Raw genomic sequence first — 112,012 nt, forward strand, 5'->3', positions numbered from 1 at the left:
CCGACCCGACCAGGGTGGTCTTGCCGACGCCGAAGCCGCCGGCGACGAGGATCTTCAGGGCGAGAGCGTCGGCACCGCCGTCCGCGCCGGTGCTGTCAGAGCGCTCGTAGGCCATCGATCACTTCTCTCAGGATGCGTTCGTCGGGGAGCTGCGCGGGCGGTACGGGTCGGCTGACGCGTACGAAGCCCGATTCGAGGAGGTCGCCGAGGAGGACCCGGACGACGCCCACGGGGAGGTCGGCGTCGGCGGCGAGTTCGGCCACCGACTGGGTCTCGGCCCGGCACAGGGAGAGCAGGGCGCGGTGTTCCGGGCCGAGCAGGTCCTCCTCGGCCCGGCCCGGTGGGTCGTCGTCGACGACGACCAGGGCGATGAGGTCGAACCGGACGTTGCTGGGGCCGGGTCTGGTGCGTCCGCCGGTCATCGCGTACGGCCGGACGAGCGGGCCGGCGTCGGCGTCGTACCACTGGCTGGTCATGGGGAGGGTCTCCGGTCAGCCGGCGGCCGGTGGGGTCGCGGCGAGCCGCGGCGGGGTGTGCAGGTGCTCGCCGACACGCTTGACGAGCCGGGCCATCTCGTAGGCGATGAGGCCGATGTCGGCGCTGACGGAGCTGAGGACGGCCAGGCACGAGCCGTCGCCGGCGGCGGCGACGAAGAGGAAGCCGTCGTCCATCTCGACCATGGTCTGGCGGACTCCGCCGGTGTGGAACTGGCGTCCGGCGCCCTTGGCGAGGCTGTGGAAGCCGGAGGCGATGGCGGCGAGGTGCTCCGCGTCCTCCCGGCTGAGTCCGCTGGAGGCCCCGACCGGGAGGCCGTCGCTGGAGAGCACCACGGTGTGCCGGACCTCGCGGACCCGGGCGACGAGATCGTCGAGGAGCCAGTCGAGTTCGCCGGAGCGGTGGGGGGAGATCCTCTCGTGGTCGATCATGCGTCGTCTCCTTCGGGTCGGGTGGCCTGGGGCGGGTTGGGGCGGGCGCCGAAGTACGGGCCGAGGTCGGTACGCGCGCGTGCGTCGCGGCGGGGGTCGCGCGGGTCGTCCGGGGCGGCCTGCGGGGCCGTGGGCGGTGCCGGAGAGTTCGGTCCGGTGTCGCCGTACGGGCGCGTGCCCGGGGGCGTACCGGTGTCCGCACGGCTGTCCGTACCGGGGTGCGCGGCGCCCTCGGTCCGCGCGATGCCCACCGGGGCGCCCGTCGAGGGGGCGCCGCCACCGAGCGGGCGCCGGGCGCCCGGGGCGGGGCCGCCACCGCGCTGCCAGCCGTCGCGGTAGGCGGCCATCCGGTCGCGCACCCGCTCGGGCGTCCGCTCCGGCGCACCGGCGACGGCGGGCGCGGGCAGCGGTTCGGACGCGGGCGCCGCGCGCAGCTGCGGGACGAGGCTCGCCTGACGGATCCGGCGGGGCAGTCCGGCGTCACCGTCCGTGTCGTCGGGGCCGGGAACCGGGTCCTTGCCCGTCGCCGCTCCGGCCGTCGGCGGCGGTACGGCGGCGTGGCCACGGGGGCGCAGGGCGGTGACACCGGCCGGTACGGAGGCGGGGGCGGCGGCCGGGACGGTCGTGGGGGTGGTCGCGGGGGCCGCGCCGAGCGCGGGGACGGCCGTGGGACGCGGCAGGGCGCTCGGCGTCGACCGGGGCCGGGCCGGGGCCCGTTCGGGACCCGGCGGCGGGGTGGCGGAGGTCCGCGGCGCCGTCCCGGCCGCGGCCGGGCCGTGCCCGGCACCCGCGCCGCCGTCCGCGACCGGGGCCTGGGCGCCGCCACCCGCTCCGACGGTACGGGGGTCGGCCGGGGGACGCGCGAAGCGGCGGGCCTCCGCACGGTGGGCCTCAGCGCGCTCACGGGCGGCGCGTTCGTCGACCCGGGCCGCGGGGTCCTGCGGCGAGCCGGCACCGGGTTCGGCGCCGTGATCCTCCTCCAGGGCACCCTGGAGGAGGTCGGTGGGCAGGAGGACGACGGCAGTGGTGCCGCCGTACGGGGACGGCCTCAGGTGCACCTTGATCGCGTGCCGGGCGGAGAGCCTGCTGACGACGAAGAGGCCGAGGCGGTCGCTGTCGAAGAGGTCGAGCGCCTCGGAGCGGTCGATGCGGGCGTTGGCCTCGGCGAGGCTCTCCTTGCCCATGCCGAGTCCACGGTCCTCGATCTCCAGGGCGTAGCCGTTCCCGACGGGCTCGCCGCTGACCCGGACCTTGGTGTGGGGTGGGGAGAACTGTGCCGCGTTCTCGATGAGTTCGGCGAGGAGGTGGGTGAGGTCGGCGACGGCGACGCCCGCGACGGCGGTCTCGGGGAGCCGGCGCACCTCCACGCGCGCGTAGTCCTCGATCTCGGAGACGGCGGCGCGGACGACGTTGGTCAGCGGGACCGGCATCCGCCAGGCGCGGCCGGGCGCGGCGCCGGAGAGGATGATCAGGCTCTCGGCGTGGCGCCGCATCCGGGTCGTGAGGTGGTCGAGCCGGAAGAGGTCGCCGAGCTCGCCGGGGTCGTCGGCGCGGCGCTCCATGCTGTCCAGGAGGTTGAGCTGGCGGTGGACGAGGACCTGGCTGCGGCGGGCGAGGTTGACGAAGACGCCGGAGATGCCGCTGGCCAGTTCGGCGCGCTCGACGGCGGCGGCGAGCGCGGCCCGGTGGACGGTGGTGAGTGCTTCGCCGACCTGGCCGATCTCGTCCTGGGGCGCGGGTCCCGACGGGGCCTCGGCCCGGACGTCGATCTCCTCTCCGGCGCGCAGCCGTCCCATGGCGGCGGGAAGTTTGCGGCGGGCGATGCCGAGGGCGGTGTTGCGGAGGCTGACGAGCTCGACGACGAGCCCTCGGCCGATGCGCACCGAGATGACGAGGGAGGCGGCGACGGCGACCAGCCCGAGGACGACGGCCGCGCCCGCAGGGCTCAGGATGCCTCCGGCGAAGGGATCGGTGGACTCGGCGGCGGCCGCCCGCGCGTCGTCCTCGACGGCGGTGAGCCCGGCGCGTACGGCGGCGAGGGCGGCGTCCCATTCGGCGGAGGGCACGGCCTGGGCGGCGGGCCGGCCGTCGGCGGCGCGGGCGACCCGTTCCTCGGCGCCGGTGAGCCGGGCGTGGTCGGGGCCGGCGGCCAGCCGGGACCAGGCGGTCCGGCCGGCCGGGGGCAGGTCGGCGGTGGCCGAGGCGAGGAGGGTCCGCCGGGTCTCGGCCGCGCCGGCGAAGGCGCGCTGGTGGTCGGCGGTCAGCCGGCCGGTGAGGTGGGCGGAGGCGAGGAGGGCGTCCTCGCGGGCGAGCATCTCGCCGGCGCGGGCCAGTTCGAGGAGCACGCGCGCGTGGGAGCCCTGTCCGGTGTCCTGGATGCCGGTGAGGGCGCCGCCGACGGCGAAGCCCGCCGAGACGGCGGCGGTGTACGCGTCGTACACCCGGTCCCGGTCGCCGCGGCCTTCGACGGCGCCGGCCCGGAGCCGGGCGAGGCCCTGCGCCTCGCCGACGAAGGCGCCGACGCGGTCGGCGACGTCGGCGGGCAGGTCTCCGGAGTCGCCGACGGTGTGACCGCCGCCGAGCCGCAGCCGGGCCACGGCCTCGTCGGTGCGGCGGATCCGGTCCTTGAGCTCGGCGGCCCGGCCCGCGCCGGGCGCGGCGAGCTGCCGTACGGCGGCCCGGCGTTCGTCCTGGAGCGCGGCGACGGCGGCGGTCACGGGCTGCCGGATGTCGGCGTCGACGCGCTGGAGCTGACGGAGCCGGGCCATGTCCTGCGCGGTCGTGACGGTGGCGAAGCCCCAGAGGGCGAGGAGCGAGACGACCGGGACCATGAGCAGCGAGACGATCTTCGCGCGCACGGTCCGGGGCCGCAGCCCCCGGCGGCGGGGCCCCGTGCCGGACGAGGCGGGCGCGGGCTCGGGAAGGGGCGCAGGACCGGGTGCGGCGCCGGCTCTGTCCTCCTCCCCGGCCGGAGCGGCGGAGTCCGACGGCTCCGTCCCGGCTCCCGCCGCGGCGGTCCGCGGTTCCGCTTCATCGGCGGGCGGCCCGGCGTGCGCGCGCCGCCCGCGTGCGGTCGCCGGCGGCGCGGGCGCCGCGGCGTCCTGGTTCTTGCGGGGAGTACGCATGGGCTCCTCGTTCCGGCAGTTCTACAGCTGGGGCGGTGGGGGGCGAGAAAGGCGGCGGGTGCACGCGCGCGTGCAGGGGTCCAGGGGGCTTTCGGGGGCGGGCTTGCGGGGGCCGGGCTTGCCGGGGGGCGGGCTTGCGAACAGGCGTCAGGGCGCGGGCGACCGCAGGGGGTCGCGCCCGGCGTGGAAGCCCGAGGGGGCCACGTCGACCGCTCGCTCGTCCGGCTCGGTGAGGCGTTCGGCGGATGCGTACGCGGCGCGTTCCCTGGCGGTCGGGGAGAGGGCGACGAACGCGGAGGTGATGAAGAGGTACGAGCCGAGGCCGACGGCGAGCGGGAAGATGAACTGCATGACGGTGGCACCGGGGAGGTCCGCGGAGGAGGGGGCGACCTCGACGCGCACCGCGAACATCCCCGTGTAGTGCATGCTGCTGACGGCCGCTCCCATGACGAGCGAGGCGAGCGCGACCGCGATCGGGGCGTGGATGTTGAGCGCCGCCCAGAGCGCCGCGGTGGCGGCGACGACCGCGATGACGACCGAGAGGGCGACGAGCACGGGGTCGTAGTGGACGGTGCCATGGAGACGGAGGGCGGCCATGCCCATGTAGTGCATGCTGGCCACGCCGATCCCGGTGGTCAGTCCGCCGATCAGAAGCGATCGGACCCGGTCGCGTCCATAGCCGACGGCGAACACGCCGACCCCCACCACGCCCATCGCGATGACGAGGCTGAGGATGGTGAGCGGCACGTCGTAGCGGATGTCGGTGCCGGTGACGCCGAAGCCGAGCATGGCCACGAAGTGCATGGTCCAGATTCCGGTGCCGATCGCGGAGGCGGCGGTGAGCAGCCAGTTCCGCCGCGAACGGCCGGTCGCGTCGAGCGCGCGTACGGTGCAGCGCAGCCCGAGGGCGGCGCCGATGCAGGCCATCGCGTACGACAGCACAGGTGTCAGCCAGCCGAAGGCGGCGTGGTCCAGGTGTCCCATGACTCGGGGACGCTAGTGCGCATCGAGGGGCGCATCGGGGGCGCATTTCGAAAGCTGTTGGAATATGACGGAGAGAACTTCCAGTTCGATCGGACATCGTTCGAACATTCACACAGAACGTTCACACTCACGGGTAGGCGATCATGAGTCCATGAGCGATGACCCCACAGATGTCCGAGCGTTTTTCGCCATCCGCGCCGCCGACTGGGACCGCCGCTTCCCCGACGACGGGCCCGCCTACGCCGCCGCCGTGGCGGACCTGCGACTGCGCCCCGGGGACGCCGTACTCGACGCGGGCTGCGGCACCGGCCGCGCGCTGCCCCCGCTGCGTGCCGCCGTCGGCCCGTCGGGCACCGTGCTCGGCGCCGACCTCACCCCGGAGATGCTCGCCGAGGCCGTACGGAGCGGGCGACGCGGCCCCGAGGGCGCCTCCGCCCTGCTCCTCGCCGACGTCGGCCGACTGCCCCTGCGGGACGGCGCGCTCGACGCGGTCTTCGGCGCGGGCCTCGTCTCCCACCTCGCCGATCCCGTCGCCGGCCTGCGTGAACTCGCCCGCGTGGTACGGCCCGGAGGGCGGCTCGCGCTCTTCCACCCCATCGGCCGCGCCGCCCTCGCCGCCCGCCACGGCCGTCGGATCACCCCGGACGACCTGCGCGCCGAACCCCGACTGCGCCCCGTCCTCGCGGAGGCCGGCTGGCGGCTCGACGCGTACGTGGACGAGGACGCCCGCTACCTCGCGTCGGCGGTACGGGAGGGGTGATGCCTGGCTCCGGGATCTCGGATCCGGACCTCTGGAGGTTGGATCCAAATCCCCGGATCATGGATCCAACCTCCAGGATCCTGGATCCAGACGCCTGATTTTGGATCTTGAATCTTGGATCCAGGCGACTGGATTTTGGATCCATATTCCCGGATCCAAGCGCCCGAATAGTGGATCAAGGACGAGACCTCCGTCCGCTTCGAAGAGGCCGGCCACACCCTGGCGGCGGTCTTCACCCGCGCCGCCGGCCGCCCCGACGCGGAAGCAGGGGCACGGCGCCGACTCCGGGTCCTCCGCGCGCGCCAGCCCGGACGAGATCCAGGCCCGGACAAGCCCTCAACGCCCCCTTCTGTCCCGGCACTTCACTGTCTACCGTGGAAGTGGCGGGCAGTCGTGCCCGGGGAAAGGCGGTCGGCCGTGGCACGGATAGCGGAACGCATGCGCAAGCTCCTCCCCTCCGCCCGACGCGCGGCCGGAAGCGGGGCCACCGCTCCCCCGGTCCGCTCCGGACGCCAGGGCCACAACCTCTTCGAGGCGGCGGCGGTGTACGTGGCCGCCTGCGCCGAGGACGACCAGGAGCGGATGGACGAGGCCGCGACCTGGGTCTCCCCGGGGCAGCTCAGCTTCGGCGTCAACGAGCTGGCCGGCCGCGCCCTGCTCACCCTCGCCCGGGAGCGCAACCAGACCCCTGAGACCGTGGCCCGCGCACTGCTCGGGATCAAGGGGCGCTGAGTCTCACACTCCGGAGGCCCTCGACGCACGGATTACTCGGTAGTAGGGTGCGCCGACGATCCGATGGCGAGCGAGCGAGGGAACCTGTGGTGGAGGCTACGGAACCGGCGGAGGGCGACGACGCGCTGTACGTGCTGACCGCGTGTCTGCTCACGCCCGCGCGCTTCCCCAGCGTGCTCGGCGACGACTATCCGGCGGCCTGCGCGGCCCTCGGGCTCGAACCGTACGAGCAGGGGTACGGGCTCGTCTTCGGCCAGGACGGGCTCGGCGCGCGCTGGACGGTCGTCATCGACGACGTCTCGCTGGTCGCCGTGGCCATCGCCTCCTGGGACTGCGGGATGGCGTACGACCTCTCCCCCGACGAGGAGTCGGTCGTCGCCGGGCTGCCCGGCTGGCCGCTGCCCGTCGCGACGCAGGCCCCCGGCATCCCGGACCCGCACGACCCCGAGCCGGAGGAGGGCGACCCCGCCCCGCTGGCGCCGCCCGCCGAGGACGCGTGGACCCCCGCCCACCGGCGGCTCGGCGCCGACGAGGTGGCGCTGCACTGGAACGCGTGGCGGGAGCAGATCGCCCCGCGGCCCGCCGCGGCACCGGCGGAAGAGCCGCCCGCCGCCGCGGCGGAGCCGACGGCCGCGTCCTCCGACAGCGCCGCGCCCGATCCGTACGCCGGTGTCCGCCGGGCCATGGACGAGCTGCACGGCTATCTGGAGGCGCCGCCGCCGGTGGGCCGGGTGCGGTCCGACGCGACCGGCGAGAGCGCGCGGACGCTCCGCGTCGACGGCCCCGGCTGGTCGCTGGTGGCCCGCACCGACGACATGGCCTTCTTCCTCCTCGACGAGCTTCCCCACGAGGTCCTCCCGGTGGCCCCGGGCCCCCGACTACCCGCGCTGCTCGAAGGGCTCGACGCCATCGCCGTACGCCCTTCCTAGGACCGGACGAGAACCGGACGAGGACCGGACGAGGACCGGACGAGGACCGGGCGAGGGGGCAGGGCGTCAGACGCGCTCCAGCGGACGGTGCGGCTCCGCCGGCAGTTCGACGCGGATCGGGTCGCCGGGGCGCACCTCGCCGCCGGTCAGGACGATGCCCATGATCCCGGCCTTGCGGACGAGCTCGCCGTCGGCGTCGCGGCCGACGACCTGCTTGAGCAGGCCGTGGCGGAAGCCGTCGATCTGGGCGCAGGGGTTGCGCAGGCCGGTGATCTCGACGACGGCCTCCGCGCCGAGGTGGAGGCGGGCGCCGGTGGGCAGGGCGAGGAGATCGAGGCCGCGGGTCGTGACGTTCTCGCCGAGGTCGCCGGGGGCCACCTCGAAGCCGGCCGCTGCGACCTCGTCGAAGAGTTCGGCGTGGATGAGGTGGACCTGGCGGAGGTTCGGCTGGGTCGGGTCCTGGGCGACGCGCGAGCGGTGCTTGACCGTGACGCCGGCGTGGACGTCGCCGTCGACGCCGAGCCCGGCGAGGAGCGTGATGCTCTCGCGGTTGGGCTTGGTGAAGGAGTAGGTGCCGTTGCTGCTGACCGTGGTGACGGTGCCTTCGTCCATGTGCGGACCCCCCTGGTGCGCGGTACTGGCCGGAATCGTGTTCGACCCTACTCCGGACGGTGCGCGTGCTCCTCGCGGAGGGTGGCACCGACGTCGTGGAGGTGGCCGAGGGCCTGCCGGTAGGAGTCGACGAAGCCGGTCTCGGTGTACGGGATGCCCAGGTCCCGGCAGTGGGCGCGGACGGCGGGCTGGGCGAGGCGCAGGTGGGGGCGGGGCATCGACGGGAAGAGGTGGTGCTCGACCTGGTAGTTGAGGCCGCCGAGGAACCAGTCGGTGAGGGCGCCGCCCCGGATGTTGCGGGAGGTGAGGACCTGGCGGCGCAGGTGGCCCCAGCTGTCGCCGTCCTCGTGCTCGTCGGGCCGCTCCATGCCCTTGTGGTTGGGGGCGAAGGCGAGGCCGAGGTGGACGCCGAAGAGCATCTGGTGGACGAGTGCGAAGACCAGGGCCTGGGCGGGCGTGAGGGCGGTGAGGAGCAGGGCCGCGAATCCGGTGAAGTGGAGGACGAGCAGGGCGGCTTCGGTGAGGCGCGCGCGGCGCGTGCGGTACGGGCCGTCCTTCGCGAGCAGGGCCTGGACGCCGTACAGCTTGAGGGCGAGGCCCTCCAGGGTGGTCAGCGGGAAGAAGAGCAGGGCCTGGTGGCGGGTGAGGAAGCCGCGCAGGCCGGTGCGGCCGGCGGTCTGGTGCTCGGCGAAGACGAGGACGTCGGCGGCGACGTCGGGGTCCTTGTCGAGGTGGTTGGGGTGGGCGTGGTGGCGGTTGTGCTTGTCGTTCCACCACTCGCGGCTCATGCCGAGGAGGAGGTTGGCGTGGACGAGCTGGATGACGCGGCCGGCCCGGCGGTCGGCGGTGATCTGGGCGTGGCCGGCGTCGTGGGCGAGGAAGGCGGCGCGGGCGGAGAGCAGCGCGAGGGGCACGGCGAGCAGGACGGACCACCAGGCGGGGCCGGTGAGGAGGAGGGTGACGGCGACGGCGACGAAGCCGAGGAGGGTGAGGGCGATGTCCCGGGCGTACCAGCCGGGCCGGTGTTCGAGCAGTCCCTGGCTCCGCACCAGGCGAAGGAGCGGAGAGAACTCGCTGCCGGCGGTCCGGTTCCGTGCGGCGGGCGGCGCCGGGGCGGGTGCGAGGGCGGTGGCCTGGGACATGGGAGGGCTCCGACTTCTGTGAGGTGGGCTGTCGCCGTCCGCGCCGGGGGCCGGTGACAGGTCTTCACCGTAGGAATCCGTGACGGGCCGGAGCCATGGCGTCACCACCCGTCCGCGGGCGGGGGCGGACCGGGGGCCGGGGGTGGGGTGTTCCCCACCCCCGGGCCGAGACACGGGCCCCGTCCCCGCCGAAGCTCGGGTTCCCGAGACGGCCGAGGCGCGGGTTCCCGCTGCCGCCGAGGCACGAGTTCCGGCTCCCGCCGAGGCACAGGCCCCACCCGGCCGAGGCACGGGCCCCTACCTCCCGAGGTGCGGGTTCCCGCTCCCGCCGAGGCACGGGATCCGACGCCGACCAAGGCGGTGCGCATGTGTCGGGTGTCACGCACGGATGTGCACGGTCGGGGGCTCGGGTGGGGTAGGGTCGGCCGCTCCGTCTCGCAGGTAGTCATATGTGGGGAATGTGTTGACGTCGTCGTTCCGCTCCTCCGGCCCCGGTTCCGAATCCTCCGTCCCGCCCGTCCCGCCCGTCCCGGCGCCCGATGCCACCGCTCCGGCCGCCGTCTTCCTCCCCGCCGACCCGCCCAGGGCCGGCCGGATCGCGCTCTGGTCGCCGGACGGAGAGCCGCTGTCCGCGCCGCCGGGGGCGGTCGAGGACGTACTCACGGTGGTGGACGGAGCGGACCTGCGGCCCGTGTCCGTCCCGGCGGCGCTGCTGCCGGTACGGGACGCGCTGCCGTTCCTCGCCGCCGCCCGGCTCGCGGGCGGGGCGGACCCGGCGGCCGCGTTCTGGGGCGGCGCGGCGCTCCTCGCCCTGGACCTCGTCGCGCGCGGCCTGCTGCTGCCCGGGGTGACGGCGGACGGTCACGACGCCTGGCGGGCCGGGCCGTTGGGGCCGGAGGAGCTGGACCGGCTGCGTACGCTCGCCGCGTCGATGCCGCCCACCGCGCACGCCGTCCCGCTGGCACCGGCGGAGGACACGGAGGAGGCGGAGGACTGGCTGCTGCCCGAGCCGGAGGAGCTGCTGCGGGCCTTCCTCGACGCGGTCGCCGACGCCCTCCCCCGTACCCCGGCCGCCGCGCTCGCCGCCGGCGGCCCCGCGTTCGCGGCCGAGGAGGCCCGGTCCGTGCCCGAACAGCGGGCGTGGGCCGCCGATCTGGCGGCCGGTCACGACGCGGGCGTACGGCTGTCGCTCCGCCTCGAACTGGTCGGCGGCGACGCGGCCGGGGCGGCGGCGCCGGGCTTCCGCGCGGTGCTCCAGCTGCACTCCGCCGCCGATCCCGCGGTGGTCGTGGACGCGGCCGACGCGTGGTCGGGCACCGGACCCGCGGCGGCGGCGCTGGGTCCGCGCGCCCGGATGGACGCGCTGCTCGCGCTGCGGCGGGCCGCACGCGCCTGGCCCGCGCTCACCCCGCTGCTGACGGCCGCCGTGCCCGACTCGATGGAACTGGCCGACGACGAGCTCGTGGAGCTGCTCGGCCCGGCGTCCCGGGCGCTGGCCGCGACCGGCCTGCGGGTGCACTGGCCACGGGATCTGACGGACCGGCTGACCGCGCGCGCGGAGATCGGGCCGGTGGACGCGGCGCCGGGAACCGGCGCCGCGCCCGGCCCCTTGACCGACCTCGCGACCGGTCCCGCGACCGGCCCCGCGACCGGTCCCGCGACCGGCGCCCCGTACGGCGAGGGAGACAGCGACAGCGACGGCGGAAGCGGTGGCGGGGGCGGGGGCGGCCTGCCGTCGTTCCTCTCCGCCGACGCGCTGCTCGCCTTCAACTGGCGCTTCTCCCTGGGCGACCGGGAGCTGACCCGTGCGGAGCTCGACCGGCTCGCCGAGGCCGGGCGGCCGCTGGTGCGGCTGCGTGACCGGTGGGTGCTGGTCGATCCGGCGGAGGTGCGCCGCGCCAGGGAGCGGCAGGACCGCAAGGTGACGCCGGTCGACGCGCTCGCCGCCGTGCTCACCGGCACGACCGAGGTCGACGGCCATCGGTTCGAGGTGGTCGCGAGCGAGGCCCTGGAACGGCTGCGCGAGCGGCTCGCCGACCCCGAGGGCGGGGCCCGCGAGGTGGCGCAGCCGGCCGCGCTCGCCGCCACCTTGCGCGACTACCAGCTGCGCGGCCTGAACTGGCTGCACCGGATGACCTCGCTCGGCCTCGGCGGCTGTCTCGCCGACGACATGGGGCTCGGCAAGACCATCACCGTCATCGCGCTCCATCTGCACCGGCAGGGCGAGCCCGCCACCGCGGGGCCCACGCTCGTCGTCTGCCCGACCTCGCTGATGGGCAACTGGCAGCGGGAGTACGAGCGGTTCGCCCCCGGCACGCGCGTGCGCCGCTTCCACGGCGCAGGCCGCGACCTGGACGGGCTCGGTGCCGGGGACGTCGTCCTCACCACGTACGGCACCATGCGGCTCGACGCCGAGCGGCTCGCCGCCCGGACGTGGGGGCTGCTGGTGGCGGACGAGGCCCAGCACGTGAAGAATCCTTACTCCGCCACCGCCCGCCGACTGCGCACGATCGGTGCACGCGCGCGTGTGGCGCTGTCGGGCACTCCGGTGGAGAACAACCTCTCCGAGCTGTGGGCGATCCTCGACTGGACGACGCCCGGGCTGCTCGGCGGGCTCGGTGCCTTCCGGCGCCGGTACGCGGCCGCCGTCGAGGGCGGCGGCGACCCGGCCGCCGCCGAGCGGCTCGGCGCGCTCGTCCGCCCGTTCCTGCTGCGCCGCCGCAAGTCCGACCCGGGCATCGCGCCGGAGCTGCCGCCGAAGACCGAGACCGACCGGGCCGTCTCCCTGACGCCGGAACAGGCCGGTCTGTACGAGGCGGTGGTGCGCGAGAACCTGCTGGCGATCTCGGCGGCCGACGGGATGGCCCGGCGCGGTCTCGTGGTGAAGCTGCTGACCTCGCTCAAGCAGATCTGCAACCACCCGGCCCAGTACCTGAAGGAGGAGCGGCCCCGGATCGCCGGCCGTTCGGGGAAGCTCGAACTGCTCGACGAGCTGCTCGACACGATCCTCTCCGAGGGGGCGAGCACCCTGGTCTTCACCCAGTACGTGGGGATGGCCAGGATCCTGGAGGCGCATCTGGCGGCGCGCGGGGTGCGGACGCAGTTCCTGCACGGCGGCACCCCGGTGGCGGAGCGGGAGGCGATGGTCGAGCGGTTCCAGGAGGGCGAGGTGCCGGTCTTCCTGCTGTCGCTGAAGGCGGCCGGGACGGGGCTCAACCTCACCCGGGCCGAGCACGTGGTGCACTACGACCGCTGGTGGAACCCGGCGGTGGAGGCGCAGGCCACCGACCGGGCGTACCGGATCGGGCAGACGCGTCCGGTGCAGGTGCACCGGCTCGTCGCGGAGGGGACGGTCGAGGACCGGATCGCGGCGCTGCTCGAACGCAAGCGCGCGCTGGCCGACGCGGTGCTCGGCGCGTCCGGGGACACGCCTGCGGAGCTGACCGAGCTGACCGACGCGGAACTGGCGGAACTGGTCTCCCTGCGCGGGGACGACGTCGCGAACGGGGACGGACGATGAGCGGATACGGGACGACGGACGGGTTCGGGCCGGCGGACGGCCACGGGTACGGGACGGCGGGCCGGGGGTCCGAGGAGCTCACCTTCGCGGCGGCGCCGCCGGTGCGCGGCGGGGCCTTCACCCGCACCTGGTGGGGCCGGGCGTGGCTCCAGGCACTGGAGGACACGGCGCTCGACGGCCGGCAGGTGAAGGAGGGCCGGAGGCACGCGCGGGCGGGGGCCGTCGGCGCCGTGTCGGTGCGGCCCGGGCGGATCACCGCCGTGGTGCAGGACCCCGACGGCACGGCGTACCGCAGCGACGTGCTGGTGCGCACCCTGACCGACGAGGAGTGGGACCGGCTGCTCGACCTCGCCGTCGACAGCGCCGGGCACATCGCCGCGCTCCTCGACCACGAGATGCCGCCGCACCTGGTGGAGGACGCGGCGGGGGTCGGCGTCGACCTGCTGCCGGGCATCGGGGACCTGGAGCCGGAGTGCGGCTGCGAGGCGTGGGACCACTGCCCGCACACCGCGGCGCTCTGCCATCAGGTGGCGCGGATCCTGGACGAGGACCCCTTCGCGCTGCTGCTCCTGCGGGGGCGGGGGCAGCAGGCGGTCGTGGACGCGCTCCAGGTCCGCAGCGCCGCCCGTGCGGGCGGCGGGACGTCGGCGGGCGCGCCGGAGGACGGGGAGAGCGCGGCCGGGGACGGCGGCGGGCCGCGGGGCGTGTCGGCGGCGGAGGCGTACGCGCTGCGGGACATCCTGCCGCCGCTGCCCGCGGTGCCGGTGCCGGACGCGGCGCCCGGGGAGCCGCCGGCCCTGGACACGGAGACGGACCCGGAGCCGGGGGTGGAGCCCGCCGCCCTGGAGTTCCTGGCCGCGGACACCGCGGCCCGCGCCCACCGGCTGCTGACCCAGCTGCTCGCGGGCCGGCCGGCCGTCCCGGCCGGTTCGGCGGGGGGCCTGTCGGTCGCCGAGGACGCGGTGCGGCTCGCGGCCGGCGGGCCGCCGGCGTGGGTCGCGGGGCGCCTCGCCTCGGGCACCGGGCGTTCCCGCGCGGAGCTCGACGTGGCCACGCGCGCGTGGCGGTGGGGCGGGGCCGCGGCCCTCGCCGTGCTGGAGGAGTCGTGGACGCCGGACGAGGAGGCCCTGGCCCTGGCGGAGGCCCGGCTGGCCGAGGCGTGGGAGGACGGCGACGCTCCCGAGCTGAGCCGGTCCGGGGCGCGGTGGACGGCGGCGGGCGCGGGGGCACAGCTGCGGCTCGGCGAGGACGGCCGCTGGTGGCCGTACCGCCGGGCGGGTGGCGCATGGGTTCCGGTGGGTCCGGCGGACCGGGATCCGGCGGCGGCGCTCACGGCGGCGACGGTCGAGGGCGAACGGGACGACGAGCCGGAGGGCGCGAACTCCGGCTCGCGCGGCCTTTCGGAATGACCGGTAAAACCCTCGCAGCCTGATCACTTGTTGTCATTTTCGATACGTATTCCTGCCCTCTTATAGGGCCAGTTTGATTGATAGAACCCTTCCTTCCATCGAGGTCACACGCCAATCGCGAACTGACTATGCTCCGCAGATGTGTTGCGCCGCGCTCACAGCGAGTCATGAACGCTGGGAGCGGGCGCCGACGGAGCACGGCCGCGAGGGGATGTTTCGAGCACCTGTGCGTGATCGATCGCATGTCCGCTCTTTTTCCTGACGGTACGTCGCCCCACTTCAGTCCTTTCCCATTTCCGGACGTCGAGGGAAACCGTTGATGGTACGCGCAGGTTCAACTTCCAGAGCCAGGCCGGGTGCGATGGCTCCGGTGTGGCTCGTCCCGCCGGGGGTGCTGGCCGCCCTCTTCGCCATAGGGCTGCTCTTCGCGCCTGCGCAGATACGGACACCGGTCGCCTGGTACGGCTTCGCCGCGGTCTCCCTCACGCTCGGCAGCACCGCCCTGACCGTGCGCCTGGCCCGGGCGGCCGAGGAGGCCCGGCACACCGGGGCGCTCCGGGCGGCCCGGCAGGCCCACGCCGAGAGCGAGGCCGCGCTGCTCGCGCGCCTCGCCGACCAGCGGACGGCCACGGTGTGGATGGCCGACGAGCTGCTCCCCGCGGCCGTCGCCCGGCTCCAGAAGGGCGACTCCACCTCGGAGATCGTGAACTCGGTGCGCCTCGGCGAGCACCTCGACGACGGTTTCACCCAGGCGCTCAAGGGCGCGCTGAGGACCCTGCTGCTCGCCGTCGAGGCCGAGGAGAACACCCGGGACTCCTCCCAGCGCGCCCTCGTGGCCGTGGCCCGCCGCGTCCAGGCGATCGTGCACCAGCTCGCCAAGGACCTCCGTGAGATGCAGATGGTCCACGGCACCGACCTCGTCCTCGCCCGCGGCCTGCAGGACGTCGACCACCGCAACGCCCTGATCGGCCGTCTCGCCGCCAGCATCGCCGTCCTCGGCGACGCCCGCCCGGGACGCCAGTGGTCGAAGCCCATCCCCCTCTACGACGTGCTGCGCGGCGCCATGTCACGCATCGTCGACTACCCCCGGGTCAAGCTCCAGTCGGTCACCGAGGCCGCGATCATCGGCCCCGGCGCCGAACCCCTGATCCACCTGCTCGCCGAACTCCTCGACAACGCGACGACGTTCTCGCCCCCGCACTCCCCCGTGGAGGTGAGCGCCGTCGAGGTGCCCTCGGGCATCGCGATCGAGATCGAGGACCGGGGCGTCGGCCTCACCGAGGAGGTCCGCCAGCGCATCAACCGTGTGATGACGGACTCGGCCTCGGGCCTCTTCCTCGCCGGTCTGGGCGAGGTGACCCAGCTCGGACTGCCGGTGGTGAGCCGACTGGCCCGCGAGTACGGCTGCGACGTCGACCTGCGCCCCTCCGCCTACGGAGGCGTACGGGCCGTGATCCTCGTACCCCGGCGCCTGATCACCACGGTGGAGAAGCCCGTCGTGAGAACCCCTGAGCCCGCACGGAAACGCGCGACCGGGCCCATCCGGCCCCTGCCGTCGCGCGGCGGCGCCGCGGTGCCGCCGCCGGCCGCCGAGCCGCTGCCCGTGCCGCCGCCCACCCCCATGCTCCCCACCTCCTTCGACGAGGGCGCGGCGCCCTACATCGACGGGACGACCCTCAACGGTCTGCCCCGCCGCCGCCGCGACTCCCCCGTCCCGACGCCGGTCCTCCGCACCGGCCCCGAGCCCGCCCCCGCCCCCACCTCCGCGCGCCAGCCGGGGCTGATGTGGGAGGCCTTCAACGGCACCAAGCGCTCGGACCCCGCATCCCCCACTCCGCACAGCCAGCCGTCTGATGAGGTCGAATAACATGCAGCCACTGCCCAACATCGACTGGATGCTCACCGAGCTCGTGGGCGGCGTTCCGCACGTGCGACACGTGGTCGTCCTCTCCGCGGACGGTCTCAGCATCGGCCAGGCCAACACCGCTCCCGACACCGCCGACGCGATCGCCGCCGCCTGCTCCGGCATCCAGAGCCTCGCCCGGGCGATCGCGAAGATGTTCCCGCACGGGAACGGCACCACCCACATGGTCGGGATCGAGGCCGACGGCGGCTACTTCTCCCTGATGGCGGCCGGCCCCGGCGCGTACCTCGCCGTCCTCGCCGACGCGGAGGTCGACGCGGGGCTCCTCGGCGACCGCATGCGGACGCTCGTCACCAGGATCGGCCGACACATGACCAGTCCGCCGCGTGAAGACGTCCGGCAGGCGATGTGACCTCGGACAATCCGAAGCCCTGGGAGGAGGGCACCCCCGTACCGCTGTACGTCATCACCGGCGGCGAGGGGTCCTCGGCCAAGACCTTCGACCTGGTCACGCTGATCGCGACGAGGTCCTCGCCGGACCCCTCGATGCAGCCCGAACAGGCATCCATCCTCACCATGTGCGAGTACCCGCTGTCGGTGGCCGAGGTGTCGGCCTACCTCAGCCTTCCGTTCAGCGTCGTCACCGTGCTGCTGTCCCAGCTCGTCGACGACCAGCGCGTCGAGGCGATTGCACCCGTCCCCGTCGCGGCCTTCCCCGACCGGGGTCTTCTGGAGGCGGTGATCCATGGACTACGCAGACTCTGACACGCTCAGGGCACCAGGGCGGCGCGAGACCGACCTGTTCCTTCCGCACGGCGCCCGGGGCGTCAAGGTCGTGGTCGTCGGCGGCTTCGGCGTCGGCAAGACCACGATGGTCGGAGCGGTGAGCGACATCCCGCCGCTCACCACCGAGGAACGCATGACGCAGGCCGGTGTCGGGATCGACCACAACCCCGGCGTCACCGGCAAGAACACCACGACGGTCGCGATGGACTTCGGCCGCATCAGCATCAACGAGGAACTGATCCTCTATCTGTTCGGCACCCCGGGGCAGGAGCGCTTCTGGTTCCTGTGGAACGGCATCTTCGAGGGCGCGCTCGGCGCCGTGGTCCTCGTCGACACCCGCAGGATCGAGGTCTGCTTCGAGATCATCACGCGTCTGGAGGACCGCCGCGTCCCCTTCGTGGTGGCCGTCAACACCTTCCCCGAGGCCCCCCAGTACCCGCTACCCGAACTGCGCACGGCGCTGGCCCTCAGCGACTCCGTCCCCCTGGTCACCTGTGACGCCCGCGACCGGGCGTCCTGCCGGGACGCCCTCCTCTCGCTGATGGTCTACCTGTGCACCCTCGCCGCCCAGGAGACCGCATGACCCTCCCCGCCCACGATCACACGACACCGGCCGCGGGGCTCGTCCCGCCGCCCGGCTGCCCGGCCCACGTGGCCACCGGACCCGGCGGAGCGACCCGGCTCTACGGCCCCGCCGCCGAGACCGACCCCATGGGCCTGTACGAGGAACTGCGCGCCGCCCACGGTCCGGTGGCGCCCGTCCTCCTCGACGGCGACGTCCGCGCCTGGCTCGTCCTCGGCTACAACGAGAACCGTGACGTGGCGACCCGCGCCACCCAGTACTCCCGCGACCCGAGGGTCTGGCACGGCTGGAGCACCGGGGAGATCGACCCCGCCACCTCCCCGCTGATGCCGATGATCGGCTGGCGCCCCGACTGCGTCTGCGCGGACGGCGAGGAGCACCAGCGGCTGCGCAGCGCGGTCACCGCCTCGCTCGACCAGTTCGACCACCGGGGCATCCGGCGCCGCATCAACCGCTTCGCCCACGAACTGATCGACACCTTCTGCGAGGACGGCGAGGCGGAGCTGGTCGACCGCTTCACCGAGCACCTGCCGATGCTCACCCTCATCCACCTGCTCGGCATGTCCGACGAGGCGGCGCCGAAGCTGGTGCAGGCCGCGCGCGACCTCTTCAAGGCGACCGAGACCTCGCTCGCGAGCAACGCCTTCGTGGTCGCGAGCCTGGAGGAGCTCGTCCGGGAGAAGCGCCGGAGCCCGGGGATGGACATCGCCTCCGCGCTGATGTCGCACCCGGCGGGGCTCACCGACGAGGAGGTCGTGCACCACCTGCGGCTGATCCTGCTGGCCGGCTACGAGACCACCGCCAACCTGATGTCGAACGTGCTGCGCATGGTGGTCACCGATCCGCGGTTCCGCGGCTCGCTGGCCGGCGGTCAGATGACACTGCCCGAGGCCGTCGAGCAGGTCCTGTGGGACGAACCGCCGCTGATGGTCTGCCCGTCCCGCTACGCCAACGGGGACACCACGCTCGGCGGGCAGCGGATCATGGCCGGCGACATGCTGCTGCTCGGCCTGGCCGCCGGGAACATGGACCAGGTGGTACGCCCCGATCCTGCGGCGCCCGTGCACCACAACCGCGCGCACCTCTCCTTCAGCGCGGGCAGCCACGAGTGCCCCGGGCAGGACGTCGGCCGCATCATCGCCGACACCGGCATCGACATCCTGCTCACCCGGCTGCCCGACATCGCCCTGTCGATCCCGGAGGAGGAGCTCGGCTGGCGCTCGTCCACCTGGGCGCGGCACCTGACGGCGCTTCCGGTCTCCTTCGCGCCGCGGGCGCCGCGGGGCATGCAGGACGAGGAGCCGCTGCCGGCGGCCCCGGCACCGCACACCGCCGAGGTCCCCGGTCCCACGACGGCACCGGAGGCGGCGACCGCCACCGCGGCCGCGACGGCGGCCGAGGCCGGGCCGTCCGGTCCCGAGCCGGCCGTGCGGCCCGGGGCTTCGTCGTCCTGGTGGGACAGGCTGCTGCGGCTGGTGCGACTGCGGTAGTTCCGTCATGGCTCGGCGTCGTGGCCGAGCCCGACGGTGGAGGGGGGTGTGGCCGCGTGCCGGCCGGACCCCCTTCCGCACCACTCGGCGGAGGAGGCGGCGGGCAGCCGCTGTTCCGGGACGGCCGGGTCGGTGGGGACGTACCGGGGGGCACCGGTGTACCAGGCGTGGAGGCCGGAGAGGAAGCTGCACGCCCCGCCGAGCCAGGTGTCGAGGGCGGCCTGTTCCTCGGGGGTCAGGCCGGCCCTGCGGGCGAGCAGCGGCACGTCCTCCTCGCGGAGCTGCTCGAAGTCGCGCATGCGGGAGTTGACGAGGTGGACGGAGGCCGGGACGGCCTCACGGAGGGGGATCCCCAGGGAGGTGCCGAGGACGACGACGAGGTTGTTCACGTCGTGTTCCTCGTGGACCTCCCGCTCATAGGAGGCGATGTCGTTCGCCAGGCCCATGACGTCCATGAACGCGGCGACGAGTCCGCGGACGGTCCGGTGGCGTCGGATCCGTTCCGGTATTCGGGCGCCCGTGGCGAGCTCGACCGAGTAGGGCGCGGTGTGGGCGGCGAAGCTCTCGCGGCGGAAGGGGGCGTAGTCGATGAGGTGGGGGACGCGCCCGGTGCGGCTGTTGGCGAGCTCCTCGACGCCCGCGTCGACGTAGCGGGCGAGGGCCCTGCTGAACTCCTGCCGCCAGTGCGCGAGTCGGGGCGGGAAGAGGTGCCGCTGGAGGTCGGCGATGCCGCGCTCGACGGCGTTGACGGGCTCGGGGAAGCGGGCGCCCTCCTCGGTGCGGAGGAAGGCGTGGAGCCGGACGGTGAAGTCGTGGGCGCCCTGCAGGTCGCTGGTCCGCTTGAAGGAGTGGGCGAAGTAGTCGTCCCAGGCGAGCGCCCAGATGTTGAAGCGGTGGTTGAGCCGGAGGGCGGCGGGCGAGGCGTCGGGCAGGGTCCAGGCGGTGAGCAGGTCCACCGTCATGGCGCGGAACTGGGCCGGGGTCCAGATCGGCCGGACGTCGGCGCGTCCTTCGCCGGTGTCCAGCATGCCCATCTCGCGGGCCCAGGTCTCGCTCTCGGCCCGCAGGCCCGGAAGGTGCGGATTGACTCTGAGCGGATGAGGCATCCACAACTCGGGGATCTCGACGGCATGCAGGGGCATGGTCGCTCCACCTCCTTCAGTCCTCGGAATCCGTCTGTATCTTGCCGCTGTCACTGACGCCCGACAATTCCCGCCACGCGACGCTGCAAACCTGCCCGCCCGAACCGGCCCACAACCCCCGGACCGGACGGGTCCGGATCACGGTAACCCTGGCGTCTTGCTGGGCAGTTGTGTTCTCCTGAAGTCTCGGGGCCCTGTACGGAACGCTGCCGCGCGGTCTTCGACGGCCCTGACGACCATGGCCAGTTCCGGCTTGCCAGGAGGCCCCGAAGCAAGGTCAGTTGACGCCGCGCGGGCGGAACTGGACGCTGATGCGGGGCCCTACGGCCCGGCCGGTCTTCGGCACCGCGTGATCCCAGGTGCGCTGACAGGAGCCGCCCATCACGACGAGGTCGCCGTGGCCGAGCGGGAGGCGGAGGGCGACGGGACCGCCGCCACGCGGGCGGAGCACGAGGTCGCGCGGATCGCCGAGCGAGAGGATCGCGACGATCGTGTCGTGGGCGGCGGAGCGGCCGGTCCGGTCGCCGTGCCAGGCGACGCTGTCCCGCCCGTCCCGGTAGAGGCAGAGCCCGGCGGTGGCGAACCCCTCGCCGAGCTCGGCGGCATAGTGCGCGCCGAGGGCGTCGCGGGCCTCGGTCAGCGCGGGGTGCGGAAGGGGCTCGCCCTCGCGGTAGTGCGCGAGGAGGCGCGGTACGGCGACGACGCCGTCGTACATCCTCCGGTGCTCGGCCCGCCAGGGCACCCGCCGCGCCAGCTCCTCGAACAGCGTGTCGGCCCCCTGGAACCATCCGGGCAGGTGGTCCACCCAGGCCCCGCCGGCCAGCGGCGTCCGCCGCAGCCCGTCCAGGGCCCCGGGTCCGGGCTCGTCCCCCTGGTCGAACAGGGAGCCCTGGAGGCCGGGGAGGTCCGGTGGCACGGTGGTCATGGATCCAGGATACCCCTACAGTCGAACATATGAGCGAGTACCTTCGCGGGGAGGACCGGGGATGGGCCGGGACGGGCCGGGGTGGTCCGGGGTGGTCCGGGGAAGACGAGGCGGGCCGGGAAGAGGAAAAAAGCCGGGGATGATGGGGGAATGATGACGCTCGCCGAGATGGACGCGCTGGCCGAACGCGCGCATGCCGGACAGGTCGACAAGATCGGCGTCCCTTACGTGGCACACGTACGGGCCGTCGCCGCCGGGCTCGCGCCGCTCGGGACCGAGCTGGCCATGGCGGGGCTGCTCCACGATGTCGTCGAGGACACGGAGTGGACGGCGGAGGGGCTCCGGGAGGCCGGGGTGCCCGAGCGGGTGGTGCGGGTCGTCCTGGCGGTCAGCAACGAGCCCGGCTGCCCGTACGAGGAGAAGATCCGGCGCATCGCCCGGGACCCCGACGCGACCCTGGTGAAGATCGCCGACAACGCCCACAACAGCCGCGCGGACCGGGCGGCGGCACTCGCGCCGGAGCAGCGCGCTCGGCTCGCCGCCAAGTACCGGGCGGCGCGGCGGGTCCTGTGGGCCGCCGCGGACCCGGAGCGGGTCGCGACGATCCTGCGGATCGTCAACCCCGACCTGCTGCCGGAGTTGACGGGGCCGTAGGGCTCACCGGCGCTCAGAGGGCCGGCGGTCCCGCCTCGGCGCGCCGGAGCACGGGGGCGAGCCGGTCCAGGTCGGGGCCGCCCTGGACCATCCGCTCGTCCCACCAGGTGGCGCCGGCGTCCCTCAGCGGCCCGACGACGTCGCGGGCCCGGGCGGGGTCCGCGGGCGTGGCCCCGCCGAGCACGAACTCGAACGGGCCCTCCGCTCCGGTCTCCGCCCGCCGCGCGCGGACATAGCCGACCAGCTCGCGCACCTCGGCCACGTCCGGGACGTGGCCGTGCCGGGCGGTCTCGAAGAGGGGCACGGCGCCGTCCCAGCGGGCCGCGCGGCGCATCGGGGCGCGGCGCGGCCAGAAGCCGCCGATCCAGACCGGCGGCGCGGGCCGCTGGACGGGGGTGGGCAGCAGCACCACGTCCCGGACCTCGTAGTGGGCCCCGTGATGGTCGACCGGCTCGCCGGTCCAGTAGCGGCGGAGCAGGTCGAGGCCTTCGTCGAGGCGTCCGGCGAGTGCGCGAGGCGCGGCGTCGTCGCCGAAGGCGCGGTACTCGTCGTCGACGGGGCCGCCCAGACCGGCGGCGAAGACGACGCGGCCCCCGCTCAGCCGGTCCAGCGTCGCCACCTGGCGGGCGAGCCGCTCCGGCCGGTAGCGGGGCACCGGGGTCAGCAGGCTGCCCAGGCGTATCCGCGAGGTCGCGAGCGCGGCCGCCGTCAGCAGCATCCAGGGGTCGCCGAACGGGCGCCCCTGGTGCCGCCGGTGCAGGACGTGGTCCCAGACGAAGAGTCCGTCCCAGCCCGCCTGCTCGGCGGCCACCGCGACGGTCGCGACGTTGCGGGGGTCCGCGAAGTCGCCGAAGTTCGGGATGTTGAGGGAGTAGCGCATCCGGGCAGGATCGTCCGGCCCGGAGGCGCGGGCAACGGATTTCGGGGCCGGTCAGGCGCGGCAGCGCAGGAGTTCGAGCGGCGGGTGGGCGAGGAGGTCGGCCCAGAAGTCCTCGCCGTAGGCCTCGTACCCCTCCGCGGAGATCGTCATCGGCACCCACTCCACCTCGGTGAAACCGGCCTTGGCCAGGGCGTCCTCGTAGACCTCGCGGCGCGGGGCGGAGCCCACGATGGTGATGGGGTGCGGGTCGAGGAGGGCGGTGACGCGGACGCGCGGGCCCGTCTCGATCTCCTCGCCGGTCGGTTCGCAGCGGAAGCCGTACGTCTCCAGGGAGGCGCAGTCGAAGGCGTAGTCGGGCTTCTGCGCGAAGACGTAGAGCCGGCCGCCGGGGACGAGGCCGCGGTGGATGTTGGCGCACATCCGCTCCAGCTCGGCGATGGACCCGGCGTAGTTGAGGCACTGCACGGCGAGCGCGAGGTCGAACGGCTCGGCCGGCGGGGCCAGTTCGGCGACGTCGCCGACCTCGTAGCGCAGGCCGAGGGGGTCGCGGGCCTCGATGGAGCGGGCGGCGGCGATCATCTCCGAGGAGATGTCGACGCCGAGGACGTCGGAGGCGCCGCGCCGCTTGAGTTCACGGCTGTAGAAGCCCGTGCCGCAGGCGAGGTCGAGGACGGACTTCCCGGTGACGTCCCCGACCAGTTCCAGGACGCTGGGCACTTCTCCGTAGCGGGTGATGGGCAGGGCCTTGAAGCCCTCGAACGCCTCGCCGATCCCGTCGTACTGCTGCACCGTCATCGTGCTTCCCCCTCGTGGTCGTCGGGTGGTGGTTCCGTCGGGCACCGAGTCTGCGCCGCCCGCGCCCGCCCGCCGTACTGTCGGATGCCACGAGAAGCCGGGCGGCGCACGCTCGTATCACCCAAGGAAACGTCCTGATCAGGGAGTTGATCGCCAGCGGAGGGGGCGGGGTCAGCCGGCGTCGAGCGCGCCGACGAGGCTCGCCACGGTCACGGTGTTGAAGACGAAGGCGACGATCGCGTTCGCCGAGACGGTCCTGCGCATCTCGCGGGAGGTCACGTCCACGTCGGTGGTGCCGAAGGTGGTCATGACGGAGAGGGCGAAGTAGACGTAGTCGGCCCAGAGCGCGGGGCCGTCGCCGGGGAAGTCGAGCGCCCGCTCGTCCTCCACGAGGTTGTCGGCGTGGAAGGAGACCGCGAAGGCGGTGAGGACGCACACCCAGGCGGTGACGACGAGCGTCAGCGCCATGGCGACGCGGACGCCCGTGGGGAGGTCGGTGCCGAGGTGGCCCGGGCGCCAGACCACCGCGACCAGCAGGGCGGCCGCGGCGATGGAGAGGGAGACGCCGGGGCCGGGGGCGCTGCCGAGCACGTACCGCTGGAGCACCGTGCCGCGCTCCTCGCGGCGCCCGGCCCAGGCGCGGATGGCCTCGGGGGTGGCGGTGGAGAAGGCGGTGAGGGTGACGGCCAGATAGGTGGACAGGTACGAGAAGAGGACGATCACGCCGGCGTCGGCGGTGGAGAGGCGTCCCGCGTCGTCGAAGACCAGGATCAGCAGGGCCGTGACGCAGCCCGCCACGATCCAGCTCACCGTCGAACGGGGGCGCTCGGGAAGCCAGGAATGCACCAGGGGCACGACGGGACCCTCTCGTCGCGGCGACGAACGACAGGGCCCCAAGGTACGACATGTCGGGCGTGGAACGCGGATCAGGCCTTCTTGACCACGCTCGACTTGAGCTGCATGGGACCGAAGCCGTCCACCTTGCAGTCGATGTCGTGACCGTCGACGCCGTCCACGAGCCGGATGTTGCGGACCTTGGTGCCGGCCTTGATGCCGGTGGGGCTGCCCTTGACCTTGAGGGTCTTGACGACGGTGACCGTGTCGCCGTCGGCGAGCGCGTTGCCCACGGCGTCCTTGATCACCTTGGGGCCGCCGGGCTCGGCCTCGGCCTCGGCGGCGGCCTCACCGCCCGCGGGCCACTCGTGACCGCATTCGGGGCAGACGTACAGCGCACCCATCTCGTAGCTGTAGACGCCGGAGCATTCGGGGCACGGGGGCAGGTTCTCGTTCACTCCTCGATCCTACTGAGCGTTGTGACCAATTGCGAAAATTCGCAAGCCGGGCGTCGCGTGCCCTCAGCTCCGGAGGTACGAGGCTCCGTTGAGGTCCAGGATCGTGCCGGAGGCCCATTCGGCGGCGGGCGAGGCGAGCCAGAGGACCGCGGCCGCGATCTCGGCCGGGTCGGCGACCCGGCCGAAGGGGCTCTGGGCACGGATCGCGTCGCCCTCGGCGCCGGTGAGGCGGGAGGCGACCCGCTCGGTGGCGAAGAAGCCGGGGGCGACCGAGGCGACGCCGATGCCGTGCGGGCCGAGGGAGACGGCGAGGGACTGGCCGAGGGCGTGCACGGCGGCCTTGGTCGCGCCGTAGGCGGGGTGGTCGGGCTCACCCCGGAAGGCGCCTCGGGAGCCGATGTTGACGATCCGGCCGGCGGCCCCCCGGTCGATCAGCCGGCGGGCGACGAGGTGGCTCAGGTTGGCCGTGGCGAGCAGGTTCACGGAGACGTGCCGCTGCCAGAGCGCCGCCCACTCCTCGTAAGGGGTCTCCGCGAGGGGGTGCGGGAGGTTCACGGCGGCGTTGTTCACGAGTACGTCGATACCGCTGCCACCGCCGGCCTCGCCGAGGGCCTCCGCCGCCTCGTCGACGACCCGGGCCGCGTCCCCGGGGTCCGCGAGGTCGCCGCCGACCAGGACGTGTCCGCTCCCCTCCAGGGAGGCGAGGGTGGCGCGGGCCTCGTCGGCGCGGGTGCCGTAGTGGACGGCGACCCGGTCGCCGTTGGCCGCGAAGGCGCGGGCGACGGCCCGGCCGAGGCCTCGCGAGGCGCCGCTGACGAGGACGCCGCGGCCGGTTTCGGAGAGCTGCACGGGGGACCTTCCGGCTGGGGGACGTACGGCACGGACCATACGGAACGTCATTCTGCCGCTGCGGCAAGGGGGATGGGCCGGCGAGGGGACCAGCGGGCCCGACGCGGAATCAGCGACTCCTTTTGGAAGGTTTTGTGTCACTCCGGATATCAATCCGGTCAGGTTGAGTTTCGAACCGATCAACAACGCCTCTATAGTGCGGTCGTTCCGAGCGTCCCCTGTGCTTGCCTCTCGAGAGTCCGGTTGATGTCGGCGTCGCCCACCCCGTTCCGCCCTGCCCTGATCACCTCGCTGCTGACCCTCGCCGCGGGCGGTGCGCTCACCGCCGCCGCGACGAGCGCCGCACCGGCCGAAGTCCGGTCCTCACTGGCCTGGTTCGCGGCCTGCGGCGTGCTGCTGCTCGCGGCCGCCGCCTTCGCCGTCACCTGGTACGCGCGCACCGCCCGCGGACTCGCGAAGCAGACCGAGCGGCTGACCGCGCAGGTCGCCTCCCAGGACACCTACGCCGCACAGCGCCAGGCCGCCGCCGAGCGCGAGGCCGCGGCCCTGAAGGAGCGTCACGAAGCCCAGGCCGCGGCGGAGACGGCCGCCCACACGGCCCGCGCCGACGAGCTCGTGCGCACCCAGCGCGCCGAGGCCGAGCGGCTCGCCGCCCGCCACGCGGCCGCGGTCGCCGGTCTCGAACAGCGGCTGCGCCGTGCCGAGTCCGCCCGCTCCGCCGCCCTCGCCGCCGCCGCCAACGCGGCCGGCCGCATGCAGGCGCTGGCCACGAGCATGATGGCCGACCTGCGCGAGATGGAGCACCGGCACGCCGACGAGGACGTCCTCGCCGACCTGCTCCACCTCGACCACCGCACCGCGCAGGCGGGTCGGCTCGCCGACTCCGTCGCCGTGCTCACCGGCGCCCGCTCCGGCCGCCGCTGGGCCCGGCCCATCGTCATGGAGTCGATCCTGCGCGGCGCCATGGGCCGCATCGCCGGCTACCAGCGGGTCCGGCTGCACTCCAAGTGCGAGGCGGCCGTCGCCGGCCACGCCGCCGAGGGCGTCATGCACGCGCTCGCCGAGCTCCTCGACAACGCCGCGAACTTCTCCCCGCCGAGCGCCGAGGTCCACGTCTACGTGGAGGAGGTCCCGGCCGGTGTCGTCATCACCGTCGAGGACAGCGGCCTGACCATGAGCGACGTCCAGCTGCGGCGCGCCGAGGCGGCCGTCGACGCGAGCACCCAGGACCTGGCCGGCCTCTCCGGCACCCGCCTCGGCCTCCACGTCGTCGGCCGGCTGGCCCGCAAGCACAACCTGTCGGTCTCCTTCCGGCCCTCCGCCCGCGGCGGCACCGGCGTCGTCCTGATGATCCCCCAGGAGATCGTCAGCCGCGGCGCCGAGACGGCGGCGCAGACCGCCAAGGCCGCCGCGCCGCTCCCCGTGCCCGCCCCCCGCACCGCCCCCGACGCCACGCCGGCCGCCGCCCCCGAGGCCGCCCCCGAGACCCCGGCCGACGGCGACGGAGACGGCGACGGGACCCTGCTGCCGCGCCGCCGGCGCGGCCGGACCCTCGCCGCCCACCAGGACAAGACCCCGGCCGAGCCGCCCCGCCCGGCCAAGCCCCGCACCGGCGAGGCGTCCCGCGCCTCGGCCCGCTTCGGCGGCTTCCAGAGCGCCCTGCGCGGCACCGAGCCGAAGCCGGGCGACACCCCCGCCCCGGGCCCCGCCGCGGCGGCCGGCCCCTCGGCGGAACCGACGACGCCGTCCTCGAACGACCCCCATTCGGAAGGCAATCCGCGATGACCGGCACGACCACCGACGACAAGCTCAGCTGGCTCCTGGAGGGTCTGCTCGAACGGACCCCGGGCACCCGGCACGCCCTGGTGCTCTCCCGGGACGGCCTGAAGCTCTGCCGCACCTCCGGGCTCTCCGTCGACCAGGCCGACCAGCTCTCCGCCATCGCCGCGGGCATCCAGAGCCTGTCCCACGGCGCGTCCGTGGAGTTCGGCGACGGCACCGGCGGGGTCCGCTCCGCGATGGCCGAGTTCTACGGCGGGATCCTCTTCATCGTCGAGGCCGGGGAGGGCGCCCACCTCGCGCTCGTCGCCGACGAGGACGCCGACGCCGGGCTCGTGGGGCACAACATGACCGAACTGGTCGAGCAGCTGGGCGAGCACCTCGTCGCGAGGCCGCGGGGATGAGCCGCGTCAGGCCGGGTCGCGACGACTCCCCCGACCGGCTCTACACGCTGACCGGCGGCCGCAGCAGCTCCGGGTCCACCGCCTTCGACGTGGTCACGCTCGTGGTCGCGGAGAGCGATCCGGTGCCCGGCATGCAGTCCGAGCACGCCGCCATCCTGCGGATGTGCCGCTTCCCCACCGCCGTGGTGGAGGTCGCCGCCGGGCTCGGGCTGCCCGTGTCGATCACCAGGATCCTCCTGGCCGACCTGCACGACACCGGCCGGATCAGCGCGCGGCACCCGCGCCCCGCCTCGTACCGCCTTCCCGATCACGACATCCTGGAGCAGGTGCTCGTTGGACTCCGCAATCTCTGAGCAGCAACCGGCCCTGAGCAGCACCGCCGACAACGGACTGAAGATCGTCGTCGTCGGCGGCTTCGGGGTCGGCAAGACGACCCTGGTCCGTTCGGTCAGCGAGATCCGTCCGCTGAACACCGAGGAGACCATGTCGCAGGCGGGCGAGGACATCGACGACACCGTCGGCGTCGCCGCCAAGACGGCCACGACGGTCGCCTTCGACTTCGGCCGGATCTCGCTCGACGCGCACAACGTGCTGTACCTGTTCGGCGCGCCCGGGCAGGAGCGGTTCTGGTTCCTGTGGGACCGGCTCTTCTCCGGGACGCTCGGGGCGGTCGTCCTCGTCGACACCCGGCGGATCTCGGACTCCTGGTACGCCGTGGACCGCCTGGAGCACCACGGCACCCCGTTCGTCGTCGCCTGCAACGACTTCGGCGGGCCCGCGCACACCGCGGCCGAGATCCGCGACGCCCTCGACCTCGCCGAGGAGGTCCCGCTGGTCTTCTGCGACGCCCGGTCCAGGGAGTCCAGCAAGCAGGTCCTCATCGCGCTCGTCGAACACCTCAAGCACGTCGTCGCCGCCGACCCCGAGCGCGGTCGGCGGCCCGTCCCGGAGCCCGCCCCGTGAACCCTGCCGAGCCCGCGCCGGTCCCGCTGAGCGGTCCGCGCTTCCACACCGACCCGGTCGAGCTGTACCGGCGCATCCGGCGGGACCACGGGGCGGTCGCCCCGGTCGTCCTCGACGGCGACGTGCCCGCCTGGCTGGTCCTCGGCTACCGCGAGCTGCACCAGGTCACCAGCGACCCCGTGCTCTACTCGCGCGACTCCGACCTGTGGAACCAGTGGGACGCGATCCCCGCCGACTGGCCGCTGCTGCCGATGATCGGCCGCAAGCAGCCGTCGATCCTGTACACGGTGGGCGAGCGCCACCGCGAGCGGGCCGGGGTGATCTCCTCCGCCCTCGAGTCCGTCGACCCCTTCGAACTGCGGCGGCGCGCCGAGCGGTTCGCCGACGAGCTCATCGACGGGCTGTGCGGCAAGGGCGAGTGCGACATCATCGCCGAGTACGCCATGCTGCTGCCGGTCCGGGTGCTCGCCAGCATCTACGGCTTCGCCGACGAGCAGGGCCCGGGGCTCGTGACCGCCATGAACGAGATGATCAACGGCGGTCCCGGCGCGCTGGCCGGGCAGCGGCACCTCGCCGAGTCGATGGTGGCGCTGCTCGCCGCCAAGGCGGAGGCGCCCGGGGACGACGTCGCCTCGCGGATGCTCGGCAACACCGCCGGGTTCACCGTCGAGGAGGTCGCCCAGGACCTCATGGTGATGATGGCCGCCGGCCACCAGCCGACCGCCGACTGGATCGGGAACTCGCTGCGCCTGATGCTGACCGACGACCGCTTCGCCGCCTCGCTCTCCGGCGGCCGGCACAGCGTCGGCGAGGCGATGAACGAGGTGCTGTGGGAGGACACGCCCACGCAGAACGTTGCCGGGCGCTGGGCCTCGCGCGACACCCACCTCGGCGGCCGGCAGATCGGCCGCGGCGACCTGGTGCTGCTCGGGCTGGCCGCCGCCAACGCCGACCCGCACGTCCGGGCCGACGCCGGCGCCCTCACCGGCGGCAACAACGCGCACCTCTCCTTCGGTCACGGCGAGCACCGCTGCCCGTTCCCCGCGCAGGAGGTCGCCGAGACCGTCGCCAGGACCGGCATCGAGGTGCTGCTCGACCGGCTTCCGGACGTCGACCTCGCCGTCGGCGAGGCCTCCCTGACCCGTCGCCCCTCCCCCTGGCTGCGCGGCCTCACCGCGCTGCCGGTGACGTACACCCCGACCCCCGCCCTTGGAGGGACCGCATGACCTGCCCCATCGACCACACCGCGGGCGGCGAGCCCGTCGTCCTCGACCCGTTCGTCACGGACCTCGACGGCGAGAGCGCCCGCCTCCGCGAGGCCGGTCCGCTGGCCCGCGTGGTCCTGCCCGGCGGCGTGTCCTGCTACGCCGTCACCCGGCACGCCGAGGCCCGGGCGCTCCTCACCGACGCCCGGCTCGTCAAGGACATCGAGCAGTGGGGGGCCTGGCAGCGCGGCGAGATACCGCTCGACTGGCCGCTGATCGGCCTCGCCAACCCGGGCAGGTCGATGCTGACGGTCGACGGCGAGGAGCACCGCCGGCTGCGCACGCTGGTCGCCCAGGCGCTCACCGCGCGCCGGGTGGAGCGGCTGCGCGCCGGCATCGAGACCCTGACGACGGATCTGCTCGACCGGCTCGCGGAGCGCCCGGCGGGCGGGACGGTGGACCTGAAGGCCGAGTTCGCCTACCCGCTGCCGATGAACGTGGTCGGCGAGCTGATGGGCGTGGACGCGGCGGACCACCCGCGGATGAAGGCGCTGTTCGAGAAGTTCTTCTCGACGCAGACGCCCCCGGAGGAGGTGCCGCAGATGATGGCGGACCTCGGGGCGCTCTTCGGCGCGATCGTGGCGGGCAAGAAGGAGTCGCCCGGCGACGACCTGACGAGCGCGCTGATCGAGGCCTCGGAGGACGGCGACCGGCTCTCGACGGAGGAGATCACCAACACCCTCCAGCTGATGGTGGCCGCCGGTCACGAGACGACCATCAGCCTCATCGTGAACGCCGTGGTCGCCCTGGAGACCCACCCGGAGCAGCGCGCCCTGGTGCTCAAGGGCGAGGTGCCGTGGGAGAACGTGATCGAGGAGACCCTGCGCTGGTCGACGCCCACCTCGCACGTCCTCATCCGCTTCGCGAGCGAGGACATCCAGGTCGGCGACCGGATCCTGCCGAAGGGCGAGGGCCTGATCGTGTCGCACGGCGCGATCGGCCGGGACGAGGTGCAGCACGGCCCGACGGCGGGCGACTTCGACGTCACCCGCGAGTCGCTCCGGCACATCGCCTTCGGCCACGGCCCGCACGTCTGCCCGGGCGCGGCACTGTCCCGTCTGGAGGCCTCGGTGGCGCTCCCGGCGCTGTACGCCCGCTTCCCCGGGCTGCGGCTCGCCGTGCCGCGCGAGGAGCTGAGGAACAAGCCGGTCGTCACCCAGAACGACCTCTTCGAGCTTCCGGTCGTCCTCGCCTGAGGTCCGAACGCCCGTGCCGCGGTGGCCCGTTCCCCTCGGGGAACGGGCCACCGCGCGTTCTCTCCCTCCTCGCTGCAAGTTTCCGCAAGATCTTGCGGAGTCGGTGGCGGGGCTGGTTGACTCGCCCGGAATCCACGGGCGGGACCCGGGGCCCGCGCACGAGAGGGGAAGCATGAGCCACGCGTACGACGTCCTCGTCCTGGGAGGGGCGGGTGTCGACACCATCGTGTACGTCCCCGAGCTCCCGCTCCCGTACGCGGACAGCTACATGATCCGCCCCGGGATCGAGGCCCGGGCGGGCCAGACCGGTGACTTCGTGGCGCTCGGCGTCAGCTCCCTGGGGCTGCGCACCCACCACATCGACCTGCTCGGCGACGACCACGCCGGCGACCTGGTCCGCGCCTTCCACCGCGACCGCGGCATCGACTTCACGGAGGTCCCGCAGCCCGCCGGCACCCGGCGTGCCGTCAACCTCGTGAGCCCCGACGGCCGCCGGCTCTCCCTCTACGACGACAGCCGCACCCGGGAGTCGGACCGACTCCCGGAGGACCTGGTCCGCAAGCTCGCCGCGGCCAGCCGGCACGCCCACGTCTCGATCACGTACCCCTGCGCCTTCACCCTGCCGCTGCTGCGGGAGGCGGGCCTCGGAGTCTCGACCGACCTGCACAACTGGGACGGCGAGAACCCGTACCACGAGCCGCTCGCGTACGGCGCCGACGTCGTCTTCGTCTCGACGACGGCGCTGCCCGACCCGGCGGCGACCATGCGGCGGATCCTGGAGCGCGGCCGGGCCGAGGTGGTCGTGGCCACGGCCGGCGCGGAGGGCTCGTACCTGCTGACGCGGGCGGGCGGCGAGCCGCTCCACGTCCCCGCGGTGGCCCCGCGCGGCCCGGTCGTCGACTCCAACGGCGCGGGCGACGCCTACGCGGCCGGTTTCCTCTTCGGCCGGCTCACCGGCGAAAGCCCGGAGCGCTGCGCCCTGTACGGGGCGGTGGCCGGCGCCCACGCCTGTACGGTCCCCGCCACCGCGAGCGACGCGATCGACCGGGCGACGCTGCTCGCCGAGGTCGCCGCCCTCAGCTGAGGCCGGGAGCGGGCAGCGCGGCGCCGACGGCCGCGTGGACGGCCCGGGCGAGCCGGGCGCCCCAGAGCGAGCGGGGTCCCGCGAAGGGTTCGGCGGGGCCGCCGGGACGGGGCGCGCGGGCGAGGACGCAGACCGCGTCGGTCGGGGTCCCCGAGCAGTCGTGACCGGCGTCGAGCAGCGCCTGCACCTTGGCCTCCGTGGCGGTCGCCACCGCGTTGACGAGGGCGGCGTCGGTGAGCGGCGCGGGCACGGTGACGACGATGTTGATCGTGCCGGGGGCCTGGGGTCCGGGGAGTCCCGCTCCCGGAGCCGCCGCCCAGCCGCGCACCTCTATGCCGGCGGTGGCGACCGCGTCGACGCCGCCGTCGGCGGCGGTCCCGCGCCGGGTGACCTCGGCGGCGGTCATCAGGCCGACGCCGGGCCCCCGGAGTCCGGCGCGGCGGGCGAGCGCGGCGAGGTGCGCCTCGGGGTCGGTGCGGGTGTAGCCGTGGGCGACCTGGACGTTCATCACCCAGGCGCGTTCCCCGATGCCGCCGCCGAGGACCGCGCTGCTGACGGCCCGCCAGCCGGGTCCGCGGCGCCAGAGCAGGGCGCCGAGCCGCTGCCCGTCCTCGTCCCGTTCGAGCAGCTCAGGAAGGGCCGCACGGTTCGGTTCCACCACGACGGTCACTGCACGCGCTCCTCGCTCACCCGGACGTCCCGGAGATCCTACGGGCCCGGTTCCCGCCCGCCCTTCCGCCCGCCGTTCCGCTCGCCGTTCCGCCCGCCGTTCCGCTCGGGCACGAGGGTGGCGCCGAGGACCAGTCCCACCGCGATGGCGGTGACGACCAGGACGAGCTCCAGGAGGTCCGAGAAGCCGTCCACCACGTGCCCGCCGGCCAGCGAGGTCAGCCCGCGCATGCCGAGCGAGCCGACCGTCAGGGTGAAGAAGCCCGGCAGGACGAGGAGGAGCCGGGGCGGCCGCTCCGGGCCCCGGGAGGCCAGCGTCGCCACCGCCGCGAGCACCACCGCCGCGACGAAGGTGCCGCCGGTCTCGCCGATCAGCGCGGTGGCCGCCGACTGGACCGCGACCGTCAGGTAGACCAGCGCGAGGAGGGGCCGGAAGAAGCGGCGCGGGATCGAAAAGGCGAGCAGGGTGCCGGCGGTGAAGACGGTCCAGGAGGCGAAGAGCAGCCAGCGGGGCAGGTCGGTCCTCGCGGCCGTGTCGAAGAGGGCGGTGGTGGAGGTGCCGGTGACGTACGCGCCGAGCAGGACGCCGACGCAGAGCTGGACCAGCAGGAAGACCGCGTACACGAGCCGGACCGCGCCGGTGGTGATCAGCCCGGCGCCGAGTTCGGCGGCGGCCGCGCTGAGGTAGTCGCCGGGCACGAAGAAGAACAGCGCGGGCAGCATCAGCAGGACGGGCCCGCCGTGCGCCGGATCGCCGGCGAACAGCCCGAGCGTCACGACCGACACGGCGAGCGAGGCGACCAGCGGCAGCACCCTGGCGAGCCGCGGGACCCGGTCGGAGGCCACCGCGAGGACCGCGGCGAGCGTCGCCAGGACGGCGGTGGTGCCGAGCTCGTACCAGGTGGGCTGCATCAGCGGGGCGAAGCCCAGCGAGAAGAGCACGATCCCGAGCAGCTTCAGCCACCAGGGGTACGGAGCCGGCGCCGCCTCGATCCGGGCCAGCCGCGCGTCCGCCTCCACCGGCCCCGTGCGGCCGGCGACCACGTCGGCCACCAGTGGTTTCACCGCCGCGATCCGGTCCAGGCGGGCCACCTCGGGCGCGGCGTGCACGATGACGGTCCTGGCCCGCCCGTCCGGGGCGGTGACGGTCAGCGTGGCGGTGTCCATCACCAGGAGGACGGACACCTCGGCGCCCAGCGCCCCTCCGGCCGCCGTGACCTCACGCGCGATCAGCTCGGAGCCCTCGCCGGAGGTCCGTAGCAGCAGCCGGGTGAGGCGGGTCAGGAACCCGGCGACCCGGTCGAACCCGGCGTCGCCGTCCGCCGCCCCCGGCGGATCGCCCACGGGTCGCGCCACGTCCGCCTCCTCGGTCAAGGGTGACGAGCGATCAGCATCTCCCAGGGGGCGCCGCCCGGCATCCGGCGTCACCCGAACGGCTCTCCCGCGCTGCGCGCCCCGCCCGCGGGGCACAGCCTGGGGCCGATCACACCGATTCCCCAGGGAGGGCCCATGGCATCGATGGACGTCCCGGCCGATCTGCCGCAATCCCGTGCCCAGGCACGACCGACCGCGCCGCCCACCATCACCTGGGTGACCCTGGCGCTGATGACGACCGCGTCCGTGGCCAGTCTGCGCGCCGCGCCGACGATGGCCGTGTACGGCCTCGCCTGCGTCTTCCTCTACCTGGTGCCCGCGATCGTCTTCCTGCTGCCGACGGCCCTGGTCTCGGCCGAGCTGGCCTCGGGCTGGTCGGGCGGTGTCTACCGGTGGGTCGCCGAGGGGCTGTCGAAGCCGCTCGGCTTCCTCGCCGTGTGGTGCCAGTTCGCGATGACGATCTTCTACTATCCGAGCCTGCTGGCCTTCGTGGCCTCGACGATCGCGTTCGTCATCGATCCCTCGCTCGCGTCGAACGGCGTCTACACGGCGATCGTCATCATGGTCCTGTACTGGACCGGCGTGTGGGTCTCCTCGCGCGGCACGAAGGCGCTCGCCGGGCTCTCCAGCTGGGGTCTGATCATCGGCACCCTGGTGCCCGGCACCATCCTCGTCGTGCTCGGCATGGTCTTCCTCGGCCAGGGCAACCCCTCGGCCGCGCCGATGGACAGCAGCCACCTCCTCCCCCAGTGGACGGGCCTGGCCAGCCTGGTGCTGATCGTCAACAACTTCCTGTCGTACTCGGGCATGGAGATGAACGCGGTGCACGTCTCCTCGCTGAAGAACCCGGCGAAGGAGTACCCGAAGTCGATGTTCCTGGCGATGGGCCTGGTGCTGCTGATCTTCATCCTCCCGGCGCTGGCGATCAGCTGGGTCGTCCCGGCGGACCAGCTCAGCCTCACCGCCGGCGTCATGCAGGCCTTCGACGCCTTCTTCTCGTACTTCGACGTCGGCTGGATGACCCCGATCGCGGCCGTCATGCTGATCTCCGCCTCCCTCGGCGGCATGCTGACCTGGCTGGCCGGCCCCTCCAAGGGCCTCCTGGAGATCTCCCGCCAGGAGGGCTACCTGCCGCCGTTCCTGCAGAAGCTCAACAAGTTCGGCATCCAGCAGAACATCCTCGTCACCCAGGGCATCGTCACCTCGGTCATCGCCCTCGGATACGCGCTGATCCCGAACGTCTCCAGCGTCTACTGGATCTTCTCGACCATCACCACGCAGGTCTACCTCATCGTCTACCTGCTGATGTTCGTCGCGGCGATGCGGCTGCGGAAGCTGCAGCCGGACCATCCGCGCGGCTACCGGGCGCCCGCCCTCGGGCTGATCTGCTCGGTCGGCCTGCTGGCCTCGCTCGCGGCGATGTTCATCGGCTTCGTCCCGCCCTCGCAGTTCGGCAGCGGCAGCCTCTGGTCGTACATCCTCATCGTCGGCGGCGGCCTGGTGATCCTCGGACTGCTCATCCCCTGGGCCTTCCTGAAGCTGCGCAAGCCCAGCTGGCGGACGGCCGAGGCCGCCGCCACCGACGAGGGAGACACCGCATGAGCCCGACCCGCTTCGCCTCGGAGCACAAGGTGATCTACTGGGGCGCCATCGTGATCCTGGTCGGCCTGCTGATCGCCGGTCTCATCAAGTACAGCGGTTTCAAGCGCACCGCCGAGACCTCCCGGAAGGCCGAGCAGCTCAGCGAGGAGCTGGTGAAGGCGGGCTACCCCGCCCCCGACCAGGAGACCGCCGAACGGCTCCTCGGCACCGACGGCGGCCCGGTCTGCGAGGACCCCGGCAACGCCCTGAAGACGGCGCTGTACCGGCTCCAGCAGCTCACCACCGGAGCCCCCGGCCCCGGCAACCGCCCGGTCATCGCCGACTCCAAGGCCGTCGAGGTCGAGCGGATCGTCCTCCAGGTGTACTGCCCCGACGAGGTGGACGACTTCGACGAGGCCGTCGACGACCTCAAGACCGACGACACCGTCAGGCGCTGACGGACCGTACGGCCCCGGCCCTCACGGGGTGTCCGGGGCCGTGCGCACCGGGAAGCTGAAGGTGCGCCCCTGTTCCTTCAGCCACGGCAGCACCTGCCGCAGCGCGGTCACGCTCTGCGAGCGGTCGCCGCCGCCGTCGTGGAAGAGGATCGTCGGTCCGTTGGACAGCTCGTTCTTGACGGTCGCCACGATGGCGGCGGCGCCCGGCCGCTCGAAGTCCTTGGTGTCCACGTTCCACCCGAGCGGCCGCATGCCCGCGGCCGCGGCTATCTTCCTGCTGTCGGGCGTGAACGCCCCGCCCGGCGCCCGGTAGTACTGCACCTCCACCCCGCCGGCGGCCTCCTCGATCAGCTTCCGCGCGTCGAGGATCTGCTGCTTCTGGTACGCGACGGACTTGCGGTCCATGGCCGTGTCGTGGGTCATGGTGTGGTCGCACAGCCGGTGGCCCTCGGCCACCACCCGCTTCACCAGGTCCGGGTGACGCTGCGCCTGCGGGCCGACCATGCAGAAGACGGCCTTGACCTCGTTCTCCTTCAGGATGTCGAGCATCTTCGGCGTCCAGCGCGGGTCGGGACCGTCGTCGATGGTGATGTTGACGGCCCGTCCGCCCGCCTCGGCGGCGTGCGCGATGCCCTCCGGCACCCGGGTCGTCGGCTTCGCGGGCTCGTCCGACTCTCCGGTCCGCTGCGCCGGGAGCTTCGGCGCGGCGGCGCCGCCCGCCCCCGGCACGGCCGGCTCGTCCTCTCCCACCAGTGCCGTCGCCCCCCACGCGGCCAGGCTGATGCCGACCGCCGACGCCAACACGGCCACGTGCGCGGTGTACTTGCCCATCCGGCGCATGCGCCCTCCGATCCTCGCGTTCCCGATGCGACCCCGCGCCTTCCGGCGCGTTCCCGGGGGAGAGGACGTACGACACCCCGAACAGGTTTCACCCGTTCGGCGGATGTGACAGAGCTACCGTTCGACTCCGATTCCGCTGCTGTTCGGATGGTGCGCCGGACGGGGTTCCGGTGCAGACTGTGCACCACACCTGGTCGAGTTCCCCCCTGGAGGCCGGAAGAGTGAGCGGCGGCAGCGGCGGACGGCGCCTGACCGGCAGGGTCTCGGCCGTGCGGACCTCGACCGTGTACCGGTCCGCGGCGCTCCGCGCCCGACGCCGCCGCGCCGACGGCGCGATTCCGCTCGACGCGCCCGGCGCCGAGGAACGCCTCGCCTGGCTCAATGCCGCGAGCACCCGCATCGGCACCACCCTGGACCTGGAGAGCACCGCCCGGGAGCTGGCCGACTTCACCGTCCCCGGCTTCGCCGACGGGGCCGCCGTCGACATCCTGGAGAGCGTCCTGCACGGCGAGGAGGGTTCCCGCTGGACCGGCGCGGGCGTCCCCCCGATGCGGGCGGTCGCGCTCTCCGCCGTCGACACCATGAGCACGCTGGAGGCCGTGCCGGTCGGCGAGACCTATGTGCGCGACCAGAAGCGGCACGAGACCCTGCTCCACCGGTACTGCCTGCGGCGCGGCGAGCCCGTCCTGGTGGCGCGGATGCGCGACGAGGACTTCGCCCGCGTCGCCCCGACCGCGTCCGGCGCGGCGAAGATGCGCGCCCTGGGCGTGCACAGCTACCTCGCGGTGCCGCTGATCGCCCGGGGGCTGCTCCTCGGCAGCGCCGACTTCGTCCGCGGGGCCGGCAGCCCGCCCTTCTCCCCCACCGACCTCGCCCTCGCCGAGCAGCTGGCCTCCCGCGCCGCCGTCTTCATCGACAACGCCCGGTTGTACGGCCGCGAGCGCGAGCGGGTCGTCTCGCTCCAGCGCAGCCTCCTCCCCCGTGCCACGCCCGTCACCCCCGGCCTGCGGGTGCACGCCGAGTACACGCCGTCGGCGGCCCGCCACCCGGTCGGCGGCGACTGGTACGACGTGATGTCCCTGCCCGGCGGGCGTACGGCGCTGATGGCCGGCGACGTCATGGGCCAGGGGCTGCCGGCCGCCGCCACCATGGGCCGGCTCCGGGCCGTCGCGCGCACCCTGATGACCCTCGACATGGCGCCCGAGCGGGTCCTCGCCCGGCTCGACCTCGCCACCCGCGACCTGGAGGACGACCAGGTCGCCACCTTCCTGTGCGCGGTCTACGATCCGGCGGACTCCCGCTGCACGCTGGCCGGCGCCGGACTGCTGCCGCCGCTGCTCCTCGACGGACGCGGCGGGGCCGAGTTCGTCCCGCTGCCGGCCGGGGCGCCGCTGGGCGCCGGGGTGATCCCGTACGACCCGGTGACGGTGACGGTCCCCGAGGGCGGGGGGCTCGTGCTGTACACCGACGGCCTGGTGAAGGCGCGCGGGGCCGACCTGGAGGAGCAGCTGGAGCGGCTGCGCTCGGCCGCGCTCGCCCTGCCGCCCGGCGCCCTGGAGGAGGGCGGGCTGATCGCGGTGGCCCCGGCCGGGCCCGGCCGCTTCGACGAGGCGGTGCTGCTGACGGCGCGGGCGGTGCCGCTGCAGGCGGGGACCGGGCTGCGGGTCTGGCCGCTGTCCGGCGACGGCAGGGCCGCCTCGGAGGCGCGGCGCCTGGTCACCCGCCAGCTCGCCGAGTGGGGCCTGGACGACCTCGCGGACGTCTGCGAGCTGGTCGTCTCCGAGCTGGTCGGCAACGCCCTGCGATACGGGAACGGGCCGGGCGAGCTGCGGCTGCTGCGCGGCGAGCGGCTGGTCGTGGAGGTCTCCGACACCGGTCCCGACCTGCCGCAGATCCAGCACGCGGACCTCAGCGACGAGGGCGGCCGCGGCCTCCAGCTCGTCAACATGCTGTGCCGCCGCTGGGGCTCCTGCCGCACCTCGGGCGGCAAGGTCGTCTGGGCGGAGCAGAACCTGCCGTCCTGACGCCCGACAGGGCCGGACGTCCCGGAGCCGGGTGCCGTCCGCCCCTGCCCGCGGGCCGGTCCTCCGGTGATGCTGGTCCGGTAGGCCGTCGCGGCCCGCCGCCGGCGGGCGTCCGCCGAAGGAGACCCATGACCCCGGAACCGACCGTGCTCATCGGGCCGAGCCCCCCCAGGCGCCCCGGTCGGGGTTCCGCCGTGCGGAGCTGCGCTACGTCCTCGGGCGGGCGCTGCCGTTCCTGGTGATCGTCACCGCCGTCCTCGCGGACCTGCTCACCTCCCGGCAGGCACGCTTCGACCGCTTCCTCGTCGCCGCCCCCGCGCTCGCCTCGGCCACGTGGTCCGCCCGGGGCACGGCCGCGATCGGCGCGCTCACGATGGTCGCCAACGCCGTCCTCGCCGTCGCGCGCGGCGGCGACCTGTACCCCTCGCTCCTCGGCAACGAGGTGGTCCTCGCGCTGGTCGTCCTCGCCGCCGCCGTCGCCAGCCGCGCCCGGCAGCGCCGCGAGACGGAGGTCCACCGGATCAAGGCGGTCGCGGAGGCCGCCCAGTGGGCCGTGCTGCGCCCTCCTCCGCCCCGCCTGGGCACCGTCGAGCTGCGGCTGCTGTACGCGGCCTCCGCCGCGTACGCGCAGGTCGGCGGCGACTTCTACGAGGCGCTGAAGGTCCGCGGCGGCGTCCGGATCGTGCTCGGCGACGTCCAGGGCAAGGGCCTGCCCGCGGTGGAGGCGGCGGCGCTGCTCCTCGGCTCGTTCCGCGAGGCCGCCTACACGGCGCCCGACCTCCCGTCGATCGCCCGGAACCTGGAGGCCTGCCTGGCCCGGTACGCGGAGCGGGCACCGGAGTCCGAGGCCGCCGACCGCTTCGCGACGGTGCTGCTCGCCGAGATCCCCGACGACCGGCCGGTGATCCGGCTGCTCAGCTGTGGGCACCCGGCGCCGGTGCTGCAGCGGGACGGGGCCGTGGAGGCGGTCGAGCTGTCCGCGCCCTCGGTGCCGGTCCATCTGCCGCTGCCGGTCGACGTCCCGTTCACGGTCGAGGAGGTGGCGTTCGGCCCCGGCGACCGGCTGCTGATGTTCACCGACGGCGTCTCCGAGACCCGCGACGCGCACGGCGCGTTCTATCCGCTGGAACGGCGGCTGCGGGACTGGGCACGTGAGCCCTCCGACCGGCTCCCCGGGCTGCTCGCGGAGGACCTGGACCGGTTCGGCGCCCCGGGGCCGCACGACGACACCACGGCTCTCCTGGTGGCGCGGGCCGGGTGCGACGGGGCCCTGGTCCCGGCCGGAGCCGGCCGTGCTAAGAAGGCCGGATGACGCTCACACAGGGCCTGCGGGTGCGCCTCGCGGTCGATCTGAGGGTGGCCGGGACGGTCACGGTGGCCGGCGACCCGGCCGAGGAGCCGGCCGCGGTCGCCGGGGCGCTGCTGGTCGGGGCGGGCACGGAGGGGTTCGTCGAGCGGGTCGACGCCCCGGAGGAGTCGCGGCCGGACCCGGAGGCGGCGGAGTACGAGCGCCTCGTCTCGCTCCTGGAGTCGTTCGGCGCCCAGATGCCGCAGGCGAGCCGGGAGCGGGCGGAGGAGCAGGTGCGCGCGCTGGAACCGGCGTGGAACGCGTACCGGAACCGGCGTCCGGTCGTCACGGCGCGGGTCCGGCTCGACGGGGGCCTGGTCCTGGAGCGGGTGCGCGAGGACGTCCTGACCGCGTCGTGAGGCGCCGAGGCCGGGCACCATACCAGGACGGACCGCGCTTCCTGACCGAGTCCGCGCACTCTCCACAGCCGGACGACTCCGTACGGTAGTCATGGGGCCAGGGAGGAAACACCTTGGTCTTCAGTCTGATCCGTCGCCGCGCGGCCGCCCCCGCCGGCGCCGCATGCCCGTACTCGGCCGCCGTCGCGGCCCCCGGCCCCGCCGCCGTACCACCCCCCGCCCCGCGCGAGCCCGAGCGGGTGGACCGGCGGCAGGCGGAGGAGTTCGTCCGGACGTTCCACGACGAGGTTCCCGGCAGCGGGGACGCCGACGCCCGGGTCCGTCGGGTGCGGGCCGAGATCGCCCGCACCGGCACCTACGAGCACACCCCGGAGGAGCTGTCCTACGGCGCCCAGGCGGCCTGGCGCAACGCGGCCCGCTGCGTCGGCCGGCTCTACTGGAACAGCCTCGTCGTGCGGGACCTCCGGGGGGTGTCGACCGCCGACGGGGTCGCAGCCGCCTGCGCCGAGCACCTGCGGCTGGCGGACAAGGGCGGGCGGATCCGCCCGGTCCTCACCGTCTTCGCCCCGGACCGGCCGGGCCGCCCCGCGCCCCGGATCGTCAACGACCAGCTGGTCCGGTACGCCGGGCACCGCGCCGCCGACGGCCGCTGGGTCGGCGATCCGCGCGCGGCGGCCACCACGGCGCTCGCCCGTGAGCTGGGCTGGAAGCGGGAGGAGGAGCCCTTCCAGGTGCTGCCGCTGATGGTGCGGGAGCGGCCGGACGCCCGTCCGGAGTGGTACGAACTGCCGGACGGCACCGTCCGCGAGGTGCCGCTGCGCCATCCCGACCACACCTGGTTCGCCGACCTCGGGCTGCGCTGGTACGCGGTGCCGGCGATCAGCGACATGGTCCTGGAGATCGGCGGGGTGCGGTATCCGGCGGCGCCGTTCAACGGCTGGTACATGGGCACCGAGATCGGCGCCAGGAACCTCGCCGACACCGACCGGTACGACCTGCTGCCGCTGGTCGCGGAGCGCCTGGGCCTGGACCGCTCCTCGGAGCGGACGCTGTGGCGGGACCGGGCGATGGTGGAGCTGAACGTGGCGGTGCTGCACTCCTTCCAGGCGGACGGCGTCACGATGACGGACCACCACACCGAGACCGGGCGCTTCCTGCGCCATGTCGAGCGGGAGCGGCGGCACGGCCGGCCGACGCCCACCGACTGGAGCTGGATCGTCCCGCCGATGTCGGGCTCGGCCACGCCGGTCTTCCACCGCTACTACGACCCGGTCGACCCGGCCCTGCGCCCGGCGTTCCTCCCCCGGCAGGGGTAGCCGGGCCGCGGCCGGAGCCGTACCGCCGGGGTCAGTACCGGCCGCCGCCCGCGCGGTTGCCGCGGCCGCCGCCCCGGCGGGGCCGTCTGCCCTGGCGGGAGCCGGCGGGGTCGGTGGCGCCGCCGGCCGCCTCCGGGGAGGAGAACAGGACGGGGACGCCCGGGCCGCCGGCGACGGCGGGGGCGGCCGGGGACGCCGAGCGCGGCTCCGGGACCCGCTCGGGCCGCCGGGGCTCGGCGGGGCTCGCGGCGCGGGCCACGATCCGGGCGTGGGTGATCAGCGGGGCGCACGCCTCGCAGATCTCGGCGAGCGTCCACACCTCGCCGACGGCCGGGTTGTGGATGAGGACGAGGAGGGTGCGGCCCGAGCAGAGCGCCCGGGCCTGGTGGTGGCGGCAGCCGGCCCCGCCGCAGGCGCACGCGGCGTTCGGGCGCGGGGTCGCGAGGCGGGCGTGCGCCCGCACGTGCTCGGCGGCGAAGGCGCGCAGCGCGCGGACGTCCTTGGAGCGGTCGGGCATGCGGCAGCCCGCGGTGGTGCAGCTGACCCGCGCCGAGTGGTCGTGGTGGCCGGTGAGGCGAATCGTCCAGGTCCTGCCTGGCACACGGGATCCGAGTGGCATGCTCAACGCACACAAGTCCGTTCGGGAGAGGAGGCGTTCGGTCTCTGTTTACCCCGAAGTCGGGACCTCGACGCGTCCCCCGGGGCGTGTCAGGCGGTGTCGTCGTCCTTCTTGTCGCCCGGACGGAGCGCGGCGGCGACGAGGAACGCCGCCCAGACGGCGAGCGGGGTCACCGGCCAGTAGAAGTCGAGTTCGCCGTCGCGCAGGCAGTTCGCGCCCCAGATCGCGGACAGGACGACGAGGCCGCCGAGCCAGTAGCGCCACTCGGCGTACCACTCGGCGCGTTCCGCCCGCTCGCGCTCCTCGGGCGTGGGCCGGGGCGCGGGCAGGTCGGCAGTGAGGCCGGCGAGTTCGCCCGCGGTGCGGGCGGCGAGGGCGGCTCCGACGCGCTCGGCGTGCTCGCGGGCGTCCAGCCGGCCCTCGGTCAGGGCGACGGCGAGGAGTGCGACGACGGCGTCGCGGTCGCGGTCGGAGACGCGCACGCCGGGGACGGCGTCCTGCCGGCGCATCGGGCCGGCGGGCCGTGCGGGCTGCTCTTCCATGTGTTCCCCCGTTCGTTAGAATACGACCGTATCTCAAAAACGGGGGGTGCGACGACACCGAGGGACGTGACGATGCCGAAGACGGTCGACCGGTCGGAACAGCGGCGGCAGATCGGCGAGGCCCTGCTGCGCCTGGCCGGCGAGGAGGGCCTCGACCAGGTCAGCGTGCGCACGGTGGCGGCGGCGAGCGGCCGCTCCCCCGGCGCGGTCCAGAAGTACTTCCGCTCCAAGGAGGACCTGCTCCTCTTCGCCTCCGAGCTCTCCGGGGAGCGGATCGAGGCCCGGCTGCGGACGGTCGACCCGTCCCTGCCGCTGCGGCGGGCGCTGCGCGAACTGATCGGCGCCACCCTGCCGCTGGACGAGGAGCGGCGCGCCGAGGCGGCCGCACAGCTGGCCTTCGCGGTGCACGCGGCCCACCACCCCCGCCTCGCCGAGGTCCGCCGCCACGTCGACCGCGAGGTGCGCGACGCGCTCGCCCGGCGCCTCGCCGCCGACGGCACCACACTGCCGACGGCCACCGCCGACGCCCTCATCGCCGTCTCCGACGGCCTCGCCCTGCGGATGCTCTACGCCCCCGGGGAGGCGGACGCCCTGCTGACGGCGCTGGACCGCGCCATCGAGTCCCTCACGCCCCCGGACTGACGCCCCGGCCTGCGCTCCGGCGTCCTGGCGCTCTGTCACCATGGGCCGGTGAGCGAGACGGTGGGCGGAAACGGCACGGGCGCGGCGCGGCGCCGGAGGCGGGATCCGGAGTGGACGTACGGGGCGCTGGTGGACGCGCTGCTCCAGCTGGTCGCCGAGACCGGGCGGGAGCCGACGCGGAAGGCGGTCGCGGAGCGGGCCGGGGTCTCCGAGCGGACCGTCTTCGTGCACTTCGCCGACCGCGAGGCCCTGTACGTGGCCGCCGCCCGCCGCCAGGCGGAGCGGTGGCGCGCCCACGCCGAGGCGGTGCCGCCGGAGTGGGGGACGGCCCGCAAGGTGACGGCGCTCCTCGACCAGCGCGGGCGGATGTACGAGGTGATGACCCCGATCCGCCGGATCGGCCTCGGCCTGGAGCCGGACTCCCCCGGGCTGCGCGAGGTGATGGCGGCGGGCGACGCGTGGTTCCGGGCGGACCTCGCGGCGGCCTTCGCCCCCGAGCTGGCCCCGGTCCCGGGCGCCGACGCCCCCGGCGGGCTCCTGGACGCCCTCGACGCCGCCTCCTCCTGGGCGGCCTGGGACCACCTGCGCGCCCGCCGCGGCCTCGACGGGGCCGCCGCCGGCGCGGCGCTCGCCCGGACCCTGCGGGCCCTGCTCGGCGCACGGGAGCCCGACTCCACGGAGTGATCATCCGCCGGGACCACCGGACGCCCCTCCGGGCGCCCGGACCTTCCGCGTGCCGCCGACCCCTTGACGCGTATTGCAGTCAGACTGCAATAGTGGGCGCCCGACCAGGAAGGGTGCGTACGGCATGACTCCGATCGACCGGCGCGGCTTCGTCGCGGCCACCATGGGCGCCGCCGCGGCCGCCGTCTCCCTCAACCCCCAGACCGCCCAGGCCCTCCCGGCCTCCCACGGCTCGCCGTCCACGCCCACCCCCACCCGGACCGACGGGCTGCCGTACGACGACGCGGCCGACTTCGCCGACGCCGACCGCGGCTTCGTCGCCGCCTTCACCGGCGGGCCCGTCACCACGGCCGACGGCCGGATCGCCTGGGACCCGGCGGCGTACGACTTCGTGCGCGAGGCCGAGGCCGAGGGCCGCACGCCCACCACCGTGGACCCCAGCCTGTGGCGCCAGGCACGACTCCTGTCACGCCAGGGGCTGTACCGGGTCACCGAGCGGATCTACCAGGTCAGAGGCCTGGACCTGTCCAACATGACCCTCGTCGAGGGCGACACCGGCGTCATCGTCATCGACCCGCTGATCTCCGCCGAGACCGCCGCCGCCGCGCTCGCGCTCTACCGCGAGCACCGCGGCGACCGCCCCGTCCGCGCCCTGATCTACACCCATCCGCACGTCGACCACTTCGGCGGCTGCCGGGGCGTCCTGCCGGACGGCGCCGACGGCGTACCCGTCCTCGCCCCCCAGGGGTTCATGGAGCACGCGGTCAGCGAGAACGTGTACGTCGGCACCGCCATGGCCCGCCGCGCCGCCTACATGTACGGCTCCACGCTCCCCAGGAGCGCCGCCGCCCAGGTCGGCTGCGGGCTCGGCCCGAGCGTCTCGCTCGGCACCGTCGGACTGATCCCGCCGACCCGGTCCATCACGGCGACCGGCGAGGAGGTCACCCTCGACGGGGTGCGGATCCGCTTCCAGATGACGCCCGGGACCGAGGCCCAGGAGGAGATGAACTTCCTCTTCCCCGACCTGCGGGCCGTGTGCATGGCCGAGAACGCCACCCACACCATGCACAACATCCTGACCCTCCGCGGCGCCCAGGTCCGCGACGCGCACGCCTGGGCCGGCTACCTCACCGAGTCCATCGGCCTCTACGCCGGCGCCGCCGACGTCGCCTTCGCCTCCCACCACTGGCCCACCTGGGGCAACGACGCCATCGTCGAGCTCCTCACCCACCAGCGGGACCTCTACGGCTATCTGCACGACCAGACCGTCCGCCTGATCAACCAGGGCCGCACCGGCACCGAGATCGCCGAGACCTTCCGGCTGCCGCCCGCACTCGAAGGCGTCTGGGCGAACCGCGGCTACTACGGCTCGCTCAGCCACAACGTGAAGGCCGTGTACCAGCGCTACATGGGCTGGTTCGACGGCAACCCGGCCCACCTGTGGGAGCACCCGCCGGCCGAGGAGGCCCGTCGCTGGGTCGAGACGCTCGGCGGGCAGGCCGCCGTCCGGGCCCGTGCCCGGCACTACGCCGACCGCGGCGACCTTCGCTTCGCCGTCACCCTGCTCAACCACGCCGTCTTCGACGAGCCGGGGAACACCCGCACCAGGCGCCAGCTGGCCGGGCTCTACACCCGCCTGGGCCAGGCCGTCGAGAACGCCGTCTGGCGCAACTTCTACCTCACCGCCGCCCAGGAGCTGGTCCACGGCATCACCCCGCACGCCACCGCGACCCTCGGCCCCGACCTGTATCTGGCGCTCACCGTCGGGCAGATCGTCGACAGCCTGGCCGTCCGGGTCGACGGCCCCCGGGCCTGGCCGCTGCGCATCCTCGTCGACTGGCACGTCGACGGCGCCTACTGGCACCTGCGGCTCGTCAACGGCCTGCTGACCTGGACGAGCGACGACCGGCCCGCGCCGGACGCGGGGCTGACGATGACGATGACCCGGCCCCAGCTCCTGCGGCTCCTCGCGGGCCAGGGCACCGCCGGGATCACGATGACCGGCGACCGGGACCTGCTGTCCCGGCTCCTGGGCCTGCTGGACGCACCGCAGCCGGACTTCCCGATCGTCACGCCGTGACCCCGGTGCCGGGCGGGACCGCTCAGAGCGAGGCGAGGAGCCCGTCGAGCGGGGCCGGTACGCGGGCGAGGTCGAGGCCCTCGACGAGGATCCGGCCGTAGCGGATCTTCCGGCCCGAGGTCGTGCCCAGGAAGCGGCGCATCCGCAGCAGGGGGCTGCGGTCGCGCTGGGCGGGCTGGTTGAGGAAGGTGCGCAGGGCCCGCCCCTCCCCCTCGGCCACGACCAGCTCGCCGACCCGGTCCACGCCGAGGGCGCGGATCAGCTCGTCCTCCAGGTCGGCGACACAGACGAAGAAGGCGTCCGGGTCGGCCCCGGCGGCCGCCAGGCCCCGGGTGTAGTGGGCGCGCTCGGCGTCGTCGCAGAGGCCGGTCAGGCGCAGGCCGAGGCCGGGCGGGCCGAGGAGCCGGGCGTACCGGGCGGCGTTGGTGACGCCGTTCATGGAGAGCGCGCAGACGCCCTCGGCGGCCAGGTCGCGGCCCCGCCGGGCGGCCAGCGCCTCGACGGCCGCCACGTCGCTGCGCCCTTCGAGGAGCACCACGGTGTGCACGGGCAGGCGCGCCGCGAGTGCGCGCGCGGCGTCGCCGGTCCCTCCGGCCGCCCATGCGGCGACGGCGGACCGGAAGGCGTCCATGTCGGTCATGGGAGGAGTCTGCGCACCGGACGGCCGGGACGGTACCGGTTTTCCGCCGGGAACCCCGGCGGGGCCCGGTCAGTACCGCAGGGCGGAGGCGACGGACGGGGTCACGGTGCCGGAGAGCTTGTGCGTGCTGCGGGCGGTGCCGTCGCCGGGCTTTCCGCCGGGGACGTCCGAGATGGTGACGACGACCGCGTCGACCAGCTTGCCGTCGCCGTCCTTGAACTGGACCTGGACCGCGAAGGACCGCGTCGCGTCGTCGGTGTTCCTCACGGTGAGCGGGACGGTGGTGCGGCCGTCGGCGTCGGTGGCGGGGTCGCCGAGCGTCACCTCGTCCTTGGCGTCGACGCCGTCCTTGATCTCCGCCATCTGCTCCTCGGCCTGCTTCACCGCCCGGGAGGCGGCCTCCGAGAGGCCCTCGGCGGCGGAGGCGACGGCGGAGGCGGCCTCGCTGACCGCCCCCGAGACGGGGTTGTCGCCGTCGTCGGAGCAGCCGGCCGTGCCCATCAGGACGGCTCCCGCCAGCAGGCCGCCGGCGGCGCCCCGTACCCAGCGTGCGGTCATGTCGTGGTCTCCCTCGGGTCACACGTGCGCGTCGGCCCCAGTCAACGGCAGCGCCGGGCGCGCCGCATCCCGGGACCGGCGTTCAGCGGGCGCCGAGGGCGACGACGGCGATGTCGTCGGCGAGGTGGTGGGTCCAGTCGCGGACGTCGTCGTCGAGGTGGCGGACCAGCTCGTCGGGCGCGTGGCGGCCGACGGCGGAGAGCCGGTCGGCCACGGGGTAGAACTCGCCGGTGGAGTTCCGCGCCTCGCTGAGGCCGTCGGTGTGGGTCAGCAGGGTGGCGCCGGGGGCGAGGGCGAGCCGGTGCGGTCGTACGGCTCCGGCGGCGTCGAGGAGCCCGAGGCCGAGGGGGAGCACGGCGGGGACGTCCAGCTCGCGGGCGTGGCCGGGGCCGACCTCCAGCGGAGCGAGGTGGCCGCAGTTCACGGCGTGCAGCTCCCGCGAGGGGACGGAGTGCTGGAGCAGCAGGGCGGTGGCGAAGAGCTCCTCGTCGCCCCGGGCCAGGGCGGCCCGCCGGACCTGCCGGTCCAGGGCGGCCGCGACCTCGCCGAGGTCCTCGGTCTCGTGGGCCTGGCTGCGGAAGCAGCCCAGCAGGTCGGTGACGGTCTGGACGGCCTGGAGGCCCTTGCCGCGCACGTCGCCGATGAGGATGCGGGTGCCGTAGGGGGTGTCGAGGGCTTCCAGGAAGTCGCCGCCGATGGCGGTGCCCGCGGTGGCGGGCCGGTAGAGCCCGGCGAGCCGGAGCTCGCCGAGGCGGGGCGGGATGGGGTGGAGGACGGCGCACTGGAGGGCGGTCGCGGTCTCCCGGGTCCGGGTCAGCCGCTCGGTCTGCTCGCGGCGCGACCAGGCGACGGCACCGGCGGCGGCGCCGACGCCGAGCGCCACGATGACGCTCATGGGCTGGCTGGTGTCGGCGTCCACCATCACGTACTGGAGGACCGAGGCCGCCGCCACGGCGAGGGCGACGACGGGCCGGCCGAGGGCGAGCGCGGCGGCCGCGACCACGATCGTGCCGACCCACAGCAGTTCGCGGGCCTCGGCCGGCAGCGGCATCGGGCCGAGGGCCGAGGTGTAGGGCAGGGCCTGGGCGGCGGCGGTGCCGACGAGGATCGCCGAGGGCAGCAGGGCCGCGTTCACGCCCAGGTGGGGACGGGGGACAGCGGCGAGGAAGCGGGCCATCTGCGGGGCGGTGGCCAGCATGGTGCCGAAGCCGATGAGGGTGACGACGGCGAAGCCGCCGGCGAGGGCGTGCGAGGCGTGGTCGACCAGGGCGTGCAGCAGGGCGAGCCCGAGGGCGGCCAGCGGCAGGCCGAGGGAGGCGCCGGCGAGCGGGGAGACGGCCCGGTACCGGATCAGCAGGCAGGCGGCCGCGCCGCCGAGCCCGAAGGTGGAGAGCACCAGGGCCGCGGTCGCCGTGGGGAAGCCGACGGAGGTGACGAGCGCCGGCACGGCCATGGTGAGGACGACCTGGGTGAAGCCGAGGGCGAGGCCGGCGACGAGCGCCCCGGTCCACACGACGCCCGGCACCTGCTCGGCGCGGCGGCGCTCCGAGGTGCGGCGCAGGCCGCGGAGCCGGGCGACGGCGCAGGCGAGCGCGGCGGCGGCGAGCAGGGCGCCGACGCGGTGGTCCTGCCAGCCCCAGAGCGGGGCGAGCTGGAGGGCGGCCGCAAGTGCGACGGCGCACAGGACGCGGGAGACCGTGCGGACGGGGTCGGGCAGCGCCTCCCGGGCGAGCGCCGCGGTCTCGGGGAGCAGTCGGCGGACGAGCACCAGGGCGCCGCCGGCGGCGACGGCCATGAGGGCGGCGGTGACGCGCCAGCCGGTGAGGACGGCGGCGTGCGGGGCGAGGTTGACCGCGAGGACGAAGCCGACGGACATGGCGGCGAGCCAGCCGCCCATGATCCGGCGGATGCGGCCGGGCATGGAGACGGTGGTCATGAAGGCGAGGCAGGAGACGAAGACGGCGGCGAGCGCGGCGGCCACCAGGATCCGCCCGAGCACGTACGTGGCGGGGTCGAAGGAGAGCGCGAGGACGAGCGAGCCGAAGCAGAGGGCCGTCAGCGCGGCGGAGAGGGTGACCCGGCGCCCCTTGAGGTCGCCGGCGCGGCCGGTGGCCACCAGGACGCCGATGGCCAGGCAGGCGCCGGCGATCTGGGCGACGGCGTTGTCCTCGGCGCTGACACCGAGATCGGTGTGCACGAGGGGGGCGACGGCCGCGTTCATGGCGGGTGCGACCACGTACAGCGCGGCGACCAGGGCCAGAACGAGCCCGATCACCCGGGGGGAGACGGCGGTGCCGCTCCCCGGTGCCGGTGCGGCACCCGCCCCGTACGGCGTGGTGGTGCCGGTCATCGACAGGACCTCCTCGTGTTTCCCCCGTGGACTTCCCCTCACGATGGTCGCAACGAAGAGGTACGCCTTTACAGGGACAAAAGACCCTTAAGTCATATCAATCACCTCGGGCTGCGTGACGGCGGCCCGGACCGGGCCCACGACGGTGAGGGGTATGCGGACGTTCTCGCAGAAGCGGCGGACGCGGGAGAGGACGCTCAGCGAGGCGGGTGAGGGGTCGGCGGTGGAGAGCTGGACCCGGACGAGCCGGGGCCGGTGCGCGTGGGCCAGGGCCTGCGCCTCCAGGTCGGCGGCGGATCGGCTGGTGAGGGCGAGGTCGCCCGGGAGCGACAGGTGCAGGACGCCCTCTTCGAAGGCGTGGCCGATGAGCATGACCGCCTCCTTCCGTCGTACGCCGTCCCACCGCCCGGAGGCGGTGGGACGGACGGTTTCCGTCAAGGCGTTGTGCCGGGCACGCTGGCACCAGGCTGGCAGACGCGGACCGTGTCCGCACCCGCACGGCCCGCAGCCCCCCGAGCCGGGTGGAGCGGACGAACCCGCTGGTGGGAGCGGGGGAGGCGGCTCCTGGTTCAGCGGGACACGGTGGCCTCCGGGCCGGTGCGGTCGGCGTCGGCCTCGGCCTCGTCGAGGAAGCCGCCCGACTGGTGCCGCCAGAGCTTCGCGTACGCGCCCTCCGCGGCGAGCAGCTCGTGGTGGCTGCCCTGCTCGACGATCCGGCCGTGGTCGAGGACGACCAGCCGGTCCATCCCGGCGACGGTGGAGAGCCGGTGGGCGACGACGAGCGCCGTCCGGCCCTCCATCAGCCGCCACAGCGCGTCCTGGACGAGGAGTTCGCTCTCGGAGTCGAGGGCGCTGGTCGCCTCGTCGAGGAGGAGGACGGGCGCGTCGCGCAGGATCGCCCGGGCGAGCGCGACCCGCTGCCGCTGACCGCCGGACAGCTTCACGCCGCGCTCCCCGACCAGGGTGTCGAAGCCCTCGGGCAGCGCGTCGGCGAACTCCGTGACGTGGGCCGCCTCGGCGGCCCCGCGGACCTCCGCCTCGGTGGCCCCGGGCCGGGCGAAGGCGATGTTCTCCCTGAGGGTGCGGTGGAACATCGCCGGGTCCTGCGGCACGGAGGCGATGAGGCTCCGCAGGTCCGACTGGCGCATCCGGCTGATGTCCTGACCGCCGATCAGGATCCGTCCCGCGTCGACGTCGGTCATCCGCAGCAGCAGCCGGGTGAGCGTGGTCTTGCCGCCGCCGGAGCGGCCGACGAAGCCGACCTTGGTGCCGTTCGGCACGTCCAGGTCGAGCCCTTCGAAGAGCGGCCCCGCGCCCTTGTGGGCGAAGTGCACCCCCTCGAAGCGGACCGCTCCCGACCGGTCCCGGAGGGGTTCGGGCGCGGGCGGGTCGACGACGGTCGGCGGCTCCAGGAGGAGTTCGGTGAACTGGGCGGCCTCCGTCATGGAGCTCTCCAGGCGCCGGTAGATCTGGTTGAACTCGAACATGATCCGGGTGGCGTTGGCGTAGTACGTGAAGGCCACGATGATCGCCTCCACGCCCCGCTCCCCGGCCCCCAGCATCAGCGCGAGCAGCAGGCCGATCACGTTGGTGACGACGGAGAGGGGCGCGACGAGGGTGTCGATGCGCAGGTTGCCGTAGTCCCAGGAGCGCAGGGTGATCCGGCGCGACTCGGCGGCCCGGGTCCGGTGCTCGGCCGCCTCCCGGTCCTCGGCGGCGAAGGAGCGGACGCTGTCCATGTTGGTGAGCACGTCGGCGACGTGCCCGGACACCCGGGCGATGGCCTGCTCGCGGTCGGCGACGATCCGCTGGCGGCGGCGGACCAGCGGGAAGACGCAGAGGCCGGTGAGGGCGATCATCACCAGGAGGCCGACGACCAGCAGCGGGTCGTACTGCCAGAGCACGACCGAGGCGAAGAGCAGCGGCACGAGGCTGCCCATGACCTGGAAGGTCAGGGTGTCGACGAAGTCCTCGAAGCGGCCGGCGAAGCTGATGACCCGCTTGGTGAGGGAGCCGGCGAAGTTGTCGTGGAAGAACGCCGCGTCCTTGGCGAGGAGTTCGTCCATGCCGACGCCGTAGAGGTGCTCGATGCCGCGGGCGTCGAGCCGGTTGAGGCAGTGGAAGCCGACCCGCCACAGCGCCTCGCCGAGCAGCAGGACGGCGGCGAAGGCGAGGGCGTAGGGCAGGACCGAGTCGAGAGTGACCGGGCCGCCGTCGGCGACCCGGCCGACGAGCTTGGCGACCACCAGGGGGGCGAGGTACAGGATCCCGATGTTGCCGAGCGCCGGCAGCAGCAGCGCGGGCACGGCCACCTTCCGGAGCCGCACCATCTCTCCCCCGTAATGGCGGAGCGCGAGGCGGACGGAGCCCTTGCCCGGTCCGCCGTCGCGTTGTTCTGATGTTCCCATCACGACCTTCCGTCGCTGTTCCGACACGTACGGTGACGGAGTGTGGCGGAGGGCGGGCGCGGCGGTCCACGGGTTTTTCCGCGGGCCCTGGCGGCCCGGGCCCGGGGGCGCACGGCTCAGCGGCGCAGCCCGGCGGCGAAGGCGGCGAGTTCGCGCACGACCCGTTCCGGGTCCTCCCAGTACACGACGTGCCCGGCGCCCTCGTGGACCGCGAGGCGGGAGTCGGGGATCGCGTCGAGGATCAGCTGCTGGTCCGAACGGGTGAGGACCGGGTCCTGGTCGCCCCAGACGACGAGGGTGGGGACGAGGATGCCGGTGAGCGTGGCCGCGAGGTCCGTCTCCAGGAGTCCGCGCAGGGTCTCGCGCCAGACGCGGGCGGGCGCCTTCAGGCTCTCGTCGACGGCGGTCTCCAGGAAGCCGGGCGCCACCCGGCCCACGCCGAGCCCCCGCACGAAGTCGGCGGCGAACGCCCGGTCCACCGGGTCCTCCAGGCTCTGGACGGCCTCCCGGACCGCGGCGACCCCGGGTTTGTCGGCGAGCAGGGCGGGGGTGCCGAGCAGGACGAGTCCGGCGACCCGGTCGGGCCGCCGGCCGGCGACGATCCTCGCCTGGACGCCGCCGCTGGAGCCGCCGACGAGCACGGCCTGTTCGATGCCGAGGTGGTCGAGGAAGGCGACGAGGTCGTCGGCGAAGTCCTCCGGGAGGTAGCCCTCGGCCGGTTTGCCGGCGTCGCCGTGGCCGCGCTGGGTGGGCGCGTAGGCGTGCATGACGGCCGGCATGGCCCGCAGCATCGGCTCGAAGGTCCACCAGGAGTCGGCGTACCCGTGGACGAGGACGAGCGGCGGCCCGCTCCCGGGCCGCCCGGTCTCCGCGTACGGGAGCGTGGGGCGCCCGCCGCCGAGGACGGCGCGGTGCACGGCGACGGTGGCCATCGGCGCCCTCCTGTCTCTCTCGCCCCAGCGTAGGAACGGTTCGCGGGGCCCTCAACACGGGACCGGACACGGTACGCCGGGTATGTGGGCGGGTCCCCCGGGCTCGTGGCGCGGAGCCGCTCTGCCTTTCCCCGGGGAATTCCGGTCCGCCGTCTTCCGGACCGCCGCGCCCTGCGTGTTCGCGTGGCCGGAAGGACGCCGGTGCGCGACCATACGGACGCGCCGTCGTGAGAATCCCGGCCGGCGGCGGAAAGGCACACGCACAGGAAGAAGGCCGTACGTGACCGGCAGCGACAGCGAGAACCCGGCAATTTCCGCCCCCACCCCGAAGGACACCCGCCCCCGCACCAATCGGGACTGGTGGCCGAACCAGCTGGACCTCTCCGTACTCCATCGGAATGATCCGCAGGCCGACCCCCTTGACCAGGGGTTCGACTACGCCAAGGAGTTCGCGGGCCTCGACGTCGAGGAGCTGAGGCGGGACGTCATCGCCCTGATGACGGATTCGCAGGAATGGTGGCCGGCGGACTACGGCCATTACGGTCCGCTTTTCATCCGGATGAGCTGGCACGCGGCCGGCACGTACCGGATCGCCGACGGCCGGGGCGGCGGCGGAAGCGGCGCACAGCGATTCGCCCCGCTGAACAGCTGGCCGGACAACGCCAGCCTGGACAAGGCGCGCCGCCTGCTGTGGCCGGTGAAGCAGAAGTACGGACAGAAGATCTCCTGGGCCGATCTTCTGGTTCTCGCCGGAAACTGCGCGATGGAATCCATGGGATTCAAGACCTTCGGTTTCGGATTCGGCCGCGAGGACATCTGGGAGCCGGAGGAGATCTTCTGGGGCCCCGAGGACACCTGGCTCGGCGACGAGCGCTACAGCGGCGACCGGGACCTGAAGGGCCCGCTCGGCGCCGTCCAGATGGGCCTCATCTACGTCAACCCCGAGGGCCCGAACGGCAACCCCGACCCGCTGGCCGCCGCCCGCGACATCCGCGAGACCTTCGCCCGGATGGCGATGAACGACGAGGAGACGGTCGCGCTCATCGTCGGCGGCCACACCTTCGGCAAGTGCCACGGCGCCGTGAACCCCGAGTACATCGGCCCCGAGCCGGAGGCCGCCCCGGTCGAACAGCAGGGCCTCGGCTGGAAGAACACGTACGGCACCGGATCCGGCTCCGACGCCCTCACCAGCGGTCTGGAGGGCGCCTGGACCAACCACCCGACCACCTGGGACAACGGCTTCCTCGACAACCTCTTCCGGTACGAGTGGGAGCTCACCACCAGCCCCGCCGGCGCCCAGCAGTGGAAGCCCACCGACCCGGCCGCCCAGGGCACCGTCCCGGACGCGCACGACCGGTCGAAGTCGCACGCGCCGATGATGCTGACGACCGACCTCTCGCTGCGCCTGGACCCGGTGTACGGCCCGATCGCCCGCCGCTACCACGAGAACCCGGAACTCCTGGCGGAGGCGTACGCCAAGGCCTGGTACAAGCTCCTCCACCGTGACATGGGCCCGGTCTCCCGCTACCTCGGCCCGTGGGTGCCGGAGCCGCAGCTCTGGCAGGACCCGGTGCCGCCGGTCGACCACGGCCTCGTCTCGGACGAGGACATCGCCGCCCTCAAGGAGCGGATCCTCTCCTCCGGCCTGACCGTGCCCCAGCTGGTCACCACCGCCTGGGCGTCGGCGGCGAGCTTCCGCGGCACCGACAAGCGCGGCGGCGCCAACGGCGCGCGGATCCGGCTCGCGCCGCAGAAGGACTGGGCGGTCAACGACCTGCCCGAGATCACCGAGGCGCTGCGGACCCTGGACACGATCCGGGAGGAGTTCGCCGCCGGGCGGAGCGACGACACCCGGATCTCGCTGGCCGACCTGATCGTGCTCGGCGGCTGCGCGGCCGTCGAGAAGGCCGCGAAGGACGCCGGCCACCCGGTGACCGTGCCGTTCGCGCCCGGCCGCACGGACGCCACGCAGGAGCAGACGGACGTGGAGTCCTTCGCCGTCCTCGAACCGCGTGCCGACGGCTTCCGCAACTACCTGGCCCCCGGCGAGAAGCTCTCCCCGGAGACGCTCCTCCTCGACCGGGCGAGCATGCTGACCCTGACCGCGCCGGAGATGACGGCGCTGCTCGGCGGCATGCGGGCGCTCGACACCGGGCACGGCGGGGCCCGCCACGGCGTCCTCACCGACCGCCCCGGCACCCTGACCAACGACTTCTTCGTCAACATCCTGGACATGGGGACGGAGTGGAAGGTCTCGGAGGGCGACGAGAACGTCTACGAGGGCCGGGACCGGGCCACCGGCGAACCGAAGTGGACGGGCACGGCCGTGGACCTCGTCTTCGGCTCGCACGCCCAGCTGCGGGCCCTGTCCGAGGTGTACGCGTCGCGGGACGCGGGCGCGAAGTTCGTCCGCGACTTCGTCGCCGCCTGGTCGAAGGTGATGAAGCTGGACCGCTTCGACCTGCGCTGACGGGCCTCCCCCGGGCTTCCGTCGCCGCCGTGCGCGGGAACGCGCCGGCGCCCGGACGGTCGCATCGCGGCCGTCCGGGCGCCGGGGTCGTGCACGGGGCCGGGAGGCGGCTCCGGGGGCGGTCAGGTGGAGATCGCGGGAAGCAGACCGGCGACGGGCGCGGCCTGGTCGGTGAGCTGGTGGAGCTGGTGGAGTTCGTTGACCCTGCTCAGGCCGCCGAGCTGCTCGCCGACGCCCGGGTAGGCGGCGCGGGCGTCCTCCGGCATGCCGGTGGTCGCGAGGGAGTCGAGTTCGGCGATCGGGCTGATCGGCGGTCCGAGCGGGCCGGCGGGCGCGGCGGCGGCCTGGGTGGCGGCAGCGCCGCCCAGGCAGGTGAACGCCGCGGCGACGGCGAGGACCGAGGAGATGCGTCGGGATGAGGTCACACCCTCACAACGGAACGTTCCGCCGGGGGACACGCGACCGCCCCGGGCGTCCTCCGAACGGGCCACGCCTGCGCCGGGACGGGGCGCTGTAGGCTGATCGCGCGCACCGGCGGATCATGCTTGCGCACCTGGCCGGACCTGCGTGGCGGAGGGCAAGTGACGGAGCTCGTCCGCGGGACACCGGGACTCGTGCGCGCGGTGAACGACCGCGCCGCCCTCCACCTGCTGCTGCGTCAGGGGCCGCTCACCCGCCCCGAGGTGAGCCGTCTCACCGGCCTCTCCAAGCCCACCGCCTCCCAGGTCCTCGCCCGCCTGGAGGACGCCGGACTCGTGGTCGGCAACGGCCTGCGGACCGGCCTGCCGGGCCGGGTCCCGGAGACGTACCGGGTCAACCCCGCGGCGGCCTACGCGACCGCCGTGGACGTGTCGCCGGAGCGCGTCGCCGTCCGGACCGCCGACATCACCGGCACGGTGCTCGGCGAGAGCGAGGCGCCCGTGCCCGCGCGCCCGGACCGGGAGGCCCTGGTGGAGGCGCTGCGGACGGCCCTCGGCCGGGTCCCGGCGCCGCGGCCCCCGCGGAGCGTCGTGGTCGGCGTGCAGGGCGCAGTGGACCCGACGACCGGCCGCCTCGCCTACGCCAGCGAGGAGGACATGGCGGCCTGGCTCTTCCCCGACGTCGAGCGGACGCTGGGCGAGGCGCTCGGCCTCCCCGTCCGCATCGAGAACGACGTCAACCTCGCCGCCGTCGCCGAACGCGCCCACGCCGCCGCCGACTGCCCGGACTTCGTCCTCCTCTGGGCCGACGAGGGCCTGGGCGCGGCGCTGATGATCGGCGGCCGCCTCCACCGCGGCCACTTCGGCGGCGCCGGCGAGGTCGGCTACCTCCCCCTCCCCGGCGCGCCGACCGCACGCGAGGCCGGTGACCACTACGGCCGCCACGGCTACCAGGAACTGGCGGGCGGCGACGCGGTCCGGGACCTGCTGCGCGCCCACGGGGTGCCGGGCGCCGACTTCGCGGAGTCGGTGACGGAGGCGGTACGCCGGGCGGGCACGTCCGAAGAGGGCGCGGAGGCGGCCCGGGCGGGCCTCGGCGCGGTGGCGGCGCGGCTCGCCGCCGGGCTGGCCTCGATCGTGACCGTCGTCGACCCGGGCCTGGTCGTCCTCGCGGGCCGGCTCTGCACGGCGGGCGGCGAGCCGCTGCGCGCCCTGGTCGAGCGCGAGCTCCGCGTCCTCGCCCATTCCCGGGCCGGGGTCCGCCTGTCGGCCGTCACGGGAAACCCGGTGCTCTCGGGCGCCCTCGCCCTGGCCCTGGCGGAAGCCCGCGAGCAGGCCTTCGGCGGCCCGCCGCCGCTTCCCCGGTCCCTCTAGACCCTCCGCGGCCCGACACCCTCCGCCGTGCGCGGTGGTGGCGGAGAATGGGAGGTACGGGCGGCCCAGGAGGTGGCGACGTGGTGCAGGGGACGATCACGGTCGACGCGCCGGTGCGGCGGGTGTACGACCAGTGGACGCAGTTCGAGGAGTTTCCGCGCTTCATGCACGGCGTCGTGGCGGTCGAGCAGACCGACGCGCGGCACCTGCGCTGGCGCACCGGCATCGCCGGGTTCCGGCGCGCCTTCGAGACCGAGATCGTCGACCAGCTGCCGGACGAACGGATCGCCTGGCGCACGGTCGGCGGCGAGGTCCGCCAGCGCGGCGTCGTGACCTTCACGCCGGTCGACGACCGCCACACCCGCGTGCGCCTGGCGATGGAGGTCGAGCCGGAGGGCACCGCGGAGCGTGCGGCCGTCGCGCTGGGCATCGTGTCGAGCCGGGTCTCCGGCGACCTCCGGCGGTTCAAGGACTTCGTGGAGGACCGCCACGCCGCGACCGGCGCCTGGCGCGGCCGTCTCCGCCCGCAGGAAGCACACCGGACAGAGGCACCCGCGCGCGACGAGGAAGCCACGTAGCGGGACGACCTCGCGTGGGGGAACGACTCCGCGTAGGGGAACGACCCCAAGTAGTTTGATTTTCAACATCCTTTCGGGGGAAGATGGCCACCACACGCGGGACCACCCCCGCGCGGGACCACCCCGAAGGAGCGGACAGTGAGCGACGGCGCCGTTGCGGCCTCGACCCACCAGCGGATCTTCATCGACAAGCAGACCCCGGACGCCTACAAGGCGTTCGCGCGGGCCGCGCAGACCGTGCGGACCGCCGCCGACGACGCCGGGCTCGACCGGATCCTGGTCGAGCTGGTCAACCTCCGCGTGTCCCAGCTCAACGGCTGCGCCTACTGCCTCGACACCCACACCCGCGCCGCCCTCCTCGCCGGCGAGACCCCCCGCAGGCTCGGCCTGCTCGCCGCCTGGCGGGACACCGAGGTCTTCACCGCACGCGAGCGCGCCGCCCTCGCGCTCGCCGAGGCCACCACCCATCCGGCGGAGGCCGACGCGCAGGACAGGGCCTACGCGGAGGCCCGCCTGGTCCTGGACGACGCCGAGCTCTCCGCCGTCGTCTGGGTGGCCATCACCATCAACGCCTTCAACCGCGTCTCCATCCTCAGCAAGCACCCGGTGCGCCCGAACTGATCACCGGCCGGACGGACCCGGCCGCCTGCCGCCGAGCACCAGGCCGAGCAGCACCATCGCCGCGCCGAGGCCCAGGTGCAGCCAGTTGTCGGCGGTGTCGACCGGGACGAAGTTCGCGTCGCCGTCGAGGTCGACGAGCACGCCGTACAGCCACAGCAGGAGGTAGACGAGCCCGCCGCCGACGAGGAAGGCGCGGGCCGTCGCCGCCGTGCGGGACATGACGACGCCCGCGACGCCGAACAGCAGGTGCACGACGTTGTGCAGCACGGAGACCTGGAAGACGCCGAAGAGTTCGGCGCCGGAGTCGTGCCCGGCGAAGGCCGTCTCGTCGACGCCGGTCGTCACGCCGGGCACGAAGCCCAGCAGGGCGACGACGAGGAAGACCAGCCCGACCAGGCCGGCAGCCGACCGTACATGCCGCGCCGACCGCACCGGACGGGACGGGGAGTGCCGGGAAGCCATCATGACGGTTCCTCCCTCACGCGGGACGGTCGGTCGCCCCGCCCCTACCCCGGATGGCGACGGGCACCGCACGGGTCGAACAGACGGGCGAGCGCAGGCGGGTAAAGTCGGTGGGTCGCGGTGGGTCGCCCCACGCCTCGGCCGTCACGCCCCGTCACACCCCGTCGCGGCCGTCGCCACCCCGCGACCGCGCCCGCCCCTCCCCTCGTACGACAGGTCCGTCCTCCTTGCCTACCGCAGCCTCGCCCGACTCGCCCGCCGCTCCCGCCTCGCCCGCCCCTCCCCCCGGCCCCTCCCCGTCCGCGACCCGGCTCCGCGCGCTGAAGCCCGACTGGCTGCGCGACCCCCGGGTCTGGCGTACCGAAGTGCTGGCGGGGCTCGTCGTCGCCCTGGCGCTGATCCCGGAGGCCATCGCCTTCTCGGTGATCGCCGGCGTCGATCCGGCGCTCGGGCTCTTCGCCTCGTTCACGATGGCCGTGACCACGGCGATCGTCGGCGGCCGGCGGGCGATGATCTCCGCCGCCACCGGTGCCGTCGCCCTGGTCATCGCTCCGGTGAACCGCGAGCACGGCGTGCAGTTCCTCATCGCCACCGTCGTCCTCGCCGGCGTCATCCAGATCGTGCTGGGGATCATCGGGGTGGCGAAGCTGATGCGGTACGTCCCGCGTCCGGTGCTCGTCGGCTCGGTGAACTCGCTCGCCGCCCTGGTCTTCCTCGCCCAGCTGCCCGAGACCCGGAACGTGCCGCTGAGCGTGTACGGACTGATCGCGGCCGGGATCGTCCTGCTCGTGCTCTTCCCCAGGGTGACGACGCTGGTGCCGGCGCCGCTCGTCACGATCACCGTCCTGACCCTGGTGACGGTGGCCGCCGGGATCGCCGTGCCGACCGTCGGCGACCGGGGCGCGCTGCCGTCCGCGCTGCCCGTGCCGGGTCTGCCCGACGTGCCGTTCACGCTCGGCACGCTGGCGACGATCGCGCCGTACGCCCTCGCCGTCGCCCTCGTCGGACTCGTCGAGTCGCTGCTCACGGCGAAGCTCGTCGACGACCTCACCGACACCTCGTCGAGCAAGCGGCGGGAGTCGATCGGGCAGGGCGTCGCCAACGTCGTCACCGGCCTGTTCGGCGGGATGGGCGGCTGCGCGGTGATCGGCCAGACGATGATGAACGTGAAGGTGGCGGGCGCCAGGACCCGGCTCTCCACCTTCCTCTCCGGCGTGTTCCTGATGGTCCTCTGCGTGGTCCTCGGGCCGCTCGTCTCGCGGATCCCCATGGCCGCGCTGGTGGCCGTCATGGTCATCGTGTCCGTCGCCGCCTTCGACTGGGAGTCGGTCGCCCCGCGCACCCTGCGGCGCGCCCCCGTCGGGGAGACCGTCGTCATGCTGGTCACGCTGGCGTGCGTCCTGGTCTCCCACAACCTCGCCCTCGGCGTGGTCGTCGGCTCGGTCACCGCGGCCCTCGTCTTCGCCCGGCGGGTGGCCCGGCGCACGGAGGTCACCTCGGTGACCGACCCCGACGGGACGACCGTCGTCCACCGGGTCTCCGGCGAGCTGTTCTTCGCCTCGGCCGAGGCCTTCACCGAGCGCTTCGACCCCGCCGGCGACCCGGACCGGGTGGTGATCGACCTGTCCGCCGCCCGCGTCTCCGACGCCTCCGCCGTGGCGGCGCTGGAGGCCGTCGAGGCGGCCTACGCCCGCCACGGCAGGACCGTCGAGATCTCCGGCCTCGACCCCGCGGGCACCGAGCTCCGCGCCCGCCTGCGCGCCTGACGGATCCGGCCGGGAGCGGTCGTCCACGCGCCGCCCCTGTTACCCGCGTCCGCGCAGGGGGTTCGGAAATCCGAACCCCCTGTCCGGGTACGGGCACCATCGACCACCGGTGACCGCCCCGCCGAGGATGAACGCATGATCGATTCGGCGAAGGACAGCGGGGCGACGGCCGTGGCCCGGGCGGAGGACCTGTACCGCGTGTACGGACGGGGGGACGGCGCCGTACGGGCGCTGAACGGGGTGTCGGTGGCGCTGGCCCCCGGGACCTTCACGGCGGTGATGGGACCGTCGGGATCGGGCAAGACGACCCTCCTGCACTGCCTCGCGGGGATGGACCGGCCCACCCGGGGCTCCGTCCGGTGGGGCGGCACCGAGGTCTCCCGGCTGCCCGAGCACCGCCTCGCGGAGCTGCGGCGCAGCCGGGTCGGATTCGTCTTCCAGGCGTTCAACCTGATGCCGGCGATGACCGTCGCACAGAACGTCGAGCTGCCCGGGCGGCTCGCCGGCGAACGGCCCGAGCGGGACCGGATCCTGGACGCGCTCGCCCGGGTCGGCCTGGCCGGGCGCGAACGGCACCGTCCGGGGCAGCTCTCCGGAGGGCAGCAGCAGCGGGTGGCCGTCGCACGGGCGCTGGTGTCCCGCCCGCGGGTGCTCTTCGCCGACGAGCCGACCGGGGCACTCGACCGGACCACCGGCCACGAGATCCTCGCCCTGCTGCGGGCCGGGGTCGACCGGGAGGGGCAGACCTGCGTGATGGTCACCCACGACCCGGTGGCCGCCGGATACGCGGACCGGGTGCTGCTGCTCGCCGACGGCTTGGTGGTCGACGAGCTGGACCGGCCCTCCGCCGCCCTGGTGGGCGAGCGGCTGAGCCGGCTGGGCGGGTGAGCCCGGTGCTCGTGCTCGCCCTCGGACGGCTGCGCCGCCGCCCCGCCGACTTCGCCGGTCTGGCCGTCGCGCTCTTCCTCGCCCTCGCCACCGTGACGCTGTTCGGCCTGCTGTTCGCCACCGAGGCCATGGCCCCCGCGGGCGTCCCCGCGGCGCCCGCCGGGCCCGGTCTGATAGTGATCGCCGCGGCTTTCGGCGAGATCGCCGTCCTGGTCGCGTTCTTCGTCGTGGTGAACGCGCTGGGTTTCGCCGTCCGCCAGCAGCACCGCGAACTGGCCCTGCTGCGCACGGTCGCGGCCACTCCCCGTCAGGCGCGCCGGCTGGTGCGGACCGAGGTCGTCGCGACCACGCTGCTCGTCACCGTGCCGGGCTGGACCGTCGGCACGGTGGCGGCCCGCCGTCTCCTCGCCGAGCTCCAGCGGCGGGGCATGGCCGCGCCGGGCCTGCTGGTGCCGGAGACCCCGGTGCCGATGGCGGTGGCGCTGGCCGCCACCCTCGTCGTCGGCCTGACCGCCGCGGCCGTCGCCGCCCGCCGGATCTCCCGGATCGCGCCCGCGGCCGCCCTCACCGCGAGTGTGACCGAGCACGGGCGGACCGGGGTGCCGCGCCTGCTCGCCGGGGTGGGCGCCCTGGCGGGCGGCGGATTGCTGCTGCGGCTGGCCGCGACGCGGCCGCCCGCGCAGGCGGACCAGGCGGGGCAGGCGGCGCTGCTCGGCTCACTGGTGCTGCTGGTCGCGGTCGCCCTGCTCGGGCCGCTCGCGGCGCGCGCCCTCGTGGCCGTGGTGGGTGCGCCGGTGCGGGCGCTGGCGCCCGGGACGGGGTGGCTGGCCGACGCCCATCTGCGCGGGTACGCGCGGCGGCTCGCGTCCGCCGTGGTGCCGATCGCGCTGCTCGTGGGCCTCTCGGGCACCATGTCGATCATGACGAGTACCGCGGGGAACGCCCCGGGCACGCCGGCGACCAGCGCCACCTCCGCCACCGACGTGTGGCTGCGCCAGAGCGAGGTGGCGCTCCTCGTGTGCTTCGCGGCCGTCTCGACGGTCAACACCCTGGTCGCCGTGACCTCCGCCCGGCGCCGCGAGTTCGCCCTGCTGCGGCTGATCGGCGCGACCCGGGCGCAGCTGCTGCGCATGCTGACCGCCGAGGCGGCGCTGAGCGCCCTGGTGGGCATCCTGCTGGGGGCCTCGGTGGCGGCCGCCGCCTCCTGCGCGTTCAGCACGGCGGTGACCGGCTCCGCGGTGCCGACCCTCCCCGTCGGCACCTGCGGGTGGATCGTCGCGGGCGCCACCGCGCTGACCGTCCCGGTCATCCTGGCCACGGGCCTCCGAGCGGTAAGCGGCCCGGCGACGGAACGGGCGGGCGACAGCGGTGACTGAGCACTGCCACGATCCGGCCGCCGGGAAGTCCGGGGGCACCGGCGGAGACGCGGGTACGAGCGCGGGCTGCGGCGGAGACGGTGCGCCGGGCGGGAGCAGCAGCGGAGACCCGGACGCGGGCACGGGCGGCGACGGAGGGAGCACGGTGGCCGGGCGCATGGGCGGAGACCTGGAAGCGGGTGGAGGTGCGGGCACGGGCGGCGACGGAGGCGGCGCGGCGGCCGGGGGGCCCTCCGGTGCGGGGCCCCTCGGGGGGCCGGGGCCGGCCGTGGGCGGTGCGTCGCCGGGGTCGGCGGCGGGCCGGTGGCGAGGCTGGTTCGCCGTGCGGGGCGGGGAGTGGCTGTTCGCCGTCGGCGGGCTGCCGCTCGCGCTGCTCTGCGGTGGCTACGCGATCGCCGCCCTGTACGCGGGGGTGCTGCTGTCGCTCACGGTCCTCGGCCTGCCGTTCGTGGCCGTGGCTCTGCTGGGCGCGCGACGGCTCGGCGCGCTGCACCGATGGCTGGTCGGGCGGGCGCTCGGCGCGCGGGTCGAGGCGCCGGCCGTGCCGCCCGCGGAGGCGGGCGCGGTCGCCCGGTGCCGTGCCGTGCTGACCGACCCGGTCGGCTGGCGGACGCTGCTGTACCTGCTGCTGCGGCTGCCGCTGGGCGTCCTGGGGTTCGCCGCGGCGGTGGCGCTGCCGCTCGGCTGCGGCTGGCTGATCGGCTTCCCGCTCTGGAGCCGGCTCCTGGAGCCGGGCGCCCGGCCCGCCGACTGGGCGGACGCCCTCTCCGTACCCCTGGGACTGGTGCTGCTCGCCGCGGTGCCGGGCGCGGTCAGGGTGCTCTCCGGGGCGAACCGGCGGCTCGCCGCACTGCTGCTCGGCCCCGCGCCCGCGCAGCAGCGGGTCCGGAGGCTGGAGACCGCCCGCGCCGTCCTGCTCGCGGAGAACACCGACCGGCTGCACCGGCTGGAGCGGGACCTGCACGACGGGACGCAGGCCCGGCTGGTCGCCCTGGCCATCACCCTCTCGCTGGCCGACGACGCGCTCGCCCCCGCCTCCGGTCCCGGCCCGGGCCCGGATCTGGACCGTACGCGGGCCCTGGTGGGGCGGGCGCGAGGCCAGACCGACGACACCATCGCCGAGCTGCGGCGGATCGCCCGGGGACTGCGCCCGGTGGCCCTGGACGGCGGCCTCGCCCAAGCGCTTCCGGGCCTCACCGCCACCTCGCCGGTGCCGGTCGAGGTCAGTCTGGAGCTGTGCGAGCGCCTGGACCCGGTCATCGAACGGGCCGTCTACTTCTGCGCCGCCGAGCTGCTCACCAACGTCGCCCGGCACAGCGGCGCCCGCGCGGCCGAGGTGACGGCGAGCGCCTCCGGCGGCCGCGTCCGCCTGACCGTGCGCGACGACGGTCACGGCGGCGCGGCTCCCGGCACCGGCACCGGTCTGACCGGGCTGACCGAGCGGCTGACGGCGGTGGACGGCTCGTTGACGGTCGACAGCCCGCCCGGCGGTCCCACCACGGTCACCGCCGAACTGCCCACGCGCCCCTGAGCCCAGCCCCACACCAGCGCCGGACGGATCCCCACCGACAAGGGCTACCGCTTCTTCGTGGACCGGCTGGCGGGCGGAGGAGGGACTCAGCTCCCGACTTCCGCCAGATAGGCCAGGACGGCCTTCACCCGCCGGTTGTCGGTGTCCGTCGCCTCCAGGCCGAACTTCACGAAGACGGCGGCGACGTGCTTCTCCACCGCCCGCTCCGAGACCGTCAGCGTCGCGGCGATGGCGCGATTGGAGCGGCCCTCGGCCATCAGTTCGAGCACTTCGCGTTCGCGCGGCGTCAGCGTGTCGACGGGGCGACGCCGCCCGCCCCGCAAGAGCCCGGCGACCACCTCCGGGTCGAGCGCGGTGCCCCCGTCGGCAACCCGGTGGAGCGCCTCCACGAACGCGTCGGTGCGGGCGACGCGTTCCTTCAGCAGGTACCCGACGCCCGCCGCCCCGTCCGCGAGGAGCCGGGATGCCCAGGCCGTCTCGACGTGCTGGGAGAAGACGAGGATGCCGACCTCGGGGATCCGCGCCCGCAGTTCGACGGCGGCGCGGATGCCCTCGTCGGTGTGGCCGGGCGGCATCCGGACGTCCACCACCGCGACGTCGGGCCGGTGTTCGACGACCGCGTCGATCAGTCCGGGCGCGGTACCGGTGGTGGCCACCACCGCGCATCCGCGCGCGCCGAGCAATTCGACCATTCCGTCGCGCAGCACGACGGAGTCCTCGGCCAGGACCACCCGGAGCCTTCTGCGGAGCTGTCTGTCGGTCATCCCTCCATTATCGGGGCCCGGTTCGGTCCTCCCCGGGTGCGGGCAGCGACCGCGCCGCCACCCGGTCCAGGTGGCGGGCGAAGACCCCGGACGCGTCCGGGGTCAGGGTGCGCAGCGCGACCATCGCGGTGATGACGACGTCGCAGAGCTCCGCCTCGACGTCCTCCCAGGTGTGGCTGTTCCCCTTCCGGGGGTTCTGCCCGGTGGCCCCGATCACCGCCTGCGCCGTCTCCCCGACCTCCTCGGAGAGCTTGAGGACGCGCAGCAGGATCTCCTGGCCCGGGGGCAGGGTCTGGTGGGCCGTGAGCCAGTCGTGGAGGCGGGTGACGGTCGTCCAGGTGTCTTCGTCGCTCATGCCCCGCAGCCTGCCAGGTCTCCCCGGCCGTGCCGCGCGCCCGCTCGGGCGCCGGCGGGGGTCAGGAGACGGGCCGGTCCCCGTCCGCCGGGAGGTCCTGGGGGTACCAGCGGAGCTCGACGGTGTTGCCGTCCGGGTCCTTCACGTAGACGGACTGGGCGGAGCCGCGGGCGCCCCAGCGCGGGACGGGTCCCTCGACGACGTCGAGGGTGCCGGAGGCGACGACCTCCTGCCAGTCGAGCGGGTCGACGACGAGACAGATGTGGTCCACGTTCGACTCGCCCCGGGGCCGGGAGAACAGGTCGATGACGGCGCCCTCGTCGATCCGCACGGACGGGAACGGCACCTTGCCCGCCCGCCACTCCTCGACCCGCTCCGGCGCGAGGCCGAGAGTGCCGGTGTAGAAGGCGAGGGCCCGCTCGACGTCGGTGACGTTGAGGACGAGGTGGTCGAAGGCTTTCACGCGCATGCGGTGTCTCCCGTTGTTCCGTTCGGTGGTGCCGGTCGTACGGGAGCGATGCCCGGTGCCGCCGCGACGCGTGCCCGCGCCCGCCGGTCACCCGTCCGCGCGAACGCGTTCCGCGGCCGGTCCGCACCTCCCCCGTGCAGGTAGTGCCTATCACGGCTGATCATCGGTCACCCACCCCTTTTGGCGGGCGGCCTCCCGCCCTTGACCTGCCGGTTTCCGTCCCCTCGGAGAGAGCGGCGGCACCCCTCGCCCACGGGAGCGCTCCCACTCCCCCACCCGACCCGCACATTCCGACCGTGTGCGAAGTCTTGTCAGGCACTCGGCGCCGCCCCTATCGTCACCCGCCAGAAAGCGCTTTCTAGCGCTTCGGCCCAGGGACGGGACTCACGACGACAACGTCCCGCGCCGCCGTCGAGCGGTGCGGACGCCAACGAAAGGGCAGGCGAGCATGGGACGACGCTCCCCCTCCACGCGACTCCAGGCGGGCTTGGCCGCCATGGCGGTCGCGGCCGCCACCGGCGTGATCCTGACCATGCCGGAGGCCTCCGCCGCCGTCGCCGCCGGGGCGACCGGCTACGCGAGCCAGAACGGCGGGACGACCGGCGGCGCCGGCGGGCAGACCGTCCGGGCGACCACCGGCACGCAGATCCACGCGGCCCTCTGCGGGCGCGCCTCCAGCAGCACCCCGATCGTCATCCAGGTCGAGGGCACCATCAACCACGCCAACACCGCCAAGGTGTCCGGCACCAGCTGCAACACCGCCGACGGCGTCATCGAGCTCAAGCAGATCAGCAACGTCACGCTCGTCGGCGTCGGCGCGGGCGCCGTCTTCGACCAGGTCGGCATCCACATCCGCGAGTCGAGCAACATCATCATCCAGAACGTCACCGTCAGGAACGTCAAGAAGTCCGGCTCGCCCGTCTCCAACGGCGGCGACGCCATCGGCATGGAGAGCGACGTCCGCAACGTCTGGGTGGACCACAGCACCCTGGAGGCCTCCGGCGGCGAGTCCGAGGGCTTCGACGGGCTCTTCGACATGAAGGACAACACGCAGTACGTGACGCTCTCCTACAGCGTGCTGCGCAACTCCGGCCGCGGCGGCCTGGTCGGCTCCAGCGAGACCGAGCTCAGCAACGGCTTCATCACCTACCACCACAACCTGTACGAGAACATCGACTCGCGCGCCCCGCTGCTGCGCGGCGGCATCGCCCACATGTACGACAACCACTACCGGCAGCTGAACGAATCGGGCATCAACTCCCGCGCCGGCGCCCGCGCCAAGGTCGAGAACAACTACTTCGAGGACTCCAAGGACGTCCTCGGCACCTTCTACACCGACGCGGCCGGCTACTGGCAGGTCGCCGGGAACGTCTTCGACAACGTGACCTGGTCGCCCGCCGGCACCGACTACCGGCCCGCCGGTCCGAACCCGACCTCCAACACGACCGTGTCCATCCCCTACGCCTACACCCTGGACAGCGCCTCCTGCGTCCCGGACGTGGTCGCCCGCACGGCCGGCGCGAACAAGGGCCTGCTGGTCTCGGACGGCTCCTGCACCCCGCAGACCCCGAGCCCGACGCCGACCCCGACCGCCACGGCGACGGCCACCCCCACGCCGACCGCGACCCCGACCCCGACGGCCACCGCCACCACCGCCCCGCCGTCCGGCACCAACCTCAGCATCGGCGCCGGTTCCGACGGCTCCAGCAAGGCCGACGGGACCAGCTACGGCAACGTCCGGGACGGCAGCCTCGGCACCTACTGGTCGCCCGCCGGCACCACCGGGTCCGTCTCGGTCAAGTGGAGCGCCCCGACGACGATCTCGTCGGTCCGCATCCGCGAGGCCTCCGGCGCGGGCACCGTCACCGGCTGGCGCCTGCTGAACGCCGACACCGGAGCCGTACTCTCCACCGGGAGCGCGGCCGGCACGGTCTCCTTCCCGGCGACCTCGCTGAGCAAGGTCACCTTCGAGATCACCGGCGCCACCGGCACCCCGCGCGTCGCCGAGTTCGAGACGTACGCGTAAGGGCTCAGAAGTCCACCGGGTCGCGGACGAGGGGGCAGGTCATGCAGTGGCCGCCGCCTCGTCCGCGGCCCAGTTCCGCGCCCACGATGGTGATGACCTCGATGCCCGCCTTCCGCAGCAGGGTGTTGGTCTGGGTGTTGCGGTCGTAGGTGAAGACCACGCCGGGCTCCAGGGCGACGGCGTTGTTGCCGCTGTCCCACTGCTGGCGCTCGGAGGCGTAGACGTCGCCGCCGGTCTCGATGACCCGGAGCCCCGGCAGGCCGAGGGCCTTGGCGACGACCTCCGTGAAGGGGGTGTCGCCCTCGTCGGTGATCTCGACCCCGGGGGCGCGGTCGGAGGGGCGCAGCGAGAAGCTGTGGATCGCGTCCACGATCCGGGGGTAGAGGGTGACGACGTCCCGGTCGGCGAAGGTGAAGACGGTGTCGAGGTGCATGGCCGAGCGGAGCTTGGGCATGCCGGCGACGACGACGTGTTCGGCGGCGCCGCGCTCGAAGAGCGCCTGGGCCACCTGGGTGACGGCCTGCCGGGAGGTGCGCTCGCTCATGCCCATGAGGACGACGCCGTTGCCGACGGGCATGATGTCGCCGCCCTCGAAGGTGGCCTGCCCCCAGTCCCGTTCGGGGTCGCCCCACCAGACGGTGGCGTCCCGGTAGCCGGGGTGGAAGGTGTAGACGGCCTTCATCAGCAGGGTCTCGCCGTGCCGGGCGGGCCAGTAGAGCGGGTTCAGGGTGACGCCGCCGTACAGCCAGCAGGTGGTGTCGCGGGTGTAGAGGGTGTTGGGGAGCGGCGGCATCAGGTACTCGCGGACACCGGTGGCCTCCCGGGCCAGCGCCACGTACGGCGAGCGGAACTCGTCCGGGAGGTCGGCGGTGGAGAGGCCGCCGATGAGGTACTCGGCGAGTTCGCGGGGCGCGATCGAGTCCAGGAAGGCCCGGGTGTCGTCGATGAGTCCGAGGCCGACCTCGTCGGCGACGATCTTCCGGTCGAGCAGCCAGGCCCTGGCCTCGGGGATCGCCATGGTCTCGGAGAGCAGGTTGTGCAGCTCGACGACCTCGACACCGCGCTGGACCAGTTTGTTGACGAAGTCGGCGTGGTCGCGCTGGGCGTTCTCCACCCACATGACGTCGTCGAAGAGGAGGTCGTCGGAGTTGGTCGGGGTCAGCCGGCGGTGGGCGAGGCCGGGCGAGCAGACGAGGACCTTGTGGAGCCGGCCGACCTCGGAGTGGACGCCGAGGGGCCGGGCGGCCTGGGGGGTGTCGGGGTTCATCGCCGGCCTTTCCTGAGGGGGCGGGGTGCGGGGGTGGTCACAGTTCGATCCAGCCGGCGGCGAGGGCGATGACGCCGACGACGGCTCCGGCGACCGAGACGGCGCAGATGACCGCCTCCCGGGGCGAGAAGAGGCGCCGGCCCTGCTCGCGGCGGGCCTTCACGAAGAGCAGGGTGGCGGGGGCGTAGAGGATGAGGGAGACGAGGACGAACTTGGGTCCGGCCGCGTACAGCAGGAAGGCCGTGTAGAGGGTGGCGACGGCCGCGACGACCAGTTCGCGCCGGGTGCTCGTCCCGGTCACCCGGTGCTCCCGGGGCCGCAGCGCGATCTTGAAGGCGAAGGCGGCGGCGAGGAGGAAGGGGATGAGGCTGAGGGCGCTGGTCAGGTCGAGGGCGAAGTTGAAGGCGTCGTCGGAGAAGGCGGTGACGACGAGGACGACCTGGCTGAGCGCGGTGGTCATGAGCAGCGCGGGGACGGGCACGTCGTTCGCGGTGGAGCGGCCGAGGAAGCGGGGCATGTCGTCGTCCTTGGCGGCGACGAAGAGGACCTCGGCCGCCATCAGCGTCCAGGCGAGGTAGGCGCCGAGGACGGAGACGATGAGGCCGACGCTGACGAAGACCTTGCCCCAGGTGCCGACGGCGGCCTCCAGGACACCGGCCATGGACGGCTGGCGCAGCTCGGCGATCTCGCTCATGGGCAGGATGCCGTAGGACACGATGGTGACCGAGGCGAAGACGGCGAAGACGCTGAGGAAGCCCAGGATCGTGGCCCGGCCGACGTCCTCGCGCCGTCGGGCGTGCCGGGAGTAGACGCTGGCGCCCTCGACGCCGAGGAAGACGAAGACGGTGGCGAGCATGGTGCCGCGGACCTGGTCGAAGAGGGAGCCGGCGTAGTCGGCGCCGCCGAAGTTCTCGGCGAAGACGGAGGGCTTGAGGCAGAAGAGCGCGAGGAGGACGAAGACCAGGATGGGCACGACCTTGGCGACCGTGACGATCCGGTTGATCGCCGCGGCCTCCTTGACCCCGCGCCGGACGAGCAGGAAGAAGCCCCACAGGCCGACCGAGGAGAGGACGATCGCGAGGGCGGTGTCCCCGTCGCCGAGGGCGGGCGCCACGGCGCCGACCGTCGACATGATGAGGACCCAGTAGGTGACGTTGCCGACGCAGGCGCTGGCCCAGTACCCGAAGGCGGAGAAGAAGCCGAGGTACTCGCCGAAGCCCGCCTTGGCGTACGCGTACACGCCGGCGTCGAGGTCGGGGCGGCGGACGGCGAGCGTCTGGAAGACGAACGCGAGCATGAGCATGCCGACGCCGGCGACGGCCCAGGCGATGAGCGCGCCCGCGACGCCGGTCTCCTGGGCGAAGCGCCGGGGCAGCGAGAAGACGCCGGCCCCGACCATGGAGCCGACGACCATCGCGGTCAGGGTGAGGAGGCTGAGCTTGACCGCGGGGGGCGTGCCGGAGGCGGTCGGGGCGCTGGGTTCCGCTGCGGTCATGGTCGTACCTCGCCCGCGCTCGTACGCCGCGGTTCGGCGCGAGAGCGAGGGGCGTCGGGGCGATCAGACTCTAGCCCGGAGCGCCACGGTTCGCCCCTTTTGTACGATCTTGCCGGTACGGATGGAGGGCAGCGCGCGGACGGGAGCGTCCGGCTCCCCGGCCGGCGGTCACAAGCGGCGGAGGGCTCCCGGCTCCCGGAGGGAGTCGAGGGTCGGGTAGCCGTCCACGGCCATGATCAGGTCGGCTTCGGCGAGGAGGGAGCGCAGGACGTGGACGATGCCGTCCTCGCCGCCCGCCGCGAGCCCGTACGCGTACGGGCGGCCGACGCCCACGGCGGTGGCGCCCAGCGCCAGGGCCTTGACGACGTCCGCGCCGGTGCGGACGCCCGAGTCGAAGAGGACGGGGAGACCGTCGGCGGCCTCGACGACGTCGGGCAGGGCGTCGAGGGCGGGCAGCCCGCCGTTGGCCTGCCGGCCACCGTGGTTGGAGCAGTACACCGCGTCCACGCCCCCGTCGCGGGCGCGGCGCACGTCCTCGGGGTGGCAGAGGCCCTTGAGGATCAGCGGGAGGTCGGTGAGGGAGCGCAGCCAGGGCAGGTCGGCCCAGGTGAGGGGATTGCCGAAGACGCCGGCCCATTCGAGGATCGCCGCGCCGGGGTCCTCCTCGGGGGCCTTGGCGAGGCGGGCCCGGAAGACGGGGTCGGAGGTGTAGTTGGCGAGGCAGTGGCCCCGCAGCTGCGGGAAGTTGCTCGCGGCGAGGTCGCGCGGGCGCCAGCCGGTGACCCAGGTGTCGAGGGTGACGACGATCCCCTTGAACCCGGCGGCCTCGGCGCGCCGCACCAGGCTCTCCGCGAGCTCCCGGTCGGTGGGGGTGTACAGCTGGAAGAAGCCGGGGGTGTCCCCGAACTCGGCGGCGACCTCCTCCATCGGGTCCACCGTCAGGGTCGAGGCGACCATCGGCACGCCGGTGCGGCGGGCCGCGCGGGCGGTGGCGAGGTCGCCGTGCCCGTCCTGGGCGCAGAGCCCGACGACGCCGACCGGCGCCATGAAGAGCGGGGAGGGCAGCCGGAGGCCGAAGAGGTCGACGCCCAGGTCGCGCCGGGCGGCGCCGACCATCATGCGGGGCACCAGGCCCCACCGTTCGAAGGCGGTCACGTTCGCCCGCTGGGTGAACTCGTCGCCGGCGCCGCCTGCCACGTACGACACCACCGACGGCGGCAGCGCGGCGGTCGCCCGTTCCTCCAGCCCGGCGTAGGTCATGGGGAGGGCGGGGAGCACTCCGCCGAGACCGGCGAGGTAGATCTCGTTCTGGTAGTCGCCGTACCGCCCGCCGAACGCGCCGCTCATCGTGGCCCCGCCCTTCCCTCGCCCCGGGCCGGGCCCGCCCCGGCCGCCGGTGGCGCCCACGGTGCCAGCCGCCGCGCCCGAGCGCCATGGTCAGGACCCGTCGGGCGGGACCCGCGTGCGGCGCGGGGCCGTACCCGGACCGGCGGAGGCACATGCGGAGTTCGTCCACCGGCGTGGCATATTCCGGTGCGCCCGGGTGCCGACCGGTGGTGGAATCGCCCGATGCACGGGAACGACGGACGGACGGGCGGCGCCGAGCGGGCCGCGGTGGTGGACCGGGGCCGGTTCGCCGGCTCGGTGACCCCCTGGGACGACACCGGGTGGCGGCGCGAGGTGTTCGGCTGGGCCGAGCGGGTGCTGGCCTCGCGCGGGCTCGTGGAGGCGGGCGTACGCGAGGTGAGGGTGCGGCCCTGGTCGGTCCTCGTCCGGTTCCGCACCGGCGGCGGCGCGCGCGACGCCGTCTGGCTGAAGGCGGGCGCCCCCTCCAACGCCTTCGAGGCCGGACTGGCCGGCGCGCTCGCCGAATGGACGCCCGAGCACGTGATGACCCCGCTGGCGGTGGACGCCTCCCGCGGCTGGTCGCTCCTGCCCGACGGTGGCCCGCTCTTCCGCGACGTCCTCGACACGGGCGCGGCCGGCCCGGAGGCCTGGACGACGGCGCTGGGCCAGTACGGCGCGATGCAGCGGTCCCTGGTCCCGTACGCGACCGGGGACGGGGGCGGGGACGGGGCGTCCAGCCTGCCGGACGCGGGTGCGAAGGGCGCGGGTGCGAAGGGCGCGGGCGCGGAGGGCGCGGGCGCGGGCGCGCCGGAAGCGGGCGGCGGGCTCGGCGGGTTGGGGGTGCCGGGGGCGCGGACGCGGGAGTTGCCGGAGGCGTTCGACGCGCTCGTCGCCGGGAACCCGCTCTTCGACGGCGACGAGCGGGCCGCGCTGCTGCGGCGACGGCCCCGGCTCGTCGCGCTGTGCGCCGAGCTCGACGCGTACGGAGTGCCCGACTCGCTCGACCACTGCGACCTGCACGACGGGCAGATCCTCGCCCCGTCCCCCGGTCGCTTCACCTTCTTCGACTGGGGCGACGCCTGCGTCGCGCACCCCTTCGGCAGCCTCCTGGTCCCGGTCCGGGAGGTGCGGGAGCGGTACGGCCCCGAGCACGTGGCCCCGATGGTGGACGCGTATCTGGAGCACTGGAGCGACCTCGGCCCGTCGCGGACGGAACTGCGGCGGGCGGCGGTCCTGGCGGTGCGCCTCGCGGCGCTCGGCCGGGCGGGCTCCTGGTTCCGGCTCTTCCCCGGCACCCCGACCGGCGACAGCGAGGAGGCGAGCGCGTACTGGGTGCGGCAGCTCTTCGCCGCCACCGACGAAGAGCTCTGACGCCACGGGCGCGCCGCTCCCGCGCCTACAGGCCGACGTCCCGGGCCCGAAGGTCCTCCAGGGTCTCCCGCCTGACGAGCAGCCGGGCCACGCCGTCGCGGACGGCGACGACCGGCGGGCGGCCGACGAGGTTGTACGAGGAGGCCATCGAGAGGTGGTAGGCGCCGGCCACCGGCACCGCGAGCAGGTCGCCCGGCCGGATGTCGGCGGGCAGGTCGACGTCCTCCGCGAGCAGGTCGCCCGCCTCGCAGTGGCGGCCGGCGACGGTGGTGCTGACGGCCGGGGCGGTGGACCGGCGGCCGATCAGGCGGGGCGCGTACCGGACTCCGTAGAGGGCGGGGCGCGGATTGTCGCTCATCCCTCCGTCGACGGCGACGAAGGCGCGCCCGCCGGTCGTCTTGACGGCGAGGACCCGGTAGACGGCGACGCCGGCCGGCCCGACGACCGCCCGGCCCGGTTCGACGAGCAGCCGCGGCACGGGCAGTCCGGCGGCGGCGCAGCTCTCGGCGAGGGCGGCGCGGAGCCTGCGGGCGAGGGCGGTCGGGTCGAGGACCGGGTCGCCGGGCCGGTAGGCGATGCCGTGGCCGCCGCCGAGGTCGAGCTCCGGCAGGACGACGCCGTGGGCGTCCCGGATCCGCGCCATCAGGCCGACGAGCCTCCGCAGGGCGGTGAGGTAGGGCTTGGCCTCGGTGATCTGGGAGCCGAGGTGGCAGTGCAGGCCGGTGAGTTCGAGCTGCGGCTGGTCGAGGATCCGGGCGACGGCGTGCTGGGCGTGCCCGTCGCGCAGGGAGAGCCCGAACTTCTGGTCGTCGGTCCCGGTACGGACCTTGGCGTGCCCGCCGGCACCGACACCGGGCGTGACGCGCAGCATCACCTTCTGGTGGCCGTGCGGACCGAGGGCGGCGGCCAGCCGGGCGATCTCGGCGGCGCTGTCGATGACGATCCGGCCGACGCCGAGGCGCAGCGCGGCGGCGAGGTCGGCCGGGGACTTGACGTTCCCGTGGAGGAGGATCCGCTCGGGCGGGAAGCCCGCGGTGACGGCCAGTTCGAGCTCGCCCGCCGAGCAGACGTCGAGGCCGAGCCCCTCCTCGTCGACGAGCCGGACGAGACCGCGGCAGAGGAACGCCTTGGCCGCGTAGTGCACTTCGGCGTCGGCCGCGGGGAAGGCGGCCCGGTAGGTACGGCAGCGGTCGCGGATCTCGGCCTCGTCGAGCACGTACACCGGCGTGCCGTGCGCGTCCGCGATGTCGGCGAGCGGCACCCCGGCGAGCAGGACGCGGCCGCGGGGCTCCTCGGTGGCGGTGGCGGGCCAGACGGAGAACGCGGGGACGGGGGCCGGGGCGGTACGGGTGGGCGGGACGGCGGCGGCCGTCAGGTCGGCGGTGGTCATGCGGCGTTCCCCCTCGCGGCCGGGTCGAAGCGACGGGCACACGGGGTACCGGGACGGGCGGGCGCGGGGGTGGGGGCGGGCGCCGGGGCGGGCGCGGTCGGGGTCGCGGTCGCGGTCGCGGTCGCGGTCGCGGTCGCGGTCGCGGTCGCGGGAACGGCAGCGGGTGCCGGGGCGGACACCGGGGAGGTCAGTGCACCTGGTGTGGGTTCCGGCGACGGTTCGGGTACGGCTTCCGGCACCGAATCCGGCGCGGGGGTGAAGGGGGCCGTGAGGACCGGGTCGACGGTGAGGGCGTGGACGCCGAGCGGGCGGGTGAGGGCGCGCAGGGCGGCCTCGGCGAGCGGGATCCAGGGCTGTTCGGTGCCGAGGGTGGCGTGGAGCCGTTCGGGGGTGGTGAAGGCGACGGCGGTGCGGGCGCCGACGGGCGTGCGGTAGAGGCGGGTCGCCACGCCGTGTCCACCCGGCCGGACGGGCACGCAGAGGCGTCCGGCCGGGGCGGGTTCGACGGGGTCCGGATCGGAGGGCTCGGGTGCGGGGGCCGCGGCCACGGCCGTGCGGTCGTCGGCGTGCGGGGTGCGGGGCATGGGTCCTCCCGGGGGTCGGCCCGGCGGCGGTCCGCCGGGGCGCGTCCTCGCAGCCTTGCCCGCCGGGTGCCCCGTAGTCCCCTTCCCTGACGCGGTCCTGACGCCGGACCGGGCGACTCTTGACGCGATGGTCACGCCCGGCGCCCCGGGGCAGTGCCCGGACGGCGGCGGAGGCCGCGCCTCCGGTGGGCCACTCGCGCCGGTCCCGGACTGGCACTTGGTGTCTCCGCTCCGCGCGGTGGTGCGACCACACCTCCGGGCATGAATACCTGGAGGGGGTATGAGATACCCGAAGGGGTGGGGGCCGTCGCGGTCCACCGTCACCCCGAGGCCTCTATGGCACGGAGTGCCTGGTGGGAGGGGACCGGAACGTCGGCTGGACGGAGGGCCCGGGGAGCTGAAAGCCTCGGCGATTGAGGACCCGATCACCGGTCCCGTACGTGCGCCGCCGCGAGGGGAGCGTGGCGCGGGCCCGTGATCGTCGCGTCCTCGCAGGCGCGTCCGCCGCACCCGTACGCGCCGGTACCGCGAGGAGGAGGACCACCGATGACCGCCGCCCGGGAAGAACGGCTCCGGCTCGACACCGCGAGTGTCGACAACGCGAGGACGACGCTGCTCCAGCTCCTCGCGCGGGCGGGGGTGTACTCCGGCGACGCCGAGGAACTGATCGGACTCGTCGAGGCGGGCGCGCTCGCCGTCGCCCACGAGGAACTGGCCGGCACCGGCCGGCAGGCACCGGCCGGGAGCGGCGAACCGTACGCGGCGGGCTGGCGCGACGGTTCACGGGCCGTCGCCGAGGGGCTCGCGGGCCTCGCCGACCGGGCGCTGGGCGCGGCCGTCGCCGAGGACGCCGAGGCGGAGGCGGAGGCCCGGCCCCGGGTCGGCCGGATGGAGGTCGAGCGGGCCAAGGTCGCGGTCGTCCCGCTGTACCTCTCCTTCTCCGAGGAGTCCGACCTCGACCCCGAGGTCACCGAGCAGGTGCTCGCGTCGGCACTCGCCACCATGGGGGCGCGGCAGCGGGCGGCCTATCCGGGGCGGCTGACGTCGTTCGCCGCGGACAACCGGAGGCATCTGGAGCGGCTGTACGCCACGTACGGCCCGGGCAGCGCGATCGCCATCCACGGCCGCTACACCCTGGTCCACTCCCCCACGAGCCTCGCCGTCCTCGAACGGCTGGCCGCCCGACCGGCGGAGCTGCGGGAGGAGTGGGACGCGGCCGAACTGCCGCCCGCCTGGCTGGACGGCCTGACCCGCGCGTGGGACGCGACGGTCTGAGGCCCCCTCCGGGGTGGGACGGCCTGGACGGGGCCGGCCCGCGCGCACGGGGTCGTGCAGCAGGGCACGCCACTGACGGCAGCACGGAGTCGGGGGCGGACGCACCGCTGACGGCAGCACGGAGTCGGGGGCGGACGCGCCACTGACGGCAGCGCAGAGTCGGGGGCGGACGCGCCACCGGGCAGCACCGCGCGGGGTGGAGGGACCGGCGATCGGCGGCAGAGGGTTCCCCAGGGGGTGCAATGCGTCACACGAGGGCGCGACGGGGGCCGATCCTGTGGCGCGGCGGCCGGGGGGCACGCATAGGGTGGCGGCATGCCCAGAACTTCCCCGGCCCTTGCCCTCGACGCCCTCCTCGACGGCAACCGTCGCTTCGTCTCGGGCACGCCCGAGCACCCCAACCAGGACGCCGCCCGCCGCACGGAGCTGGCCCCCGGCCAGGACCCGTTCGCCGTCATCCTCGGCTGCTCCGACTCCCGGCTCGCGGCCGAGATCATCTTCGACCGGGGGCTCGGCGACCTCTTCGTCGTCCGCACCGCCGGGCACGTCATCGGCCCCGAGGTCCTGGGCAGCGTCGAGTACGCGACGAGCGTCCTCGGCGCGCGGCTCGTGGTCGTCCTGGGCCACGACTCCTGCGGCGCGGTCGCCGCGGCCCGCGCGGCCGTGGAGGACGGCTTCGCGGCGCGCGGCTTCGTGCGGGACGTCGTGGAGCGGGTGACGCCGAGCATCCTGGCGGCCAGGACCGCGGGTCTGACCGCGGACAGCGACATCATCGACGAGCACATCCGGCACACCGTGGACCTGCTCCTGGACCGCTCCCGGCTGCTGTCCGAGCAGGTGGCGGACGGCGAGATCGCCGTCGTCGGCCTCGGCTACGAGCTGGCGGGCGGCAGCGCCCGCCTCGTGACCACGCGCGGGGCCGTCGTGGAGGAGGGCACTCCGGCGTGACCTCCCGCTTCGACTGCTCCGATCCGGCGGCCCGCGCGGCCGGCCTCGGCGAGGCCGCGGCCGCGGTGCGCCGCGGGGACCTCGTCGTGCTGCCCACGGACACCGTGTACGGGGTCGGGGCGGACGCCTTCGACCCGAAGGCGGTCGCCTCGCTGCTCGCGGCCAAGGGCCGCGGCCGCCACAAGCCCTCCCCCGTCCTGGTCGACTCGGCCGCCGCGCTCGGCGAGCTGACCGACGAACTCCCCGACGCCGCACGGGCGTTGATCGAGTCGTTCTGGCCGGGCGGGCTGACTCTGGTGGTCCGTCACCGCGCCTCCCTCGACTGGGACCTGGGCGAGACGGGCGGCACGGTGGCGGTCCGGATGCCGGACCACCCCCTCACCCTCGAACTGCTCGCGGCCACGGGCCCGCTGGCGGTCTCCAGCGCCAACCTCACGGACCATCCGTCCCCGCAGGACTGCGACGCCGCGCAGGCGATGCTCGGGGAGTCCGTGGCGGTGTACCTGGACGGCGGACGCACCGCCGGGGCGATCTCCTCGTCGATCGTCGACCTCAGCGGCGCAACGCCGGTCCTCGTCCGCGACGGCGTCCTGCCGGTGGCGGAACTCCGCGCGCTCGTACCGGACCTGATCGTCCCCTGACCCCTCGGTCCGACCCCACCCGCTCGTGCTCCCCCCCGGCCCCGGGCAACGGAAATCTCCGTTGCCCGGGGCCGGGCCCGTCACTAGGGTCACGTCCCATCGACGTGTAGCTCAGCAGCAGAGCGCCGGGCTAGGGTCCCGGAGGGCGCGGGGGCAGCACCCGCCACGTCGGCTCATGAACACGCACGCTGATCAGCAGCCTCCGACGTCCGTATCTCCCACGGCGCCCGCGTCTCCCACGGAGCCCGCCGCTCCGCTCGCCGCCTCTCCCGGCTACGCCCGGACACAGTGGGCGCGGGCCTTCACCACCGCCCTCGGCCACACGGACCCCGCGACCCGGCGGCGGGCCGAGGAGCGGGCGCGCGGCTGGCGGGACGTCATGGCGGGGATGGCCTCCGGCAGGCTGCGGGTCGGTTCGCGTACGCCGGTGGCCGAGCTGCCCGCCTGGGTGACGCCCGACGTCCTGCACGGCGGCTTCGCGACCGGTTCCGCGCGGGCCGGCGGTCCGCTCCGGGAGTTCGAGCGGGAGGCGGCGCACCACGCCGGGGTGCCCGCCGAGCGGGCGGCGATCTTCGCGTACCACCTCACCGAGCCGGGTCTCGCCGACCTGTGGGAGCTGCTCGACTCGGGCCGCTACGAGGTGGGCCTGCCGGAGGAGGCGGCCCTCCTGACGGTGGCCTGGCTGGTGCGGGCGGGCGAGACGGACGCGGCGGTCGAACTGGTGGAGACCCTGCGGCCGTTCGCGGACCGGCTGCGCTTCCTTCCCCGGCCGACCGAACACCGCTCGGCCAGGCGTGCGGCGCGGCGCGGGGCGGAGGGCGGCGGAGAGCCCTCCGCGGGGCTTCCGGTGCCGGAGGCGGGCGCGGTGCACCGCTCCACCGTGGAGCAGGCGCGTGACGCGCTGGCCGCGAGGGCGCCGAAGCGGGCCGTGGAGGCGCAGCGCGAGGCGCTGAGCGTCTGGCGTCCGTTCGCCGACGAACTCCTCGCGCACTGGCTGGAGTTCACTGGACCCGAGGGAGTGGTGCGGCCGGACGCCGTACCGGAGGAGGCCTGGCGGGCCCGGGGACGGGCCCTCCTCGACCGGTACGAACGGCTGCTCGCCGCCCATCCGCTCACCGGCCGGCACCGGAAGCCGGGGAGCAACGAGGGGATCCTGCGGGGCGCGTTGGCGGAGCTGGTGTCCGGACGCGAGCTGGACGCCCGGCGGGCCGGCCTCGTGCGGGTGGCGGTCACGGGGATGGTGCGGAAGCGGGGCCTGCCGGGCTCCGAGCGGCACACGGCCCTGCGGGACGGGCAGTCCGCGCAGGCGGCACTGCCCCCGCATCACGCGGTGGCGCACCTGGTCGCGGAGCGCCTCGCCCGCCTGCCGCAGGAGTCGGGCCTCGTCGACGTGGCGCCGTTCGTGGTGCCGGTGACGGCGGCCGAGGAGGGGCGCACCGGGCTGCCCGAGGGGGTCGACGTGCCGGCTTCGGTGCGGCGGGTGGTCGAGGGGACGCTCAGCGCGCCGCTCGGCACGCTGGTCGCGTCCGGGATCGTCCCCTCGGCGGAGGCGATGGCGGAGCTGGTACCCCAGCTGGTCGCCGCCGAGCGGGCCGCGGTCTACCGGGACCCCGCGCTGCGCGTCCTGATGGCCGCGAACTACCGCGCCTTCCGCAACCGCCGCTCCGTCCTGCTGCTCCACCTCGCACGCCAGGTGGCTCCGGAGGAGCTGCCGTGGGTACGGGCGGTGCGCGGACACGCGGACGGCGACGCCACCACCCGCGGCTCGGCGGTCGCCGCGGCACGCACCCTGGCGGAGACGGCGGTGGAGCACTTCCCCGGCACCCTCCTTCCGAACCCGCTGGTGCGCGAACTCGGCGCCCTGCTCGTCCCGTCGGAGCCGGCCGCGCCGCTGACGGAGGAGCTGGCCGCGGACATCTTCATGGGCCGGTTCAGCGGCAAGTTCCTCGCCTCGGCGGGGATCGCGGCCGAACTGCTGGGCGGGGGCTCCCTGTACGAGCGGTACTACGGCATCGACTACGCGGAGCTGGGCGCCCTGGCCGCCCGTGCGCACGGAGGTGATCGCGAGGCGCTCGCGGAATTCGCCCGGCTGTGCCACGCCCGGGCCGGCCGGACACCGGGCCATGACTCCGTCGCCGGGAACGGCATGGTGATCGAGCAGGCCCAGATCCTCACCACGCACAACCTGGCCACGCTGGTCCGTCGCGTCGGGATCGCGCCGGAACGGGGCTGGGCCGAGGCGGCACGCCGCTGCTTCGGAACGGTCTGCCGGCTGACGGAGCGCGCGCAGCGTGGCCCCTACCCCCTGACGGCCCTCAAGGACGCCGCGTACGCCTGGCGCCAGATGCTCTTCCACCTGTCGCTGTGCGAGGAGTCCGAGCGGGCCGAGGTGCTCGCCTGGCTGCCCGCGGAAGCGGCACGCCGCCCGCTGGTGGCCTCCCGGCTCGCGCCCGCACTGCTGGGCCTGCGGCACGTGGCCGAGGGCGGGCTCTTCGACGCGGACGGGACGGCCCGGTCGGGACGGGCGCGCCGGCTGACCGGATGGTCGGTGGCCGAACACTGGCTGCGGCCCGACCCCTGGAAGTGAGGGGACTGCGCCCCGGGGCCCCTGTGGTGGGGGGTGCCGGGGCGCAGTCGACTCGCTGGATCCAATATCCGACATCCAAAATCCGGGATCCAGCATCTCGGATCCGATATCCAGATATTGGATCCGAGAGGTTGGATCCGAGAGGTTGGATCCGAGAGGTTGGATCCGAGACATCGGATCCGGGAGAGCGCTTACGGAACGAGGCGCAGGAGGCGGTTGGGGGAGCCGGTGCCCGGGCTGGTCACCTTGTCGGGGGTGGCGCCGTTCACCAGGGCGGCGGCGACCTGGGCGGGGGTGGCGGAGGTGTGGCCGGCGAGGTAGACGGCGGCGGCTCCGGCGACGTGCGGGGTGGCCATGGAGGTGCCGGAGATGGTGTTGGTGGCGGTGTCGCTGGTGTGCCAGCCGGCCTTGATGGAGACACCGGGGGCGAACAGGTCGAGGACGGAACCGTAGTTGGACCAGCTCGCCTTCGCGTCCGCGCTGTCGGTGGCGCCGACGGTGATGGCCTCGGTCACGCGGGCGGGCGAGGAGTTGCGGGCGTTGACGCCGGAGTTGCCGGCGGCGACGGCGTAGGTGACGCCGTCGGCGATGGAGCGCTTGACGGCGTTGTCGAGGGTGGTGGAGGCGCCGCCGCCGAGGGAGAGGTTGGCGACGGCGGGGGCTCCGGCGGGGTGGTGGGCGGTCACCCAGTCGATGCCGGCGACCACGCCGGCGGTGGTGCCGGACCCGTTGGCGTCGAGGACGCGGACGGCGACGACCTTGGCCGCCTTCGCGACGCCGTAGGTGGAGCCGGCGATGGTGGTGGCGACGTGGGTGCCGTGGCCGTTGCCGTCCTGCGCGACGTTGTCGCCCTCGACGGCGTCGTAGCCGTCGACCGCCCGGCCGGCGAGCTCGCTGTGGCTGACGCGTACGCCGGTGTCGATGACGTACGCGGTGACTCCGGCGCCCGCGCTGTCGGGGTAGGTGTAGGTGCCCGAGAGCGGCAGGGCGGCCTGGTCGATGCGGTCGAGGCCCCAGGGGGCGTTGGTCTGGGTGGCGTCGGCGCGGACGACGCGGTTCTGCTCGACGGTGGCCACGGACGGGTCGGCGGCGAGCCGGCGGGCGGCCGCGGCGTCGAGGCTGACGGTGTAGCCGTTGAGCGCGGCACCGAAGGTCTTGCCGACCTTGCCGCCGTAACCGGCTATGAGCCCGCGTCCCTTGGCGGACCCGGCGGCGAAGCCGGCTCCCGGCTTGAGCGTGACGAGGTAGCTGCCCTCGACGGCGTCGGGGGAGCCCGCGGCGACGACGACGCCCTCGGCGGGGGCCGGTGCCGGGGCGGCCTGTGCGGGGGCCACCGCGAGGCCGGTGACGAGCGCGGCGACAGCGGCGGCGGAGGCCGCGGTGGTGGTGGCGGCGATCAGGTTCCGGCGCGAGGGGCGGTGCGTGGGGAGTGCCATGGTGAGGGGTTCCTCCTCTTGGCGGCGCGCCCTGGGTCGGGCGGGCACGTACGTGGGGGTGGGTCGCGTGCGGTCGCACGCTCCGCCGGGGAGAGGTCTCCTCCGATCGGCGTGGGCAGAAGCCTGTTCCTCACCGCCCGGGAGGATCAAGGAAGTTGAGTCCTTGTCATGGATCCGACACGCGGCGGACACACGCAGTCCCCCGATCCCCTGTCGAACCCCCACGAACCACCCCTCCCTCCACCACCGTCGCGTTCCGGCCGCCACCCTCCGGTACCGGCCAGGCAGGCAGTCCGGCCCCGGGGCACGGTCGCGCGCGAGCGGTCCGTCATCATCGGGGCATGCGAAGGAACACCGGCCCGGCCCTCCCGGAAGACGCCTCCCGGGGCACCTCCCAGGACGCCCCCCAGGACACCGCCGCGGACTCGTCCATGGACTCCCCCGCGGGCTCCCCCGCGGCCGCCTCCACCCTGACCCCCTACCAGGAGAAGTTGCGCGAACGCCTGCTGGCCGCGCCGGTCGTACCGGCGCCCGCGCCGTGGCGGAACGTGTTCGGCGGCCACGCGGCCGTCGGCGGGCTCACCGGCATCGGCTTCGGGGTGGACCCCGAGACCGGCCACGACCTGGTCATGGTCGTCTCGACCCAGGGGTACGGCGTCTTCGACGCGGTGACGGGCGAGCGGATCGCACGGGACCGGGACCCGGAGGACGACGGGCCGGACGGCACGCCCGACCTCTCGTGCCCCTGGATCGGCCCGCCGGCCGGCGGGCGGGTGCGGGTCGCCGGGCTGTACGGCGGCGGGCTGCACGGCACGAGCGGCGACGGCTGGTCGGTGGACGTCGTGGCCCCCGACTGGCCGCACCACCGGATCCTCCTCTCGGACAACGGCGGCGGCTGGCACCGCCCGCCGCACACCGAGGGCTGGTGGCACGTCTTCCACTCCACCTGGTCGACGCTGCGCGCCGCCGGTTTCTCCCCGTCCGGACAGACCCTCGCCGTCGCCACGTCCAGCGATCTGACGCTGTGGACGCGCCACCCCGCGTGAGCGGCGGTCAGGCGTCGACCACGGCGGCGACGGCCTCGATCTCGACGAGCTGGTCGGCGTATCCCAGCACGGTGACGCCCATCAGCGTGCTGGGCACGTCGTGGTCGCCGAAGGCGTCCCGTACGACCTGCCAGGCGGCCACCAGGTCCTTCTGGTGCGTCGTCGCGACGAGCACCCGGGTGCTGATGACGTCCCCGATCCCGGCGCCGGCGTCCTCCAGGGCCGTCCGCAGGTTCGCGACGCAGGCGGCGGCCTGCCCGGGGACGTCCCCGACGGCCACGGTGGCCCCGTCGGCGTCGAGCGGGCAGGCACCGGCGAGGAAGATCAGCCGGGCCTCGGCGGGCGCGGTGGCCGCGTAGGCGTACTCGGCGACGTCGGACAGGGAGGCGGAACGGATGAGGCGGACGGCGCGGGGCACGGAGGTTCCTCTCGGCGGCTGCGGCTGACCCGGGCCACTCTCGCAGGCGTTCCCCGTCGGCTCGACCGGATTTCCCTCACCCCGCGGGGGTGGGCCAGTGGCGGTGGAGGGCGTCGATGCGGAAGGCGTGGACGTGCACGCGTACGGGTCCGGCGCCGGCCGCGTCGGCCATGTGGGGGTGGCCGGCGGGGAGTTCGGGATGGGCGTGCGCGAGCTCCTCGGGGTCGCTGCGCGGCCAGAGGCGGGCGGCGGCGAGCGCGGCGGTCAGGGCCACGACGCCGAGGGCGGCGGCGGAGGCGGCGAGCCCCGCGCGGGAGGCGAGCCAGCCGGCCAGCGGATAGGTGAGCAGCCAGCAGCCGTGCGAGAGGGAGAAGTGGGCGGCGAAGAGCCCGGGCAGGTCGGCAGCGGCGGCGGATCTGCGCAGCAGCCGCCCGCCGGGGGTGAGGACGGCGGAGGTCGCGGCGCCCAGGCAGAGCCAGAGGAGCAGCAGCGCGGGCCAGGCGGCCGCCGGGTGGGCGTCGGCCCAGCCGGAGGCGAGTCCGGCGGTCAGCAGGCCGAGGGCCGCGGCGAGCGCGCCGGCGGCGGGGAGCATGAGGGCGCGGTCGCCGGTACGGCCCAGGACGCGCGGGAGCAGCAGGGCGACGGTCATCGAGCCGGCGCCGTACGCGGCGAGGGCGAGGGAGACGTCTCCGGCCGGCCGGCCGAGGCCGTCCTGGACGAGGACGACCGTGTCGACGAGCACCAGCGCTCCGGCGGCGGCGACCGCCAGGTCGAGCGCGAGCAGGGCCCGCAGCCGAGGGGTCGCGAGGAAGACCCGGGCGCCGAGGACCCGTGAGGCCCCCGGACCGCGCGCCTTCCCGCGACCGGAGCCGGAGCCGCCGCCCGTGCCGGTGCCGGAGCCGGTGCCAAGGCCGGTGCCGAGGCCGCCGCCCGTGCCGGAGCCGGTGCCAAGGCCGGTGCCGGAGCCGGGGCCGGGGCCGCCGCCCGCACCGGAGCCGGGGTCGGTGCCGGGGGCGCCGTCGCGCACGGAAGCGTCCTCGTCCGCGGGGAGTCGCAGGGGCAGGACGAGGAGTGCGGAGAGGAGGAACCCGGCTGCGGTGCCGGCGAACAGCCACCCGTACGGCATGAACGCGAGGAGGGCGGCGGCGAGGACCGGGCTGACGAGGCTCTCCAGGTCGTAGGCGAGCCGCGAGAGGGTGAGGGCCCGGGTGTAGTCGCCCTCGCGGGGCAGGACGCCCGGAATCGTGGCCTGGAAGGCGGGGGTGAAGACCGCCGAGGCGGCCTGGAGCAGCAGCACGAGCGCGTACACCTGCCAGACCCGGTCCACGAACGGCAGGACCAGCGCGGCGAGCAGCCGTACGAGGTCGGCCCCGACGAGCAGCGTCCGGCGCGGTACCCGGCGGGCCAGGGCCCCGGCGAGCGGCGCCAGACCGACGTACGCCGTCATCTTGAGCGCGAGCGCGGTGCCGAGCACCGCGGCGGCCTGTCCGCCGGCGAGGTCGTACGCGAGGAGCGCGAGCGCGACGGTGGCCAGGCCGGTGCCGGTGAGGGCGACGACCTGGGCGAGGAAGAGGTGCAGGTAGGTGCGGTCGCGCAGGACGGACAGCATGGGGTCGCCCTCGTTCGGCAGCGGGTGCGGTCCCCTTCACGGTAGCCGACACGTGCACACGTGCGCACATGTATGCGTGAGGAGAGGGCCCGCTACGCGACGGGGCGGCGCGCTCAGTCGTGCCAGGGTTCGCCCGTCACCACGTGATCGGCCCGGTTCAGCGCCTCGACGACCAGCCGCTTCAGATGCCCGTCCGGCAGCGTGTACACCACCCGCCGCCCGTCCTTCCGGGCCTGTACGAGGCCGCCGAGGCGCAGCTTCGCGAGGTGCTGGCTCACCGCGGGCCGCGCCGCGCCGCACGCCTCGGTCAGCGCGGTGACATCGGCCTCCCCGCGCGTCAGCACCCACAGCAGCTGCAGCCGCGTCGGGTCGCTGAGCAGCCCGAAGACCTCCGCCGCCGCCGCGAGCTCCGGTGCCCCCGGGGTCCGTGGATGGACGGGGGACACGGCCTCTGCGCGCTCGTCCCGCTCCTCGCGTACTTCACGCGCTTCACGTACTTCACGTACTTCACGGGCGTCACGGACTGGATCCACCATGCGCCCATCGTAGGGAGCGGGGAGCACGGGCGTGGCAGGGCGTCCCGGGACGGATGACCGATCCGTGGACCGTCGTGCGGGCGGACGGGCCTTCGGGTGAGGATGCTGCGGACGGCCGGGACCTGGCCGGGAGCGAGGAGAGACGACGATGACCATCGAGTGGCGCTACACCATCCACCCCGGCCTCGGTGTGCTCTCTCTGGCGGGCTTCCTGGGGCAGGAGGCCGTGGGACGGTTCCAGGGAGCCGTCGGCTGGGCGCTCGCCCGGGGCACCGGGCCGGTCGTGCTGGACCTGACCGGGCTGCGCGGCTGGTCCGACGGCGGCCGTCTGGCCGTGTCGGAGGCCGCGCTGAGGCTCGCCGCGGAGGGCCGCGGCCTCGAACTCGCCGCCGTGCCGGAGAGCGGGGCGTCCGGGGACGGGGGCGACTTCGGGGACGGAAAGGTGGTCGTCACGGTCCACGGAGACCTCGCCGCCGCGCTCTCCGCGCACCGGGACCGGGGCGTGGAGGAACGCGAATGGCGCAGCGACGCCTGGCCGGAAGACGCCTGAGACCCGTACGGGTACGGGTACGGGCGCGACCGACGGGTACGGGCGCGACCGCTCGACGCCCCTGGACCCCGGCCCGCGCCCGGGAGCCCCGACACGGGAGTCCCGACACGGGAGCCCGGGCCCGGAAGCCCCGGCGCCGCCGGCCGCTCCCCCACCCTGCTCTCAACCCAGCCCCGGCCCCTGTCCTGCGCCCGGCTCCCGGCACCCCAGCACCCCAGCACCCCAGCACCAGCCCCGGGATCGCTCCCGGCCCGCCCCCTCCGTCCTCAGAACCAGCTCAGGCAGTGCGGCGGGCGCTCCGGGTGGAAGAGCGCGTCCGCCTGGCGGGCCGCGGCGGGGTGGTGGGCACGGATGTGGCCGGCTCGGACCAGGGTGCTCGGGGTCGTACCGCCGAGGTAGAGGGAGCCGAGGTCGCTCACGTCCAGGGAGAGGTCGGGGCGGCGGTCCGTGGTGGTGCAGTCGGCCTTGCCGTCCCGGACCGTGAGGAGGTAGCCGGTCCGCTCGCCGAGGAAGGGGTCGTCGACGTCCAGGACGAGTTCACCGTCCGTGGCCCACGCGCGCGTGGCCAGCGCGCGCGGGACGTCGAGAAGACGCACCCAGAGCCAGTCGGTGTCGTGACTCACGTCCCCCGCGCGGAAGTCCGCGAGCCGGTAGCGCAGCGGATGGTCGCGCGGAACCTGCTTGAAGACGACCTGGGTCACGAGGTCGTGGCCGAGGGCGTACCGCGCCAGGTCCGCGAAGACCGCGTCGTCGGTGGTGATGATCTCGTCGACGGTGAGGGTTCCGGCGTCGACGGAGTACGAGGCGTAGCCGTCCGGGGTCCCGTCGGCGTCCCGGTGCAGAGCCACGTACCGCGGCGTCTTCGCGACCGGCGGCTGCCCGGCGCCCAGCTCCCACCAGCGGTGCGGGCGCGTGAGCGCGCCCGGCTGGGCGAGGCGGTACCGGTCGTAGACCTCTTCGAGGATCGCGCCGCAGTCGGCGCGGCGCAGCAGCTCGACCGAGCCCGGCCGGGTGTCGGCGGCGGCGGCGGCGGCGGCGAGCGGGCGGGGCGGCGCGAAGGCGGACCGGTGTCGCTGCACGGTCATCCGGGTCGTGTAGGTCGCGGGCCCGTAGCCGAACCTTCGGTAGATGAGCGCCTCGGAGGCGAGCAGCACGGAGAGGATCTCGCCGCGCTCGCGCAGGTCGGCGAGTTGACGGCGCATCAGGGCGCTGAGGACTCCTTGCCGTCGGTGCGTGGGCAGGACGCCGACGGCCGTCACGCCGGAGACCGGGACCACGGTCTCCCCGGGCAGGGTGAGCTCGAAGGAGTACGCGCCGGCGGTGCCGACAGGCCGTCCGTCCTCGGTCAGCGCGAGCAGGTTCCTGTCCATCTCGATCGCCGACCACCACAGACCGCCGCCGTCCACGCCCGGCGTCTCCCGGGAAAGTCCGAAGGCGGCGTGCAAGGTGTCGACGAAGACGTCGAGGTCCTCGCCTGTCGTCGAACGGATCTCCATCGCTTCCGCAGCCTCCCCGCATCCCCGCACCACGCCTCGTGGTGTCCGGGCCCCAGTGGAGCGCCGCCCCCGAACCCCGGTCAAACGGATTTCCGCCGCCCACGCCCCCCTCCCCCCTGTCCTCCCGCCGGAGCGGGTAACGTCATGATCATGGAACTGTCGACATCCCGGACCTCCACCGAGACGCCCACCCCGCCCCCCACCGACCAGGCACCGGCCGATCCCGCCGCCGGCGACGAGGCGCTCGCCACGCAGCCGATCGGCTATTGGAGCGGGCTCGTCCACGCTGCCGTCACCCGGCGACTGCGGGACGAGATGGCGCGGATCGATGTGACCCAGCCTCAGTACTGGGTGCTCAACCACCTCAAGTACGGTGCGGGTGCCCCGAGTCGGCAGGAGGTGGCGGACGCGCTCACGCCGCTCGCCGACGGGCCGCACGAGATCCCGCGGGTCGTCGACCAGTTGCTCCACCGCGCGTGGCTGCGAGCGGACGCCGACGGCCTCCTCCACCTCACCGAGGCGGGCGAGGCGGCCCGGGTACGTGTGCGCGAGCTGGCCACCGGGCTGCGCGCCGTGGTCCACGAGGGCGTCAGCGACGAGGAGTACGTCGCGGCGCTGAAGGTGCTGCGGCGGATGGCCGCCAACACCGGAACCGACGCGGGCACTCCCCGCACCCCCTGACGGAAGGCTCACCGATGTCGGAGAAGAAGCCCGCGCGATCCGGCGGCCCCGCTGCCGAGAAGCCCGTCGACGACGCACTCGTCCAGGCCGCGGCGCAGGTCGCCCGCACCCGCTGCCGGGGCGACAACCACACCATGGCGGCCGCCGGGCGCGCACGGGACGGCCGGATCGTCACGGCCGTGAACGCCTACCACTTCACGGGCGGCCCCTGTGCCGAGCTGGTCCTCCTCGGCGCGGCAGCCGCCCAGGGCGTGTACGACCTGACGACGATCGTCGCCGTGGGCGACCGGGACCGCGGAGTGGTGCCCCCGTGCGGCCGGTGCCGCCAGGTCCTCCTCGACTACTTCCCCGCCGTCGACGTCATCGTCGGCGGGGGCGACCGTCTGCGTGCCGTCCCCATCACCGACCTGCTGCCGGAGAGTTACGTGTGGGCCGACCACCAGCTCGACGCCGAGTGAACTCCTTCGGCGCCCCCCGATGCCGGGCGGCTAGAACGAGTGCCGCCACAGCCAGGCCAGGGCCGCGCCCGGGGTCACGCAGGACAGGAAGGCGGCCGGGCGGGCCAGGCCCGCGGGGTCGAGGCCGAGGGCGGTCGGCAGGAGGAGCAGCAGGCCGAGGAGGAGGATGCCGAGGGCCGGGAGGTGAGCGGACGGAGTGAACCGCCTTACGCCGCCCGTCATTTCGTGCTTGAGCACGCCCGTCAGGATGGCTCCCGCGAAGACGACCGGGAAGAGGGTGAACAGGAGGAGCCGGGTGCCGAGCACGCCCGTGCCCCAGCGGCGGCCGTCCTCCAGGACCGGCGAGTCCGGGCGCGCGTCGCCGGGCGCGTAGAAGACGTCGATGCTCGCGCCCGCCTTCGGCGGGTCGTGGCGGGTGTACATGCCCGGGACCGTCACCTCGCGCGGCCCGTCGTCGTACGGAAGGCGCAGGACCAGGTCGGTCTCGAAGTACACCGGTTCGTCGGAGGCGTTGGCCCCGCGGACCGGGTCCCCGGCGAGCCGGACGACGGTGACGGAGTACCTCGCGAACCGGGCCGCCTCCAGCCGTGCCGTCTCCCGCCCGTACTCCGGCGACACCATGAACCCGAGGTCGAAGCAGGCCATCGTGGCCAGCGGCACCAGCCAGGCGACCAGCCACCGCAGGCCGCCGCCGGCGGCCGACGGGAGGCCGGTGGGCCGCCGGGTCCGGCGGGAGGCCACGATCCAGGCGGCGGCGAAGAGCACGGCGAGGGCGGCCAGACCCGCCTCGGTGAGCAGCGGCGGGTACGGGCTGACGCCCCACAGGGCGCTGCCGACCGCCGCCGTGGCGCTGAGCAGCATCCCCCAGCCGGTGACGTGGGTCCACGCGTTCCGCCGGTACGCCGGTCCCACCCGCGACGACGCCTTCTCCCCACGCACCCTGTCCGCCCCCCGACCCGCACTCCGGCAACTCGGTCGAATGTACAGCCGGTTCGGAGCGTCTCGGCCGTCCGTGCGCCGGCGGCCGCGCACGCTCAGTCGAGGCAGAACTCGTTGCCCTCGATGTCCTGCATCACGAGGCACGACTCGTTCTCGCCGTCCGCCTCCAGCAGGCGGAAGCGTACGGCTCCGAGCGCGACCAGACGGGCGCACTCGGCCTCCAGCGCGGCGAGGCGCTCCTGGCCCACGAGGCCGGTGGCGACGCGGACGCAGAGGTGGACGCGGTTCTTGACCGTCTTGCCCTCGGGGACGCGCTGGAAGTAGATGCGCGGACTGTCGTCCTTCGGGCTGATGACGGCGTGCGCCGAGCCCACGTGGCCGGGGTGCGCCCGCTCGAAGTCGGCCCAGGTGGCGAAGGCCTCCGGCGGCGGGGGTGCGTCGTGGCCCAGCACCTCGCACCAGAAGCGGGCGACGCGCTCGGGTTCCGCACAGTCGACGGTGATGTGGAACTTCCTGATCGCCGGCATCCGCGCATCATAGGCCGGGCCCTTCCGCGCCGGGCAACGGATTTCCCGGGCCCGGGCACCACCCCCCTCGCGTTCATACTCGTGAACTTCGATCACGTACCCGCATATTGACGTGTCTCCGACACTCCCCCTAGCGTCGCCCACGGCAGCGAGAAAGCGCTTTCCCTGCGCTCTCCCCTGCCTCCCACCGTGTCCGAGCCGCCTCCCCCACCAGGAGACACCGATGCGCACCACTCCCCTCGCCGTCAGCGTGGGCCTCGTCGCCGGCACCCTCGTCGCACTGGGCGCCGCCGGCGGCGCCCAGGCCGCGACAGGGCGGTACGAGGCCGAGGTCTCGCCCGCCGTCTGCACCGGCACGATCGACTCCGACTGGACCGGGTTCTCCGGCAGCGGTTTCTGCAACGGCACCAACGCCGTCGGCGCGTATGCCCAGTTCACCGTCACCGCTCCCGCCGCCGGGACGGCGACCCTCAGCGTGCGGTTCGCCAACGGGACGACCGCGCCCCGCCCCGCCGACGTCGTCGTCAACGGCGCGACCGTCGCGGCGGGGGCCCCCTTCGCGTCCACCGGCGTCTGGACCGGCTGGACGACGCAGACCTTCACCGTGCCGGTCGCGGCCGGCTCCAACACCGTCCGGCTGAACCCGACGACGGCCGCCGGGCTGCCCAACGTCGACCACGTCGAACTCACCACCGCCGACTCGCCCGCGCCTTCCGGGCCCGCCCTCTACGTGTCGCCCGCCGGGTCCGCGGGTGCCTCCGGCACCGAGTCCGACCCGACGACGCTCGCCTCCGCGATCACCCGGATCGGTGCCGGCGGCACGATCTACCTGCGCGGCGGTACGTACGCGCACGCCCAGACGATCACCGTCGCGGCGGGCAACAACGGCACCTCCGCCGCCCGCAAGACGATCGCCGCCTACCCGGGCGAGACGCCGGTGCTCGACTTCTCCGCGATGGCCGAGTCGTCCTCCAACCGGGGGCTCGCCCTGAACGGCGACTTCTGGCACGTGAAGGGGCTGATCGTGCAGCGGGCCGGCGACAACGGCATCTACGTCGGCGGCAGCGACAACGTCATCGAGCGCACGGTCACCCGCTTCAACCGCGACACCGGCCTCCAGCTCGGACGCATCGGCTCCACCACCCCGCGCGACCGGTGGCCGGCCCGCAACCTCATGGTGAGCGTCGAGTCGCACGACAACGCCGACACGGCCGGCGAGAACGCCGACGGCTTCGCCGCCAAGCTGACCACCGGGCCGGGCAACGTCTTCCGGTACGCGGTCGCCCACCACAACATCGACGACGGCTGGGACCTCTACACCAAGCCGGACACCGGCCCGATCGACCCGGTGACGATCGAGAACTCCCTCGCGTACACCAACGGCACCCTCTCCGACGGCACCGTGAACGCCAACGGCGACCGCAACGGCTACAAGCTCGGCGGGGAGTCCATCGCCGTCGACCACGTCGTGCGGCGCAGCATCGCCTACCGCAACGGCAAGCACGGCTTCACGTACAACAGCAACCCCGGTTCGCTGAAGGTCTCCGAGAACATCTCGGTCGACAACGCCCAGCGCAACTACACCTTCGAGGCGGGCACGTCGGTCTTCCGGGGCAACACCTCCTGCCGCAGCACGAGTTCCGGCACCAACGACAAGCTCGTGGGCGACGTCGATGCCACCAACCAGTTCTGGTCCGGCTCGAACGGCTCGCGGTGCGCGAACTACAGCGGTGCCCTCGGCTGGTCCTTCGCCGCGAACGGCTCGCTCGCCGTGACGTTCGGCGGCAAGGCCGTCACCTGGTGATCACTGCTCGCTCGTGAACAGCGCGCCCGTGCCGGACCGTTCAGGCGCGGGCGCGCAGCTCTCTCCCCAGGGTGTACGCGGCCCACAGGTCGTCGCCGTCGTAACCGGCGCGGGCCAGGGCGCGCAGGCCCGGGGTGGCGTTGACCGCCACCGTGTGGCGGAGGACGGAGAAGAGGGGGACGTCGGAGCCGGAGTCGCCGTAGGCGACGCAGGCGTCGCGGTCGAGGCCGAGGGCGCCGCGGAGGCGGTCGACGGCGGTCACCTTGTCCCCGGGTACGAGGATCCGCGCCGGGTCGGGTGCCGCCCGGAAGGGCGGGGGCGGGAAGCCGGAGGCGACCACGTCGTCGACGCCGAGGCCGCGGAGCCGGTCGGCGAAGAAGTCCGGTGACATGGTGACGACGACGGCCCGGTCGCCCCGGGCCCGGATGTCCGCGAGCACCTCGCCGAGGCCACCGATCCACGGCGCCCCGTCGAAGGCCTCGGCGACGACGCCGGGGGTCAGGTCGTGCCACAGCCCGTGCAGGGCGGCGGCGAATCCCCGGGTGTCGACGGCTCCCGCAGCGAACTCGGCTTCCAGGGCGTGGAGTTCGGCCAGGCAGCCGAGGCGGGCGGCGATCTCCAGGCTGGCCGAGGTGCCCCTCAGCAGCGTCCCGTCCATGTCGAAGACGTGCAGCAGCCGTGCGTCCTTCACCGTGTCCTCCCGAGTCCGGAGGCCAGCCTACGTCGCGGACGGGGCGGTCAGCTGCCGAAGCCGAGGCCTAGGCGGTCGAGGGTGCGCAGCCACAGGTCGCGGCGGCCCTCGTTGCGGTCGGAGCGGGTGAGCGAGCGCTGGGTGATGCCGATGCCGATCGAGCGGACGGGCTCCGGCGGGAAGGGCAGCGGCTTGCGGCGGACGAGTGTGAGGGCGGTGCGCTCGGTGCGCTCGCCGGCCAGGAGGTCGAGCATCACCTCGGCGCCGAAGCGGGTGGCGCCGACGCCGAGGCCGGTGAAGCCGGCGGCGTACGCGACCTTGCCCCGGTGGCTCGTGTCGAAGAAGACGCAGAAGCGGGTGCTGGTGTCGATCGCGCCGCCCCAGGCGTGGCTGAAGCGGACGTCCTCCAGCTGCGGGAAGGTGCGGAAGAAGGTGCGGGCGAGGGTGGCGAAGGTCTCCGGCCGCCGCTCGTGCTCGGCGCGGACGCGGCCGGCGTAGCGGTAGACGACGTCGTAGCCGCCCCACAGGATCCGGTCGTCGGCGGAGATGCGGACGTAGGTGAAGTGGTTGGCGGGGTCGGACCAGCCCTGGCGGTTGTGCCAGCCGACGGCGGCGAGTTGCTCCCGGCTGAGCGGTTCGGTCATGAGCGCGTAGTCGTAGACGGGGACCGTGTAGAGGCGGTGGCGGCGCAGCAGCGACGGGTAGGCGTTGGTGGCGAGGGCGACGCGGCGGGCGGTGACGCGGCCGTAGGGGGTGCGGACGGCGACGGTGGGGCCGTGTTCGTCGAGGGAGAGGGCCGGGGTGTGCTCGTGGACGCGGACGCCGAGGTCGAGGCAGGCCCGCTTGAGGCCCCAGGCGAGGCGGGCGGGGTCGACCATGGCCGTGTCGCTCTTGTTCCACAGGCCGCCGAGGAAGGTCGGCGAGTCGATCTCGGCGCGGACGGCGTCGGCGTCGAGGAGGGCGGTGGTGGCGCCGTACCGCTCGGCGGTCTCCGCCTCCTCGGCGAGCCAGGGGACCTGGTGGGGTTCGGTGGCGATGGTGAGGGAGCCGGTCCGCTGCCAGTCGCAGTCGATGCCGTACCGCTCGATGGCGTCCTCCATGGCCTGGAGGTTCTCGCGGCCGAGGCGTTCGAGGGTGGCGATCTCGTCGGGCCAGCGGTCCAGGCCGTTGCCGAGGCCGTGGGTGAGGCTCGACTCGCAGAAGCCGCCGTTGCGTCCGGAGGCGGCGTGGCCGATCTCCTCGCCCTCGACGAGGACGACGTCGGCGGAGGGGTCGCGCTCCTTGGCGACGAGCGCGGTCCACAGGCCCGTGTAGCCGCCGCCGACGACGAGGAGGTCGCAGCCGGTGGCTCCGACGAGGGCGGGGGTGGCCTGGGGGCGGCGGGCGTCGTCGAGCCAGAACGGAGTCGGCGCGGCGTCCCGCAGCGCGTGCAGGTGGTCCATGGGGGTGTCCTCCGGGTCGCGGAGGAGCCCGGTCGCGGGGCTCCTTCCGAGGTGCCGCCCATGAGACCCGGCCGCGCAAGGCAAGGTCAATGGTGTTGACGTAAGCCTCGACGGTGGTGCCCGGGCCGGGGCGCGGGGCCTCAGGCGTGCGGATCCCAGCGGTCGAGGAGGCTTTCCGCGATGCGGCGGGCGCCGGGGTCGTACCGCTCCGAGAGCGCCCGGAAGGTGCGTTCGGCGGCCTCGGCCGGCCACTGCTCGGGGAGGTGTTCGGCGGGCAGGTACGGGTCGCGGCGGACGAGTTCCAGCCAGTCGGTGTGCAGCAGCAGCTGGCGTCCGAGGTCGTCGCGGGCGTCGGCGGAGTCGGGCCCGTCGTCGCCCCAACGGGCGAGGAAGGCGCCGTAGTCGGCGGCGATGGCGTCGAGGTCGAAGGCGGTGCGCAGCAGGGGGCCGGCCTCGGTCGGCGCGGCGGTCTGGCCGTGGAAGGCCCTGATACGGTCGCCGAGCCCGAGCTCCGCGGCGATCGGTTCGACGTCGACGCGGCCGGGCGCCGCCCACAGGCCGCTCTGCAGCGGGCCGAAGCCGGCCCAGACGAGCCGGGAGCGCAGGTCGTGGCGCTCCCGGCGCCAGGACTCGGGGAGCGAGAAGCCGACGAGGGTCCAGGTGCCGTCCCAGGCGTGGTTGACGGCGCCGGTGCGCCGGATGCGTTCCTCTCCGTCGGCGAGGACGGCGGCGGCGCGTTCCGTCAGCGAGAAGTACATGCGGCGGCCGCGGCGGTGCCGGTCCAGGAGTCCACGGCCGACCATGCGGGTCAGGGTGGAGCGGACGGCGTCCTCGCCGACGTCGGCGCGGGCGAGGGCGTCGATGACGCTCGCCGAGGAGAGCGCGGTGCCGGTGCCGAGCACATGGATGCCGAAAAAGCTCAGCATCAGGGACTGGGGGCGGGGCGCGGAGCCGCGTTCGGGGGCGTCGGGCCCGGTTTCCGGGGCGCGCTGCGGGGCGGGTGGGGTCACGGGGACAGCGTAGGCGGGCGGGGTCGGGGCGCGAGGGGCCGGCCGACGAATATTCGGCACTTCATTGACCGCAGACGAGAATGTGCCTAGCTTTGGCGCCGCCGGTGCGTGAGCGAGGCGGCGATCCCGCGCCCCGCCCCCGGCGACCCTCGACTCACGGGAAGGACCCCGTCCATGACTTCTCCCCAGGTGCACCCGGCGCCCCCGGTGGACCTCACCGGCAAGGTGGCCGTCGTCACCGGTGGCGGCCGCGGGCTCGGCCTCGCCTACGCCCGCTCCCTGGCGGCCGCCGGCGCGGCCGTCGTCGTCAACGACGTCGACGCGGAGGCCGCCGCCGCGGCCGCGAAGGAGATCACCGAGGCGGGCGGCCGGGCCGTCGCCGAGGTGGTCCCGGTCGGCACGGCGGAGGCCGCCGAGGCGCTCGTCGCCCGCGCCGTCGACGCCTTCGGCCGCATCGACACGATGGTCACCAACGCCGGAGTGCTCCGCGACCGCGTGCTGTGGAAGATGACCGACGAGGACTTCGACACCGTCGTCCGGGTCCACCTGCGCGCCACCTTCACCTGCGTCCGCGCCGCCGTGGAGCGCATGCGCGAGCAGGGCGACGGCGGCCGGATCGTGGTCGCCGGCTCCCCGGCCGGGCAGCGCGGCAACTTCGGCCAGACCAACTACGCGGCCGCCAAGGCCGGCATCGCCGCCATGGTCCGCACCTGGGCGATGGAGCTGGGCCGCGCGGGCATCACCGCCAACGCCGTCATCCCGGTCGCCGCCACCGCCATGACGAAGACGATCCCGGCCTTCGCCCCGCACGTCGAGGCCCTGGAGCGGGACGGCACGCCGTTCCCGGACAGCCTGCGCAAGGGCGAGGGCTTCGGCACGCCCGAGGACGTCGCGGGCCTGGTGACCTTCCTGGCCTCGGACGCCTCCGCCGGCGTCACCGGCCAGTGCATCGGCATCGGCGGCGACAAGCTCGCCCTGTGGTCGCACCCGCGGGAGATCGCGGTGGCGTACGCGGACGGCGGCTGGAGCGCGGACGCGATCGCCGCCGCCTGGCCGGTCTCGGTCGGCCGCTCCCCGGAGACCTACGGCATCCCCGCCCCGGTCCTGTGAGCGGCGCCGGGCTGGACCTCGACGCGCTCGTCGCCATCGACGTGCACGCCCACGCGGAGGTGTCCGCGAAGGGCGGGGCGTCGCTCTCGGCCGAGCTGGACGCCGCCGCCGGCGCGTACTTCAGGGCGGATCACCGGCACCCGACGCTGCCGGAGATCGCCGCGTACTACCGCGAGCGGTCGATGGCCTGCGTGGTCTTCACGGTGGACGCGGAGTCCGCCACCGGCACCCCGCCGGTGCCGAACGAGGAGATCGCCGAGGCGGCCGCCGCGAACCCGGACGTGATCGTCCCCTTCGCCGGTGTCGACCCGTACAAAGGGAAGGCGGCGGTCCGTCAGATCCGGCGGCTCGTCGACGAGTTCGGGGTCAAGGGCTTCAAGTTCCACCCGAACATCCAGGCGTTCCACCCCCACGACCGGATGGCGTACGCCCTGTACGAGGCCATCGAGGACGCGGGCGCGATCGCGGTCTTCCACACCGGGCAGACCGGCATCGGCGCGGGCGCGCCGGGCGGCGGCGGCATCCGGCTGAAGTACTCGAACCCGATGGACGTGGACGACGTCGCCGCCGACTTCCCCGGCATGCGGATCGTCCTCGCCCACCCGTCCTTCCCCTGGCAGGACGAGGCGCTCGCCGTGGCGACGCACAAGCCGAACGTGTACATCGACCTGTCCGGCTGGTCGCCGAAGTACTTCCCGCCGCAGCTCGTCCGCTACGCGAACAGCCTGCTCCAGGACAAGGTCCTCTTCGGCTCGGACTATCCGCTGCTGACGCCGGACCGCTGGCTCGCCGACTTCGCCGGGCTGCCGATCAAGGACGAGGTCCGGCCGAAGATCCTCAAGGAGAACGCGGCCCGGCTCCTCGGCCTCACCACCTGAGGGAGACGCCATGCGCAACCAGGGCATCGGGTCCTGGCCGGCCCGCCGGAACCGGCGGACTCCCCGCCGCACCGCCCTCCTCCACGAGGGGCGCGCGTACGACTACGCGACCCTCCACGACCGCTCCTCCCGGCTCGCGCACGCCCTGCGGGGCGCGGGCGTGGCGCGCGGGGACCGGGTCGCCTTCCTGGGCCCGAACCATCCCGCGTACCTGGAGACGCTGTTCGCCGCCGGGACCCTGGGGGCGGTCTTCGTCCCGCTCAACAACCGCCTCGCCGTCGCCGAGCTCGCCTTGCAACTGACCGACTCCGGCACCAGGTTGCTGGTCCACGCGCGCCAGCCGGACGGCAAGGTCGACGAACTCGTCTCCGCCTGCGGCCCCTTGAGCCTCCTGTGCGTCGAGGGAGACGGGCCGGGACAGGGGTACGAGCAGCTGCTCGCGGTCTCACCGGCGGAGGAGATCGACGAGGAGGTGGGCCACGACGACGTCTGCCTCATCATGTACACCTCGGGCACCACGGGCCGGGCCAAGGGCGCCGTCCTCACTCACGGAAACGTCGTCTGGAACAGCCTCAACGTCGTCGTGGACACGGACATCGCCGGGGACGAGGTCGCCCTCGTCGGCGCCCCGCTCTTCCACACCGGCGCCCTCGGCATGAGCTGCCTGCCGACCCTCCTCAAGGGCGGCACGGTCCTCCTGGAGTCGGCCTTCGACCCGGAACGGGTCCTGCGGCTCATCGGACTCCACGGCGTCACCGCCCTGTTCGGCGTGCCGACGATGTACGACGCGATGGCGGCGGCCCACGGCTGGCGCGAGGCGGACCTCACCAGCCTGAGGCTCCTCCTGTGCGGCGGCGCACCCGTCCCGACCCGGACCGCGCGGACGTATCTGGAACGGGGGCTCGTCTTCGTCCAGGGGTACGGGATGACCGAGGCGTCGCCCGGCGCCCTGGTCCTGGACCGGGCCGACGCGGCCCGCAAGGCCGGCTCGGCGGGCGTGCCGCACTTCTTCACCGACGTCACGGTGCTCCGCCCGGACGGCACGGAGACGGCGCCCGGCGAGAACGGCGAGGTCGTGGTCGCGGGGCCGAACGTGACCCCGGGCTACTGGAACCTCCCCGAGGCGACCGCCGAGGCCTTCCTCGACGGGGGGCGCTTCCGCTCCGGTGACGTCGCGGCCGTCGACGCCGACGGCTACGTCACGCTCGTCGACCGCCTCAAGGACATGATCATCTCGGGCGGGGAGAACATCTACCCGGCCGAGGTCGAGGACGCCCTCCTCCGCCACCCCGACGTCGCCGAGGCCGCCGTCATCGGCGTCCCCGACGCCCGCTGGGGCGAGGTGGGCCGCGCGGTCGTCGTCCCCCGCCCCGGCACCGAGCCCACCGCCGAGGAGCTCCTCGCCCACCTCGGAAAGCTGCTGGCCCGCTACAAGCTCCCCCGGAGCGTCGTCCTCGCTCCCGAACTGCCCCGCAACGCCACCGGAAAGCTGCTCAAGGGCCCCCTCCGGGACCACTACGGCAGCGCTCCGGCCCACTGACCTCCTGGAGAACCCCATGTCCCTCACCGTCCACGGCATCGACGGGATCCGCGCCCAGGCCGGCGCCGACCTCGGCCGCAGCTCCTGGGTGGAGATCACCCAGTCCCGCGTCGACACCTTCGCCGACGCCACCGACGACCACCAGTGGATCCACGTCGACGTGGAGCGGGCCGCCACCGGCCCGTTCGGCGGCACCATCGCCCACGGCTACCTCACCCTCTCCCTCCTCATCCCCATGTGGAGCGAGCTCCTCCGGGTCGAGGGCGTGTCGATGGCCGTCAACTACGGCCTGAACAAGGTCCGTTTCCCCTCTCCCGTCCGCGTCGGCTCGAAGATCCGCACCCACGGCCGCGTCGCCTCCGTCGAGGACGTCCGCGGCGGCGTCGAGGTCACCGTCGACCTCACCGTGGAGATCGACGGCGCCGACAAGCCGGCCTGCGCCGCCCAGGCGGTCTACCGCTTCCAGGCCTGACCGCCTCCGCACCCGCCCGAGGGGCGGGCGTCCACGAGGACGCCCGCCCCTCGGGCGTGCCCGCGCGCCGGGTACGGTGCTCCCGCGCGCAGTGGAGGGAGGCGAGAGGCCATGGCGACGACGAGGCCGGCCGAGGCGGTCGGGCCGCTGGAACGGGGGCTCGCCGTGGTGCGGGCCGTGGTCGCCGGGGACGGCGGCCGGCGCGGGGTCGGGGAGGTGGCGCGGGAGACGGGGCTCGCGCGGGCGACCGTGGACCGGATCGCGACCACGCTCACCGCCCTCGGGATGCTGCGCGCCGAAGGCCGCGATCTGCTGCTCGCGCCCGGGGCGGCCGAGCTCGGGAACGCCTACCTGGACTTCTGCGGGCTGCCGGCGCTCCTCGGGCCGCACGCCGCCGCGCTCGCCGAGCGGCTCGACGAGCCGGTGTCGCTGGCCGTGCCCGACGGGGACGGGGTCCGCTTCCTGGCGCAGGCGAGCCGGCGGCGAGCCCTGGCGTTCGCCTTCCGGCCCGGGGACCTGCTGCCGGCCGGACGGTGCGCGCCCGGCGCGCTGTTCGCCGCCGGGGAGGGCGTCCCGGACGGGGACGACGGGTTCGCGGCGCGGGTGCGGGAGGCCCGTGAGCGGGGCGTGGCCGTCGACGACCAGCTGATCGAGCCGGGGCTCGTCGCCGTGGCCCTGCCCGTACGGGATCCGGCGGGAGCCGTCGTGTGCGCGGTGAGCGTGGTCAGCCACACCAGCCGGCACGACGCCGCCGCCCTGGAGTCGCTCGCCCTGCCGCCGCTGCGGGAGACGGTCGCGGCGATGGAGGCGGCCCTCGCGCTCGGAGCCGTACCACCGGAGGCGGAGCCGCGGGCCGTGGGGCCCGCCGGGCGCGCGCTGAAGGAGGAGCTGGGGGCCGGGTTCCTCCAGTCGCTGGCCCGGGGGCTCGACGTGCTGCGCGCCTTCGGGGCCGCCCGCGGGCCCGCCCGGCTCACCGATCTCGCGCGGCTCGCCGGGCTGCCCCGGGCGACCGCCCGCCGGTCGCTGATCACCCTGTGCCACCTGGGGTACGTCCGTGAGGACGCCGGCGGCTTCGTACTCCTCCCCCGCGTCCTGGAACTCGGCCACGCCCGGCTCGCCGCGCTCACCCTCCCCGAGATCGCCACCCCGCACCTGGTCCGACTGGTGCGGACGGTACGGGAGTCGGCGTCGGTGGCGGTGCTCGACGGGGACGACATCCGGTACGTGGCGCGGGTGGCGGGCAGCCGGATCATGCGCATCGACATCGTGGTGGGCACCCGGCTGCCGGCGTACGCCACCTCGATGGGGCGGGTGCTCCTCGCGGCCCTGCCGGAGGCCGAGCGGGACGGCCGGCTCGGCCGGATCACGCCGGAGGCACTGACGCCCCGGACCCTGACCGGCTCCGGTGAGCTGCGGGAGGCCGTGGCGGTGACCGCCGAGCGGGGCTTCGGCTGGGTGGAGGAGGAGCTGGAGGAGGGGCTGCGGTCGATCGCGGTGCCGGTGCGCGACGGCGCGGGCCGGGTGGTCGCGGCGCTCAACATCGCTCTTAACGCGGGCCGTTGCGCACCGGAGGAGAGCCTCGCGGCCGTCCTGCCTCACCTGGGGGAGACGGCGGCACGCATCTCGGCGGACCTGGCGGCGGTGGGCCGCCACACGCCCGTCCCGGCTTCCTGACGGGAAGTCAAGAGCCGCTCCTCCGGGCCCGTTTCGGGCTTCCCGCCGCGTCCGGGTGCAGCGTCTCCAGGGCCGTCAGCATGAGCTCCAGGGCGAACGGATAGCCGCTGTCGCGCATGTCGGCGACGAGGAGGGGGAACGTCGCCGCGACGTGCGGATGGGTCTCGGCCGGGAGGCGGCCGTACACCTGCCCCCAGACCTCGCGGTCCGCCTCGCCCGCCGCCTCCGGCAGCGCGGCGGCGGCCGCGTCCTGGGCGGCGAAGGCCAACGCCTGGTCCACGAAGGCGTGGTAGACGCGGACCGCCAGCGGGTCGGGGAAGCCGCCGTCCCGCAGGATGCCGAGGATCTTCTCGACCGCCCGCGTCTCGTGCGGGCGGCCGGTCGTGCGGTGCGCGGCCAGCAGGGCGGCCTGCGGCTGGGCGACGTAGGACCCGTGGATGCGCAGGCCCATCGCCCGCAGGTCGGTCCGCCAGTCCCCGGTCGCTTCCCAGCCCTCCTGCGCCCGCCCGATGACCTCGTCGGCGATCGCGAGGAGCAGGGCGTCGGTGTTGCGGAAGTAGCGGTAGAGGGCGCTGGGGTCGGCGCCGAGGGCCGCGCCCAGTCGGCGTACGGAGAGGGCTTCGGCGCCGTGCTGGGCCACCAGGCGCAGTGCGGTGTCGACGATGAGCCGTTCGGAGAGGACGGCACCCTGCTTGGTGGGGCGGCGGCGCTGCCTGCTGCCTTCGGGGACGACGCGTGCGGACATGGCCGGGACCTTACGTCAACACCATTGACGTGTAAACGGCTCGCGGGCTTCCATGGCGCCCGTCAGCCGTGCGGCGGCGCCGGTGCGATCCGGTGGCCGCGCCCGGCCGGACTCCGTCCGACGCCCGCCGCGCGGCACCCCTCGCCCGCCGGCCGTCGTCGTCCGCCCCGCGCCCTCCCCGGCGCGGCCGCACAAGGGAGCTGGTATGCCCCAGGCCGATCTGGTCTTCACCGGAGGCCCCGTCCTCACCCTGGATCCGGCACGGAGCCGGGCCACGTCGCTCGCCGTCTCCGGCGACCGGATCACGGCCGTCGGCCACGACGAGGTGCGCGAGCTGATCGGCCCCGGCACCGAGGTGGTGGACCTGGCCGGCCGGCTGCTGCTGCCCGGTTTCCAGGACGCCCACATCCACGCGGTCGGCGGCGGCGCAGAGCTCGCCGAGTGCGACCTCACCGAGAGCGTCGACGTGGCGGACTACCTGGCGAGGATCCGCGCGTACGCCGAGGCCCACCCCGACCGGGAGTGGGTCACCGGCGGCGGCTGGTCGATGGAGAGCTTCGCGGGCGGCCTGCCGACCCGTCAGCTGCTCGACTCGGTCGTCCCCGACCGCCCCGTCCTGCTGTCGAACCGCGACCACCACGGCGCCTGGGCGAACACCCGGGCCCTGGAGCTGGCCGGGCTGACCGCCGGCACCCCGGACCCGGCGGACGGCCGGATCGAGCGGGAGGCCGACGGCACGCCGAGCGGCATGCTCCAGGAGGGCGCGACCGGCCTGGTCTCCCGCCTGGTGCCGGCGAGCACCCCGGAGGACCGGCTCGCGGGGCTGCTGCGGGCGCAGCGGCTGCTGCACTCGCTGGGCGTGACGGGCTGGCAGGACGCCCTGCTCGGCTCGTTCAACGGCATGCCGGACCCGTCGGACGCCTATCTGACGGCGGCCGAGGACGGTTCGCTGACCGCCCGGGTGACGGGCGCGCTGTGGTGGGACCGCGAGCGCGGGGCCGAGCAGATCCCCGAACTGGTCGACCGACGCAAGCAGTTGACCTCGGGGCTGTTCCGCGCCGGCTCGGTCAAGATCATGCAGGACGGGATCGCGGAGAACTTCACGGCCGCGATGACCACCCCGTACCTCGACGGCTGCGGCTGCGCGACCGGCAACACCGGGCTCAGCTTCGTCGACCCCGGGGCGCTGCTCGGGTACGTCGCCGAGCTCGACGCGCTCGACTTCCAGGTGCACTTCCACGCCCTCGGCGACCGTGCGGTGCGGGAGGCGCTGGACGCGGTCGAGGCGGCGATCGCGGCCAACGGCCGACGCGGCAACCGCCACCACCTCGCCCACCTCCAGGTGGTGCACCCCGCCGACGTGCCCCGGTTCGCCGCGCTCGGCGCCATCGCCAACATCCAGCCGCTGTGGGCGGCGCACGAGCCGCAGATGGACGAGCTCACCATCCCGTTCCTCGGCGAGGAGCGGGCGGCCTGGCAGTACCCGTTCGGCTCGCTGCTGCGGTCGGGGGCGACCCTGGCGGCGGGCAGCGACTGGCCGGTCTCCAGCCCGAACCCGCTGGAGGGCATCCACGTGGCCGTGAACCGGCGCGGCCCGGAGTCCCCCGACGGCAGGGTCTTCTACCCGGAGGAGCGCATCGACCTGCTCTCCGCCCTCACCGCGTACACGGCCGGCGCCGCGCACGTGAACGGCCACGACGACGCGGGCAGCCTGACGGCCGGCCACCTCGCCGACCTCGTCGTCCTCGACCGGGACGTACTGACCGCACCGGCCGACGAGATCGCCGAGGCGCGGGTGGAACGGACGTACGTCGGCGGCCGGCCGGTGTACGAGGCCTAGGCCGTCTCGTCCGGATCATGCCGGGCTCGCCCGCACCGACGACCCCCGCACCTCCAGCCGCACCGGCACCAGCGCCCCGCCCGTCTCCTCCAGCCCCTCCTCCAGTACGGCGATGAGGTGGGCGATCCCCGCCTCGGCGACCGCGTCGGGGCGGAGGCTCAGGGTGGTCACCGGCGGCTGGGTGTGGACGGCGGTCTCGTCCTCGCTGACGCAGACGAGGAGGAGGTCGCCGGGCACGTCGTAGCCGTGGCGGCGGGCCGCGTCCAGGACGAGCGGCGGGCTGGCCTCGGCGACCAGCAGGAGGGCGTCGGGGCGGTCGGGTCCGGTGCCCAGGGCGGTCTCCACCGCCTGGATCACCGGTCCGTTGCCGGGCTCGGCGGCGCGTACGGTCAGCTCCGGCAGCCCGCGTGCGGCGCACCAGGCCCGGTGCGCGGCGTCCACCTCGCGGTGGAAGCGGGTGGTGCTGTCCGGGACGACGAGGACCGGGCGGCGGGCGCCCTGGGCGTGGAAGTGGTCCAGGACCTGGCCGACGGCGTCCGCCGCGTCGACGTCCACCCAGTGGGCGCCGGGCCGGCCCTCCACGGACCGGTCGCTGAAGACCGGGATGCGGGCGGCCAGCAGGTCCTCGACGATCCGGTCGTCGGCGACGGGGTCGGCGACGACCACGGCGTCGAGGGGCAGCGCCGCCCACTCGCTCTGCAGAGAGCCGGCGGGCAGCAGCACCACCGCGTAGCCGCGCGCGAGCGCGGTGGCGGCGGTGGCGCCGGTGAGCCGGGCGAAGTACGGCGACTCCAGGAAGGTCCACGGGGTGTCGGCCAGTTCGCCGACCACGTAGCCGATGAGCCGGGCCCGTCCCGCGCGCAGCTGGCGCGCGGTGGCGTTGGGCCGGTAGCCCATGCGGCGCGCGGTCTCGCGGGCCTTCTCCCGGACCTCGGGGGAGAGCCGGCCGGTGCCGTTCAGGGCCGCGGACACGGTGGTCTTGGAGAGGCCGGCCTCGCGGGCGACGTCGACGAGCCGGACGCGCGGTGCGGACCGTGGGGCCGGCGCGGCCCCCCGGCCGCTTCCCGGGCCCCGTCCACCGCTTCCGCCGCCACCCCACCCCGCGACCTGCCCACCGCGTTCCGGGGTCGCTCCGTCATGCTCTGAGGCTTCGGTCATGGTGCTGATGCTGCCACCCCTCTGACCTTGGGAAAACCGTTCCCGCAAACCCGCTGGAACTCTTGTGCGGGAACGTTCCCGCATCAATACTCGCTCCATCCCCCCAGCGCCCGTCACTACACCCGTAAAGGGGTGGGTCTGCATGCGTACGCCCAGATTCATCGCATTCGTCTGTACCGCCGCCGTCGCGGCCTCCCTCACCGCCTGCTCCGGGGCCACGCAGCCGCGGCCGGGCACCGGCGGCGGAGCCGACTACACGGTCTCCCCCACCTCGCCCGCCGCCGAGGGCCCGCTCGACTCCTTCACGTGGTCGCTCTACGCGGAGCCGTACACCCTCGACTACGCCCTGGCGTACGACTACCCGCCGAACACCGTCCTCGCCAACGTCTGCGAGCAGCTGCTGCGGGTCACCCCCGACCTCAGGATCGAGCCCGGTCTCGCGGTGAAGTGGGCGCGGCCCGACCCGCGCACCCTCGTCTACACCCTGCGGCCCGGCGTGAAGTTCCACGACGGCACGACGATGACCGCGGACGACGTCGTCGCCTCCCTGAAGCGGCAGATGGACCCGGCCACCGGCTCCCCGTGGGGCTCCGCCTTCAAGACCGTCGACGCCATCGAGAAGACGGGCCCGCTGGAGGTGACGATCCGGCTCGGCAAGGCCGACGCGCTCTTCCACGAGCTGCTCGCCGCCTCCCCCGGCACCGTCGTCAGCGCCGCCTCCCTCGCGAAGGAGGGGAAGGACTACGGCACCCCCGAGGGCCGGCTGAACTGCACCGGCCCCTTCTCCCTGGAGAAGTGGGCGCAGGGCGACAGCATCACCCTGAAGAAGAACGCCGACTACTGGGACGAGAAGCTCGTCCCGAAGTCGGAGTCGGTGAAGTTCACCTTCATCGAGGACGCCGCGGCCCGCGCCAACGCCTTCCTCTCCGGCACCGCCGACGGCGGCTACCTGGTGCCGTCCTCCTCCTTCGCGCAGCTGCGCACCAGCGGCAAGGGCTCGCTCCTCTTCGGTCCCAACACGGCCGCCGCCGACCTCGCGGTCACGAACTTCAAGGGCACCCTCGGCGACCTGCGGGTCCGCCGCGCGCTGTCGATGGCGCTCGACCGCAAGAACATCGTCAAGGCCGCCGCCGGCGGGGTGGGCGTACCCGCCAAGGCTCCCGCCGCACGCGGCGCCTGGTCGCTCGTCCCGGAGAAGACGGCGGCGCTCCACGACACGCTGCCCGAGCCCGCCTACGACGTGCCGGGCGCGAAGAAGCTGATCGAGGAGGCCGGCGCCACCGGCAGGAAGGTGACCATCGCGACCAGTTCGCTGGCTCCCGAGATCAGCGTCGTCGCCAACGCCGTGCAGGCGGCCGGCCGCCAGATCGGCCTGGACGTGAAGCTCCAGCCGGTCTCCCCGGACGCGTACAGCAACCTCTTCGTGGACCCGGCCGCCCGCGACGGGCTCGACCTCGTCGTCACCAACGGCTACGACAACACCCCGGACCCGCTGGAGTTCTACCAGTACCTGCGCACCGGGGACTTCGGGAACTACGGCAACTGGTCCAACGCCGAGTACGACCTCGCCTTCGACCGCGCCAACACCGAGTACGACCCCGCCAAGCGCACCGAACTGACCGCCGACGTGCAGGAGATCGCCCTGCGGGAGCTGCCGGTCATCCCGGTGTACGAGGCGCCGTACTCGGTCTTCCTCGGCAAGCGGATCACCGGCGCGCCGACCGGCATCGCCCAGCTCTACTACCCGTGGGCCGCGACGATCGGGGCCTCTCGGTCATGACCCGCTTCCTCGTCGGCCGGCTCCTCGGCCTGGTGGCGGTGCTGTTCGTGACCTCGGTCGTCGTCTTCGGCACCGTGCACCTCGCCCCCGGCGACCCGGTCACCTTCCTGCTGCACGGCCGCCCGGCGACCCCCGAGGCCGTGGCGGCGCTGCGCGCCGAGCACCATCTGGACGAGCCGCTGGTGGTCCAGTACGGCAGGTGGCTGGGGGGCGTCCTCGGCGGCGACCTCGGCCGCTCTGCCCAGTACCACCAGGACGTCACCGCGCTCCTCGGTTCCCGGCTGCCCGGCACCGCCCTGCTCGTCGGGTACGCGGCGCTGCTCGTCGCCGTCCTCGGCGTCGGCGCCGGCATCCTCGCCGCGCTCCGCCCGGGCCCGGTCGACAAGACCGTCCTCATCGGCACGGGCGTGGCCACCGCCACCCCGTCCTTCGTCACCGCGATCGCGCTGGTCTCGGTCTTCTCGGTGCAGCTGGGCTGGTTCCCCGGGCCGGGCGGCGGGGCCGCCGAGGGCCTGGGGCCCCGGCTCCACCAGCTGACGCTGCCGGCCTTCGCGCTCGCCCTCACCTTCGCGGGCCTGCTCGCCCGGGTCACGCGCTCGGCCATGCTGGACGAACTGGGGCGCGAGCACGTGGAGGTGGCCCGCGCCCGGGGCGTCGCCGGCCGGACCGTGGTCCGCCGGCACGTGCTGCGCAACGCGCTGGGCCCGGTCGTCACCGTCGGCGGCACCATGCTCGCCGGCCTGCTGATCAGCACCGCCATCGTGGAGACCGCCTTCGACGTGCCCGGCCTCGGGTCGCTGCTCGTGCAGTCGGTGACCTCCCAGGACTTCGCGGTCGTGCAGGCGGTCACCCTGCTCAGCGTGACGGCGTTCGTCCTCGTCAACCTCGCGGTCGACCTCCTCGCCCCCCTCATCGACCCCCGTCTCTCCCCCGGGGAAGGCTCCTCATGACCACCACCCTCACCACGGTGCCGTACCGCAGGCCCGGCCTGCGGAGGCTGCGCCTCCTCGGGCAGGGTCCGCTGTTCACGGCCTCGGTCGCGGTGCTCGCCGCACTCGTCCTCGTCGCCGTGTGCGCCCCGCTGCTCGCCCCGTACGACCCCGAGGCCCTGGACCTGGGAGCCAGCCTGGTCGGCACCTCCGGCGACCACCTCCTCGGCACCGACCAGTCCGGGCGCGACATCCTGTCCCGGCTGCTGCACGGCGCCCGCACGGGCCTCCTCGGACCGCTCCTCGTGGTCGCCGTCTCCACCCTGCTCGGGACCCTGCTCGGCGTGGTGGCGGCCTGGCGCGGCGGCTGGACGGACACGCTCCTGTCCCGGGCGATGGACCTGGTCTTCTCGGTCCCCGGGCTGATGATGGCGATCCTGCTCGTCGCCGTCACCGGCCCGGGCATGACCGCCCCGGTGATCGCCATGGCCGTCGCGTACACCCCGTACGTGGGACGGCTCGTGCGCGGCATCGCCCGGCAGGAGAAGGCGCGGCCGTACGTCGAGGCGTACGTGGTGCAGGGCTGGTCCGGCTGGACGGTGTGCGTCCGGCATCTGCTGCCGAACATCGCGCCGACGGTCTTCGCGCAGTCGGCGATGAACTTCGGCTACGCGCTGATGGACCTGGCGGCCCTGTCGTTCCTCGGCTTCGGCGTGCAGCCGCCGACGGCCGACTGGGGCGCCATGATCAACGAAGGCCAGGGCGCCGTGCTCCAGGGCGCGATGCTGCCGGCGCTCGCGCCGTCCGTGTGCGTCGTGCTCGCGGTGGTCGCCTTCGGCATCGTCGGCGAGGGCCTCGCCGACCGCATCGCCCGTCGGGAGAAGGGAACCCCATGACCCACCAGACACCCCCTCCCGTCCTGGAGATCGACGGCCTCGGACTCCGGCTCCCGGGCGACCGGGCCGCCCGGCCCGTCCTCGACGGCGTCAGCCTGACCGTGCGCGCCGGGGAGACGGTCGGCCTGGTCGGCGAGTCCGGCTCCGGCAAGTCCGTCGCCTGCCGCAGCGTCCTCGGTCTGCTGCCGCAGGGCTCCCGTACCACCGGGCAGGTCCGGGTGAACGGCGCCGACGTCCTCACCATGGACCGGGCGCGGCTCGCCGCGCTGCGGGCCCGGGAGGTCGCGATGGTCTTCCAGGACCCGCGCGCCTCCGTCAATCCGCTGCGCCGCGTCGGCGACTTCCTCACCGAGGGCCTGCGGGCCTCCGGCACCCCGGCGGCGAAGGCCACCGCGCGCGCCGAGGAGCTCCTCGGCGCGGTCGGCATCCGGGACCCGCGCGGGGCGCTGCGCCGCCACCCTCACCAGTTCTCCGGCGGCATGCTCCAGCGGGTCGTGATCGCCGCGGCGCTCGCCGCGGAGCCGGCGCTGCTGGTCGCCGACGAACCGACCACCGCCCTGGACGTCACCACCCAGGCCGAGGTCATCTCGATCCTGGCGCGGCTGCGGGCCGAGCGGGGCACCGGCATGCTCTTCGTCACCCACGACCTGGAGCTGGCCTCGGCGATCTGCGACCGGGTGTACGTGATGTACGCGGGCCGGATCGTGGAGACCCGGTCCACCGACGAGCTGTTCGACCGCCCCCGCCACCCCTACACCGCGGGCCTGCTGGCCTGCACGCCCCGGATCGAGGCGGGCGCGCCCGCGCCGCGCGCGATCCCGGGCCGTCCGGTGTCGCTGGCGGAGGCCCCCCAGGGCTGCGCGTTCGCCGCGCGCTGCGCGCACGCGGTGGCGCGGTGCGACGAGGAGAAGCCCGAACTGGCACGCCACGGCGAGGGTTTCGCCGCGTGCCTCCGTGCCGACGAAGGGATCGCGCTGTGACGACGGCGACGCAGAAGGGCCTCGTCGTCGAGGACCTGCGGAAGCGGTACGGCGACCATCTCGCGGTCGACGGCGTGTCGTTCACGCTCCCGGCGGGAGGGTCGCTGGCGATCGTCGGCGAGTCCGGCAGCGGCAAGACGACCACGGTGCGGATGCTGGTCGGTCTGGAGCGGGCCGACGCCGGCACGGTCCGGCTCGACGGCCGGGACCGTTCGGCCCGCGCGCGGGGACGGGCCGAACGGCTCGCCCGGGCACGGGAGATCCAGATGGTCTTCCAGGACCCGTACCTCTCGCTCGACCCGCGGATCCCGGTGCGCGGCTGCCTCGACGAGGTGCTGCGCCTGCACACCTCGCTGGACGCCGCCGCCCGCGGGGCGCGGGTCGCCGACCTGCTCGACCGGGTCGGGCTCGGCGCGCGGGAGGCGGCGGCGCTGCCGCGCGGGCTCTCCGGCGGTCAGCGCCAGCGCGTCGCGATCGCCCGCGCGCTGGCGGTGGAGCCCCGGGTGCTCGTGCTCGACGAGGCGGTCGCCGCGCTCGACGTGTCGATCCAGGCGCAGATCCTGGAACTGCTGCGGGAGATCCGCCGCGAGGCCGGCATCGGCTACCTCTTCGTCACCCACGACCTGGCGGTGGTGCGGCACGTCGCGGACGACGTGCTCGTCCTCAGGTCGGGCCGGGTGGTGGAGTCCGGTTCGGTCGACCGTGTCCTCGGCTCTCCCGAACACCCCTACACTCGGCTCCTGTTGGGTTCGGTGCCGCGAAGGGGCTGGGACCCGGACCGCGCGGCCGGCCGGGCGTGAGCTCGTGGTGCCGTCGGGGGGCGGCACCACGATCCCGGCCCGTCATTCCACGCCGGTCACCCGGCTCAGCACGGCCCGGACGGCGCGGCCGACGGCGTCCCGTGAGGCGTCGGTGCGGTCGAGGGCCTCGAAGCCGTGCCGGCCGTCGGGCACGTCGACGATCTCGACGTCCGTGCCGTGCTTCCCGGCGGCGGCGAGGAATTCCTCCACCGTCGCCGCGAACGCCGGGTGTTCCCTTCCGGCGCGCACCAGGACCACGGGCAGCGGCCCGGCGCCGGCGAGCGCGTCGACGGGCCGGAAGCGCGACTCGACGGTCTCCCAGCCGGGCGGGGCGGCGAGGACGGGGTAGGAGAGGGCGAGGCAGCGCAGCCACGGCGGGGGCGACGCCAGCCAGTGGGCGGCGAGCAGACCGCCGCCGGAGAAGATCCAGAGCGCGATGCGGTCCGGGTCGACCCGGGGGTGGGCGCGGAGCCGTTCGAGGGCCTCGGTGACGTCGCCGGCGGCGCGGGCGTAGTCGGTGAGGGCGTACAGCCGGTGGTCGACGGTGGCGCCGACGACGCCGAGGCCGGCCAGGTGGCGGGCGTAGCCCCGGTAGAAGGGGGTGTCGCGCGGGGTGGGGACGCGGTCGGCGTCGACGGGGCCGCCGTGGACGAGGAGGACGGCCGGCCACCGTCCTTCGGCGTCGGGGGCGTACACGTCGAGGCGTTCGTACCGCTCGTACGGCACTTCCTGCGTGGGCAGCAGGAACTCCTGCTGTTCGTAAGAGGGTTGTTCGTCGCCGAGGGTGATGCGGCGGCCCTCGCCCGAGGCGGCACGCCGCAGCAGGTCGGCGAGTTCGCCCGGGTGGGAGAGCATCGGCCAGTGTCCGGCGGCGAGTTCGAGGAAGGCGTAGCCGGGGCCGGCCAGTTTCCGGAAGCGCGGCGGGCCGGTGCGGACCAGCATCTCGACGACGTCGACGCCCGGTCCGTCGCCGGTGCACATGACCGCGGCGGCGGGCACCCGGTCGAGGTCTCCGCCGAGCCGGAGGGGTTCGGTGAGGGTGCGGGCCG

At 74.6% G+C, this 112,012-nt stretch carries 105 protein-coding genes and 1 tRNA gene (2 of these 106 running past the window's edge); 58 read left to right on the forward strand and 48 right to left on the reverse strand.

Annotated features, from left to right (window positions below; genetic code table 11):
* From AB0E19_RS02505 to AB0E19_RS02525, 5 genes are all read right to left on the reverse strand, one after another.
* Positions 1-115, reverse strand: the beginning of a protein-coding gene (locus tag AB0E19_RS02505) for an ATP/GTP-binding protein (RefSeq protein ID WP_362171908.1). 497 nt of this gene lie to the left of the window's left edge; only the first 115 of its 612 coding nucleotides appear in the window; it begins with the start codon at positions 113-115; its stop codon lies beyond the left edge, outside the window.
* Entirely contained in the window at positions 96-476 is a 381-nt protein-coding gene (locus tag AB0E19_RS02510) for a DUF742 domain-containing protein (RefSeq protein ID WP_362171911.1), read from the reverse strand. Before AB0E19_RS02510 ends, AB0E19_RS02505 begins: the two co-directional genes overlap by 20 nt.
* A gap of 15 nt (positions 477-491) precedes the next feature.
* On the reverse strand, positions 492-926 hold the full coding sequence (locus tag AB0E19_RS02515) for a roadblock/LC7 domain-containing protein (RefSeq protein ID WP_362171914.1): 435 nt from the start codon (positions 924-926) through the stop codon (positions 492-494).
* Positions 923-4,051, reverse strand: coding sequence for a nitrate- and nitrite sensing domain-containing protein (locus AB0E19_RS02520; protein WP_362171916.1), 3,129 nt, complete (start codon positions 4,049-4,051; stop codon positions 923-925). Before AB0E19_RS02520 ends, AB0E19_RS02515 begins: the two co-directional genes overlap by 4 nt.
* A 147-nt stretch (positions 4,052-4,198) precedes the next feature.
* A complete protein-coding gene (locus tag AB0E19_RS02525; protein ID WP_362171919.1) occupies positions 4,199-5,035 on the reverse strand; it encodes an MHYT domain-containing protein in 837 nt (278 codons plus the stop codon).
* Positions 5,036-5,186: 151 nt separating this feature from the next.
* On the opposite strand from AB0E19_RS02525, the gene AB0E19_RS02530 reads away from it, so the two are divergent.
* The 3 genes from AB0E19_RS02530 (at position 5,187) to AB0E19_RS02540 (ending at position 7,456) form a co-directional block, all read left to right on the forward strand.
* A complete protein-coding gene (locus tag AB0E19_RS02530) occupies positions 5,187-5,795 on the forward strand; it encodes a methyltransferase domain-containing protein (RefSeq protein ID WP_362171922.1) in 609 nt (202 codons plus the stop codon).
* 438 nt (positions 5,796-6,233) lie between these two features.
* Complete coding sequence (locus AB0E19_RS02535; protein ID WP_362171925.1) at positions 6,234-6,527, forward strand: hypothetical protein; 294 nt, start codon at positions 6,234-6,236, stop codon at positions 6,525-6,527.
* A gap of 89 nt (positions 6,528-6,616) precedes the next feature.
* On the forward strand, positions 6,617-7,456 hold the full coding sequence (locus AB0E19_RS02540) for a hypothetical protein (protein ID WP_362171928.1): 840 nt from the start codon (positions 6,617-6,619) through the stop codon (positions 7,454-7,456).
* 66 nt (positions 7,457-7,522) lie between these two features.
* Here AB0E19_RS02540 and AB0E19_RS02545 read toward each other — a convergent pair whose 3' ends face one another.
* Complete coding sequence (locus AB0E19_RS02545) at positions 7,523-8,068, reverse strand: MOSC domain-containing protein (RefSeq protein WP_362171931.1); 546 nt, start codon at positions 8,066-8,068, stop codon at positions 7,523-7,525.
* 47 nt (positions 8,069-8,115) lie between these two features.
* Complete coding sequence (locus tag AB0E19_RS02550; RefSeq protein ID WP_362171935.1) at positions 8,116-9,210, reverse strand: acyl-CoA desaturase; 1,095 nt, start codon at positions 9,208-9,210, stop codon at positions 8,116-8,118.
* 460 nt (positions 9,211-9,670) lie between these two features.
* On the opposite strand from AB0E19_RS02550, the gene AB0E19_RS02555 reads away from it, so the two are divergent.
* The 7 genes from AB0E19_RS02555 (at position 9,671) to AB0E19_RS02585 (ending at position 18,862) form a co-directional block, all read left to right on the forward strand.
* Positions 9,671-12,730 (forward strand): DEAD/DEAH box helicase, encoded by a 3,060-nt coding sequence (locus AB0E19_RS02555; protein ID WP_362171938.1) that lies wholly within the window; start codon positions 9,671-9,673, stop codon positions 12,728-12,730.
* A complete protein-coding gene (locus AB0E19_RS02560) occupies positions 12,727-14,139 on the forward strand; it encodes an SWF or SNF family helicase (protein ID WP_362171941.1) in 1,413 nt (470 codons plus the stop codon). The genes AB0E19_RS02555 and AB0E19_RS02560 overlap by 4 nt, the downstream gene beginning before the upstream one ends.
* 361 nt (positions 14,140-14,500) lie before the next feature.
* Entirely contained in the window at positions 14,501-16,006 is a 1,506-nt protein-coding gene (locus AB0E19_RS02565; protein WP_362171944.1) for an ATP-binding protein, read from the forward strand.
* Position 16,007: 1 nt separating this feature from the next.
* Positions 16,008-16,415, forward strand: a complete 408-nt coding sequence (locus AB0E19_RS02570; RefSeq protein WP_360608699.1) for a roadblock/LC7 domain-containing protein — start codon at positions 16,008-16,010, stop codon at positions 16,413-16,415.
* Complete coding sequence (locus AB0E19_RS02575) at positions 16,412-16,768, forward strand: DUF742 domain-containing protein (RefSeq protein WP_362171947.1); 357 nt, start codon at positions 16,412-16,414, stop codon at positions 16,766-16,768. Before AB0E19_RS02570 ends, AB0E19_RS02575 begins: the two co-directional genes overlap by 4 nt.
* A complete protein-coding gene (locus AB0E19_RS02580) occupies positions 16,749-17,372 on the forward strand; it encodes an ATP/GTP-binding protein (protein WP_360608695.1) in 624 nt (207 codons plus the stop codon). Before AB0E19_RS02575 ends, AB0E19_RS02580 begins: the two co-directional genes overlap by 20 nt.
* A complete protein-coding gene (locus tag AB0E19_RS02585; RefSeq protein WP_362171950.1) occupies positions 17,369-18,862 on the forward strand; it encodes a cytochrome P450 in 1,494 nt (497 codons plus the stop codon). Before AB0E19_RS02580 ends, AB0E19_RS02585 begins: the two co-directional genes overlap by 4 nt.
* 5 nt (positions 18,863-18,867) lie before the next feature.
* Here the strand turns inward: AB0E19_RS02585 and AB0E19_RS02590 are convergent, their stop codons facing one another.
* Positions 18,868-20,004 (reverse strand): hypothetical protein, encoded by a 1,137-nt coding sequence (locus tag AB0E19_RS02590; protein ID WP_362171953.1) that lies wholly within the window; start codon positions 20,002-20,004, stop codon positions 18,868-18,870.
* 277 nt (positions 20,005-20,281) lie between these two features.
* The gene (locus AB0E19_RS02595; RefSeq protein WP_362171956.1) at positions 20,282-20,929 is read right to left on the reverse strand and encodes an alpha-ketoglutarate-dependent dioxygenase AlkB; all 648 of its coding nucleotides are present in this window, start codon (positions 20,927-20,929) and stop codon (positions 20,282-20,284) included.
* A 150-nt stretch (positions 20,930-21,079) separates the two neighbouring features.
* Between AB0E19_RS02595 and AB0E19_RS02600 the strand changes: the two genes are divergently transcribed.
* The gene (locus AB0E19_RS02600) at positions 21,080-21,583 is read left to right on the forward strand and encodes an HD domain-containing protein (RefSeq protein WP_362171959.1); all 504 of its coding nucleotides are present in this window, start codon (positions 21,080-21,082) and stop codon (positions 21,581-21,583) included.
* Positions 21,584-21,596: 13 nt separating this feature from the next.
* On the opposite strand, the gene AB0E19_RS02605 is transcribed toward AB0E19_RS02600, so the two are convergent.
* The 5 genes from AB0E19_RS02605 to AB0E19_RS02625 form a co-directional block, all read right to left on the reverse strand.
* Positions 21,597-22,463, reverse strand: a complete 867-nt coding sequence (locus tag AB0E19_RS02605) for an LLM class flavin-dependent oxidoreductase (RefSeq protein WP_362171962.1) — start codon at positions 22,461-22,463, stop codon at positions 21,597-21,599.
* A 51-nt stretch (positions 22,464-22,514) separates the two neighbouring features.
* Positions 22,515-23,258 carry a class I SAM-dependent methyltransferase gene (locus AB0E19_RS02610; RefSeq protein WP_362171964.1) on the reverse strand — a complete coding sequence of 248 codons (744 nt, stop codon included), beginning with the start codon at positions 23,256-23,258 and terminating at the stop codon, positions 22,515-22,517.
* A gap of 171 nt (positions 23,259-23,429) precedes the next feature.
* Positions 23,430-24,104, reverse strand: a complete 675-nt coding sequence (locus AB0E19_RS02615) for a DUF1345 domain-containing protein (protein WP_362172324.1) — start codon at positions 24,102-24,104, stop codon at positions 23,430-23,432.
* An 80-nt stretch (positions 24,105-24,184) separates the two neighbouring features.
* Positions 24,185-24,550, reverse strand: coding sequence for a zinc ribbon domain-containing protein YjdM (locus tag AB0E19_RS02620; RefSeq protein ID WP_362171967.1), 366 nt, complete (start codon positions 24,548-24,550; stop codon positions 24,185-24,187).
* A gap of 63 nt (positions 24,551-24,613) precedes the next feature.
* Positions 24,614-25,399, reverse strand: coding sequence for an SDR family oxidoreductase (locus AB0E19_RS02625; protein ID WP_362171970.1), 786 nt, complete (start codon positions 25,397-25,399; stop codon positions 24,614-24,616).
* Positions 25,400-25,645: 246 nt separating this feature from the next.
* Here AB0E19_RS02625 and AB0E19_RS02630 point away from each other — a divergent pair, with 246 nt between their 5' ends.
* From AB0E19_RS02630 to AB0E19_RS02660, 7 genes are all read left to right on the forward strand, one after another.
* A complete protein-coding gene (locus tag AB0E19_RS02630) occupies positions 25,646-27,184 on the forward strand; it encodes an ATP-binding protein (protein ID WP_362171973.1) in 1,539 nt (512 codons plus the stop codon).
* On the forward strand, positions 27,181-27,582 hold the full coding sequence (locus tag AB0E19_RS02635; RefSeq protein ID WP_043225763.1) for a roadblock/LC7 domain-containing protein: 402 nt from the start codon (positions 27,181-27,183) through the stop codon (positions 27,580-27,582). Before AB0E19_RS02630 ends, AB0E19_RS02635 begins: the two co-directional genes overlap by 4 nt.
* On the forward strand, positions 27,579-27,935 hold the full coding sequence (locus tag AB0E19_RS02640) for a DUF742 domain-containing protein (protein WP_169092314.1): 357 nt from the start codon (positions 27,579-27,581) through the stop codon (positions 27,933-27,935). The genes AB0E19_RS02635 and AB0E19_RS02640 overlap by 4 nt, the downstream gene beginning before the upstream one ends.
* Positions 27,916-28,545, forward strand: a complete 630-nt coding sequence (locus tag AB0E19_RS02645) for an ATP/GTP-binding protein (protein ID WP_362171978.1) — start codon at positions 27,916-27,918, stop codon at positions 28,543-28,545. Before AB0E19_RS02640 ends, AB0E19_RS02645 begins: the two co-directional genes overlap by 20 nt.
* The gene (locus AB0E19_RS02650) at positions 28,542-29,771 is read left to right on the forward strand and encodes a cytochrome P450 (protein ID WP_362171981.1); all 1,230 of its coding nucleotides are present in this window, start codon (positions 28,542-28,544) and stop codon (positions 29,769-29,771) included. Before AB0E19_RS02645 ends, AB0E19_RS02650 begins: the two co-directional genes overlap by 4 nt.
* Complete coding sequence (locus tag AB0E19_RS02655) at positions 29,768-31,006, forward strand: cytochrome P450 (protein ID WP_362171984.1); 1,239 nt, start codon at positions 29,768-29,770, stop codon at positions 31,004-31,006. Before AB0E19_RS02650 ends, AB0E19_RS02655 begins: the two co-directional genes overlap by 4 nt.
* Before the next feature lie 172 nt (positions 31,007-31,178).
* On the forward strand, positions 31,179-32,090 hold the full coding sequence (locus AB0E19_RS02660) for an adenosine kinase (protein ID WP_362171987.1): 912 nt from the start codon (positions 31,179-31,181) through the stop codon (positions 32,088-32,090).
* Here AB0E19_RS02660 and AB0E19_RS02665 read toward each other — a convergent pair.
* Together AB0E19_RS02665 and AB0E19_RS02670 are read right to left on the reverse strand one after the other, a co-directional pair.
* Positions 32,083-32,760, reverse strand: a complete 678-nt coding sequence (locus AB0E19_RS02665) for an adenosylcobinamide amidohydrolase (RefSeq protein WP_362171990.1) — start codon at positions 32,758-32,760, stop codon at positions 32,083-32,085. The genes AB0E19_RS02660 and AB0E19_RS02665 overlap by 8 nt on opposite strands.
* A 38-nt stretch (positions 32,761-32,798) precedes the next feature.
* A complete protein-coding gene (locus tag AB0E19_RS02670; protein ID WP_362171993.1) occupies positions 32,799-34,115 on the reverse strand; it encodes a threonine/serine exporter family protein in 1,317 nt (438 codons plus the stop codon).
* A 153-nt stretch (positions 34,116-34,268) separates the two neighbouring features.
* Here AB0E19_RS02670 and AB0E19_RS02675 point away from each other — a divergent pair, with 153 nt between their 5' ends.
* Positions 34,269-35,735 carry an APC family permease gene (locus tag AB0E19_RS02675; RefSeq protein WP_362171996.1) on the forward strand — a complete coding sequence of 489 codons (1,467 nt, stop codon included), beginning with the start codon at positions 34,269-34,271 and terminating at the stop codon, positions 35,733-35,735.
* Positions 35,732-36,172 carry a hypothetical protein gene (locus AB0E19_RS02680; RefSeq protein WP_362172000.1) on the forward strand — a complete coding sequence of 147 codons (441 nt, stop codon included), beginning with the start codon at positions 35,732-35,734 and terminating at the stop codon, positions 36,170-36,172. Before AB0E19_RS02675 ends, AB0E19_RS02680 begins: the two co-directional genes overlap by 4 nt.
* 21 nt (positions 36,173-36,193) lie before the next feature.
* On the opposite strand, the gene AB0E19_RS02685 is transcribed toward AB0E19_RS02680, so the two are convergent.
* Complete coding sequence (locus AB0E19_RS02685; protein WP_362172003.1) at positions 36,194-37,012, reverse strand: polysaccharide deacetylase family protein; 819 nt, start codon at positions 37,010-37,012, stop codon at positions 36,194-36,196.
* A 221-nt stretch (positions 37,013-37,233) separates the two neighbouring features.
* On the opposite strand from AB0E19_RS02685, the gene AB0E19_RS02690 reads away from it, so the two are divergent.
* From AB0E19_RS02690 to AB0E19_RS02705, 4 genes are all read left to right on the forward strand, one after another.
* The gene (locus AB0E19_RS02690; protein WP_362172327.1) at positions 37,234-39,036 is read left to right on the forward strand and encodes a SpoIIE family protein phosphatase; all 1,803 of its coding nucleotides are present in this window, start codon (positions 37,234-37,236) and stop codon (positions 39,034-39,036) included.
* Positions 39,037-39,274: 238 nt separating this feature from the next.
* Positions 39,275-40,348 (forward strand): PP2C family protein-serine/threonine phosphatase, encoded by a 1,074-nt coding sequence (locus tag AB0E19_RS02695; protein ID WP_362172006.1) that lies wholly within the window; start codon positions 39,275-39,277, stop codon positions 40,346-40,348.
* Complete coding sequence (locus AB0E19_RS02700) at positions 40,345-40,743, forward strand: hypothetical protein (RefSeq protein WP_362172009.1); 399 nt, start codon at positions 40,345-40,347, stop codon at positions 40,741-40,743. The genes AB0E19_RS02695 and AB0E19_RS02700 overlap by 4 nt, the downstream gene beginning before the upstream one ends.
* A 239-nt stretch (positions 40,744-40,982) precedes the next feature.
* Positions 40,983-42,059, forward strand: a complete 1,077-nt coding sequence (locus AB0E19_RS02705) for a nitric oxide synthase oxygenase (RefSeq protein WP_362172330.1) — start codon at positions 40,983-40,985, stop codon at positions 42,057-42,059.
* Between the two features lie 31 nt (positions 42,060-42,090).
* On the opposite strand, the gene AB0E19_RS02710 is transcribed toward AB0E19_RS02705, so the two are convergent.
* Positions 42,091-42,660, reverse strand: a complete 570-nt coding sequence (locus AB0E19_RS02710; RefSeq protein ID WP_362172012.1) for a hypothetical protein — start codon at positions 42,658-42,660, stop codon at positions 42,091-42,093.
* Positions 42,661-42,767: 107 nt separating this feature from the next.
* Positions 42,768-43,220 (reverse strand): DUF1707 domain-containing protein, encoded by a 453-nt coding sequence (locus AB0E19_RS02715; RefSeq protein WP_362172015.1) that lies wholly within the window; start codon positions 43,218-43,220, stop codon positions 42,768-42,770.
* A 72-nt stretch (positions 43,221-43,292) separates the two neighbouring features.
* On the opposite strand from AB0E19_RS02715, the gene AB0E19_RS02720 reads away from it, so the two are divergent.
* The 3 genes from AB0E19_RS02720 to AB0E19_RS02730 all read left to right on the forward strand — a co-directional run bounded on the left by AB0E19_RS02720 (position 43,293) and on the right by AB0E19_RS02730 (position 46,626).
* Complete coding sequence (locus AB0E19_RS02720) at positions 43,293-43,862, forward strand: TetR/AcrR family transcriptional regulator (protein ID WP_362172018.1); 570 nt, start codon at positions 43,293-43,295, stop codon at positions 43,860-43,862.
* Between the two features lie 48 nt (positions 43,863-43,910).
* On the forward strand, positions 43,911-44,546 hold the full coding sequence (locus AB0E19_RS02725) for a TetR/AcrR family transcriptional regulator (RefSeq protein WP_362172021.1): 636 nt from the start codon (positions 43,911-43,913) through the stop codon (positions 44,544-44,546).
* A gap of 124 nt (positions 44,547-44,670) precedes the next feature.
* Positions 44,671-46,626 (forward strand): alkyl sulfatase dimerization domain-containing protein, encoded by a 1,956-nt coding sequence (locus tag AB0E19_RS02730; RefSeq protein ID WP_362172024.1) that lies wholly within the window; start codon positions 44,671-44,673, stop codon positions 46,624-46,626.
* 22 nt (positions 46,627-46,648) lie between these two features.
* Here AB0E19_RS02730 and AB0E19_RS02735 read toward each other — a convergent pair whose 3' ends face one another.
* The 6 genes from AB0E19_RS02735 to AB0E19_RS02760 form a co-directional block, all read right to left on the reverse strand.
* On the reverse strand, positions 46,649-47,266 hold the full coding sequence (locus AB0E19_RS02735) for a TOPRIM nucleotidyl transferase/hydrolase domain-containing protein (protein WP_362172027.1): 618 nt from the start codon (positions 47,264-47,266) through the stop codon (positions 46,649-46,651).
* A 69-nt stretch (positions 47,267-47,335) separates the two neighbouring features.
* Positions 47,336-47,824, reverse strand: a complete 489-nt coding sequence (locus AB0E19_RS02740) for a hypothetical protein (protein WP_362172031.1) — start codon at positions 47,822-47,824, stop codon at positions 47,336-47,338.
* 82 nt (positions 47,825-47,906) lie between these two features.
* Positions 47,907-50,174: a SpoIIE family protein phosphatase gene (locus tag AB0E19_RS02745; protein WP_362172034.1), complete on the reverse strand. Its 2,268-nt coding sequence runs from the start codon at positions 50,172-50,174 to the stop codon at positions 47,907-47,909.
* A gap of 87 nt (positions 50,175-50,261) precedes the next feature.
* Positions 50,262-50,546 carry a hypothetical protein gene (locus AB0E19_RS02750; protein ID WP_362172037.1) on the reverse strand — a complete coding sequence of 95 codons (285 nt, stop codon included), beginning with the start codon at positions 50,544-50,546 and terminating at the stop codon, positions 50,262-50,264.
* Between the two features lie 197 nt (positions 50,547-50,743).
* Complete coding sequence (locus tag AB0E19_RS02755) at positions 50,744-52,582, reverse strand: ABC transporter ATP-binding protein (protein ID WP_362172040.1); 1,839 nt, start codon at positions 52,580-52,582, stop codon at positions 50,744-50,746.
* Positions 52,583-52,698: 116 nt separating this feature from the next.
* Entirely contained in the window at positions 52,699-53,514 is an 816-nt protein-coding gene (locus tag AB0E19_RS02760) for an alpha/beta fold hydrolase (RefSeq protein WP_362172043.1), read from the reverse strand.
* Between the two features lie 280 nt (positions 53,515-53,794).
* Between AB0E19_RS02760 and katG the strand changes: the two genes are divergently transcribed.
* On the forward strand, positions 53,795-55,984 hold the full coding sequence (katG, locus tag AB0E19_RS02765; RefSeq protein ID WP_362172046.1) for a catalase/peroxidase HPI: 2,190 nt from the start codon (positions 53,795-53,797) through the stop codon (positions 55,982-55,984).
* A 122-nt stretch (positions 55,985-56,106) separates the two neighbouring features.
* Here katG and AB0E19_RS02770 read toward each other — a convergent pair whose 3' ends face one another.
* On the reverse strand, positions 56,107-56,409 hold the full coding sequence (locus tag AB0E19_RS02770; protein WP_362172048.1) for a hypothetical protein: 303 nt from the start codon (positions 56,407-56,409) through the stop codon (positions 56,107-56,109).
* Positions 56,410-56,565: 156 nt separating this feature from the next.
* Between AB0E19_RS02770 and AB0E19_RS02775 the strand changes: the two genes are divergently transcribed.
* The 3 genes from AB0E19_RS02775 to AB0E19_RS02785 all read left to right on the forward strand — a co-directional run bounded on the left by AB0E19_RS02775 (position 56,566) and on the right by AB0E19_RS02785 (position 58,976).
* Positions 56,566-57,777, forward strand: a complete 1,212-nt coding sequence (locus AB0E19_RS02775) for an ROK family transcriptional regulator (protein WP_362172051.1) — start codon at positions 56,566-56,568, stop codon at positions 57,775-57,777.
* A gap of 80 nt (positions 57,778-57,857) precedes the next feature.
* The gene (locus tag AB0E19_RS02780; RefSeq protein WP_362172054.1) at positions 57,858-58,355 is read left to right on the forward strand and encodes an SRPBCC family protein; all 498 of its coding nucleotides are present in this window, start codon (positions 57,858-57,860) and stop codon (positions 58,353-58,355) included.
* Positions 58,356-58,493: 138 nt separating this feature from the next.
* Positions 58,494-58,976, forward strand: coding sequence for a carboxymuconolactone decarboxylase family protein (locus tag AB0E19_RS02785; RefSeq protein WP_362172057.1), 483 nt, complete (start codon positions 58,494-58,496; stop codon positions 58,974-58,976).
* Here AB0E19_RS02785 and AB0E19_RS02790 read toward each other — a convergent pair whose 3' ends face one another.
* Positions 58,977-59,441, reverse strand: a complete 465-nt coding sequence (locus tag AB0E19_RS02790) for a DUF4383 domain-containing protein (protein WP_362172060.1) — start codon at positions 59,439-59,441, stop codon at positions 58,977-58,979.
* A 317-nt stretch (positions 59,442-59,758) separates the two neighbouring features.
* On the opposite strand from AB0E19_RS02790, the gene AB0E19_RS02795 reads away from it, so the two are divergent.
* The 4 genes from AB0E19_RS02795 (at position 59,759) to AB0E19_RS02810 (ending at position 64,999) form a co-directional block, all read left to right on the forward strand.
* Positions 59,759-61,204 carry a SulP family inorganic anion transporter gene (locus AB0E19_RS02795; protein WP_362172333.1) on the forward strand — a complete coding sequence of 482 codons (1,446 nt, stop codon included), beginning with the start codon at positions 59,759-59,761 and terminating at the stop codon, positions 61,202-61,204.
* Positions 61,205-61,339: 135 nt separating this feature from the next.
* Complete coding sequence (locus AB0E19_RS02800) at positions 61,340-62,092, forward strand: ABC transporter ATP-binding protein (protein WP_362172063.1); 753 nt, start codon at positions 61,340-61,342, stop codon at positions 62,090-62,092.
* Between the two features lie 5 nt (positions 62,093-62,097).
* Positions 62,098-63,468 (forward strand): FtsX-like permease family protein, encoded by a 1,371-nt coding sequence (locus AB0E19_RS02805; RefSeq protein WP_362172336.1) that lies wholly within the window; start codon positions 62,098-62,100, stop codon positions 63,466-63,468.
* A 322-nt stretch (positions 63,469-63,790) separates the two neighbouring features.
* Positions 63,791-64,999 (forward strand): sensor domain-containing protein, encoded by a 1,209-nt coding sequence (locus AB0E19_RS02810; RefSeq protein WP_362172066.1) that lies wholly within the window; start codon positions 63,791-63,793, stop codon positions 64,997-64,999.
* Positions 65,000-65,085: 86 nt separating this feature from the next.
* Here AB0E19_RS02810 and AB0E19_RS02815 read toward each other — a convergent pair whose 3' ends face one another.
* From AB0E19_RS02815 to AB0E19_RS02825, 3 genes are all read right to left on the reverse strand, one after another.
* Positions 65,086-65,763 carry a response regulator transcription factor gene (locus AB0E19_RS02815; protein ID WP_362172069.1) on the reverse strand — a complete coding sequence of 226 codons (678 nt, stop codon included), beginning with the start codon at positions 65,761-65,763 and terminating at the stop codon, positions 65,086-65,088.
* Positions 65,764-65,770: 7 nt separating this feature from the next.
* Positions 65,771-66,118, reverse strand: coding sequence for a MazG-like family protein (locus tag AB0E19_RS02820; protein WP_362172072.1), 348 nt, complete (start codon positions 66,116-66,118; stop codon positions 65,771-65,773).
* A 61-nt stretch (positions 66,119-66,179) separates the two neighbouring features.
* Positions 66,180-66,587 (reverse strand): VOC family protein, encoded by a 408-nt coding sequence (locus AB0E19_RS02825; protein WP_362172075.1) that lies wholly within the window; start codon positions 66,585-66,587, stop codon positions 66,180-66,182.
* A gap of 448 nt (positions 66,588-67,035) precedes the next feature.
* Here AB0E19_RS02825 and AB0E19_RS02830 point away from each other — a divergent pair, with 448 nt between their 5' ends.
* Complete coding sequence (locus tag AB0E19_RS02830; protein ID WP_362172078.1) at positions 67,036-68,613, forward strand: pectate lyase; 1,578 nt, start codon at positions 67,036-67,038, stop codon at positions 68,611-68,613.
* Between the two features lie 4 nt (positions 68,614-68,617).
* Here the strand turns inward: AB0E19_RS02830 and AB0E19_RS02835 are convergent, their stop codons facing one another.
* The 3 genes from AB0E19_RS02835 to AB0E19_RS02845 form a co-directional block, all read right to left on the reverse strand.
* Positions 68,618-69,880, reverse strand: coding sequence for an arginine deiminase (locus AB0E19_RS02835; RefSeq protein ID WP_362172081.1), 1,263 nt, complete (start codon positions 69,878-69,880; stop codon positions 68,618-68,620).
* Positions 69,881-69,917: 37 nt separating this feature from the next.
* Positions 69,918-71,375, reverse strand: a complete 1,458-nt coding sequence (locus AB0E19_RS02840) for a basic amino acid/polyamine antiporter (protein ID WP_362172084.1) — start codon at positions 71,373-71,375, stop codon at positions 69,918-69,920.
* A gap of 168 nt (positions 71,376-71,543) precedes the next feature.
* Positions 71,544-72,722, reverse strand: coding sequence for a lactate 2-monooxygenase (locus AB0E19_RS02845; protein ID WP_362172087.1), 1,179 nt, complete (start codon positions 72,720-72,722; stop codon positions 71,544-71,546).
* Positions 72,723-72,944: 222 nt separating this feature from the next.
* On the opposite strand from AB0E19_RS02845, the gene AB0E19_RS02850 reads away from it, so the two are divergent.
* On the forward strand, positions 72,945-74,093 hold the full coding sequence (locus AB0E19_RS02850) for a phosphotransferase (RefSeq protein WP_362172090.1): 1,149 nt from the start codon (positions 72,945-72,947) through the stop codon (positions 74,091-74,093).
* Positions 74,094-74,118: 25 nt separating this feature from the next.
* On the opposite strand, the gene lysA is transcribed toward AB0E19_RS02850, so the two are convergent.
* Both lysA and AB0E19_RS02860 read right to left on the reverse strand, forming a co-directional pair.
* Positions 74,119-75,483 carry a diaminopimelate decarboxylase gene (gene lysA, locus AB0E19_RS02855; protein WP_362172093.1) on the reverse strand — a complete coding sequence of 455 codons (1,365 nt, stop codon included), beginning with the start codon at positions 75,481-75,483 and terminating at the stop codon, positions 74,119-74,121.
* Complete coding sequence (locus tag AB0E19_RS02860) at positions 75,480-76,067, reverse strand: SAV_915 family protein (RefSeq protein WP_362172096.1); 588 nt, start codon at positions 76,065-76,067, stop codon at positions 75,480-75,482. Before AB0E19_RS02860 ends, lysA begins: the two co-directional genes overlap by 4 nt.
* A gap of 546 nt (positions 76,068-76,613) precedes the next feature.
* Here AB0E19_RS02860 and AB0E19_RS02865 point away from each other — a divergent pair.
* The 5 genes from AB0E19_RS02865 (at position 76,614) to AB0E19_RS02885 (ending at position 81,518) form a co-directional block, all read left to right on the forward strand.
* Entirely contained in the window at positions 76,614-77,342 is a 729-nt protein-coding gene (locus AB0E19_RS02865) for a hypothetical protein (RefSeq protein WP_362172099.1), read from the forward strand.
* Positions 77,343-77,657: 315 nt separating this feature from the next.
* Positions 77,658-78,290, forward strand: a complete 633-nt coding sequence (locus AB0E19_RS02870; RefSeq protein ID WP_362172102.1) for a carbonic anhydrase — start codon at positions 77,658-77,660, stop codon at positions 78,288-78,290.
* Entirely contained in the window at positions 78,287-78,931 is a 645-nt protein-coding gene (locus tag AB0E19_RS02875; protein ID WP_362172106.1) for an L-threonylcarbamoyladenylate synthase, read from the forward strand. The genes AB0E19_RS02870 and AB0E19_RS02875 overlap by 4 nt, the downstream gene beginning before the upstream one ends.
* Before the next feature lie 100 nt (positions 78,932-79,031).
* Positions 79,032-79,103: transfer RNA gene (locus AB0E19_RS02880), tRNA-Pro, on the forward strand.
* Between the two features lie 3 nt (positions 79,104-79,106).
* Complete coding sequence (locus AB0E19_RS02885) at positions 79,107-81,518, forward strand: hypothetical protein (protein ID WP_362172109.1); 2,412 nt, start codon at positions 79,107-79,109, stop codon at positions 81,516-81,518.
* Between the two features lie 191 nt (positions 81,519-81,709).
* Here AB0E19_RS02885 and AB0E19_RS02890 read toward each other — a convergent pair whose 3' ends face one another.
* Positions 81,710-82,954 carry a S8 family peptidase gene (locus AB0E19_RS02890; protein WP_362172112.1) on the reverse strand — a complete coding sequence of 415 codons (1,245 nt, stop codon included), beginning with the start codon at positions 82,952-82,954 and terminating at the stop codon, positions 81,710-81,712.
* 431 nt (positions 82,955-83,385) lie between these two features.
* Between AB0E19_RS02890 and AB0E19_RS02895 the strand changes: the two genes are divergently transcribed.
* Positions 83,386-84,000 carry a hypothetical protein gene (locus AB0E19_RS02895; protein WP_362172339.1) on the forward strand — a complete coding sequence of 205 codons (615 nt, stop codon included), beginning with the start codon at positions 83,386-83,388 and terminating at the stop codon, positions 83,998-84,000.
* A gap of 7 nt (positions 84,001-84,007) precedes the next feature.
* On the opposite strand, the gene AB0E19_RS02900 is transcribed toward AB0E19_RS02895, so the two are convergent.
* The 3 genes from AB0E19_RS02900 to AB0E19_RS02910 all read right to left on the reverse strand — a co-directional run bounded on the left by AB0E19_RS02900 (position 84,008) and on the right by AB0E19_RS02910 (position 86,563).
* A complete protein-coding gene (locus tag AB0E19_RS02900; protein ID WP_362172115.1) occupies positions 84,008-84,418 on the reverse strand; it encodes a Rid family hydrolase in 411 nt (136 codons plus the stop codon).
* A 76-nt stretch (positions 84,419-84,494) separates the two neighbouring features.
* On the reverse strand, positions 84,495-86,027 hold the full coding sequence (locus tag AB0E19_RS02905; RefSeq protein WP_362172118.1) for an MFS transporter: 1,533 nt from the start codon (positions 86,025-86,027) through the stop codon (positions 84,495-84,497).
* Positions 86,028-86,140: 113 nt separating this feature from the next.
* Positions 86,141-86,563 (reverse strand): metalloregulator ArsR/SmtB family transcription factor, encoded by a 423-nt coding sequence (locus tag AB0E19_RS02910; RefSeq protein WP_362172121.1) that lies wholly within the window; start codon positions 86,561-86,563, stop codon positions 86,141-86,143.
* A 148-nt stretch (positions 86,564-86,711) separates the two neighbouring features.
* On the opposite strand from AB0E19_RS02910, the gene AB0E19_RS02915 reads away from it, so the two are divergent.
* Complete coding sequence (locus tag AB0E19_RS02915; RefSeq protein WP_362172124.1) at positions 86,712-87,113, forward strand: anti-sigma factor antagonist; 402 nt, start codon at positions 86,712-86,714, stop codon at positions 87,111-87,113.
* A gap of 266 nt (positions 87,114-87,379) precedes the next feature.
* On the opposite strand, the gene AB0E19_RS02920 is transcribed toward AB0E19_RS02915, so the two are convergent.
* Complete coding sequence (locus AB0E19_RS02920; RefSeq protein WP_362172127.1) at positions 87,380-88,609, reverse strand: GNAT family N-acetyltransferase; 1,230 nt, start codon at positions 88,607-88,609, stop codon at positions 87,380-87,382.
* A 150-nt stretch (positions 88,610-88,759) separates the two neighbouring features.
* Between AB0E19_RS02920 and AB0E19_RS02925 the strand changes: the two genes are divergently transcribed.
* Both AB0E19_RS02925 and AB0E19_RS02930 read left to right on the forward strand, forming a co-directional pair.
* Entirely contained in the window at positions 88,760-89,290 is a 531-nt protein-coding gene (locus AB0E19_RS02925; protein ID WP_362172130.1) for a MarR family winged helix-turn-helix transcriptional regulator, read from the forward strand.
* Positions 89,291-89,304: 14 nt separating this feature from the next.
* Positions 89,305-89,748 carry a cytidine deaminase gene (locus AB0E19_RS02930; protein WP_362172133.1) on the forward strand — a complete coding sequence of 148 codons (444 nt, stop codon included), beginning with the start codon at positions 89,305-89,307 and terminating at the stop codon, positions 89,746-89,748.
* Between the two features lie 30 nt (positions 89,749-89,778).
* Here the strand turns inward: AB0E19_RS02930 and AB0E19_RS02935 are convergent, their stop codons facing one another.
* Both AB0E19_RS02935 and AB0E19_RS02940 read right to left on the reverse strand, forming a co-directional pair.
* Complete coding sequence (locus AB0E19_RS02935) at positions 89,779-90,660, reverse strand: hypothetical protein (RefSeq protein WP_362172136.1); 882 nt, start codon at positions 90,658-90,660, stop codon at positions 89,779-89,781.
* A 122-nt stretch (positions 90,661-90,782) separates the two neighbouring features.
* The gene (locus tag AB0E19_RS02940; protein ID WP_362172140.1) at positions 90,783-91,214 is read right to left on the reverse strand and encodes a VOC family protein; all 432 of its coding nucleotides are present in this window, start codon (positions 91,212-91,214) and stop codon (positions 90,783-90,785) included.
* Positions 91,215-91,437: 223 nt separating this feature from the next.
* On the opposite strand from AB0E19_RS02940, the gene AB0E19_RS02945 reads away from it, so the two are divergent.
* Complete coding sequence (locus AB0E19_RS02945) at positions 91,438-93,018, forward strand: carbohydrate-binding protein (protein WP_362172143.1); 1,581 nt, start codon at positions 91,438-91,440, stop codon at positions 93,016-93,018.
* 40 nt (positions 93,019-93,058) lie between these two features.
* Here the strand turns inward: AB0E19_RS02945 and AB0E19_RS02950 are convergent, their stop codons facing one another.
* The 3 genes from AB0E19_RS02950 to AB0E19_RS02960 all read right to left on the reverse strand — a co-directional run bounded on the left by AB0E19_RS02950 (position 93,059) and on the right by AB0E19_RS02960 (position 96,161).
* Positions 93,059-93,709 (reverse strand): HAD-IB family phosphatase, encoded by a 651-nt coding sequence (locus tag AB0E19_RS02950; protein ID WP_362172146.1) that lies wholly within the window; start codon positions 93,707-93,709, stop codon positions 93,059-93,061.
* Between the two features lie 47 nt (positions 93,710-93,756).
* Positions 93,757-95,151 carry an FAD-dependent oxidoreductase gene (locus tag AB0E19_RS02955; protein WP_362172149.1) on the reverse strand — a complete coding sequence of 465 codons (1,395 nt, stop codon included), beginning with the start codon at positions 95,149-95,151 and terminating at the stop codon, positions 93,757-93,759.
* Positions 95,152-95,291: 140 nt separating this feature from the next.
* Positions 95,292-96,161, reverse strand: coding sequence for a PaaX family transcriptional regulator C-terminal domain-containing protein (locus AB0E19_RS02960; protein ID WP_362172152.1), 870 nt, complete (start codon positions 96,159-96,161; stop codon positions 95,292-95,294).
* A gap of 174 nt (positions 96,162-96,335) precedes the next feature.
* Between AB0E19_RS02960 and AB0E19_RS02965 the strand changes: the two genes are divergently transcribed.
* The 5 genes from AB0E19_RS02965 to AB0E19_RS02985 all read left to right on the forward strand — a co-directional run bounded on the left by AB0E19_RS02965 (position 96,336) and on the right by AB0E19_RS02985 (position 101,835).
* Positions 96,336-97,271 carry an SDR family oxidoreductase gene (locus AB0E19_RS02965; RefSeq protein ID WP_362172155.1) on the forward strand — a complete coding sequence of 312 codons (936 nt, stop codon included), beginning with the start codon at positions 96,336-96,338 and terminating at the stop codon, positions 97,269-97,271.
* 11 nt (positions 97,272-97,282) lie between these two features.
* A complete protein-coding gene (locus tag AB0E19_RS02970; RefSeq protein ID WP_362172342.1) occupies positions 97,283-98,149 on the forward strand; it encodes an amidohydrolase family protein in 867 nt (288 codons plus the stop codon).
* A 10-nt stretch (positions 98,150-98,159) separates the two neighbouring features.
* A complete protein-coding gene (locus AB0E19_RS02975) occupies positions 98,160-99,689 on the forward strand; it encodes a long-chain fatty acid--CoA ligase (RefSeq protein WP_362172158.1) in 1,530 nt (509 codons plus the stop codon).
* 16 nt (positions 99,690-99,705) lie between these two features.
* Positions 99,706-100,161: a MaoC family dehydratase gene (locus AB0E19_RS02980; protein WP_362172162.1), complete on the forward strand. Its 456-nt coding sequence runs from the start codon at positions 99,706-99,708 to the stop codon at positions 100,159-100,161.
* Between the two features lie 111 nt (positions 100,162-100,272).
* Complete coding sequence (locus tag AB0E19_RS02985; RefSeq protein WP_362172165.1) at positions 100,273-101,835, forward strand: IclR family transcriptional regulator C-terminal domain-containing protein; 1,563 nt, start codon at positions 100,273-100,275, stop codon at positions 101,833-101,835.
* 7 nt (positions 101,836-101,842) lie between these two features.
* On the opposite strand, the gene AB0E19_RS02990 is transcribed toward AB0E19_RS02985, so the two are convergent.
* Positions 101,843-102,580 (reverse strand): helix-turn-helix domain-containing protein, encoded by a 738-nt coding sequence (locus AB0E19_RS02990; protein ID WP_362172168.1) that lies wholly within the window; start codon positions 102,578-102,580, stop codon positions 101,843-101,845.
* A gap of 205 nt (positions 102,581-102,785) precedes the next feature.
* Here AB0E19_RS02990 and AB0E19_RS02995 point away from each other — a divergent pair, with 205 nt between their 5' ends.
* On the forward strand, positions 102,786-104,420 hold the full coding sequence (locus tag AB0E19_RS02995; RefSeq protein ID WP_362172171.1) for an amidohydrolase: 1,635 nt from the start codon (positions 102,786-102,788) through the stop codon (positions 104,418-104,420).
* 15 nt (positions 104,421-104,435) lie between these two features.
* Here the strand turns inward: AB0E19_RS02995 and AB0E19_RS03000 are convergent, their stop codons facing one another.
* A complete protein-coding gene (locus tag AB0E19_RS03000; RefSeq protein WP_362172174.1) occupies positions 104,436-105,578 on the reverse strand; it encodes a LacI family DNA-binding transcriptional regulator in 1,143 nt (380 codons plus the stop codon).
* A gap of 142 nt (positions 105,579-105,720) precedes the next feature.
* Between AB0E19_RS03000 and AB0E19_RS03005 the strand changes: the two genes are divergently transcribed.
* Genes AB0E19_RS03005 through AB0E19_RS03025 form a run of 5 tightly spaced genes read left to right on the forward strand, consistent with a single transcriptional unit; the run spans position 105,721 to position 110,963 of the window.
* Complete coding sequence (locus AB0E19_RS03005; protein WP_362172177.1) at positions 105,721-107,358, forward strand: ABC transporter substrate-binding protein; 1,638 nt, start codon at positions 105,721-105,723, stop codon at positions 107,356-107,358.
* A complete protein-coding gene (locus AB0E19_RS03010; RefSeq protein ID WP_362172180.1) occupies positions 107,355-108,308 on the forward strand; it encodes an ABC transporter permease in 954 nt (317 codons plus the stop codon). The genes AB0E19_RS03005 and AB0E19_RS03010 overlap by 4 nt, the downstream gene beginning before the upstream one ends.
* Entirely contained in the window at positions 108,305-109,183 is an 879-nt protein-coding gene (locus AB0E19_RS03015; protein WP_362172183.1) for an ABC transporter permease, read from the forward strand. Before AB0E19_RS03010 ends, AB0E19_RS03015 begins: the two co-directional genes overlap by 4 nt.
* A complete protein-coding gene (locus AB0E19_RS03020) occupies positions 109,180-110,163 on the forward strand; it encodes an ABC transporter ATP-binding protein (RefSeq protein ID WP_362172186.1) in 984 nt (327 codons plus the stop codon). The genes AB0E19_RS03015 and AB0E19_RS03020 overlap by 4 nt, the downstream gene beginning before the upstream one ends.
* A 35-nt stretch (positions 110,164-110,198) precedes the next feature.
* A complete protein-coding gene (locus AB0E19_RS03025; RefSeq protein ID WP_362172345.1) occupies positions 110,199-110,963 on the forward strand; it encodes an ATP-binding cassette domain-containing protein in 765 nt (254 codons plus the stop codon).
* 42 nt (positions 110,964-111,005) lie between these two features.
* Here the strand turns inward: AB0E19_RS03025 and AB0E19_RS03030 are convergent, their stop codons facing one another.
* Positions 111,006-112,012, reverse strand: partial view of an alpha/beta fold hydrolase gene (locus tag AB0E19_RS03030; RefSeq protein WP_362172189.1) — the 3' portion only. The gene runs 466 nt beyond the window's last position; the window shows 1,007 of its 1,473 coding nt (coding positions 467-1,473); the start codon falls outside the window, past its right edge; it ends in the stop codon at positions 111,006-111,008.

The organism is Streptomyces sp. NPDC047974 (assembly GCF_040653375.1).
Classification (GTDB): Bacteria; Actinomycetota; Actinomycetes; order Streptomycetales; family Streptomycetaceae; genus Streptomyces.

Excerpts from the sequence above, each read along its gene's own strand:
- AB0E19_RS02640 (WP_169092314.1), top strand. The coding sequence starts at position 27,579 with ATGAGCCGCGTCAGGCCGGGTCGCGACGACTCCCCCGACCGGCTCTAC.
- AB0E19_RS02930 (WP_362172133.1), top strand. The coding sequence starts at position 89,305 with ATGTCGGAGAAGAAGCCCGCGCGATCCGGCGGCCCCGCTGCCGAGAAG.
- AB0E19_RS02655 (WP_362171984.1), top strand. The coding sequence starts at position 29,768 with ATGACCTGCCCCATCGACCACACCGCGGGCGGCGAGCCCGTCGTCCTC.
- AB0E19_RS02515 (WP_362171914.1), bottom strand. The coding sequence starts at position 926 with ATGATCGACCACGAGAGGATCTCCCCCCACCGCTCCGGCGAACTCGAC.
- AB0E19_RS02590 (WP_362171953.1), bottom strand. The coding sequence starts at position 20,004 with ATGCCCCTGCATGCCGTCGAGATCCCCGAGTTGTGGATGCCTCATCCG.
- AB0E19_RS02820 (WP_362172072.1), bottom strand. The coding sequence starts at position 66,118 with ATGAGCGACGAAGACACCTGGACGACCGTCACCCGCCTCCACGACTGG.
- AB0E19_RS02965 (WP_362172155.1), top strand. The coding sequence starts at position 96,336 with ATGACTTCTCCCCAGGTGCACCCGGCGCCCCCGGTGGACCTCACCGGC.
- AB0E19_RS02945 (WP_362172143.1), top strand. The coding sequence starts at position 91,438 with ATGCGCACCACTCCCCTCGCCGTCAGCGTGGGCCTCGTCGCCGGCACC.
- AB0E19_RS02920 (WP_362172127.1), bottom strand. The coding sequence starts at position 88,609 with ATGGAGATCCGTTCGACGACAGGCGAGGACCTCGACGTCTTCGTCGAC.
- AB0E19_RS02890 (WP_362172112.1), bottom strand. The coding sequence starts at position 82,954 with ATGGCACTCCCCACGCACCGCCCCTCGCGCCGGAACCTGATCGCCGCC.
- AB0E19_RS02860 (WP_362172096.1), bottom strand. The coding sequence starts at position 76,067 with ATGCCCCGCACCCCGCACGCCGACGACCGCACGGCCGTGGCCGCGGCC.
- lysA (WP_362172093.1), bottom strand. The coding sequence starts at position 75,483 with ATGACCACCGCCGACCTGACGGCCGCCGCCGTCCCGCCCACCCGTACC.
- AB0E19_RS02830 (WP_362172078.1), top strand. The coding sequence starts at position 67,036 with ATGGGACGACGCTCCCCCTCCACGCGACTCCAGGCGGGCTTGGCCGCC.
- AB0E19_RS02510 (WP_362171911.1), bottom strand. The coding sequence starts at position 476 with ATGACCAGCCAGTGGTACGACGCCGACGCCGGCCCGCTCGTCCGGCCG.
- AB0E19_RS02520 (WP_362171916.1), bottom strand. The coding sequence starts at position 4,051 with ATGCGTACTCCCCGCAAGAACCAGGACGCCGCGGCGCCCGCGCCGCCG.
- AB0E19_RS02840 (WP_362172084.1), bottom strand. The coding sequence starts at position 71,375 with ATGACCGCAGCGGAACCCAGCGCCCCGACCGCCTCCGGCACGCCCCCC.
- AB0E19_RS02980 (WP_362172162.1), top strand. The coding sequence starts at position 99,706 with ATGTCCCTCACCGTCCACGGCATCGACGGGATCCGCGCCCAGGCCGGC.
- AB0E19_RS02560 (WP_362171941.1), top strand. The coding sequence starts at position 12,727 with ATGAGCGGATACGGGACGACGGACGGGTTCGGGCCGGCGGACGGCCAC.
- AB0E19_RS02605 (WP_362171962.1), bottom strand. The coding sequence starts at position 22,463 with ATGCGCTACTCCCTCAACATCCCGAACTTCGGCGACTTCGCGGACCCC.
- AB0E19_RS02760 (WP_362172043.1), bottom strand. The coding sequence starts at position 53,514 with ATGGCCACCGTCGCCGTGCACCGCGCCGTCCTCGGCGGCGGGCGCCCC.
- AB0E19_RS02790 (WP_362172060.1), bottom strand. The coding sequence starts at position 59,441 with ATGATGGCTTCCCGGCACTCCCCGTCCCGTCCGGTGCGGTCGGCGCGG.
- AB0E19_RS02730 (WP_362172024.1), top strand. The coding sequence starts at position 44,671 with ATGACTCCGATCGACCGGCGCGGCTTCGTCGCGGCCACCATGGGCGCC.
- AB0E19_RS02870 (WP_362172102.1), top strand. The coding sequence starts at position 77,658 with ATGCCCAGAACTTCCCCGGCCCTTGCCCTCGACGCCCTCCTCGACGGC.
- AB0E19_RS02995 (WP_362172171.1), top strand. The coding sequence starts at position 102,786 with ATGCCCCAGGCCGATCTGGTCTTCACCGGAGGCCCCGTCCTCACCCTG.
- AB0E19_RS02845 (WP_362172087.1), bottom strand. The coding sequence starts at position 72,722 with ATGAGCGGCGCGTTCGGCGGGCGGTACGGCGACTACCAGAACGAGATC.
- AB0E19_RS03005 (WP_362172177.1), top strand. The coding sequence starts at position 105,721 with ATGCGTACGCCCAGATTCATCGCATTCGTCTGTACCGCCGCCGTCGCG.
- AB0E19_RS02585 (WP_362171950.1), top strand. The coding sequence starts at position 17,369 with ATGACCCTCCCCGCCCACGATCACACGACACCGGCCGCGGGGCTCGTC.
- AB0E19_RS02990 (WP_362172168.1), bottom strand. The coding sequence starts at position 102,580 with ATGTCCGCACGCGTCGTCCCCGAAGGCAGCAGGCAGCGCCGCCGCCCC.
- AB0E19_RS02635 (WP_043225763.1), top strand. The coding sequence starts at position 27,181 with ATGACCGGCACGACCACCGACGACAAGCTCAGCTGGCTCCTGGAGGGT.
- AB0E19_RS02530 (WP_362171922.1), top strand. The coding sequence starts at position 5,187 with ATGAGCGATGACCCCACAGATGTCCGAGCGTTTTTCGCCATCCGCGCC.
- AB0E19_RS02680 (WP_362172000.1), top strand. The coding sequence starts at position 35,732 with ATGAGCCCGACCCGCTTCGCCTCGGAGCACAAGGTGATCTACTGGGGC.
- AB0E19_RS03015 (WP_362172183.1), top strand. The coding sequence starts at position 108,305 with ATGACCACCACCCTCACCACGGTGCCGTACCGCAGGCCCGGCCTGCGG.
- AB0E19_RS03020 (WP_362172186.1), top strand. The coding sequence starts at position 109,180 with ATGACCCACCAGACACCCCCTCCCGTCCTGGAGATCGACGGCCTCGGA.
- AB0E19_RS02525 (WP_362171919.1), bottom strand. The coding sequence starts at position 5,035 with ATGGGACACCTGGACCACGCCGCCTTCGGCTGGCTGACACCTGTGCTG.
- AB0E19_RS02915 (WP_362172124.1), top strand. The coding sequence starts at position 86,712 with ATGACCATCGAGTGGCGCTACACCATCCACCCCGGCCTCGGTGTGCTC.
- AB0E19_RS02545 (WP_362171931.1), bottom strand. The coding sequence starts at position 8,068 with ATGGACGAAGGCACCGTCACCACGGTCAGCAGCAACGGCACCTACTCC.
- AB0E19_RS02895 (WP_362172339.1), top strand. The coding sequence starts at position 83,386 with ATGGACTCCCCCGCGGGCTCCCCCGCGGCCGCCTCCACCCTGACCCCC.
- AB0E19_RS02565 (WP_362171944.1), top strand. The coding sequence starts at position 14,501 with ATGGCTCCGGTGTGGCTCGTCCCGCCGGGGGTGCTGGCCGCCCTCTTC.
- AB0E19_RS02925 (WP_362172130.1), top strand. The coding sequence starts at position 88,760 with ATGGAACTGTCGACATCCCGGACCTCCACCGAGACGCCCACCCCGCCC.
- AB0E19_RS02595 (WP_362171956.1), bottom strand. The coding sequence starts at position 20,929 with ATGACCACCGTGCCACCGGACCTCCCCGGCCTCCAGGGCTCCCTGTTC.
- AB0E19_RS02570 (WP_360608699.1), top strand. The coding sequence starts at position 16,008 with ATGCAGCCACTGCCCAACATCGACTGGATGCTCACCGAGCTCGTGGGC.
- AB0E19_RS02630 (WP_362171973.1), top strand. The coding sequence starts at position 25,646 with ATGTCGGCGTCGCCCACCCCGTTCCGCCCTGCCCTGATCACCTCGCTG.
- AB0E19_RS03000 (WP_362172174.1), bottom strand. The coding sequence starts at position 105,578 with ATGACCGAAGCCTCAGAGCATGACGGAGCGACCCCGGAACGCGGTGGG.
- AB0E19_RS02660 (WP_362171987.1), top strand. The coding sequence starts at position 31,179 with ATGAGCCACGCGTACGACGTCCTCGTCCTGGGAGGGGCGGGTGTCGAC.
- AB0E19_RS02600 (WP_362171959.1), top strand. The coding sequence starts at position 21,080 with ATGATGACGCTCGCCGAGATGGACGCGCTGGCCGAACGCGCGCATGCC.
- AB0E19_RS02910 (WP_362172121.1), bottom strand. The coding sequence starts at position 86,563 with ATGGTGGATCCAGTCCGTGACGCCCGTGAAGTACGTGAAGTACGTGAA.
- AB0E19_RS03010 (WP_362172180.1), top strand. The coding sequence starts at position 107,355 with ATGACCCGCTTCCTCGTCGGCCGGCTCCTCGGCCTGGTGGCGGTGCTG.
- AB0E19_RS02865 (WP_362172099.1), top strand. The coding sequence starts at position 76,614 with ATGACCGCCGCCCGGGAAGAACGGCTCCGGCTCGACACCGCGAGTGTC.
- AB0E19_RS02715 (WP_362172015.1), bottom strand. The coding sequence starts at position 43,220 with ATGGAAGAGCAGCCCGCACGGCCCGCCGGCCCGATGCGCCGGCAGGAC.
- AB0E19_RS02905 (WP_362172118.1), bottom strand. The coding sequence starts at position 86,027 with ATGCTGTCCGTCCTGCGCGACCGCACCTACCTGCACCTCTTCCTCGCC.
- AB0E19_RS02580 (WP_360608695.1), top strand. The coding sequence starts at position 16,749 with ATGGACTACGCAGACTCTGACACGCTCAGGGCACCAGGGCGGCGCGAG.
- AB0E19_RS02850 (WP_362172090.1), top strand. The coding sequence starts at position 72,945 with ATGCACGGGAACGACGGACGGACGGGCGGCGCCGAGCGGGCCGCGGTG.
- AB0E19_RS02975 (WP_362172158.1), top strand. The coding sequence starts at position 98,160 with ATGCGCAACCAGGGCATCGGGTCCTGGCCGGCCCGCCGGAACCGGCGG.
- AB0E19_RS02735 (WP_362172027.1), bottom strand. The coding sequence starts at position 47,266 with ATGACCGACATGGACGCCTTCCGGTCCGCCGTCGCCGCATGGGCGGCC.
- AB0E19_RS02700 (WP_362172009.1), top strand. The coding sequence starts at position 40,345 with ATGACGCTCACACAGGGCCTGCGGGTGCGCCTCGCGGTCGATCTGAGG.
- AB0E19_RS02675 (WP_362171996.1), top strand. The coding sequence starts at position 34,269 with ATGGCATCGATGGACGTCCCGGCCGATCTGCCGCAATCCCGTGCCCAG.
- AB0E19_RS02550 (WP_362171935.1), bottom strand. The coding sequence starts at position 9,210 with ATGTCCCAGGCCACCGCCCTCGCACCCGCCCCGGCGCCGCCCGCCGCA.
- AB0E19_RS02740 (WP_362172031.1), bottom strand. The coding sequence starts at position 47,824 with ATGACCGCACGCTGGGTACGGGGCGCCGCCGGCGGCCTGCTGGCGGGA.
- AB0E19_RS02750 (WP_362172037.1), bottom strand. The coding sequence starts at position 50,546 with ATGCTCATCGGCCACGCCTTCGAAGAGGGCGTCCTGCACCTGTCGCTC.
- AB0E19_RS02985 (WP_362172165.1), top strand. The coding sequence starts at position 100,273 with ATGGCGACGACGAGGCCGGCCGAGGCGGTCGGGCCGCTGGAACGGGGG.
- AB0E19_RS02685 (WP_362172003.1), bottom strand. The coding sequence starts at position 37,012 with ATGCGCCGGATGGGCAAGTACACCGCGCACGTGGCCGTGTTGGCGTCG.
- AB0E19_RS02720 (WP_362172018.1), top strand. The coding sequence starts at position 43,293 with ATGCCGAAGACGGTCGACCGGTCGGAACAGCGGCGGCAGATCGGCGAG.
- AB0E19_RS02815 (WP_362172069.1), bottom strand. The coding sequence starts at position 65,763 with ATGACCGACAGACAGCTCCGCAGAAGGCTCCGGGTGGTCCTGGCCGAG.
- AB0E19_RS02940 (WP_362172140.1), bottom strand. The coding sequence starts at position 91,214 with ATGCCGGCGATCAGGAAGTTCCACATCACCGTCGACTGTGCGGAACCC.
- AB0E19_RS02800 (WP_362172063.1), top strand. The coding sequence starts at position 61,340 with ATGATCGATTCGGCGAAGGACAGCGGGGCGACGGCCGTGGCCCGGGCG.
- AB0E19_RS02755 (WP_362172040.1), bottom strand. The coding sequence starts at position 52,582 with ATGGGAACATCAGAACAACGCGACGGCGGACCGGGCAAGGGCTCCGTC.
- AB0E19_RS02825 (WP_362172075.1), bottom strand. The coding sequence starts at position 66,587 with ATGCGCGTGAAAGCCTTCGACCACCTCGTCCTCAACGTCACCGACGTC.
- AB0E19_RS02835 (WP_362172081.1), bottom strand. The coding sequence starts at position 69,880 with ATGAACCCCGACACCCCCCAGGCCGCCCGGCCCCTCGGCGTCCACTCC.
- AB0E19_RS02885 (WP_362172109.1), top strand. The coding sequence starts at position 79,107 with ATGAACACGCACGCTGATCAGCAGCCTCCGACGTCCGTATCTCCCACG.
- AB0E19_RS02745 (WP_362172034.1), bottom strand. The coding sequence starts at position 50,174 with ATGACCGGCACCACCACGCCGTACGGGGCGGGTGCCGCACCGGCACCG.
- AB0E19_RS02610 (WP_362171964.1), bottom strand. The coding sequence starts at position 23,258 with ATGACGGTGCAGCAGTACGACGGGATCGGCGAGGCGTTCGAGGGCTTC.
- AB0E19_RS02535 (WP_362171925.1), top strand. The coding sequence starts at position 6,234 with ATGCGCAAGCTCCTCCCCTCCGCCCGACGCGCGGCCGGAAGCGGGGCC.
- AB0E19_RS02955 (WP_362172149.1), bottom strand. The coding sequence starts at position 95,151 with ATGGACCACCTGCACGCGCTGCGGGACGCCGCGCCGACTCCGTTCTGG.